This window comes from Micromonospora trifolii, assembly GCF_050516465.1.
GTDB classification, from domain to species: Bacteria; Actinomycetota; Actinomycetes; order Mycobacteriales; family Micromonosporaceae; genus Micromonospora; species Micromonospora trifolii.
Genome location: NZ_CP191526.1, coordinates 4,089,835 through 4,202,767, shown reverse-complemented (window position 1 = coordinate 4,202,767; position 112,933 = coordinate 4,089,835). Strand labels below are relative to the sequence as shown.

General features: G+C 72.8%; 109 protein-coding genes and 1 pseudogene (2 of these 110 running past the window's edge). 77 read left to right on the top strand and 33 right to left on the bottom strand.

All coding sequences use genetic code 11. The features are described from left to right. From ACQRWP_RS19405 to ACQRWP_RS19380, 6 genes are all read left to right on the top strand, one after another. Nucleotides 1–242, top strand: partial view of an SRPBCC family protein gene (locus tag ACQRWP_RS19405; protein WP_210785075.1) — the 3' portion only. It extends 214 nt beyond the left edge of the window; the window shows 242 of its 456 coding nt (coding positions 215–456); its start codon lies off the left edge, out of view; it ends in the stop codon at nt 240–242. 31 nt (nt 243–273) lie between these two features. Beyond that, entirely contained in the window at nt 274–978 is a 705-nt protein-coding gene (locus ACQRWP_RS19400; RefSeq protein ID WP_430496659.1) for a hypothetical protein, read from the top strand. 76 nt (nt 979–1,054) lie between these two features. Next, nucleotides 1,055–2,002, top strand: a complete 948-nt coding sequence (locus tag ACQRWP_RS19395) for an ROK family glucokinase (RefSeq protein WP_091407561.1) — start codon at nt 1,055–1,057, stop codon at nt 2,000–2,002. An 11-nt stretch (nt 2,003–2,013) separates the two neighbouring features. Further along, nucleotides 2,014–2,706: an endonuclease/exonuclease/phosphatase family protein gene (locus tag ACQRWP_RS19390; RefSeq protein WP_430496658.1), complete on the top strand. Its 693-nt coding sequence runs from the start codon at nt 2,014–2,016 to the stop codon at nt 2,704–2,706. A 116-nt stretch (nt 2,707–2,822) separates the two neighbouring features. Continuing rightward, nucleotides 2,823–4,229 carry a flavin-containing monooxygenase gene (locus tag ACQRWP_RS19385; RefSeq protein ID WP_430496656.1) on the top strand — a complete coding sequence of 469 codons (1,407 nt, stop codon included), beginning with the start codon at nt 2,823–2,825 and terminating at the stop codon, nt 4,227–4,229. A 79-nt stretch (nt 4,230–4,308) separates the two neighbouring features. Continuing rightward, nucleotides 4,309–5,103 (top strand): alpha/beta hydrolase, encoded by a 795-nt coding sequence (locus ACQRWP_RS19380; RefSeq protein ID WP_430503227.1) that lies wholly within the window; start codon nt 4,309–4,311, stop codon nt 5,101–5,103. 19 nt (nt 5,104–5,122) lie between these two features. Here ACQRWP_RS19380 and ACQRWP_RS19375 read toward each other — a convergent pair whose 3' ends face one another. Further along, nucleotides 5,123–6,619 (bottom strand): alpha,alpha-trehalose-phosphate synthase (UDP-forming), encoded by a 1,497-nt coding sequence (locus ACQRWP_RS19375; RefSeq protein WP_430496654.1) that lies wholly within the window; start codon nt 6,617–6,619, stop codon nt 5,123–5,125. A 157-nt stretch (nt 6,620–6,776) separates the two neighbouring features. Further along, nucleotides 6,777–7,628 carry a DUF308 domain-containing protein gene (locus ACQRWP_RS19370; protein WP_425698722.1) on the bottom strand — a complete coding sequence of 284 codons (852 nt, stop codon included), beginning with the start codon at nt 7,626–7,628 and terminating at the stop codon, nt 6,777–6,779. A gap of 391 nt (nt 7,629–8,019) precedes the next feature. On the opposite strand from ACQRWP_RS19370, the gene ACQRWP_RS19365 reads away from it, so the two are divergent. After that, a complete protein-coding gene (locus tag ACQRWP_RS19365) occupies nt 8,020–8,712 on the top strand; it encodes a lysophospholipid acyltransferase family protein (protein WP_430496651.1) in 693 nt (230 codons plus the stop codon). A 42-nt stretch (nt 8,713–8,754) separates the two neighbouring features. Here the strand turns inward: ACQRWP_RS19365 and ACQRWP_RS19360 are convergent, their stop codons facing one another. Then, complete coding sequence (locus tag ACQRWP_RS19360; RefSeq protein ID WP_430503226.1) at nt 8,755–12,237, bottom strand: AAA family ATPase; 3,483 nt, start codon at nt 12,235–12,237, stop codon at nt 8,755–8,757. Nucleotides 12,238–12,374: 137 nt separating this feature from the next. On the opposite strand from ACQRWP_RS19360, the gene ACQRWP_RS19355 reads away from it, so the two are divergent. Further along, nucleotides 12,375–12,632: a hypothetical protein gene (locus ACQRWP_RS19355; protein ID WP_196918950.1), complete on the top strand. Its 258-nt coding sequence runs from the start codon at nt 12,375–12,377 to the stop codon at nt 12,630–12,632. Nucleotides 12,633–12,688: 56 nt separating this feature from the next. Here ACQRWP_RS19355 and ACQRWP_RS19350 read toward each other — a convergent pair whose 3' ends face one another. Further along, nucleotides 12,689–13,909 (bottom strand): MFS transporter, encoded by a 1,221-nt coding sequence (locus ACQRWP_RS19350; RefSeq protein WP_430496649.1) that lies wholly within the window; start codon nt 13,907–13,909, stop codon nt 12,689–12,691. A 211-nt stretch (nt 13,910–14,120) separates the two neighbouring features. On the opposite strand from ACQRWP_RS19350, the gene ACQRWP_RS19345 reads away from it, so the two are divergent. Then, nucleotides 14,121–14,288: a hypothetical protein gene (locus ACQRWP_RS19345; protein WP_430496647.1), complete on the top strand. Its 168-nt coding sequence runs from the start codon at nt 14,121–14,123 to the stop codon at nt 14,286–14,288. A 148-nt stretch (nt 14,289–14,436) separates the two neighbouring features. Here ACQRWP_RS19345 and ACQRWP_RS19340 read toward each other — a convergent pair whose 3' ends face one another. Further along, nucleotides 14,437–15,129, bottom strand: coding sequence for a Crp/Fnr family transcriptional regulator (locus tag ACQRWP_RS19340; protein ID WP_091407574.1), 693 nt, complete (start codon nt 15,127–15,129; stop codon nt 14,437–14,439). Between the two features lie 269 nt (nt 15,130–15,398). Here ACQRWP_RS19340 and ACQRWP_RS19335 point away from each other — a divergent pair, with 269 nt between their 5' ends. The 5 genes from ACQRWP_RS19335 (at nt 15,399) to ACQRWP_RS19315 (ending at nt 18,957) form a co-directional block, all read left to right on the top strand. Beyond that, a complete protein-coding gene (locus ACQRWP_RS19335) occupies nt 15,399–15,896 on the top strand; it encodes a polyadenylate-specific 3'-exoribonuclease AS (protein ID WP_430496644.1) in 498 nt (165 codons plus the stop codon). Between the two features lie 78 nt (nt 15,897–15,974). Then, nucleotides 15,975–16,478 carry a pyridoxamine 5'-phosphate oxidase family protein gene (locus ACQRWP_RS19330; RefSeq protein ID WP_430496642.1) on the top strand — a complete coding sequence of 168 codons (504 nt, stop codon included), beginning with the start codon at nt 15,975–15,977 and terminating at the stop codon, nt 16,476–16,478. A gap of 162 nt (nt 16,479–16,640) precedes the next feature. Next, a complete protein-coding gene (locus ACQRWP_RS19325) occupies nt 16,641–17,669 on the top strand; it encodes a 6-phosphofructokinase (protein WP_430503225.1) in 1,029 nt (342 codons plus the stop codon). Nucleotides 17,670–17,741: 72 nt separating this feature from the next. After that, the gene (proC, locus tag ACQRWP_RS19320; protein WP_203121894.1) at nt 17,742–18,560 is read left to right on the top strand and encodes a pyrroline-5-carboxylate reductase; all 819 of its coding nucleotides are present in this window, start codon (nt 17,742–17,744) and stop codon (nt 18,558–18,560) included. Between the two features lie 46 nt (nt 18,561–18,606). Further along, complete coding sequence (locus ACQRWP_RS19315; RefSeq protein WP_036412622.1) at nt 18,607–18,957, top strand: DUF2203 domain-containing protein; 351 nt, start codon at nt 18,607–18,609, stop codon at nt 18,955–18,957. A 1-nt stretch (nt 18,958) separates the two neighbouring features. On the opposite strand, the gene ACQRWP_RS19310 is transcribed toward ACQRWP_RS19315, so the two are convergent. Together ACQRWP_RS19310 and ACQRWP_RS19305 are read right to left on the bottom strand one after the other, a co-directional pair. Then, entirely contained in the window at nt 18,959–19,636 is a 678-nt protein-coding gene (locus ACQRWP_RS19310; protein WP_430496640.1) for a class F sortase, read from the bottom strand. Beyond that, nucleotides 19,633–20,502 (bottom strand): DUF4397 domain-containing protein, encoded by an 870-nt coding sequence (locus tag ACQRWP_RS19305; RefSeq protein WP_430496638.1) that lies wholly within the window; start codon nt 20,500–20,502, stop codon nt 19,633–19,635. Before ACQRWP_RS19305 ends, ACQRWP_RS19310 begins: the two co-directional genes overlap by 4 nt. A 122-nt stretch (nt 20,503–20,624) precedes the next feature. Between ACQRWP_RS19305 and ACQRWP_RS19300 the strand changes: the two genes are divergently transcribed. The 4 genes from ACQRWP_RS19300 (at nt 20,625) to ACQRWP_RS19285 (ending at nt 23,288) form a co-directional block, all read left to right on the top strand. Continuing rightward, the gene (locus ACQRWP_RS19300; RefSeq protein ID WP_430496636.1) at nt 20,625–20,975 is read left to right on the top strand and encodes a hypothetical protein; all 351 of its coding nucleotides are present in this window, start codon (nt 20,625–20,627) and stop codon (nt 20,973–20,975) included. A 69-nt stretch (nt 20,976–21,044) separates the two neighbouring features. Continuing rightward, the gene (locus ACQRWP_RS19295) at nt 21,045–22,646 is read left to right on the top strand and encodes a glycosyltransferase 87 family protein (RefSeq protein WP_430496634.1); all 1,602 of its coding nucleotides are present in this window, start codon (nt 21,045–21,047) and stop codon (nt 22,644–22,646) included. An 8-nt stretch (nt 22,647–22,654) separates the two neighbouring features. Then, nucleotides 22,655–22,870 carry a hypothetical protein gene (locus tag ACQRWP_RS19290; protein WP_430496632.1) on the top strand — a complete coding sequence of 72 codons (216 nt, stop codon included), beginning with the start codon at nt 22,655–22,657 and terminating at the stop codon, nt 22,868–22,870. Nucleotides 22,871–22,883: 13 nt separating this feature from the next. Next, nucleotides 22,884–23,288: an Imm50 family immunity protein gene (locus ACQRWP_RS19285; protein ID WP_430496631.1), complete on the top strand. Its 405-nt coding sequence runs from the start codon at nt 22,884–22,886 to the stop codon at nt 23,286–23,288. Nucleotides 23,289–23,357: 69 nt separating this feature from the next. Here ACQRWP_RS19285 and ACQRWP_RS19280 read toward each other — a convergent pair whose 3' ends face one another. Then, nucleotides 23,358–24,032: an NADPH-dependent F420 reductase gene (locus ACQRWP_RS19280; protein ID WP_430496629.1), complete on the bottom strand. Its 675-nt coding sequence runs from the start codon at nt 24,030–24,032 to the stop codon at nt 23,358–23,360. Nucleotides 24,033–24,156: 124 nt separating this feature from the next. Between ACQRWP_RS19280 and ACQRWP_RS19275 the strand changes: the two genes are divergently transcribed. Continuing rightward, complete coding sequence (locus ACQRWP_RS19275; protein WP_430496627.1) at nt 24,157–24,372, top strand: hypothetical protein; 216 nt, start codon at nt 24,157–24,159, stop codon at nt 24,370–24,372. 32 nt (nt 24,373–24,404) lie between these two features. Here the strand turns inward: ACQRWP_RS19275 and ACQRWP_RS19270 are convergent, their stop codons facing one another. Beyond that, nucleotides 24,405–24,896: a glutathione peroxidase gene (locus ACQRWP_RS19270; protein ID WP_430496625.1), complete on the bottom strand. Its 492-nt coding sequence runs from the start codon at nt 24,894–24,896 to the stop codon at nt 24,405–24,407. A gap of 167 nt (nt 24,897–25,063) precedes the next feature. Here ACQRWP_RS19270 and ACQRWP_RS19265 point away from each other — a divergent pair, with 167 nt between their 5' ends. The 4 genes from ACQRWP_RS19265 to ACQRWP_RS19250 all read left to right on the top strand — a co-directional run bounded on the left by ACQRWP_RS19265 (nt 25,064) and on the right by ACQRWP_RS19250 (nt 29,977). After that, complete coding sequence (locus ACQRWP_RS19265; RefSeq protein WP_430496623.1) at nt 25,064–26,689, top strand: glycosyl hydrolase family 18 protein; 1,626 nt, start codon at nt 25,064–25,066, stop codon at nt 26,687–26,689. A 181-nt stretch (nt 26,690–26,870) separates the two neighbouring features. Further along, nucleotides 26,871–27,407 carry a hypothetical protein gene (locus ACQRWP_RS19260; RefSeq protein ID WP_430496622.1) on the top strand — a complete coding sequence of 179 codons (537 nt, stop codon included), beginning with the start codon at nt 26,871–26,873 and terminating at the stop codon, nt 27,405–27,407. A gap of 68 nt (nt 27,408–27,475) precedes the next feature. Beyond that, nucleotides 27,476–28,882, top strand: coding sequence for a class II 3-deoxy-7-phosphoheptulonate synthase (locus ACQRWP_RS19255; protein ID WP_430496620.1), 1,407 nt, complete (start codon nt 27,476–27,478; stop codon nt 28,880–28,882). Nucleotides 28,883–28,936: 54 nt separating this feature from the next. Then, nucleotides 28,937–29,977 carry a threonine aldolase family protein gene (locus ACQRWP_RS19250; RefSeq protein ID WP_430496618.1) on the top strand — a complete coding sequence of 347 codons (1,041 nt, stop codon included), beginning with the start codon at nt 28,937–28,939 and terminating at the stop codon, nt 29,975–29,977. A 99-nt stretch (nt 29,978–30,076) separates the two neighbouring features. Here the strand turns inward: ACQRWP_RS19250 and ACQRWP_RS19245 are convergent, their stop codons facing one another. Next, entirely contained in the window at nt 30,077–30,946 is an 870-nt protein-coding gene (locus tag ACQRWP_RS19245; RefSeq protein ID WP_430496616.1) for a deoxyribonuclease IV, read from the bottom strand. Further along, complete coding sequence (gene pknB / locus ACQRWP_RS19240; RefSeq protein ID WP_430496614.1) at nt 30,946–32,934, bottom strand: Stk1 family PASTA domain-containing Ser/Thr kinase; 1,989 nt, start codon at nt 32,932–32,934, stop codon at nt 30,946–30,948. Before pknB ends, ACQRWP_RS19245 begins: the two co-directional genes overlap by 1 nt. A gap of 188 nt (nt 32,935–33,122) precedes the next feature. On the opposite strand from pknB, the gene ACQRWP_RS19235 reads away from it, so the two are divergent. Then, the gene (locus ACQRWP_RS19235) at nt 33,123–33,512 is read left to right on the top strand and encodes an Rv2175c family DNA-binding protein (protein ID WP_357278159.1); all 390 of its coding nucleotides are present in this window, start codon (nt 33,123–33,125) and stop codon (nt 33,510–33,512) included. A 135-nt stretch (nt 33,513–33,647) separates the two neighbouring features. On the opposite strand, the gene ACQRWP_RS19230 is transcribed toward ACQRWP_RS19235, so the two are convergent. Beyond that, nucleotides 33,648–34,730, bottom strand: a complete 1,083-nt coding sequence (locus ACQRWP_RS19230) for a polyprenyl synthetase family protein (protein ID WP_430496612.1) — start codon at nt 34,728–34,730, stop codon at nt 33,648–33,650. A gap of 9 nt (nt 34,731–34,739) precedes the next feature. Beyond that, nucleotides 34,740–35,129 carry a helix-turn-helix domain-containing protein gene (locus ACQRWP_RS19225; protein WP_430496610.1) on the bottom strand — a complete coding sequence of 130 codons (390 nt, stop codon included), beginning with the start codon at nt 35,127–35,129 and terminating at the stop codon, nt 34,740–34,742. Nucleotides 35,130–35,547: 418 nt separating this feature from the next. Between ACQRWP_RS19225 and metF the strand changes: the two genes are divergently transcribed. Both metF and ACQRWP_RS19215 read left to right on the top strand, forming a co-directional pair. Then, entirely contained in the window at nt 35,548–36,465 is a 918-nt protein-coding gene (gene metF / locus ACQRWP_RS19220) for a methylenetetrahydrofolate reductase [NAD(P)H] (RefSeq protein ID WP_112623915.1), read from the top strand. Nucleotides 36,466–36,509: 44 nt separating this feature from the next. Then, nucleotides 36,510–37,199 carry a CDP-alcohol phosphatidyltransferase family protein gene (locus tag ACQRWP_RS19215; protein WP_112582773.1) on the top strand — a complete coding sequence of 230 codons (690 nt, stop codon included), beginning with the start codon at nt 36,510–36,512 and terminating at the stop codon, nt 37,197–37,199. A gap of 108 nt (nt 37,200–37,307) precedes the next feature. On the opposite strand, the gene ACQRWP_RS19210 is transcribed toward ACQRWP_RS19215, so the two are convergent. The 6 genes from ACQRWP_RS19210 to ACQRWP_RS19185 are packed head-to-tail and all read right to left on the bottom strand — an operon-like array spanning nt 37,308 to nt 42,619. Next, nucleotides 37,308–38,795, bottom strand: a complete 1,488-nt coding sequence (locus ACQRWP_RS19210; protein ID WP_430496608.1) for a phytoene desaturase family protein — start codon at nt 38,793–38,795, stop codon at nt 37,308–37,310. A 12-nt stretch (nt 38,796–38,807) separates the two neighbouring features. Then, nucleotides 38,808–39,935 carry a glycosyltransferase gene (locus ACQRWP_RS19205; RefSeq protein WP_430496607.1) on the bottom strand — a complete coding sequence of 376 codons (1,128 nt, stop codon included), beginning with the start codon at nt 39,933–39,935 and terminating at the stop codon, nt 38,808–38,810. Further along, the gene (locus ACQRWP_RS19200) at nt 39,932–40,810 is read right to left on the bottom strand and encodes a carotenoid biosynthesis protein (protein ID WP_430496605.1); all 879 of its coding nucleotides are present in this window, start codon (nt 40,808–40,810) and stop codon (nt 39,932–39,934) included. The genes ACQRWP_RS19205 and ACQRWP_RS19200 overlap by 4 nt, the downstream gene beginning before the upstream one ends. Continuing rightward, nucleotides 40,807–41,358, bottom strand: coding sequence for a GNAT family N-acetyltransferase (locus tag ACQRWP_RS19195; protein WP_430496604.1), 552 nt, complete (start codon nt 41,356–41,358; stop codon nt 40,807–40,809). Before ACQRWP_RS19195 ends, ACQRWP_RS19200 begins: the two co-directional genes overlap by 4 nt. Continuing rightward, the gene (locus ACQRWP_RS19190; RefSeq protein WP_430496602.1) at nt 41,355–42,134 is read right to left on the bottom strand and encodes a monooxygenase; all 780 of its coding nucleotides are present in this window, start codon (nt 42,132–42,134) and stop codon (nt 41,355–41,357) included. Before ACQRWP_RS19190 ends, ACQRWP_RS19195 begins: the two co-directional genes overlap by 4 nt. After that, on the bottom strand, nt 42,131–42,619 hold the full coding sequence (locus ACQRWP_RS19185; RefSeq protein ID WP_430496600.1) for a YbaK/EbsC family protein: 489 nt from the start codon (nt 42,617–42,619) through the stop codon (nt 42,131–42,133). The genes ACQRWP_RS19190 and ACQRWP_RS19185 overlap by 4 nt, the downstream gene beginning before the upstream one ends. Before the next feature lie 445 nt (nt 42,620–43,064). Here ACQRWP_RS19185 and ACQRWP_RS19180 point away from each other — a divergent pair, with 445 nt between their 5' ends. The 9 genes from ACQRWP_RS19180 to ACQRWP_RS19140 all read left to right on the top strand — a co-directional run bounded on the left by ACQRWP_RS19180 (nt 43,065) and on the right by ACQRWP_RS19140 (nt 53,479). Continuing rightward, nucleotides 43,065–43,514, top strand: coding sequence for an SAV_6107 family HEPN domain-containing protein (locus ACQRWP_RS19180; protein WP_007463070.1), 450 nt, complete (start codon nt 43,065–43,067; stop codon nt 43,512–43,514). A 101-nt stretch (nt 43,515–43,615) separates the two neighbouring features. Further along, nucleotides 43,616–44,341, top strand: coding sequence for a hypothetical protein (locus ACQRWP_RS19175; RefSeq protein WP_196918923.1), 726 nt, complete (start codon nt 43,616–43,618; stop codon nt 44,339–44,341). After that, complete coding sequence (locus tag ACQRWP_RS19170; protein WP_112605061.1) at nt 44,338–45,951, top strand: DNA polymerase Y family protein; 1,614 nt, start codon at nt 44,338–44,340, stop codon at nt 45,949–45,951. Before ACQRWP_RS19175 ends, ACQRWP_RS19170 begins: the two co-directional genes overlap by 4 nt. Nucleotides 45,952–45,984: 33 nt before the next feature. After that, nucleotides 45,985–49,359, top strand: a complete 3,375-nt coding sequence (locus ACQRWP_RS19165) for an error-prone DNA polymerase (RefSeq protein WP_430496596.1) — start codon at nt 45,985–45,987, stop codon at nt 49,357–49,359. A gap of 93 nt (nt 49,360–49,452) precedes the next feature. Next, a complete protein-coding gene (locus ACQRWP_RS19160; RefSeq protein WP_334499276.1) occupies nt 49,453–49,629 on the top strand; it encodes a hypothetical protein in 177 nt (58 codons plus the stop codon). 22 nt (nt 49,630–49,651) lie between these two features. Further along, nucleotides 49,652–50,473: a methyltransferase domain-containing protein gene (locus ACQRWP_RS19155; RefSeq protein WP_430496594.1), complete on the top strand. Its 822-nt coding sequence runs from the start codon at nt 49,652–49,654 to the stop codon at nt 50,471–50,473. Beyond that, on the top strand, nt 50,470–51,642 hold the full coding sequence (locus ACQRWP_RS19150) for an alkaline phosphatase family protein (protein ID WP_430496592.1): 1,173 nt from the start codon (nt 50,470–50,472) through the stop codon (nt 51,640–51,642). The genes ACQRWP_RS19155 and ACQRWP_RS19150 overlap by 4 nt, the downstream gene beginning before the upstream one ends. Nucleotides 51,643–51,704: 62 nt before the next feature. Next, nucleotides 51,705–52,964: a DNA polymerase IV gene (locus ACQRWP_RS19145; protein ID WP_430496590.1), complete on the top strand. Its 1,260-nt coding sequence runs from the start codon at nt 51,705–51,707 to the stop codon at nt 52,962–52,964. A 116-nt stretch (nt 52,965–53,080) separates the two neighbouring features. Beyond that, nucleotides 53,081–53,479 carry a DUF3040 domain-containing protein gene (locus ACQRWP_RS19140; protein WP_030334542.1) on the top strand — a complete coding sequence of 133 codons (399 nt, stop codon included), beginning with the start codon at nt 53,081–53,083 and terminating at the stop codon, nt 53,477–53,479. Between the two features lie 267 nt (nt 53,480–53,746). Here the strand turns inward: ACQRWP_RS19140 and ACQRWP_RS19135 are convergent, their stop codons facing one another. Genes ACQRWP_RS19135 through ACQRWP_RS19125 form a run of 3 tightly spaced genes read right to left on the bottom strand, consistent with a single transcriptional unit; the run spans nt 53,747 to nt 58,590 of the window. Beyond that, nucleotides 53,747–56,218 carry a transglutaminase TgpA family protein gene (locus ACQRWP_RS19135; protein WP_430496588.1) on the bottom strand — a complete coding sequence of 824 codons (2,472 nt, stop codon included), beginning with the start codon at nt 56,216–56,218 and terminating at the stop codon, nt 53,747–53,749. A 16-nt stretch (nt 56,219–56,234) separates the two neighbouring features. Then, on the bottom strand, nt 56,235–57,533 hold the full coding sequence (locus tag ACQRWP_RS19130; RefSeq protein ID WP_430496586.1) for a DUF58 domain-containing protein: 1,299 nt from the start codon (nt 57,531–57,533) through the stop codon (nt 56,235–56,237). Between the two features lies 1 nt (nt 57,534). Beyond that, complete coding sequence (locus ACQRWP_RS19125) at nt 57,535–58,590, bottom strand: AAA family ATPase (protein WP_355494220.1); 1,056 nt, start codon at nt 58,588–58,590, stop codon at nt 57,535–57,537. Between the two features lie 403 nt (nt 58,591–58,993). Here ACQRWP_RS19125 and leuS point away from each other — a divergent pair, with 403 nt between their 5' ends. After that, the gene (leuS, locus tag ACQRWP_RS19120) at nt 58,994–61,834 is read left to right on the top strand and encodes a leucine--tRNA ligase (RefSeq protein WP_430496583.1); all 2,841 of its coding nucleotides are present in this window, start codon (nt 58,994–58,996) and stop codon (nt 61,832–61,834) included. 108 nt (nt 61,835–61,942) lie between these two features. Here leuS and ACQRWP_RS19115 read toward each other — a convergent pair whose 3' ends face one another. The 4 genes from ACQRWP_RS19115 to ACQRWP_RS19100 are packed head-to-tail and all read right to left on the bottom strand — an operon-like array spanning nt 61,943 to nt 65,352. Continuing rightward, on the bottom strand, nt 61,943–62,719 hold the full coding sequence (locus tag ACQRWP_RS19115; RefSeq protein ID WP_430496582.1) for an aminoglycoside phosphotransferase family protein: 777 nt from the start codon (nt 62,717–62,719) through the stop codon (nt 61,943–61,945). After that, nucleotides 62,716–63,399 (bottom strand): TVP38/TMEM64 family protein, encoded by a 684-nt coding sequence (locus tag ACQRWP_RS19110; protein WP_091407680.1) that lies wholly within the window; start codon nt 63,397–63,399, stop codon nt 62,716–62,718. Before ACQRWP_RS19110 ends, ACQRWP_RS19115 begins: the two co-directional genes overlap by 4 nt. Next, a complete protein-coding gene (locus ACQRWP_RS19105; RefSeq protein ID WP_425698751.1) occupies nt 63,396–64,115 on the bottom strand; it encodes a type 1 glutamine amidotransferase in 720 nt (239 codons plus the stop codon). The genes ACQRWP_RS19110 and ACQRWP_RS19105 overlap by 4 nt, the downstream gene beginning before the upstream one ends. After that, on the bottom strand, nt 64,105–65,352 hold the full coding sequence (locus ACQRWP_RS19100) for a MurT ligase domain-containing protein (RefSeq protein ID WP_196929998.1): 1,248 nt from the start codon (nt 65,350–65,352) through the stop codon (nt 64,105–64,107). The genes ACQRWP_RS19105 and ACQRWP_RS19100 overlap by 11 nt, the downstream gene beginning before the upstream one ends. Nucleotides 65,353–65,707: 355 nt before the next feature. Here ACQRWP_RS19100 and mraZ point away from each other — a divergent pair, with 355 nt between their 5' ends. The 25 genes and pseudogenes from mraZ to ACQRWP_RS18975 all read left to right on the top strand — a co-directional run bounded on the left by mraZ (nt 65,708) and on the right by ACQRWP_RS18975 (nt 92,574). Then, nucleotides 65,708–66,139, top strand: a complete 432-nt coding sequence (mraZ, locus tag ACQRWP_RS19095; RefSeq protein WP_030488958.1) for a division/cell wall cluster transcriptional repressor MraZ — start codon at nt 65,708–65,710, stop codon at nt 66,137–66,139. 206 nt (nt 66,140–66,345) lie between these two features. Next, a pseudogene (gene rsmH / locus ACQRWP_RS19090) lies at nt 66,346–67,456 on the top strand (16S rRNA (cytosine(1402)-N(4))-methyltransferase RsmH). After that, entirely contained in the window at nt 67,446–68,051 is a 606-nt protein-coding gene (locus ACQRWP_RS19085) for a hypothetical protein (RefSeq protein ID WP_238680135.1), read from the top strand. The pseudogene rsmH and the gene ACQRWP_RS19085 overlap by 11 nt, the downstream one beginning before the upstream one ends. 3 nt (nt 68,052–68,054) lie before the next feature. Then, a complete protein-coding gene (locus ACQRWP_RS19080) occupies nt 68,055–70,262 on the top strand; it encodes a penicillin-binding transpeptidase domain-containing protein (RefSeq protein WP_430496579.1) in 2,208 nt (735 codons plus the stop codon). A gap of 52 nt (nt 70,263–70,314) precedes the next feature. Further along, entirely contained in the window at nt 70,315–71,877 is a 1,563-nt protein-coding gene (locus ACQRWP_RS19075; RefSeq protein ID WP_430496577.1) for a UDP-N-acetylmuramoyl-L-alanyl-D-glutamate--2,6-diaminopimelate ligase, read from the top strand. After that, nucleotides 71,874–73,271 carry a UDP-N-acetylmuramoyl-tripeptide--D-alanyl-D-alanine ligase gene (locus ACQRWP_RS19070; RefSeq protein ID WP_430496575.1) on the top strand — a complete coding sequence of 466 codons (1,398 nt, stop codon included), beginning with the start codon at nt 71,874–71,876 and terminating at the stop codon, nt 73,269–73,271. The genes ACQRWP_RS19075 and ACQRWP_RS19070 overlap by 4 nt, the downstream gene beginning before the upstream one ends. Further along, a complete protein-coding gene (gene mraY, locus ACQRWP_RS19065; protein WP_430496573.1) occupies nt 73,268–74,392 on the top strand; it encodes a phospho-N-acetylmuramoyl-pentapeptide-transferase in 1,125 nt (374 codons plus the stop codon). The genes ACQRWP_RS19070 and mraY overlap by 4 nt, the downstream gene beginning before the upstream one ends. Before the next feature lie 370 nt (nt 74,393–74,762). Further along, nucleotides 74,763–76,217, top strand: coding sequence for an FtsW/RodA/SpoVE family cell cycle protein (locus ACQRWP_RS19060; RefSeq protein WP_430503224.1), 1,455 nt, complete (start codon nt 74,763–74,765; stop codon nt 76,215–76,217). Next, a complete protein-coding gene (gene murG / locus ACQRWP_RS19055; RefSeq protein ID WP_355007673.1) occupies nt 76,217–77,323 on the top strand; it encodes an undecaprenyldiphospho-muramoylpentapeptide beta-N-acetylglucosaminyltransferase in 1,107 nt (368 codons plus the stop codon). The genes ACQRWP_RS19060 and murG overlap by 1 nt, the downstream gene beginning before the upstream one ends. Further along, nucleotides 77,320–78,885, top strand: coding sequence for a UDP-N-acetylmuramate--L-alanine ligase (murC, locus tag ACQRWP_RS19050; RefSeq protein ID WP_430496571.1), 1,566 nt, complete (start codon nt 77,320–77,322; stop codon nt 78,883–78,885). The genes murG and murC overlap by 4 nt, the downstream gene beginning before the upstream one ends. Continuing rightward, nucleotides 78,882–79,700, top strand: coding sequence for a cell division protein FtsQ/DivIB (locus ACQRWP_RS19045; protein WP_430496569.1), 819 nt, complete (start codon nt 78,882–78,884; stop codon nt 79,698–79,700). The genes murC and ACQRWP_RS19045 overlap by 4 nt, the downstream gene beginning before the upstream one ends. A 246-nt stretch (nt 79,701–79,946) precedes the next feature. Then, nucleotides 79,947–81,062 carry a cell division protein FtsZ gene (ftsZ, locus tag ACQRWP_RS19040; RefSeq protein ID WP_238680143.1) on the top strand — a complete coding sequence of 372 codons (1,116 nt, stop codon included), beginning with the start codon at nt 79,947–79,949 and terminating at the stop codon, nt 81,060–81,062. Nucleotides 81,063–81,071: 9 nt separating this feature from the next. Next, nucleotides 81,072–81,815 (top strand): YggS family pyridoxal phosphate-dependent enzyme, encoded by a 744-nt coding sequence (locus ACQRWP_RS19035; RefSeq protein WP_430496567.1) that lies wholly within the window; start codon nt 81,072–81,074, stop codon nt 81,813–81,815. A 191-nt stretch (nt 81,816–82,006) separates the two neighbouring features. Beyond that, complete coding sequence (locus tag ACQRWP_RS19030; RefSeq protein ID WP_430496565.1) at nt 82,007–82,699, top strand: cell division protein SepF; 693 nt, start codon at nt 82,007–82,009, stop codon at nt 82,697–82,699. A 30-nt stretch (nt 82,700–82,729) separates the two neighbouring features. Next, nucleotides 82,730–83,035, top strand: coding sequence for a YggT family protein (locus ACQRWP_RS19025; RefSeq protein WP_030334503.1), 306 nt, complete (start codon nt 82,730–82,732; stop codon nt 83,033–83,035). Between the two features lie 44 nt (nt 83,036–83,079). Next, a complete protein-coding gene (locus ACQRWP_RS19020; RefSeq protein ID WP_124820047.1) occupies nt 83,080–83,889 on the top strand; it encodes a DivIVA domain-containing protein in 810 nt (269 codons plus the stop codon). A gap of 80 nt (nt 83,890–83,969) precedes the next feature. Next, complete coding sequence (locus ACQRWP_RS19015; protein WP_430496562.1) at nt 83,970–84,719, top strand: hypothetical protein; 750 nt, start codon at nt 83,970–83,972, stop codon at nt 84,717–84,719. A 10-nt stretch (nt 84,720–84,729) separates the two neighbouring features. Further along, nucleotides 84,730–85,035: a DUF167 domain-containing protein gene (locus tag ACQRWP_RS19010; protein ID WP_430496560.1), complete on the top strand. Its 306-nt coding sequence runs from the start codon at nt 84,730–84,732 to the stop codon at nt 85,033–85,035. 22 nt (nt 85,036–85,057) lie between these two features. Then, complete coding sequence (locus tag ACQRWP_RS19005; protein ID WP_430496558.1) at nt 85,058–86,557, top strand: potassium/proton antiporter; 1,500 nt, start codon at nt 85,058–85,060, stop codon at nt 86,555–86,557. 226 nt (nt 86,558–86,783) lie between these two features. Next, the gene (locus ACQRWP_RS19000; protein WP_124854350.1) at nt 86,784–87,203 is read left to right on the top strand and encodes a TraR/DksA family transcriptional regulator; all 420 of its coding nucleotides are present in this window, start codon (nt 86,784–86,786) and stop codon (nt 87,201–87,203) included. Nucleotides 87,204–87,267: 64 nt separating this feature from the next. Continuing rightward, the gene (gene lspA, locus ACQRWP_RS18995; protein ID WP_430496556.1) at nt 87,268–87,882 is read left to right on the top strand and encodes a signal peptidase II; all 615 of its coding nucleotides are present in this window, start codon (nt 87,268–87,270) and stop codon (nt 87,880–87,882) included. After that, nucleotides 87,879–88,823: an RluA family pseudouridine synthase gene (locus ACQRWP_RS18990; RefSeq protein ID WP_091407730.1), complete on the top strand. Its 945-nt coding sequence runs from the start codon at nt 87,879–87,881 to the stop codon at nt 88,821–88,823. Before lspA ends, ACQRWP_RS18990 begins: the two co-directional genes overlap by 4 nt. A gap of 42 nt (nt 88,824–88,865) precedes the next feature. After that, entirely contained in the window at nt 88,866–89,906 is a 1,041-nt protein-coding gene (locus ACQRWP_RS18985; RefSeq protein WP_430496554.1) for a hypothetical protein, read from the top strand. A 74-nt stretch (nt 89,907–89,980) separates the two neighbouring features. Next, entirely contained in the window at nt 89,981–91,687 is a 1,707-nt protein-coding gene (locus ACQRWP_RS18980) for an AAA family ATPase (RefSeq protein ID WP_430496552.1), read from the top strand. 56 nt (nt 91,688–91,743) lie between these two features. Next, complete coding sequence (locus ACQRWP_RS18975) at nt 91,744–92,574, top strand: DUF2567 domain-containing protein (protein ID WP_430496551.1); 831 nt, start codon at nt 91,744–91,746, stop codon at nt 92,572–92,574. On the opposite strand, the gene ACQRWP_RS18970 is transcribed toward ACQRWP_RS18975, so the two are convergent. Continuing rightward, a complete protein-coding gene (locus ACQRWP_RS18970) occupies nt 92,489–93,187 on the bottom strand; it encodes an LON peptidase substrate-binding domain-containing protein (RefSeq protein ID WP_430496549.1) in 699 nt (232 codons plus the stop codon). The two genes, ACQRWP_RS18975 and ACQRWP_RS18970, sit on opposite strands and share 86 nt — an antisense overlap. 106 nt (nt 93,188–93,293) lie before the next feature. Here ACQRWP_RS18970 and hisD point away from each other — a divergent pair, with 106 nt between their 5' ends. The 12 genes from hisD to hisF all read left to right on the top strand — a co-directional run bounded on the left by hisD (nt 93,294) and on the right by hisF (nt 101,574). Then, nucleotides 93,294–94,616, top strand: coding sequence for a histidinol dehydrogenase (hisD, locus tag ACQRWP_RS18965; protein ID WP_430496547.1), 1,323 nt, complete (start codon nt 93,294–93,296; stop codon nt 94,614–94,616). 67 nt (nt 94,617–94,683) lie between these two features. After that, entirely contained in the window at nt 94,684–95,757 is a 1,074-nt protein-coding gene (locus ACQRWP_RS18960) for a histidinol-phosphate transaminase (protein ID WP_430496545.1), read from the top strand. Further along, complete coding sequence (gene hisB, locus ACQRWP_RS18955) at nt 95,754–96,365, top strand: imidazoleglycerol-phosphate dehydratase HisB (RefSeq protein WP_030334475.1); 612 nt, start codon at nt 95,754–95,756, stop codon at nt 96,363–96,365. The genes ACQRWP_RS18960 and hisB overlap by 4 nt, the downstream gene beginning before the upstream one ends. Nucleotides 96,366–96,423: 58 nt before the next feature. Further along, nucleotides 96,424–96,594 (top strand): hypothetical protein, encoded by a 171-nt coding sequence (locus ACQRWP_RS18950; protein ID WP_357259611.1) that lies wholly within the window; start codon nt 96,424–96,426, stop codon nt 96,592–96,594. 13 nt (nt 96,595–96,607) lie between these two features. Beyond that, nucleotides 96,608–97,240, top strand: a complete 633-nt coding sequence (hisH, locus tag ACQRWP_RS18945) for an imidazole glycerol phosphate synthase subunit HisH (RefSeq protein WP_355580911.1) — start codon at nt 96,608–96,610, stop codon at nt 97,238–97,240. A 36-nt stretch (nt 97,241–97,276) separates the two neighbouring features. Further along, nucleotides 97,277–97,600, top strand: a complete 324-nt coding sequence (locus ACQRWP_RS18940; RefSeq protein WP_430496542.1) for a hypothetical protein — start codon at nt 97,277–97,279, stop codon at nt 97,598–97,600. Between the two features lie 14 nt (nt 97,601–97,614). Next, nucleotides 97,615–98,340 carry a bifunctional 1-(5-phosphoribosyl)-5-((5-phosphoribosylamino)methylideneamino)imidazole-4-carboxamide isomerase/phosphoribosylanthranilate isomerase PriA gene (gene priA / locus ACQRWP_RS18935; protein WP_238680161.1) on the top strand — a complete coding sequence of 242 codons (726 nt, stop codon included), beginning with the start codon at nt 97,615–97,617 and terminating at the stop codon, nt 98,338–98,340. Beyond that, nucleotides 98,337–98,726, top strand: coding sequence for a RidA family protein (locus tag ACQRWP_RS18930; RefSeq protein ID WP_425698771.1), 390 nt, complete (start codon nt 98,337–98,339; stop codon nt 98,724–98,726). Before priA ends, ACQRWP_RS18930 begins: the two co-directional genes overlap by 4 nt. Nucleotides 98,727–98,806: 80 nt before the next feature. Continuing rightward, entirely contained in the window at nt 98,807–99,253 is a 447-nt protein-coding gene (locus tag ACQRWP_RS18925; protein ID WP_430496540.1) for a MarR family winged helix-turn-helix transcriptional regulator, read from the top strand. 5 nt (nt 99,254–99,258) lie between these two features. Then, the gene (locus tag ACQRWP_RS18920; RefSeq protein ID WP_430496538.1) at nt 99,259–99,690 is read left to right on the top strand and encodes an organic hydroperoxide resistance protein; all 432 of its coding nucleotides are present in this window, start codon (nt 99,259–99,261) and stop codon (nt 99,688–99,690) included. A 47-nt stretch (nt 99,691–99,737) separates the two neighbouring features. Then, complete coding sequence (locus tag ACQRWP_RS18915) at nt 99,738–100,733, top strand: NADP-dependent oxidoreductase (RefSeq protein ID WP_430496536.1); 996 nt, start codon at nt 99,738–99,740, stop codon at nt 100,731–100,733. Nucleotides 100,734–100,806: 73 nt separating this feature from the next. After that, the gene (gene hisF / locus ACQRWP_RS18910) at nt 100,807–101,574 is read left to right on the top strand and encodes an imidazole glycerol phosphate synthase subunit HisF (RefSeq protein WP_112582731.1); all 768 of its coding nucleotides are present in this window, start codon (nt 100,807–100,809) and stop codon (nt 101,572–101,574) included. 5 nt (nt 101,575–101,579) lie between these two features. Here hisF and ACQRWP_RS18905 read toward each other — a convergent pair whose 3' ends face one another. After that, complete coding sequence (locus ACQRWP_RS18905) at nt 101,580–102,041, bottom strand: hypothetical protein (RefSeq protein WP_357712758.1); 462 nt, start codon at nt 102,039–102,041, stop codon at nt 101,580–101,582. A gap of 101 nt (nt 102,042–102,142) precedes the next feature. Further along, nucleotides 102,143–102,814 carry a YczE/YyaS/YitT family protein gene (locus ACQRWP_RS18900; RefSeq protein WP_430496533.1) on the bottom strand — a complete coding sequence of 224 codons (672 nt, stop codon included), beginning with the start codon at nt 102,812–102,814 and terminating at the stop codon, nt 102,143–102,145. 59 nt (nt 102,815–102,873) lie between these two features. Here ACQRWP_RS18900 and ACQRWP_RS18895 point away from each other — a divergent pair, with 59 nt between their 5' ends. Continuing rightward, a complete protein-coding gene (locus ACQRWP_RS18895) occupies nt 102,874–104,328 on the top strand; it encodes a PLP-dependent aminotransferase family protein (protein WP_430496531.1) in 1,455 nt (484 codons plus the stop codon). Between the two features lie 66 nt (nt 104,329–104,394). On the opposite strand, the gene ACQRWP_RS18890 is transcribed toward ACQRWP_RS18895, so the two are convergent. The 3 genes from ACQRWP_RS18890 to ACQRWP_RS18880 form a co-directional block, all read right to left on the bottom strand. Then, nucleotides 104,395–106,221 carry an AMP-dependent synthetase/ligase gene (locus ACQRWP_RS18890; protein WP_430496529.1) on the bottom strand — a complete coding sequence of 609 codons (1,827 nt, stop codon included), beginning with the start codon at nt 106,219–106,221 and terminating at the stop codon, nt 104,395–104,397. A gap of 137 nt (nt 106,222–106,358) precedes the next feature. After that, complete coding sequence (locus ACQRWP_RS18885; RefSeq protein ID WP_430496527.1) at nt 106,359–107,234, bottom strand: terpene synthase family protein; 876 nt, start codon at nt 107,232–107,234, stop codon at nt 106,359–106,361. Between the two features lie 199 nt (nt 107,235–107,433). Further along, entirely contained in the window at nt 107,434–108,063 is a 630-nt protein-coding gene (locus tag ACQRWP_RS18880) for a TIGR03085 family metal-binding protein (protein WP_430496525.1), read from the bottom strand. 172 nt (nt 108,064–108,235) lie between these two features. On the opposite strand from ACQRWP_RS18880, the gene ACQRWP_RS18875 reads away from it, so the two are divergent. The 3 genes from ACQRWP_RS18875 (at nt 108,236) to ACQRWP_RS18865 (ending at nt 112,798) form a co-directional block, all read left to right on the top strand. Next, nucleotides 108,236–110,119 carry an ABC transporter ATP-binding protein gene (locus ACQRWP_RS18875; RefSeq protein ID WP_430496523.1) on the top strand — a complete coding sequence of 628 codons (1,884 nt, stop codon included), beginning with the start codon at nt 108,236–108,238 and terminating at the stop codon, nt 110,117–110,119. A gap of 55 nt (nt 110,120–110,174) precedes the next feature. Then, nucleotides 110,175–111,965 carry an ABC transporter ATP-binding protein gene (locus ACQRWP_RS18870; protein ID WP_430496521.1) on the top strand — a complete coding sequence of 597 codons (1,791 nt, stop codon included), beginning with the start codon at nt 110,175–110,177 and terminating at the stop codon, nt 111,963–111,965. Nucleotides 111,966–112,048: 83 nt separating this feature from the next. Next, nucleotides 112,049–112,798: a DUF2470 domain-containing protein gene (locus ACQRWP_RS18865; RefSeq protein WP_430496520.1), complete on the top strand. Its 750-nt coding sequence runs from the start codon at nt 112,049–112,051 to the stop codon at nt 112,796–112,798. A gap of 131 nt (nt 112,799–112,929) precedes the next feature. Here the strand turns inward: ACQRWP_RS18865 and ACQRWP_RS18860 are convergent, their stop codons facing one another. Next, nucleotides 112,930–112,933, bottom strand: partial view of a TetR family transcriptional regulator gene (locus ACQRWP_RS18860; RefSeq protein ID WP_430496519.1) — the end only. It continues 593 nt past the right edge of the window; 4 of the gene's 597 nt are visible here — the last part of the coding sequence; the start codon falls outside the window, past its right edge — the gene reads right to left on this strand; it ends in the stop codon at nt 112,930–112,932.

Genomic DNA, 112,933 nt, shown 5'->3' with positions numbered 1-112,933 from the left:
CCGAGGACCTGTCCCGGATCGAGTGGCACCTGGTCGCCCCCTCGAAGATGCAGAAGGCCCAGCGTGGTTCGTACGACCTGGTGGGTAACCCGGACGGCAGCACCACTGTGACCTACACGCTGGAGGTCGACCTGTCGGTCGGCATGCTCGGGATGTTTCGGCGCAAAGCCGAGAAGATGATCATGGACACCGCGTTGAAGCAGCTCAAGCGCCGGGTAGAAGCAACCGGTGCGGCGCAGTGACGTGTCCGGTGGCACGGTAGAGGAGCCGACGGTGGGCGGAACGGATCCGGGTTCGGCCCGGGAAGAGGCGGAGCGGCTGGTCGCCACCCTGCTGGCGGGGGCGCGACTGGCCTCCGCAGGCTCGGCGGGGGGCGCGCTCGGTTCGTTGGGCGGGATGCTGTCCGGTGTCCTCGGTCACAGCGCGGGCCCGGACGCCCGCTCCGGCACCGGTGGTGCTTTCGCCACCGGTTCGGCCGAATGCTGCGTCTGCCCGGTCTGTCGGGGCATCGCCGCGTTGCGGGACCCGAGTCCGGAATTCGCCGAACGGCTCGCCACCGGCGCCGGTGACCTCGCCGCGGGCGTCGCCAGCCTGCTCCGCGCGTTCTCCCCGGCGGAACCGCCCGCGCCGAGCCCCGCCGAGCCGGCCGCCGAGCCGACCGCCCCGCCCTCGCCGGCACCCACCGCGAGCACCGACGACGTGTTCCCCGAGCCGGCACCGAGCGCCCCGCCCACCGCGACCGTCGACGACCACGTGTGGCGCGATGCCACCCGTACCGGGCATGATTCTCAGCCGGCGCCGGAGCGGGATGTCTGGTCGGTCGCCACCCGGACGGCGGACCCACTCGCCCCGGCCGCCGTACCACCCGTCGACGAGGCCGGGACGGCGACCGTACCGGCACCGACCACCCGCCCCGTGGTGCCCGCCTCGCGGGTGCCCGATGACGCCGACGCGGAAGCATCGGGCGACGGCGCCTGAGCGCGGGACCTTCCGACCCGGACCGGCACTGGGCCGGGACCGGGGCCGGACAGCACAGCAGAGGGGGGCGGTAGCGGTGACGCTGACCATCGGAGTCGACGTCGGTGGCACGAAGGTGGCCGGCGGTGTCGTGGACGACACCGGCACGGTCCTCGTGCAGACCCGACGGGACACTCCCGCCGATGACGTGGCCAAGACCCGCGACGTCATCATCGAGTTGGTCGGCGAGCTGGCTGCCGGGCGGACCATCGAGGCCGTTGGCATCGGCGCGGCCGGTTGGATCGACGCCAGCCGTTCGACGGTGCTCTTCGCTCCCAACCTGGCCTGGCGTGACGAACCGCTGCGCGAGTACGTCAGCGAGGCCGTCGGGCTGCCCGTGATCGTGGAGAACGACGGGAACGTCGCCGCGTGGGCCGAGTTCCGTTACGGCGCGGCCCGCGACGCCGACGACTCGATGATCATGTTCACCATCGGCACCGGTGTGGGTGGTGGCATCGTCCTCGGTGGCGACCTGATGCGCGGCGCGCACGGCATCGCCGCGGAGTTGGGCCACATGCTGGCCGTGCCGGACGGGCACCAGTGCGGCTGCGGCCGGCTGGGCTGCATCGAGCAGTACGCCAGCGGCAGCGCCCTGGTCCGGTTCGCCCGGGCCGGCGCCCGGCAGGAGCCCAACCGGGCCACCGCCCTGCTGAAGCTGGCCGGCGGCGAGGCCGAGGCGATCACCGGCCCGATGGTGACCGCGGCCGCGCAGGGCGGCGACCCGGTCTCCGCCGAGGCGTTCGCCCAGATCGGCCGGTGGCTGGGCACCAGCCTCGCCGACATGGCGCAGATCCTCGACCCGCAGACCCTGGTGGTCGGCGGCGGGGTGATCGACGCCGGTGACCTGCTGCTCGGCCCCACCCGCCGCTCGTACCTCGACGCGCTCGCCCAGCGTGGTCGCCTGCCGGTGGCCGAGGTCCTCCCGGCGGAGCTGGGCAACAGCGCCGGGGTGATCGGCGCCGCTGACCTGGCCCGCCGGATCTGAGGCGGTCCGGAATGGGCGTGCCGCTGCGCGTGGTGTCGTACAACATCCACAGCCAGCGCGACGACACCGCCGCCCTGGCGGCGGTGGTCCGGGCCGCGACGCCGGACGTGGTGATCGTGCAGGAGGGGCCGCGCCGGTTCCGGTGGCGGCAGAAGTCCGCCACGTTGGCCGAGTCGTTCGGTCTGGTGGTGGCCGCCGGTGGGCTGCCCGCCCTGGGCAACCTGCTCCTGACCAGCTTGCGGGTCCAGGTGCTGGGCACCCGCTGCCAGCGCTTTCCGCTGACCCCCGGCCGGCACCTGCGCGGCGCCGCGTACGCCGACTGCCGGGTCGGTGACGCCCGGTTCACCCTCGCCGGCTCGCACCTGTCCACCGACCCGGCCGAGCGGCCCTCCCAGGCCACCGAGTTCAAGCGTGGCCTGGACGCGACGACCAGCCCGGTGCTGGCCGGGGCGGACCTCAACGAGGGCCCGGACGGACCTGCCTGGGCCACGGTGTCGCGCGGGTTGACCGACGCGGCGGTGGCGGCCGACCGGGCCGAGCGGCTCACCTACTCCTGCGCCGACCCGCGCCGGCGCATCGACGCGCTCTTCGTCGACCCGCGGATCACGGTGGTCGACTACGACGTGGTGGACACCCCGCAGACCCGCCGGGCCAGCGACCACTTCCCGGTCCTGGTCGACCTGCTGCTACCCACCACCGGCTGACCCCCGGCCCCGGCTCGACCGTCGGCGGTCCGGCTCAGGACTGGACATCCGGCCCGGTTGTGGAGAGGATTTCGCGGCGACCGGCACGCCTGCCGTACCAAAAGGAGATGTCCCCGGTGTCCACCTCCACCGACCACGGCCGGCCCGACCCGGAGGCGACCTCGCCCGCGCCGAACAGCGACGGCCGCCCGGTCTCCGACCGGGGCGACACGGTCTGCGTCATCGGGGCCGGGGCCAGCGGCCTGACGGCCATCAAGAACCTGCGCGAGCACGGGTTCGGCGTGGACTGCTACGAGCGGGAGACGGGCGTCGGCGGCGCCTGGAACTGGCGGCACGACCGCAGCCCGGTGTACGCCAGCACCCACCTGATCTCGTCGAAGCCGTTCACCCAGTTCCCCGACTTCCCGATGCCGGACTCCTGGCCGGACTACCCGCACCACGGTCAGCTGCTGTCCTACTTCGAGCGGTACGCCGACCACTTCGACCTGCGCTCGCACATCTGGTTCGGCACCGAGGTGATCCGGGTCGAACCCGTCGAGGGCGATCGGTGGGACGTGACCACCCGCTCCACCGGCGGGTACGGCCCCGAGCGCACCGCCCGGTACGCCGCTGTGGTGATCGCCAACGGCCACAACTGGTCGCCGAAGCTGCCCCGCTACGAGGGCCTCGAACAGTTCCGCGGCGAGATCATGCACGCCTCGTCCTACAAGGACCCGGCGCAGCTGCGCGGCAAGCGGGTGCTGGTCGTCGGCGCCGGCAACACCGGGTGCGACATCGCCGTCGAGGCCGCCCAGCAGGCGTCGCGCTGCTGGCACTCCACCCGGCGCGGCTACTGGTACGCGCCGAAGTACGTGCTCGGTCGCCCCGCCGACCAGGTCAACGACAGCCTGTTGGCGCTGCGGGTGCCGCTGCGGGTGCGGCAGTGGCTCTACCACTGGACGCTGCGGCTGACAGTCGGCGACCTGACCCGCTTCGGCCTGCCCAAGCCCGACCACCGGGTGTACGAGACGCACCCGATCGCGAACAGTCAGCTCGTCTACTACGTGGGCCACGGCGGGATCGGCCCGGTGCCGGACGTCGCCCGGTTCCACCCGTACGCCGTGGAGTTGGCCGACGGTCGCGAGATCGACCCCGAGGTGGTCGTCTTCGCCACCGGTTACCTGCCGCGCTTCGAGTTCCTCGACGCGTCGGTGTTCGGGGACAGCGCGGGAGCGGGCCGGCCCACGCTGTGGCTCAACGCGTTCACCCCGGGGCATCCGACGTTGGCCGTCGCCGGCCTGCTGCAACCGGACTCCGGGCTGTTCACCCTGTCGCACTGGCAGACGGTGCTCTTCGCCCGGCTGCTACAGGCCCGCCGGGACCGCCCGGAACGGGCGACGGCGTTCGCGCAGCGGGTGCGGGACCGGGCGGGGGAGCGGTACTCCGGGCCGGTCAAGGACAGCAGCCGGCACTGGTTCGAGGTCGGGCACGCCGACTATCTGCGCGCCATCCAACGCGCCCTGGTCGAGCTGGAGGGCAAGTGAGCGCGAGGAGTGAGCTTGCGAGCCCCGCAGTCGCGAACGAAAGGCTGGCACGGTGAGCGCGAGTAGTGAGCTGCGGATCATGCGGGGTCGGGAGTGGTCCCGGCCGGTCCGGCCGGCCCGGCGGGAGGTGCTCAGCGCGGTCCCCGAGCTGGAGGAGGGGCGTCCGCCGCTGCTCTTCGTACCCGGGTTCGGGCACGGCGCGTGGGCGTTCGCCGAGCACTGGTTGGGTCACGCGGCGTCGCGGGGGTTCCCCGCGTACGCGGTGAGCCTGCGCGGGCACGGTGGCAGCGAGCCGGCGCCGGAGGCGACGCTGCGGGCGTACGCCCACGATGTGGTCCAGGTGGCCGCGAGCCTGCCGCGGCAGGCGGTGCTGGTGGGGCACGGCGCCGGGGCTCTGGTGGTGGCGCACGCGTTGGCCCGCTACCCGGCGCGGGGCGCGGTCCTGGTGGCGCCGGTCTTCGGCGGCTGGGGATTGCTGGGCGCGGCGTTGCGCCGCAACCCGGCAGGCACGTTGCCGGCGGTGTTCGGCGGGCCGTTGCGGCTCAACCGGGGGCAGTTGTTCAGCCGCGAGTTGCCCGACGAGGAGGCCCGGCGGTACGTCGGACGCCTCGGTCGGGCGGGTCGGCGGGCGCAGTGGGCGCTGCTGGGTGAGCCGGAGGCCGAGCCGGCCGTGGGCGCGCCTCCGGTGTTGGTGCTGGGCAGCCCGGACGACCGGGTGGTGCCGGCGTCGACGTTGACCCGGGTGGCCCGCCGGTACGGGTCGGCCCCGCTGCTCTTCCCCGGGATGGGCCACGACCTGATGCTGGACGCGCGGTGGGCGGAGCCGATCGACGCGATCCTGGACTGGCTGGAGAAGGAGCCGGCGGCGCATTGAGCAGCCGGGCCACCGGCGGTCAGCCGCCGGGCTGGTGGACGGCCGGGCTGCCGGTCGGGGTGGCTGGCCGGGGCACCCGAGCGCTGCCGTCGGAGCCGGCGTCGGTGCTGTTCAGGCGACTGACCAGGGCGCCGCCCTCGTCCAGGGCGTGCAGGTAGGAGCGGGCCCAGGCCCGGATGTCGTGCTGGTGCAGGTGGGCGCGCATGGCCCGCATCCGCTGGGTGGTGTCGGCCGGGTCGGCCCGCAGCGCCGCGCGCAGGCCCTGCTTGAGCCCTTCCAGGTCGTGCGGGTTGACCAGGTACGCCTGGGACAGTTCGGCGGCGGTGCCGGCGAACTCGCTGAGCAGCAGTGCGCCCGTGTCGTCGACCCGCGCGGCCACGTACTCCTTGGCGACCAGGTTCATTCCGTCGCGCAACGGGGTCACCGCCATCACGTCGGCGACCCGGTAGAGCGCGGCCAGCTCGGCCCGGTCGAAGGGCTGGGTGAGGTAGTGGATCGCCGGCTCGCCGACCCGGCCGAACTCGCCGTTGATCCGGCCGACCTCGCGCTCGATGCGCTCGCGCAGGATCTGGTACTGGCCGACGCGTTCCCGGCTCGGCATGGCGACCTGCACCAGCACCGTGTCGCGGACCTTGACGTCGCCGCTGGCGAGCAACTCGCTGTACGCCTTGAGGCGCTGCTCGATGCCCTTGGTGTAGTCCATCCGGTCCACGCTGAGGACGACCTGCCGGGGATCGCCGAGGTCCTGGCGGAGCCGGTGGGCCCGGGCGGCCACGTCCGGGCGGTCGGCGAGCGCGGCCATCTCGGCGGTGTCGATGGAGACCGGGAACGCGCCGATGCGGACGACCCGGTCGTCGATGCCGATCCGCCGGTCGGTGGCCGGCAGCTCCAGCACGCGGGTCACCAACTGGGCGAAGTTGTGCGCCGCCTGCACCCGCTGGAAGCCGACCAGGTCGGCGCCGAGCATGCCGCGCAGCAGTTCGGCCCGGCGGGGCAGTTGCATGAAAAGCTCCGGCGGTGGGAACGGCACGTGCAGGAAGAACCCGATGCGCAGGTCCGGCCGGAGCGCGCGCAGCAGACCGGGGACCAGTTGCAGGTGGTAATCCTGCACCCAGACCACCCCGCCCGGCTCGGCCACCTGCGCGGTCGCCTCGGCGAAGCGCTGGTTGACCCGCTGGTACGCCTCCCACCAGCGGCGGTGGTGCTGCGGCTGCTCCACGGAGTCGTGGTAGAGCGGCCAGAGGGTCGCGTTGGCGAACCCCTCGTAGTGATCGCGCAGGTCTTCCGGGCTGAGCGCGACGGTGTGCATCCGTACGCCGTCCACGTCCGGCAGGGCGGGGGCCGACCCGGTGCCACCGGCCCAGCCGACCCAGGTCGCCGGGGTGTGCCGCAGGAGCGGGTGCAGCGCGCTGACCAACCCACCCGGGCTGCGCCGCCACTCGCAGGCACCGTCGGGGGCCTGGTTGTCGTCGATGGGGAGGCGGTTGGCCACCACCACGAGAGAACTCTGTCGCATCTCGGGCATTCCGATCAGCAGAGACTGACCGCCGCGAGCAAGGGAAAACCGGTCAGTCAGCGGGGGAAGTGACGTACAGCGGTATTCCTACTGACAGTAAGTTACACCACTGTTACGCCCCCGGCGGGGCGCTGCCGTCCCGGGATGCGGGCCGACCTCAGACGACGGCGCCGTTGTCCGGGTCGTCCTCGTCCTCGTCGCCGGGGCGTAGCCGCCAGATCAGCGTGACGAAACCGGCCAGGATGCCGGTGAACCCGAACAGTGTGACCGCCGAGCGGTCGATCGGGAGCAGCCACGGGAAGAGGAACAGCACGAACCCGACGACCACCCCGAGCACGCCGATCACCGCGTACTTGCTGACCCGCGGCAGCGGCGGCGGTGGCGGCGGGTGGTAACCCTCGTCGTCCTCGTCGTCGGGCAGGTCGGCGCCGAAGGTGTCCAACCCGTCCAGCAGCGACGGCTCGTCCGGTCGGGTGCCGCGCCCCACGGAGATCCCGGAGATGTCCGTCGCGGACGGTAGCCGGCGAACGTCGGTGGCGGTCGGACCGGGTTCGTCGGTGCCGGAGCGGGTCAGCGGCCCGGAGGTTGGTTCGTCCCGGGTGTCCCGTTCGTCCACGTCCTCCGAGGCCGGCCACGGGTGGTCACCGGGCGTGGAGGTGGTGTGGAAGCCCGCCACGATCCGCGCCCACTCGGCGTCGATGTCCGGTTCGTCGCGCGCCGGCGGCTGCTCCGGAGCGGTCTCGTCGGCGAGCTGGGTCAGGTAGTCCCGTGCGGTGGTCAGGTGCGAGCGGTCGACGTAGAGCCGGTCGACCGGCCGGGCCGGCACTGTGGTGGTGCGGGTGACCGGGTTGAGGTCGGCGGAGGGCTGGAGGTAGGCGGCGATTCCACCGGCGGCCAGCACGTCGAGCAGGTGCTCACCGACGCGCGGATCGACGTCGCCGACGACGGCGTACTCGTTCGCGTCGAGCCCGTTGTCCCGCCGTCCCCGGCGGGCCCCACCCGCTGACACCCGGACATCCCCCTTAACGCGCCTTCCGGCGCGGCCACCGCTGCCCTTCGGCGCCCGTGCGCACGCCGTGCTCTGAATCGTGACACGTCAGGGCATGGTTCCGGGAGTGCGTTGTGTCGCGTCTTCCAAAGTCACGGCTGCTCCCGCAGGTCGCGGTGGGGCTCCTTTGTCCGTTCTTGCGCGACAAGTGCGATCTCGGTGATCGTTGGCGGCGGGGCGCCGCGACCCGCCGCACGCGCCCCACCGACCCGCCGGCGGTCGAACGACGTGGGCAGCGGTGACCGCCGATGAGTGCCCCGGTCTCGTCCGTTGTGGTGAGAGCGCTCGCTTCGTAGGCTCGGCGGCGACGACGGCTGGCGCTGTCGCGGGCACACCACGGGAAAGGACGCCGGTGCTCTACTGGCTGCTGAAGTACGTCATCCTCGGTCCGCTGCTCAAGCTGATCTTCCGCCCGCAGGTGGAGGGCCTGCGCAACGTGCCGGCGACCGGCCCGGTGATCCTGGCGAGCAACCACCTCTCCTTCTCCGACTCGATCTTCACACCGTTGATCACCGCCCGGAAGGTCACCTTCGTCGCCAAGGCCGAGTACTTCACCGGCAAGGGGATCAAGGGCTGGCTGACAAAGATGTTCTTCGTCGGCACCGGCACGATTCCGGTGGACCGTTCCGGCGGCCGGGCCGCGCGCGCCGCCCTGGACACCCAGTTGCAGGTGCTGCGCGCCGGGGGAGTGGCCGGCATCTACCCCGAGGGCACCCGCTCCCCGGACGGGCGGCTCTACCGGGGCAAGACCGGAGTGGCCCGGCTCGCCCTGGAGAGCGGCGCGGTCGTGGTGCCGGTGGCGATGCTCAACGCCGACGAGATCCAACCGCCCGGCAAGCTCATCCCCAAGATCGATCGGGTGAAGATCCGGTTCGGGGCGCCGCTGGACTTCTCCCGCTACGCCGGGATGGCCGGCGACCGGTTCGTCGAGCGCGCGGTCACCGACGAGATCATGTACGAGTTGATGGAACTCTCCGGTCGGGAGTACGTCGACATCTACGCCCAGAAGCTCAAGGAGCCCGTCCCGGCGCCGCTGGCCGCCTGAGCCACCGCCCTGCCGGCCCGCCCTGCCGGGCCCGCTCAGCGGTCAGGGCAGGTGGAGCAGCGCGGGGGCGTGGTGACGGGTGGCGAAGTCGTGCAGGCGGGCGCGGGTCGCCACGGCGGCGGGTGGGTCGGTCTCGGCCAGCGGGCCGATGGCCAGCGCCAGCGTGATGACCTCGTCGGTCACGTCGGTCATCCGGGCGTAGCTCGCCGCCGCCGAGCGCAGCAGGTTCGCCGCGGTCGAGGCGTCCCCGGCGTGCCGGGCCAGCGTGGCGTCGGCGACCTGACCGGCGGCGTCAGCCCACGGCGTCATCCGGGGCGCCCGGTCGAGCAGCTGCCGGACCAACCGTGCCGCGTCCGCGCCGAGCACCCCGGCGACGTGCCCGACGGCCGGTACCCACTCCGCGAACGGAATCATCCGGGTCCGTTGCCAGTCCTCGTCCAGTTCGGTGAGCAACGCCATCGCCTCGTCGCGGCGGCCCTGCACCGCCCGGCAGAGAGCGGCGTGCGCCAGGGTGGAACGCAGCACCCGGTGGAAGCCGCTGCGCCGCGCCGCCACCAGCGCCTGCTCGACCAGATCCCCACCCGGTCCGTCCGGCCCCGCGGTGTCGTCGGGCCCGACCAGCTCGGCTCCGGCCAGCCCGCGCATCCAACCCGAGACCGCCACGATGTGCAGATCCCACTCCGCGGTCGGCCGTCGGGTCGACTCCGCCGCCATCGCCAGCGCCGCCGTCCAGTCACCCGCGTAGTACGACCGCGCCCACTCGTCGGCGAAGCTGGTGGCCAGGCTGTGCTCGCCGCCCAGGTCGAGGGTGAGCTGCTCGTCGACCAACCGGGCCGAGCCGGCCAGGTCGCCCTCCTCCTGCAACGCCCAGGCCAGGTTCTGCACCGCCCGGCGTCGACTGGTCAGCCGCTCCACCCGGCAGTGCTCGGTCACCTCCGCCAGCTCCGGGAACGCCGAGGCGGAGCCGGCCAGGTAGCGCGCCACGGCCAGGGTGATCCGCGCGTTGGCCTGGACCTCGCGCAGCTGGAGCCGCTCGGCGAGGGACGCTGCCGCCCGCGCCGCGGTGCACGCCGGCTCGGTCTCCGCGTTGAGCATGTGCACTCGGGCCAGCTCCAGCAGGGCGCCCGCCTTCTCCTGACTGTCCGGTAGGTCGCCGTAGATGCCGATCGCCTGGTCCAGGCAGTGCAGGGTCGCCGACCGGTCGGCCCGACTCCAGGCGGCGGTGGCGAGCAGCGTCCAGGCGCGCGCCGCCCCCGTCCGGTCGCCGCTCGTGGTGAGCCGCTCGGCCAGCCTAGTGAGGATGTCCGTGCCCCCCGCCACCAGGAAGGCGTCCCCGTCCCGATAGAACGCCAGCTCGGCGTCGAACAGCTCCAGCGCCGGGTCCGGCCCGACGTCCAGGGCCAGCGCCCGGCCGACCAGCGCGGCGGCGGTGTCCAGCGCGTGCAGCTCGTACGCCCGGCGGGCCGCCCGGTGCAGCGCGGCCCGCGCCGACGGGGCGTAGGGGGCGGTGTCCAGCCCGACCGTCCGGGCGATCTCGTGCGCCGCCCAACGATGGTTGGCCAGCACCTCGGCCAGGTCGTACTGCCGGCCGTCGGTGAGCTGCGCCATCCAGTCGGCGGTGCGATGGTGGCGCAGCACCCGCTCGGCCCTGGGCAGCCGCTGGTAGCAGACGTCACGCACCAGGATGTGCCGGAACCGGTACTCGGACTGGCCGGGCATCGTCGACGTGCTCTGCTCGTACACCAGGTCGCGACGTTGCAGGCGGTCCAGCGCGCGCTCGACCCACTCCACCGGCCGTCCCAACGCCATTGCCACCGGCGCGGCCCAGAACACCACGCCGACCACGGCGGCGGCCTGGAGCACCGCCCGGTCGGCCGGGTCCAGCAGGTCGAGCCGGTTGGCGATGACCGCCTGCACGGTGCGGGGCATCTCCGCGCCGCCGTCGAGGTCGAGGCGGGGGGTCGGACCGACCGCGTCGAGCAGGCCGCCGTCCAGCAGCATCCGGGCGTACTCCTGGGCGTAGAGCGGGTTGCCGTCGGCGAACTCGATCAGCGGCGTACGCGAGCTGGAGGGCAGCGTCGCCTGCCCGAGGAGCAGCGAGTAGAGCGTGTCGATGTCGGTGTCGTGCATCGGCGGCACCGAGATGGACATCGCGCCGCTGATCGTGCCGGTCCAGGCCGGGTTCCGTTCCCGCAGCTCCGGCCGGGCGGTCGCGACGACCAGCAGCGGTACGCCGCGCGCGGACGCGCCCAACTGCTCGACGAAGGCGAGCATCGCCTGGTCCGCCCAGTGCATGTCCTCGAAGACCAGCACGGTCGGGCCGGTGGTCGCCAGGGCGATCAGGAACCGCCGCCAGGCGGCCTCGGTCTCACCGGGGGTGAGCCGTTCACCGGGTACGCCGATCAGCGGCCCGAGCGCCTCGGCCAGCCGGGTCGCGTGCGGGTCGGCGAGCTGCCCCAGCCGGGACCGCAGCCGCTCGCGCAGCGCGGCAGGGTCGTCGACCTCCGGCACGCCCACCCAGGTCTTCACGATGTCCGACAGCGCGGCCCAGGTGACGTTCTCGCCGAACGGCGGGCACTGCCCGACGAGCCAGGTGATCGGCGGGCCGGGCATGCTGCCGGCGTGCCGGGCCAGCTCGCGCAGCAGCCGGCTCTTGCCCACACCGGCCGGGCCGAACACCGTCACCAACTGGGAGGTCCGCTCGGTCACCATCCGGTGCAGCGCGTTGACCAGTAGGCCGCGCTCGTGGTCCCGGTCCACCATCGGGGTCAGCTCGGCGCCGCGCGGGTCCCGGTGTGGTCGCACCTGGACGGCCAGCCAGATCCGGCTCACCGCGGACCGCCCGCGCAGGGTGACCGGTGGTTGGTCGGCGTACTCCATCTCGTGTCGGGTGGCCGACCAGGTGCTCTCGTCGACGACGACACCGCCCGGTGGGGCGAACCCCTGCAGGCGGGAGGCCGTGTTGACCACGTCTCCGGTCACGAAGGCCTGCCCACCGTCGCGGGTGGCGGAGAGGTCGACCAGGGCCTCGCCGGTCGCGATGCCGACCCGGAAACCGAGCGGCGGCTGCGGACCGGCGGGCTGGCGGGCCAGGTTCCGTTGCAGCTCCAGGCCGGCGCGGACGCACCGCAACGCGTCGTTGTCGGTGGCCACCGGTGCGCCGAACAGCGCCATCGCCGCGTCGCCGATGTACTTCTCGACCACCCCGCCGTACTGGTGCACGATCCGGCGCACAGTGGCGAAGTAGGTCTGTTGCAGACTGCGGGCCTGCTCCGGGTCGGCCCGCTCCGCGTAGCTGGTGAAGTCCACGATGTCGACGAAGAGCACGCTGACCTGACGCCGGTCCTCCTGCACAGCGACGACGTGGTCCCGCAGCGGTTGACCGCAGCTGGTGCAGAAGTTCACCTCGGTGCTGTTGGCGTGCCCGCAGTGCGCACAGTTGACCCCGAGCGGCTGGCCACACCCGCCGCAGAAGCGGTCGTCCGGCCCGGCCGCGCGTGCGCAGTGTCCACACTTGAGGTCGATGTTCAGCTCCGTGGGCGAAAGAGGTCAGTATCGCGGCCGGTCGGCCCAGTCGGGTACCCGACGTGCGGACGGGCAACGGCGTCGATCGGTCGGGGTTAGTGTTCCGTACCAGGAAGTTTCATGTCAGGGAGAGTGCCGTGCAGGTACGACTGTCCGCCTCGTGGACCGATCCGGGTGGCACGCAGTGGGCGCCGGGCGACACGATCGACGTCGATGCGGTCACTCTCGCCGAACTGGAGGAGCAGGGCATGGTGGAAGAGCCTGAGGGTCAGTCGGGCGGGTCGGGGGAGACCACGACCACCTCGTCGAGCACGTCCACGGCTGGTAAGCCGACCGATCCGAAGAAGATCGGTCCGGGGCCGGGTGCGCCGCCGGCCGACGGCAAGGAGAACTGATCGTCCGGGTGCGGTCGGCGGGCCAACGGTCCGCCGGCCGCACCTGTCGTGCGGCCTCACCCGTTGACCGCCGCGAACCTGCCCGGTGTCGGCAGCCGTAGCCCCAGGGCCCGGGTGAGCAGGGGAGCGATCAGCCCCAGGGTGGCCAGCACACCCAACCCCGAGATGACCAGCACCCATCGTGGCCCGACCACCGCCAACAGCGGTGCGCCGACGGCGTAGGCCAGTGCCTCCGCCGCGTACGGGAACATGTAGACGGTGCCGAACACCACGCCGAGGCGTTCGGCCGGCACGTTCTGCTGGATGAGGGTGTCGGCGGCTACGTTGTGCCAGCCCGCGCCGACACCGGCCACCGCCTGACCGGCTATGGCGAGCGCGATCACCGGGCTGAGACCGGTGACCAGCGTTCCGGCGCCGAGCGCGAGCAGCGCTCCGTAGAGGACCAGGTCCATCCGGATGCGTACGCCGGTTCGCGCCAGGCACATGGGACCGAGCACCATGCCGACGCCGTAGGCGGTGCCCAGCAAACCGATGGTGACCTCGGTGGCGCCCAGTTCGGCGCGTCCGAGGGGGACGATGGCGAGGTTGTCCAGCGCGGCGAACATCACCATCACCAGGAACCCGACCGAGACCGCACGGACGACGCTGTGCCCTCGGACCACCCGCAGCCCTTCGCGCAGCACCGTGTGCAGTGGTTCGGACCGGCGGGTTGCGCCGGTCGTCGAGAGCGTCCGGACCCCGCCGATCAGCAACGCGGAGAGGACGAAGGTCGCCGCGTCCACGAGCAGCGTGGCGGTCAGCCCGAGGGTCGCCAGCAGGAGGCCGCCGACGGCTGGCCCGGCAGCGAGCCCGATGTTGACACCGGTCGCGAGTTGCGCGTTCGCCGCCGGCAGTTGCTCGCGTTCGACCAGGCGGGGGAGGAGGCTGCGTCCGGCGGGAGTGAACGCGGTGGCGGCCGTGGTAGCCGCGGTGATCAGCGCCAGCAGGACGGGCAGGGGCGGCGCGAGCAGCGCGACGGTGAGGTACGTCAACGCCTGGGCGGTGTCGCAACCGATCATCAGCCGGCGCTGGTCGAACCGGTCGGCCAGAGCGCCGAGCAACGGTCCGAGCAGCCGGGGCACCGTCGACGCCAGCAGCAGCAGGGCGACCGCGCCGCCACCGTGCCGGTCGTAGACGGCGATCAGCAGCGCCGTCCGGGCCAGCTGGTCACCGGTGTACGACACCAGGCGCGCCGACCAGTACCGACGAAATGCGACATTGCCGCGGAGTAATGACATGACCGGTGGCTCCTCACTGCTGCGGGTATGTCGGCACGGGCCCTGGAACAGGGGCGGGCGCGGCAACCTTGTCAGCGCGGTGTGGAGGCCAACAACCGCTCTTCAGCCAGTGATTCATGTCGATTTGTCCTATTTTGTCATACCGGTCTACGCCATAGCGTCCTTGGCAAGACAGGCACGACACCCACCACTCATCGACCAGGGGGACGACATGGCGACCACGACGACGACCACCACGACCGCGAGCGGCTGGGCCGGACCGGGCATCTGGGCCGGACCGGGTTTCTGGGCCGGACCGGGCTTCTGGGCGGGCCCCGGCTACCAGTCGGCCGCGGCCCGTTGGCCGGGCGCGACCCGCTGGCTCGGCCCGACCCGCTGAGCCCGACCCGCTGAACCGCGAGAACGGTGACGCCGGCTGCCACTGGCAGCCGGCGCAGCCGTGCGTACGGATGGGGGAGCGGGCGGCGGCGGGTGGCGCGTGTCCAGCTCGGATGCTCGACCGGCGACGAACCGGGCGGGCCGGTCGGTCAGCGGTCGGCCATGCCGGCGCGGCGACGCAGCGCGGCCACGTCGGTCACCACGATCCGGCGGCCCTCGGTACGCAGCCAACCACGGCTGGCGAACGAGCCGATCGCCTGGTTGACGCTCTGCCGGGAACCACCGGCCATCTCGGCCAGTTGGCTCTGGTTGAGCTCGATCGTGATCATCGGTGCCTGGCTCTCGCCGGCCAACCGGACCAGCGTCTTCGCCACCCGACCGGGCAGGTCGAGGAAGACGTGGTCGGCGTTCTGCTCGGTGAGCCGGCGGATCAGCCCGCCCAGTGAGCGCATCACCGCATCCAGGATGCGTGGGTTGGAGTGCACCAACTCCATGAACGCGCCCCGCGAGAGCGCCAGCGCCGCGCAGTCCTCGATGGCCTCGGCCGAGGCGGACCGGGTGGACGCGTCGAGCAGGGAGACCTCACCGAGCACGTCCGGTGGACGGATAACCGACAGCACGGCCCGCTCGCCGGTGGGTGCGGTGCGAAAGACCGCCACCGCGCCGCGGCGCAGCACGATCAGCGACTCGCCGGGGTCGTTCTCCACGAAGAGCAGTTGGCCCTTGCGGTAGGTGCGCGGAACGGCGGCGGCGATGACGCGCTGCCGCACCTCGGGCTCCAGTCCGGCGAACATCTCAACACCCGTGAGCGCGTCACCCGGCTCTGGCAGGCGAACCTCCACGGCCCAACCCCTCCCCCGGTCATGGACCACAACTCGCTCACCGGGCGAACCTGATGGGCCCCGACAAGGTGAACTGACACCGATTCGGCGTCCGGTAGCGGTACACATCAGATCATGACGGTCCGGTCGCTTGCTGTACACCCCTCGAAGCACTTCCGTGACCGTCACGAGCTGCGACGCGCCGTTCACGAGGTGTCGCCGCGGCTCGGTCGACCTCCGGACGGGCCCCGCCGGGCGCGGCCGTGCGGCGGTGGGCGAGGATGCCCGGAATGGTCTACCGCTATTTCTACGACTGCGAGTTCATCGAGGACGGCACGACCGTCGACCTCGTCTCGATCGGTGTCGTCGACGAGTACGGCCGCGAGTTCTACGCGGTCTCCACCGAGTTCGACGACACCCGCGCCGTGCCCTGGGTCCGACGCAACGTGCTGGACAAGCTGCCCTCCCCGGCGGACCGGGCCTGGCGCTCGCGTGAGCGCATCCGCGACGACCTGTACGACTTCCTGGTCGAGCCGATCCGGGATCGGCCGGGGGAGCAACTGGAGCTGTGGGCCTGGTTCGCCGCGTACGACCACGTGGTGCTCGCCCAGCTCTGGGGTGCGATGCCGGCGCTGCCCCGGGAGATTCCCCGCTACACCAAGGAGCTGCGGCAGCTCTGGGACGACCGGGGCCGGCCGCCCCTGCCGGACGCGGACGCGGCCCGGCACGACGCGCTGGTCGATGCCCGACACAATCTGGCCCGCTGGCGGGCGATGACCGCCCGTTGAATGGTGGCCGCGCCGCCGTAGGTTTGACCGGTTCTGTCCCGGGCAACGGTTCGACCAGCCGAGCCGAGGGAGATTGCCATGAGCGACCAGCCGAGCAACGCCGCGGAGGCACGCGCCCGGGTCACCGGCCTGGCCCGGGCCGCGCGGATCTGCATGCTCACCACCACTGCTCTGGACGGGCGGCAGGTGAGTCGACCGATGGGGCTTCAGGAGGCCGAGTTCGACGGCGAGTTGTGGTTCTTCGCCTACGCCGACTCGGCCAAGGTCCGCCAGATCCGGGTGAACCCGGAGGTCAACGTCGCCTTCTCCGACCAGAAGCACAACGCGTGGGTGTCGATCTCCGGCACCGCCACCGAGGGGTTCGACCGGGCCCGGGCCGAGCGGCTGTGGAACCCGCTGCTCAAGGCGTGGTTCCCCGGCGGGCTGGACACCTCCGGTCTCACGCTGATCAAGGTGCACGCCAGCTCCGCCGAGTACTGGGACTCGCCGAACAGCACTGTGGTGAACCTGCTCGGCTACGCGAAGGCCGCGGTCACCGGCCGGCCGCCGAAGGCCGGCGAGAACCACGAGGTGACCTATTGACCGGGGGCTGGTGCCCGGGGCGCGCTGTCGTCGTACTGGCGGGCCGACTACAGTTCGCAGTGACGGCCCGCCCCGGGCCGGCAACGGCGCCGATGGTCTGACCTGACACATATCCTGGGGCATATCGGGCTTTACCTGATGCTCCAGGAGGATGAGCGGATCATGCGTATCGGCGTGCTCACCGGCGGGGGCGACTGCCCCGGTCTCAACGCGGTCATCCGGGCGGTGGTCCGCAAGGGCGTCGCCACTTACGGTCACGAGTTCGTGGGCTTCCGGGACGGCTGGAAGGGCCCGCTGGAGGGTCTGTCCCGCCCCCTGGGTATCGCCGACGTTCGCGGCATCCTGCCCCGCGGCGGCACCATCCTCGGCTCGTCCCGGACCAACCCGTTCAAAATCGAGAACGGCGTCGAGCGGATCAAGGACAACCTCGCCGCCCAGGGCGTGGACGCGCTGATCGCGATCGGCGGCGAGGACACCCTCGGCGTGGCCACCAAGCTCTACGAGCTGGGCGTGCACGTCATCGGCGTGCCGAAGACGATCGACAACGACCTCGGCGCCACCGACTACACCTTCGGCTTCGACACCGCGGTCAACATCGCGATGGAGGCCATCGACCGGCTGCACACCACCGCGGAGAGCCACCACCGCACCCTGGTCGTCGAGGTGATGGGCCGGCACGCCGGCTGGATCGCCCTGCACGCCGGCCTGGCCGGCGGCGCCAACGTGATCCTGCTGCCCGAGCGCCAGTTCGACGTCGACCAGGTGGCCGGCTACGTCGAGAAGCGCTTCCAGCACCAGTACGCCCCGATCGTCGTGGTCGCCGAGGGCGCCCAGCCGCTCGACGGCCAGATGGTCCTCGCCAACCAGGAGCTCGACTCGTTCGGCCACGTCCGCCTCGGCGGCATCGGCCAGTGGCTCGCCGAGCAGCTGGAGGCCAAGACCGGCAAGGAGGCCCGCACCGTGGTGCTGGGCCACATCCAGCGCGGTGGCACCCCGACCGCCTTCGACCGGGTGCTCGCCACCCGCCTCGGCCTGCAGGCCATCGACGCCGTCAACGACGGCGACTGGGGCAAGATGGTCGCGATGCAGAGCACCGACATCGTCCGGGTGCCCCTCGCCGAGGCCACCCGCGAGCTGAAGACCGTGCCGCTGGAGCGGTACGCCGAGGCCGAGGTCTTCTTCGGCAGCTGATCGATCGTCGGCGGCGCGGCGGGCCTGCGGGTCCGCCGCGCCGCGACCCAATGCGAGGGGGTACGGGCCGACATGTCAGCCGGAGTGCACACGGTCGCGGTGATCGGCGCGGGCAAGATCGGTGAGCTGATGCTCTCCGGGCTGCTGCGCTCGGGATGGCCGGTGGACCGGCTGCTGGCCACCGCCCGCCGGCCCGCTCGCGCCGAGGAGCTGACCGCCCGTTACGGCGTACGGGTGGTCGACAACCTGACCGCGGTGGACGAGGCGGCGGTGCTCGCGGTCTCGGTGAAGCCGCAGGACGCCGCCGCGCTCCTCGACGAGATCGGCCCCAAGGTGCCGGCCGACAAGCTCGTCATCTCGCTCTGCGCCGGTCTGCCCACCAGCTTCTTCAGCCGCCGGTTGCCCGACGGCACCCCGGTGGTGCGGGTGATGACCAACACCCCGGCGCTGGTCGACGAGGCGATGACCGCGATCTCCGCCGGCGCGCACGCCACCGGGGCGCACCTGACGTTGGCCGAGGAGATGTTCAAGCCGCTCGGCCAGACGATCCGGGTGCCCGAGTCGCAGCAGGACGCGGTCACCGCGCTCTCCGGCTCCGGCCCGGCCTACTTCTACCTGCTGGTCGAGGCCATGATCGACGCGGGGATCCTGCTCGGGCTGCCCCGCCAGGTGGCGCACGAGCTGATCGTGCAGACCGCGATCGGGTCGGCGGTGATGCTGCGCGACTCCGGCGAGCACCCGGTCAAGCTGCGCGAGGCGGTCACCTCACCGGCCGGCACCACCATCTCCGCGATTCGTGAGCTGGAGAAGCACGGCGTACGCGCTGCGCTGCTCGCCGCGCTGGAGGCCGCCCGGGACCGCGCCCGCGAGCTGGCGGCACAGGCCGACTGAGCGATCGGGTCGCGTCGCGGGGCCGTGCGTGCCGCATACTGGCCCGGTGTTCACACTTGCCCAGGCCCGGCACCTGGTGGCCACCCTGCAACCGCGCGTCGACGAGTTGATCCGGGTCCGGGCCGACCTGGCCGAGTTGCGCGCCGACCTGGCCGACCACGGCGTGAGCGCGCTCGGCGGGCTGGCCGAGGTCAAGGCGCTGGAGGCTCGGCTGCACGCCGTCGTCGACGAGCTGCACCAGCACGACATCCAGGTCAAGGGCATCGCCCCGGTGCTGCTCGACTTCCCCGGCGAGCGGGCCGGCCGTGCCGTGCTGTGGTGCTGGCTGGAGGGCGACTCCGACGTGCGCTGGTACCACCGCGCCGAGTGCGGCTTCGCCGGCCGCCGCCCTCTCTGACTCAGCCCGCCGCGGACGTCGGCAGGACCGGGTCGGTGGCCTCGGTCACCGCGAACACCACCACGTTGTCGACGTAGTGGCCCCGCCGCCGGTCGAAGTCGCCCCCGCAGGTGACCAGGCGCAGCTCCGCCCCGGGTGTCGGGCCGTAGACCACGGCCGTCGGAAACTGGTCCTTGCGGGTACGCAGTGACCCTGTCACCCGGAACGACAACCGCTGCCCGCCGCGCCACACCTGCACGAGGTCGCCGGGCCGTAGCTCGCCGAGCCGGGCGAAGACCGCCGGGCCGCGTCGTGAGTCCAGATGCCCGGCGAGTACGGCCGGGCCGGTGTCGCCCGGGGCCGGGCCGCCGCCATACCAGCCAGCGATGTGGAAGTCGGTCGGCGGAATCAGCGCGCCGGCGCGGTCCAGACCCAGCACGGTGAGCGGTGAGTCGACGTCGATGCGCGGTACGCGTACCCGCGTGGGCGGACCGTGTGGCGTGGGCGCGGCGGCCACCGACGGGCAGTCGCCGCCGCAGCCGGGGTGCCAGCTCGCCACCGGCGGTGGCGGGCCGGTGGTGGCCAGCCCGACCCCGGTGCCAACGGCCAGGCAGACCGCCGCGCTGGCCGCGACCAGCGCGGCCAGCGGTATCCGGCGGTCACGGTGCCGCCGGATCGACGGGTCCGGCCCGGCGCTCACCAGGTGGTGCGCCGCCGCCGACGCCAGAGCAGCAGGGCCACCGCGCCGGCCGCCGCGGCCAGACCACCGGCCACCAGGGGGTACGCGTCGAGCTCGGCCCCGGCGGTGCCACCGGCGCCGGTGTCCACCCCGCCGGCCGGGACGACGGTGCCGCCCTCGGCGTCGCGGCGCAGCTCGGCGGTGAGCCCGCCCTGTTTCGCGTCGAGCACCAGCAGCGAGTAGACCGCGCCGCCGGTGAGCCGCACCTCGGCCTCGGTGCTCGGCCCGCCGGCACCCGTCAACTTCAGCCGCCAACTGCCCGGCTCGACCTGCTGGTATTCGGTCGTGGTGGCGAACTGCACCCCGTCGGCGATCATCGGGCCGTCGGCGGCGGCCACGTCGAGCACCGGGGTCCGCACCGACGCCTGCACGACCCGCACCTTGGCGCGCCCGTCGGTGGGGGCGCTGAGATCGTCGTTGAGCACTCGCAGGCCGAGGTCGGCGTGCCGGCCGACACCGGCCACCGTGAATGCGTCGCCGCTGGTCACCGCGACCTCGGTGGTCAGCACCGGGGGGTCGGTGGCGGGGGCGCCGGCCTCGCGCATGGCCACCGCGTACCGGCCCGGCGCGAGTTCGAGGTAGTCGGAGACCACGCCGTAACCGACCCCGGGAAAGACCTGCGGCTTCGCCGCGCCCGGCGCGGCCAGGTAGACGTCCACCGCCGGGGTGTCCGGGGAGAGGTGCGCGAGCCGGACGTATCCGACGGTGTCGGCGCCGGTCGCGGCGTTGGCCGGAATCGGAATGGCGGCGGTGGCGAGGGCGGTGCCGAGCAGGAGCGCGCCGGAGCCGGCCAGGAGCCGGCGGGGCGCGGTACGGAGCGTGTGCATGTCGCCTCCGGGGGCACGTTCGGTGAGCGGGCGGCAACCCAGAGAACAGGGTCCCGTGAACAGGACTGTGACGCAAGTTGCCACGGCGATGTTTTTGTCGACTGTCGCTACCGATCGAAGGTATGGAGACGAGCGGGCTGCCGCTCCGGTTGACCCGCGACTTCCTCGAACTGACCCTGCCTGGCGGTGGGACGGTTCAGGTGGACTGGCCCGACCTGACCCGAGCCGAGGTGCGGGGCCGGATGAGCCCGACCCTGGTCGTCGACATCGCCGATCGGGATCGGACCCGGCCGGTGCTCAACCGCTGGGAACGGGGCCGGGTGGGCCGGTGGAACGGGGCCCGCGGGCGGAGCCAGCAGGAGATCCACCTGTCGCTGGTCGCCACCACGCCGAACGTCCACCGACTGCGCGCCGAACTGGCGCACCGGGTGGCCCGCGTCGCCGACGAGCCGTTGCCCGATCCCACGACCTGACCCGGCCGATGTCCCGCGTCTGCCGCCACGGGGCCGTCGCGGGCCGCCGTGGTCGCCTATTCTCGGACGATGCGGGATCGCCGGGTGGCGCTGGCGTGGGCGGCCTTCGTCGTCGTCGCGCTGGTGTCCTGTGTGCTCGTTCTGCGCCGTCCAGACCGCCTCTCCGACCTGCACATCTACTACGGCGCGCTGTCCGATCTGCACGCCGGCAAGCCGCTGTACGGATATGTGGCGGAGAACGGCGGGCCATTCACCTATCCGCCGTTCGCCGCTCTCGTGCTGTGGCCGATCACCGCCGTCAGCGAGGGCGTACTCCAGGGGATCTGGCTGGTGGCGACGTGCGCGGCGGTCGTCGCCATCGCTGGGTCGGTCGGTGTCGCGCTGACCACCCGACGTTCCCGGCGCCCGCTCGTCGTGGCGCTGGCGGCCACCGTGCTGATGCTCTCCGCGCCGGTGCAGAGCAATCTACGCTTCGGGCAGGTCAGCATCTTCATCGTGCTGATGGCCCTGCTCGACGGGCTGGGCGTCGTCCCACCCCGACTGCGCGGGACGTTGGTCGGGGTGGCAGCGGCGATCAAGCTCACCCCGCTGCTGTTCGTGGTCTACTTCCTCGCCGTCGGGCGCTACCGCGACGCCGGCCGTTCGGCGGCCACGTTCGTGGCCTGCGCGGGGCTCGCCGCGATCGTGCTTCCCGGGGAGAGCTGGTCCTACTGGACCGAGACCGTGCGACAGACCTCGCGCATCGGCAATCTGGCCTCGTTGGGCAACCAGTCCCTGCACGGAATGTTGCTGCGCGTCGGCGTCGACGAGACGGCGCTGCCCCTGCTCTGGGCCGGCATGGTGGCAGTGGTCTGCGCGGCGGCGCTGCTCCGGGCCCGACAGTTGACGCGGCAGGGCTTCCCCGGGCACGCCGCCGTGCTCGTCGGCTGCGCCACAGTGGCCGCGTCCCCGGTGTCCTGGACCCACCACCAGGTGTGGCCGGTGCTCGCCGCGATGCTCCTGATCGGGGCGTCCGGCCTCACCCAGCGGGCCGCCGGCGCGGCGCTGCTCGCCGCCATGGTCGTCTCGTTGGGCGCGGTGCTCAGCCCGATCTCGACGCGGCCGGGGGTGCAGTTCCTCTTCGAGAACGCCCGCGCCGTCGGGGTGTGCCTCCTGTGCCTCGTCGGCTTCGGCGGTGTCGCTGTCGCCGCCCAGCGCACGAGCAGACGACCGGCCGCCGGCCGTGCCTGGCTGCGGGTGGGCGTCACCGCCACGGTGGCGGTCGCGTTCTTCGCCGTGCAGCCGCTGCCGGCCGGGGCCGATCCCACCTTCAAGGCGTACAGCCTCGACGACGTGGTCAACCCGCGATACTTCTTCGTCTGCCGTGGTCCGGCCGAATGCGCCGCCTTCGCCACCGACGTGCCGGTCACCTTCGGCACCCGCGCGGAGAAGACCAAGGTCCGGGTCAACGGCGTGGTCTCCCCGCAGGTGACCCGCCTGGAGTACTACTCCGCCCCGGGTGGCGCACCCAGGGCCATTCCGCTGCTCGCCGCCTACCCGGGCACGCGTACCTTCTCGTTCCGGTCGGCGACGATGGCGCACGGCCGGCTCGTCGCGTACGCCTCGGACGGGCAGCAGATCGCCAGCTACGACGACGAACTCGCCGCCGCCCTCCGCACGACCACCCGGTAGGAGGTGGGGTGTTGGCCGGGGAGAACGAGGGCTACGTCATCCACGTCCACCGGGACGCCGAGATCACCGGCGGGTACTACGTCTTTCTGGTCGACCAGCTCGAGGATCCGTCAGACGGCGGAGACCACTGGGTGCGGGACCAGGAGGAGTTGGCCACTCTTTTCCGTCTCTCCGAGTGGGCCATCGAATGGAGCGGACGACGTTGTACGGGTTCACGCGCCTAGGTCTCGGGGCGATATGAGCTGGATCGACCTGGTCACGAATCCGAAGGGCCTCCAGGAGATTTTTCCGGAGGGGCCTCCGTCGCTCAGTGGGGTCAGCCTGCACGAGTTGGTCGTCGAGCGCGAGGGACCGACTGTTCGGTTCAGACTGGACCTGCCCGCGTACCCGGCCAACCCGCCAGCCAAATGGCTTCGCGCCGGATTCAACATGGTTCAGGTCGAACTTCTCTTCGGCGGTGTCAGTGAGCTACGACTGGTCGGCATCTCCACCGAAGTGATCGCCGATATGGAGATTCGACCCGCAAACGGGGTGAGCCTCGAGGTTCGCTCCGCGTCGATGGTCGTATCGGCGGTGGCGGCTTCAGTCACGGTGTCCGTGTTGGGGGCGTACCTGGATGGTGGGCGGGAAGCTGACCGTTAGGCGGCTCGCCGCCGCCCTCCGCACGACCACCCGGTGGGCGATCGCGGGCGGGGCGGCGGCGGACCTTGCTCAGCGGGTGGCGGCGGCCAGGGCGGCGCGCAGCTTGGCGGCTTCGCCCGGGGCCGGGTGCTCCCAGTCGGTCGGGCTGGCGGAGTAGATCGTGCCGTACGCCGGGGTGTCCGGCTGGTAGCGCCACCCCTCGGCCAGCGGGCCGACGTCCACCGCGTCGTAGCCGGTCCGGTCCAGGAAGGCGGTCACCTCGGCCTTCGCGGCGGCGTCGTCACCGGCGATCGCGAGGGCGCTGCGGTCGGCGGCGGCGGACGGCCGGGGGAGCGCGGCCAGGCCCTTGAAGTAGATGTTGTTGAAGACCTTGACCACGCGCGAGTCCGGCAGGTGCCGTTGGAGCAGCTCGCTGCTGGTGGTCTCGCCCGAGTCCAGCTCGGGAAAGGTGCCGTCGCGCTGCGGGTAGTAGTTGTTGGTGTCGATGACGACCTTGCCGGCCAGCGGTTCCACGGGCACCGCGCGGTACGCCTTCAGCGGCACACTGACCACCACCAGGTCTCCGACCCGCGCCGCGTCCTGCGTGGTGCCGGCGCTGGCGTGCGCGCCCAGGGTCTCGACCAGGTCGGTGAGGGTCTCCGGGCCCCGCGAGTTGCTCAGCACCACGTCGTAGCCGGCGTCGACGGCCAGCCGGGCCACGGTGCCGCCGATGTTGCCACTGCCGATCAGTCCTACAGTTGTCATGCCCGTTCCCAACCTCGTTCACCCACGACGCATTCCCGACCAGACTGGTGGGTTATTTCGATTGCCCGCTGCCGGGTAGCTGCGCAGGCCGCTCGCGACCCTCGCCGTCGCGGCGGGTGCCTGGTTGCGCCGCGAGCCCGCCCTGCACAACGTACTGCTCACGCTGGTCGCCGACCGGCTCTCCGGGGACGTGCCACTCTCCGGTGACGAGCGATTCGGGCGGGCGGTCGACGGCGGAGCGACTGTCGTCCCGCGGCACCGGCCCGGCAAGATCACGCTCGATCCGGGATGTAGTGGCATCCGAAAGTCGGGAGGCCGCTACATCCATGCTCGAGGGTGATCAAGGCGGTGCCGTGGAGCGCCCCAGGGGCGTCAGGAGGTGGGGAGGGCCTTCTCGACGGCTGCGCGCAGGTCGTCGGAGTCGGGCTCGACCGTGGGGGCGAAGCGGGCGGCGACCGAGCCGTCCGGGGCCACCAGGAACTTCTCGAAGTTCCAGCGCACGTCTCCGGTGTGCCCGTCGGCGTCCGGGGTGCCCACGAGCGCGGCGTAGAGCGGGTGCCGGTCGGGGCCGTTGACGTCGACCTTCTCGGTCAGCGGGAAGGTGACCCCGTAGTTGACCTGGCAGAAGTCGCTGATCTCGGCGGCGCTGCCCGGCTCCTGCCCGGCGAACTGGTTGCACGGCACCCCGAGCACCACCAGGCCCCGGTCGGCGTAGGAGTCGGCGAGCGTCTGGAGGCCGGCGTACTGCGGGGTGAGGCCACAGCGCGAGGCCACGTTGACGACCAGCAACGCCTTGCCGCGGTAGCGGGCCAGGTCGGCGGGGCCGCCGTTGAGGGCGTCGATCGGGATGTCGAAGACGGTCATGGGCCGAGGCTACGCGCCGGCCGGGCGTCCACCCGGGGTGGGCGCAGCGTATGCACTCCGTGCACCAGGAGAAATCGAAACATGCACATCTTGACGAACTGATGACGCCGTGAGTACCGTCTCACCATCTCTTTTGGAAAGTTTCCTAACAGTTCGGGAGACGCCTCATGAAAAGATCGCTCCGCCGGGCCCTCTGGGCCGGTGCCGTGGTCGCCGTGACCGTCGCAGCGGTGCCGGTGACCACCGCGTTCGGCGCCGGCACGGTCACCACCACCTTCACCAAGGCCCAGGACTGGGGGACCGGTCACGAGACGAGGGTGACCGTCACCAACGGTTCCAGCGCCACGGTCACCACCTGGCGCATCGAGTTCGACCTGCCGTCGGGCACCACCATCAGCAGCGCGTGGGACGCCGACGTCACCAGCAGCGGCAACCACTACGTCGCGGTCAAGAAGAGCTGGGCCGGCGGCATCGCCCCCGGCGCCTCGTTCAGCTGGGGCTACAACGGCAGCGGCGCCTACAAGGCGCCGCTGAACTGCACCATCAACGGTGCCGCGTGCGGCGGCGGGACGACCCCGCCGACCACGACTCCGCCGACCACCACCCCACCGACGACGACGCCGCCCACCACCCCTCCGCCCACCACGCCACCGCCGACCACCAACCCGCCGAACCCGGGTGGCAAGAAGATCGTCGGCTACTTCGCCGAGTGGGGCGTCTACGGGCGCAACTACCACGTCAAGAACATCCAGACCAGCGGGTCGGCCGCCAAGCTGACCCACATCCTGTACGCCTTCGGCAACACCACCGGCGGTCGTTGCGCCATCGGTGACAGCTACGCCGACTACGAGAAGGCGTACACCGCGGCGGAGAGCGTGGACGGCGTCGCCGACACGTGGGACCAACCGCTGCGCGGCAGCTTCAACCAGCTGCGCAAGCTCAAGCAGCTGAACCCGCACCTCAAGGTGATCTGGTCGTTCGGTGGCTGGACCTGGTCCGGCGGCTTCACCCAGGCCGCGCAGAACCCGGCCGCGTTCGCCGAGAGCTGCCACAACCTGGTCGAGGACCCGCGCTGGGCGGACGTCTTCGACGGCATCGACGTCGACTGGGAGTACCCCAACGCCTGCGGTCTGAGCTGTGACAGCAGTGGCCCGAACGCGTTCAAGAACGTGATCAGCGCGTTGCGGTCGAAGTTCGGGTCCAGTGCCCTGGTCACCGCCGCCATCACCGCGGACGGCAGCAACGGCGGCAAGATCGACGCCACCGACTACGCCGGTGCCATCGGCAACCTCAACTGGCTGATGCCGATGACCTACGACTACTTCGGCGCCTTCGCCGCCCAGGGTCCGACGGCACCGCACTCACCGCTCACCTCGTACACCGGCATCCCGCAGCAGGGCTTCAACTCCGACGCGGCGATCCAGAAGCTCAAGAGCAAGGGCGTCCCGGCCAACAAGCTGCTACTCGGCATCGGCTTCTACGGTCGGGGCTGGACCGGTGTCACCCAGGCCACTCCGGGTGGCAGCGCCACCGGCGCGGCGCCGGGCACCTACGAGGCCGGCATCGAGGACTACAAGGTCCTCAAGAACACCTGCCCGGCCACCGGCACGATCGCCGGCACCGCGTACGCCAAGTGCGGCAGCAACTGGTGGAGCTACGACACCCCGTCGACCATCAACGGCAAGATGACGTACGCGAACAATCAGGGCCTCGGTGGCGCGTTCTTCTGGGAGCTCTCCGGTGACACGAGCAACGGCGAGCTCATCGGCGCCATCAAGGGCGGTCTCGGCTGAGCCGAGGGCCGACGCACCACCCACACGGCGGGAAGGGGCCCGCACCGTCCCTTCCCGCCCGTGACACAGCGGCCCGGTCGACGCCCAGCGTCGACCGGGCCGCCGCCGTTGGGCTCGGTCAGTTGGATGTGGCAGACTCGCGGCTCGGCACGTCTCGATCTCACCGCCGACGGAGGTGATCATGCGCCCGACCCACCGCAGGCTGGCGGCGACCGCCGCCGGGCTGGTGCTGCTGCCGGTTGCCCTGGTCGGCTGCGGAATCGGCGGCGAGGACGAGGAGAAGTCCGCCACCAAGCCGGCCCGAGCCCCCGCCGAGGAGGCCGCCACCCGCTCCCGTGAGCGCGTGCAGGCGTACCTCGACGCGATGGCCGCCAAGGACGTCGCCGCCGGCCGCAGCCAGCTCTGCGCTCTGCTGCACGACGGCTTCGACCTGGGTGCCACCGGCCCCAACGGTGACTTCGCCGACCACTTCCAGGTGCCGGAGGCGGCCATCACCGACGTCCGGTCCGGTCCGCTCGGGCAGGAGGTCCGCGTCTCGGTCTCGGTCGCTGTCGGCAAGCGCACCGTCATCCGGCCGCTGGTCTTCACCGTCACCCGGGACGGAAGCGACTGGTGCATCGCCGGGGAAGCGCCGGGCAGGTCGGACACTCCGTCGTCGCCCCCGCCGCGTCCTGAGGGGGCGCCCCCACCGATTCCTGGGCCGAGCCCGGGGGTTTGATCTCCCATCTGCCGGAACCGTCCCCCTCGCCGCCCGGCCACCCCGACCGTCGCCGTACGCTTTCTGTCATGCGCCATGAGTGGCATCAGCTGAGCCATCCCGCGGTGGGCAGCCCGGGCCTACAGACCAGCCGACCGACCGTCGACTCCGCCGAGGACGCCGCGCTCGGTCTGGACCGTTGGCGGGAGCTGCCCCGCGAGCAGGTCCCGCCGTGGTCCGACCCGGCGGCAGTGGCAGCGGTCTGCAAGGTCCTCGACACCGTGCCGTCGGTCGTCGCGCCCTATGAGGTGGACCAGCTCCGGCAGAAGCTCGCCCTGGTCTGCGAGGGCAAGGCGTTCCTGTTGCAGGGCGGTGACTGCGCCGAGACGTTCGTGGACAACACCGAGAGTCACCTGCTGGCCAATGCCCGCACCCTGCTCCAGATGGCGATCGTGCTCACCTACGGCGCGTCGCTGCCGGTGGTCAAGGTCGCCCGGGTCGCCGGGCAGTACACGAAGCCCCGCTCGCTGCCGACCGACGCCCGCGGCCTGCCCGCGTACCGCGGCGACATGATCAACTCGCTGGAGACCGACCCGGCCGCCCGGGTCGCCGACCCGCAGCGCATGATCCGCGCGTACGCCAACTCGGCGGCCGCGATGAACATGCTCCGGGCGTACCTCGCCGGCGGGCTCGCCGACCTGCACGCCGTGCACGACTGGAACAAGGGCTTCGTGAAGAACTCCCCGGCGGGAGAGCGTTACGAGGCGATCGCGCGAGAGATCGACCGGGCGCTGGCCTTCATCCGGGCCTGCGGCATGACCGACGACGAGGCGCTGCGCACCGTCACGCTCTACTGCTCCCACGAGGCCCTCGCCCTGGAGTACGACCGGGCGCTCACCCGGGTCTCCGACCGTCGGGCGTACGGGCTCTCCGGGCACTTCCTCTGGATCGGCGAGCGCACCCGGCAGATCAGCGGGGCGCACATCGACTTCATCTCCCGGATCGCCAACCCGATCGGGGTCAAGCTCGGCCCGACCACCTCCCCGGACGAGGCGATCGAGTTGTGCGAGAAGCTCAACCCGGACAACATCCCCGGCCGGCTCACCCTGATCAGCCGGATGGGCAACCACCGGGTACGCGACGCGCTGCCGCCGATCGTCGCCAAGGTCACCGCCGCCGGGGCCAAGGTGGTCTGGCAGTGCGACCCGATGCACGGCAACACGCACGAGTCGTCCAACGGCTACAAGACCCGGCACTTCGACCGCATCGTCGACGAGGTGCTCGGCTACTTCGAGGTGCACCGGGGGCTGGACACCCACCCCGGTGGCCTGCACGTCGAGTTGACCGGCGAGGACGTCACCGAGTGCCTCGGCGGCGCCCAGGGGATCGAGGACCTCGACCTGCCCGACCGGTACGAGACCGCCTGCGACCCGCGACTGAACACCCAGCAGTCGTTGGAGTTGGCGTTCCTCGTAGCGGAGATGCTGCGTGGCTGAGCTTGCGCGCCCCGTGATCGGCGCTCGCGAGCCCCGCAGTCGCCAGCCGAGAGGATGACAGTGCCTGATCTGTTCGTGGACCTGCGGTCCGACACGGTGACCCGCCCCACCGCCGGGATGCGGGAGGCGATGGCCGCCGCCGAGGTCGGTGACGACGTCTACGGCGAGGACCCGAGCGTCAACGCGCTGGAGGCCGAGGTCGCCGCGTTGTTCGGGCACGAGGCGGCGCTGTTCGCCCCGAGTGGGTCGATGGCGAACCAGATCGCCCTGCAACTGCTGGTGTCGCCCGGCGACGAGTTGCTCTGCGACGCCGACGCGCACGTGGTCACGTACGAGATCGGCGCCGCGGCCGCGTACGGCGGAATTTCCTCGCGGACCTGGCCCGCAGTGGGCGCGGACATCGACCCGGAGGTGGTGGCCGGGATGATCCGGCCGGACGGCTACTTCGCCGTCCCCACCCGCGCGATCGCCGTCGAGCAGACCCACAACCGCGGCGGTGGCGGGGTGATTCCGCTGGCGACCCTGCGGGATCTGCGCGGGGTCGCCGACGAGGCGGGTGTCGCGCTGCACTGCGACGGCGCCCGGATCTGGCACGCGCACGTCGCCGACCGGGTGCCGCTGATCGAGTACGGCCGGCTCTTCGACACGCTGTCGGTGTGCCTCTCCAAGGGTCTCGGCGCGCCGGTTGGTTCGCTGGTGGTGGGCAGCGCGGAGAAGATCGGACGTGCCCGGCTGATCCGCAAGCGGATGGGCGGTGGCATGCGCCAGGCCGGCATTCTCGCCGCCGCCGGTCGGTACGCGCTCGCGCAGCACATCGACCGGCTGGCCGACGACCACGCGAAGGCGGCCCGGCTCGCCGAGGCGGTCGCGCCGTTCGGTGTGCTGGCCACCACGGTCCGTACGAATCTGGTCGCGCTGGATCTCACCAAGCACACCCTGGACGCCCGGGCCCTGGCCGCCGCGGCGCGGGCCGAGGGCGTACTGATCTCGGTGCTCGGCCCCCGTACCGCCCGCCTGGTCACCCACCTGGGCGTCAGCGACGCGGACATCGACCGCGCCCTGGCAGCCCTACCCCGAATCCTCGCCGCATCCTAAAACCCCACCTCCCACCCCCGGTTCACCCCGATGATCAAGAGGTTCGCGTCAGATTCCGGTCGCCGGGTGACGCAAACCTCCTGATCAACAAGGTTGGGGTCAGGGGTGGGACAGGCGGGTGAGGGTGGTGATGTCGGCGGCGTGGCCCACGTGCTTCTCGCTGGGGGTTTCCACGACGATCGGGACGCCGGCGGTCGCCGGGTGGGCCATCAGCTCGGCGAAGGCGGGCTCGCCGATGCTGCCCTTGCCGATGTTCTCGTGCCGATCCCGGGTGGAGCCGCACAGATCCTTCGAGTCGTTGGCGTGAACCAGCCGCAGCCGGTCCGCACCGACGGTGGCCACCAGGGTGTCCAGGGTCGCCGTCATGCCGCCCTCGGCCGCCAGGTCGTGGCCGGCCGCCCAGGCGTGGCAGGTGTCGAAGCAGACCCCGAGCATGGGGTGCCCGTCCACCGCGTCCAGGTAGGGCCCGAGCTGCTCCACCCGGGAGGCCAGTGACCGGCCACCGCCGGCGCTCGGCTCGACCAGCAACATCGGCCCGCCGGCGTCGGCAGCCCAGTCGAGCAGCGGCAGCAACACCTCGCGGACCTGTCGCATCGCCGCTTCGGCGTGCCCCTCGTCCACCGAACTGCCCGCGTGGAACACCACCCCGCGCGCGCCGATCGCCACGCCCCGGCGCAGCGCGTGCGCCAGCGTCTCGGCCGATTTCTCGACAGTGGCCGGGGTGGGTGAGCCCAGGTTGACCAGCAGCGCGGCGTGGATGAACGCGGGAATGCCCCGCTCGGCGCAACCGTCGCGGAACAGCGCGTCCTGCACCGGGTCGCCGGTGGGCAGTGCCCAGCCTCGAGAGTTGGAGACGTAGACCTGCACCACCTGCGCACCGGTCGCGTCGGCGTACGGCAGGGCAGCCTTCGCCAGCCCACCCGAGGTCGGAGTGTGCGTGCCCACCGGCCGCGCGGAGATCGTCGGCATCAGAAGCACGTCAGGGTGACCGGGGTGCCGGGCGCCACCTGCGAATTCTCGCCCGGGATCTGGATCCGGACCACGGCGTTCGGGTTGATCGCCATCGTCACCGGGAAGCCCTGGCCCTCCAACGCCTGCTTGGCCTGCTGGCAGGGCAGGTCGATCACCCGCGGCATGGCGACCAGCGGTGGCCCCTTGCTGACGTCCAGCTTGACCTCGGTGCCCTTCTCCACGCCGGCGCCATCGGCCGGGCTCTGGCCGAGGATCTCGTCCCTCGGCTTGTCGGAGTCCTTGTAGGTCTCCTTCAGCACCAGGTTGAGCTGGGCCAGGGCAGTCCGGGCGTCGGTCAGGCTCTTGCCGACCAGGTTCGGCACCGTCACCGGCGCCCGGCCCCGGCTCAGGATGAGGGTGACCTTCGCACCGGGTTTGACCTCGGTGCCCACCTTGGGGGAGCTGTCCACCACGACCCCGGCCGGCAGGCTGTCGTCGTAACGGGCGGTGCCCTTGGCCACCACCAGCTTCACGTTTGTCAGGTCCGCCTCGGCGAGCTCGAACTCCTTGCCGATCACATCCGGTACGGGGAAACGCTCCGGGCCGAGGGAGAGGGTCAGGGTGACCGTGCCACCCTTGACGATCTTGGCAGCGGACGCCGGGCTCTGCTCCAGCACGCTGTCCTTCGGGGCCTTCTCGTCGAAGCGCGGCTCAGCGTACTTGAGGAGAAGCCCGGAGCGGTCGGCCCGCGCCTGCGCCTCGGCCTTGCTCAGGCTCACCAGCTGCGGAGCGTCCGTGTAGCGACCGACGCCGAACCACCAACCCCCGATGGCGGCCACCAGGCCCAGCGTCACCACCACGGCCGCGACGGCCAGCCGGCCACGGGGGTTGCTCAGCGCCGTGCTGCGCAGCGCGGCGAGCCGGGCGCCCAGGCCCTCCGCCGGCTCCGGGGCGGCCCGACGTCGCCCCGGACCCTGGCTGCTGGCCCCCTCGGGCAGTCGTGCCCACGACGGGCGGTTCGGCGGCTGGACCGTCGCGACCATCATGGTCGGCTGGGAGAGCGACGGTTCGTCGCTGACCGGGCGGAGTACGGCGGTGTGGCTGTTGGCGTCGCCCAGACGATCCCGGGCCACCTGCACCTCGGCCAACAACGCGCCGGCGTCCGCCGGCCGCGCGCCCGGATCACGCCGGGTGGCCCGCTGCACCAGGTCGTCGAGGACCGACGGCAGGCCCGGCACCAGCGTCGAGGGCGCCGGCACGTCCCGGTCGACGTGCTGCCAGGCGACGTCCACCGGGCGGTCCCCGTCGTACGGCACCCGGCCGGTGAGCATCTCGAACAGCACGATGCCGGCCGAGTAGACGTCGGTGCGCGGATCGGCGCGGCCCTCGGTGACCAGCTCCGGGGCGACGTACGCCACGGTGGCCATCAGCTGGTTGCCCTGCTCCTCGTCGGCGCTCGCCTCGACCGCCCGGGCCAGCCCGAAGTCGGCCACCTTCACGACGCTGTCGACCAGGTTGGCGACGCCACCGGTAGGCGCCTCCGCGACCAGCACGTTCTCCGGTTTGACGTCGCGGTGCACGAGACCGGCCCGGTGCGCGGCGGCGATCGCGGCGAGCATCTGCTCGGCGATGGCCAGCGTCTCGTCCGGGTTGAGCCGGCGTCGCTCGGCCAGCACGTCACGCAGTGTGCGGCCCCGGACGTACTCCATCACCAGGTACGGCAGGCCGGCGTGTGTGCCCTGGTCGTAGACCGCCACCACGTTCGGGTGGGTCAGCCGGGCGATGGTCTTCGCCTCGTCGGTGAACCGGGCCACGAAGTTGGCGATCCGGGCCCGTGCCTCGCTCGCCTGGGTCGGGTGAATGATCTTGACAGCGACGGTGCGCTCGAGGCGTTCGTCGGTGGCGGTGTACACGGTCGCCATGCCACCACGGGCCACGCGACCGCGAATGCGGTAGCGCCCGTCGATCAGCGAGCCCAGCAACGTGTCGGCGACCTGAGTGTCCATCGGCAGGCAGTCTATGTGTCCAGGGGGTGAAGGATGAACAGGATGCTACAGCCGTCCGCCGAACCGGTCCGTCCCGCCGCGCTCTCCGCCCCTTATTCGCTGGTCAGCGGCGATCAACAGAGTGGGCGCCGATGGGTCGCCCGGGGTGCCGCTGGCTCGTCGCGGCGGCGGCGTGGCAGGGTGGTCGGGTGACCGAACCCGTACCCGACCAGGCCGCGCCCGGCCTGGAGCTCGCCGGCCCCACCGACCCGGCCGGCTGGTTGACCCTGCCCGACGTCGCCGAACGCCTCGACGTGTCGATCAGCAAGGTGCACCAGATGATCCGTGACCGGGAGCTGTTGGCGGTCCGCCGCGACGGCGTCCGCCGGATCCCAGCGGATCTGGTTGCCAACCAGACCGTGCTCAAGCACCTACCCGGCGTGCTCAATCTGCTCGCCGACAACGGCTACGACGACGAGGCGGTCCTGCGCTGGCTCTACGAGCCGGACGACACCCTGCCCGGCGCCACCCCAGCCGCCGCCCTCTCCGGCGACCAGGCCCGCGAGGTAAAACGCCGGGCCCAAGCCCAAGGCTTCTAACTAACCCCTGTCCCGCCCCCGGACCCCCGCTTCCCCGCGTTGATCATGAGGTTAGCGGCGCGACACGCCGAGGCGAAGGTCGCTAACCTCATGATCAACCCTGGCGGTGAGGGAGGCCTGGGGGTGGGGTGGGGGTTAGTCGGATCGGCGGGTTGCGGCTATGGCCAGGTCGACCAGGGCCTGGCGGGCCTCGGTGTCGAGGTCGACGGCGGTCAGGGCGGCCAGGGCGGCGTCGGTGAGTGTGACGATCCGCTGTTCGGTACGGGCCAGCGCCCCGCTCCCCGAGATCACCTCGCGGAGCCGGGCCACCCCCTGCTCGTCCAACTCCGGGTCGCCGAGCCGGCCGAGCAGCAGCTCGCGGCCCGCGTCGTCGGTGGCCTCCACGGCCGCCGCCACCAGATAGGTGCGCTTGCCCTCGCGCAGGTCGTCCCCGGCCGGTTTGCCGGTCAGCGCCGGGTCGCCGAAGACCCCCAGCACGTCGTCGCGGAGCTGGAACGCCTCGCCCAGCGGCAGCCCGTACGCGGAGTAGGCCGTTCGTACCTCCTCCGGCGCGTCGGCCAGCGCGGCGCCGAGCAGCATCGGACGCTCGACGGTGTACTTCGCGGACTTGTACCGGGCGACCTTGCTGGCCCGTTCCACCGAGGTGTCCCCGGTGGCCTGCGTCAGCACGTCGAGGTACTGCCCGACGGTGACCTCGGTGCGCATCTCGTCGAAGACCGGCCGGGCCCGGGCCAACGACCACAGGTCCAGGCCGGCGGAGTGCAGCAGTTCGTCGGACCAGACCAGGCACAGGTCACCGAGCAGGATGGCCGCGGCGTCGCCGAAACCGTCCGGGTCGCCGCCCCAGCCGGCCTCCCGGTGCCGGGTGGCGAACCGTCGGTGTACGGCGGGCTCGCCGCGACGGGTGTCGGAACGGTCCATCAGGTCGTCGTGGATCAGGGCGCTGGCCTGGACGAACTCCAGCGCGGCCAGGGCGGTCACCACCTGGTCGGCGTCCAGCCCGCCGGCCCCCCGGAACCCCCAGTACGCGAATGCGGGACGCAGCCGCTTGCCGCCGCCGAGCACGAACGCCTCGATCGCCTCGGCCACCGGACCCAGCGCGTCGTCCACGGCGGCGAGCCGGACCCGTTGGCCGGCCAGGAACTCGGTGAGAGCCTTGTCGACCCGCTGCCGCAGGCCAGCGCGGTCGACGGGGGACACGGGAGCAGCGTGGGTCACGCACCGACGCTAGCCGGTCGTCCGTGCTCGTGCTCCACCGCCACGCGTTGTCCCGGCGGTGCGGCCGGGGCCCGTCCGCCCGGCCGGTCGTGCCCCGGCCGCCGCGGCGCGGCCCGGCCCGGTGGCCCGCGTCGAGCCGGCCCGACGGGTGGCCGCGGCGGCCTCGGCGAGCACCACCAGCGGCACGTCCAGGACGACGGCGAGCCAGCCGAGCCAGAACCCGCCCGGCACGCGACGCTGTCGTTCCCACCGGGAAACCTCGTGCCGACTCAGCGTCGGCACCCCGGCGGCGGCACACAACTCGGCGGCGGCTCGCTGCTGGCTCCAGCCACGGGCCAGTCGGCACCGGGCCAGCAGCGGCCCGAGCTGCCCGGGGCGCGGCGATGCGGGCGGGATCATGGGTCCTCCTGCGGGCGTCGGTGCGGTGACGACCCGCCCGCCCGACCGGACGGGACCGGCGTCACCGCTCGGTTGCTGACCCCCGCGCGGGACCCGGGCCACCCCCGCCGCCCCTCCCGCACCGTCCCTTCCTACCTCGGAGGTACGACGCCTTTCCGCCCGTCGGGTCCGTGCACGCGGTGCGACACCGCCCACCGGCTCACGGCGCTACACCGCCCACCGGCTCACGGCGCGACGCGGCGCTACACCGCCCACCGGCTGACGGTGCGACACCGCCCACCGGCTCACGGCGGGCGCGGTGCGACACCGCCCACCGGCTCGCGGTAGACCGGCCGGTGCCGCCCACCGGAGCGGGCGGCACCGGCCGCTGGGTGGGAAGGGCCTGGGTCCTGGTGCCATCGACCGCTAGAGTCGGGTCGTGGCGCTCGGTCTTCCCTCGACACTCCCCAATCCGCAGCCGGCGATCGGGGAGCTCATCCGTGAGCACCAGCCGACCTTCTCGTTCGAGTTCTTCCCGCCCAAGACCGAGGCGGGGGAGCAGCTCCTCTGGCAGGCCATCCGCGAGTTGGAGTCGCTGCGCCCGTCGTTCGTGTCGATCACGTACGGCGCCGGCGGCTCGACCCGGGACACCACAGTGGCGGTGACCGAGCGGATCGCCACCGAGACCACCCTGCTGCCGATGGCCCACCTCACCGCGGTCAACCACTCCGTCGCCGAGCTGCGGCACGTGGTCGGTCGGCTCGCCGGGGTGGGGGTGCGCAACGTGCTGGCCGTTCGCGGCGACCCCCCGGGCAACCCGGGCGGTGAGTGGATCCGCCACCCCGAGGGCGTGGACTACGCCGAGGACCTGGTCCGGCTGGTGCGCGACGCCGGCGACTTCAGCGTCGGCGTGGCCGCCTTCCCGTACAAGCACCCCCGCTCGCCCGACGTGGCCAGCGACACCGCCCAGTTCGTCCGCAAGTGTCGGGCCGGCGCGGAGTTCGCGGTCACCCAGATGTTCTTCGACGCCGACGACTACCTGCGGCTACGTGACCGGGTGGCCGCTGCCGGCTGTGACACCCCGATCCTGGCCGGCGTGATGCCGGTGACCCAGTTCAGCACCATCGAGCGGTCCGTGCAGCTGTCCGGTGCGCCGTTCCCACCGGCGTTGGCGGCCCGCTTCGAACGCGTCGCCGACGACCCGGACGCCGTCCGCCGGCTCGGCATCGAGCAGGCCAGCGAGATGTGCCGCCGGCTGCTGGACGAGGGCGTGCCCGGAATCCACTTCATCACCCTCAACCGGTCCACCGCGACCCGCGAGGTCTGGCAGAACCTGAAGGCCGGCGCCCGCGTGTGAACGCTGCGCCTGCGACACCTGTTGCCCGGCACGACGGTTGATCCGTGGTGGGCACACAGCTGAACTGGGATCAGTACGCCACGGCGTGGGCGCGGCTGCACGGCGGTTTCGACCCTCGGGTCGCGGCGCCGGTGGTGCGCGCCTGGCTGCGATTCGCGTACCACGTCGGATATGTGCTGGGTCGGCTGCGGGTCAGCCCCACCGCGGTCACAGTGGCCGGGGTGCTGCTCTGCTTCTGCGTACCGTTGCTGGTGGGCCGGCCGGGGGACGGGCCGTTCCTCGGCGCGCTGTTCGTGCTGCTCGCCGCCGTGGCGGACAGCGTGGACGGTGCGGTGGCGGTCGCCACTGGCCGCACCACACGGCTCGGCTACGTCTACGACTCGGTCGCCGACCGGCTCGGTGAGGTGGCGTGGCTGCTGGCGTTCTGGCTGGTGGGCGCGCCGGGCGGGCTGGTCGTCGCGGGTGGCGCGCTGTCCTGGTTGCACGAGTACGTCCGGGCGCGGGCGGTCGCCGCCGGCATGCGGGAGATCGGCGCGGTGACCGTGGGCGAACGCCCCACCCGGGTCTCGGTGGCGCTGGCCGGCTTGCTGGTCGCCGGGCTGGCCGGGCTGATCGAGCCGGACCTGGCCGCCGGCACCATCACCATGGCGACCGCGGTCTGGGTGCTGCTGGCCGGTTTCGGCCTGGGGCAACTGCTCTCCAGCATCCGCCGCGCACTGCTCGACGCCGACTGAGCGGGCCAACCCGACGCCGACCGAACAGGCGCCGCTGAATGGCGCCGGCCGAACAGGCGCCGCTGAAAGGCGCCGGCCGAGACAGACACCGGCTGGAGCAGGCCGGGTCTACCAGGCGGGACCGATCTCGTCGGCGACGATCTGCGCGGACAGGGTCACCATCGGCAACCCGCCGCCCGGGTGGGTGGAGCCGCCCACCAGCCACAGCCCGTTCGCCGGGCCCCGGTTCGCGGGGCGGAGCAGCCCACCGGCGGTGCCGTAGATCGAGCCGCCTGGCGCGCCGGTCGCCACGTCCAGGTCGGCGGGGGTGCGGATCTCGCGGAACAGCAGCCGGTCGCGCACGTCCACCCCGCGCTGCGCCAGCACGTCCAGGATCCGGTCGGCGTACGCGTCGGCCAGCCCCGGGCGTCGCCAGTCGACCGCGCCCGCCGCGGTGCCCTGCCGAGCGGCGTTGACCAGCACGAACCACGCCTCGTGTCCGGCTGGGCGGGCCATCGGGTCGTCGGCCACGGTGACGAACACCGCCGGGTCGGCCGCCGGCCGGGCCCGTACGCCGCGCCCGGGGTCACCGAAGACCGCGTCGAACTCGGCGTCGTAGTCGTCCGGGAAGAAGACGTTGTGGTGGGCCAGCCCGGTGCTGCCGGAGACGCCGAGCAGTAGCACGAAGCCGGCGAGGCTGCGGTCGGTCAGCCCGGCCAGCCGACGCGGGTGCGGCAGCAGGTCACGGTAGACGGTGAGCGCGTCCACGTTGGCCACCACCACGTCGGCGGGCACCGGGGCGGTGACGCCGGCGAGGCGTACCCCGTGCACCCGGCCGCCGGTGGCGTCGATCCGGGTGACAGTGGCGTCGGTCTGCACGACCACGCCGAGGTCCAGGCAGCGGGTCAGCAGCGCGTCGGCGAGCGTGCCCAGCCCGCCGCGCAGGTACCAGCCGCCGAAGGCCAGCTCGGCGTAGGGGACCGCGACCAGCGCCGCAGGTGCCCGACGTGGGTCGGCGCCGGTGTAGGTGGCGTACCGGTCCAGCATCATCCGCAGCCGTGGGTCGGACAGGTGCCGGCGGCCCAGGCCACGCAGACTGCGGCCCGGGGCGATGGCGGCCAGGTCACCGACGCGCCAGGCCAGCGACGCGAGGTCGCGGGGAGAGTCGACGGTACGGCGCAGGATGTCCCGCGAGGAGGCCTGCCACACCCGCGCCGCCCGGCGCCACAGCCGCTGCCAGTCGGCTGCCGCCCGGTCACCGAACGCGGCCCCGATCCGGGCCGTGAACTCCACCGGGTCGGCGCACGAGTCCAGGGCCGGGCCACCGTCGGCGAAGACGTGCCGGACGATCGGGTCCAGCGGGACCAGGTCCAGATATTCGTCGAGCTTCGCCCCGGTCGCCTCGAACAGGTCGTGGAAGACCTCGGGCAGGGTGAGCAGGCTCGGCCCGGTGTCGAAGTGGAACGACCCGGCCGGGGTTTCGTGCGCGTACCGGCCGAGCTTGCCGCCGACCGTGTCGGCCCGCTCGAAGACGGTCACCTGGTGCCCGGTAGCGGCCAGCCGGGCGGCGGTGGCGAGGCCACCCACCCCGGCGCCGACGACCACGATCCGCGCCATGCCGCGTCCTCCCTAGCTGACCGGGCGGCCCCGCCAGGTCAGGCGGCGTCGCTTTCGCAGATGGTACGACCGCAGAGTCAGCCAACCGAGGACCACGACCGACACGGGGTGTGCGAGCGCGTCGGGCCACCACCGGCCACCGGTCGCGCGGGCGGTGAGCACCCGTCCGGCCACCCCGAGCAGGTAGCCGGCCAGGCCCACGGCGGCCACCCCCGGTGCGCCGACCGCCGCACCCGTCAGCGCGATCAGCGGTGGGGCGGTGTAGAGCAGCAGTAGCGCCGCCACCACGGCTGCCGCCGCGCCCGGGTGCCCGAACGACGCCCAGAGCGACTTCGAGTACCCGTCGCGCAGTTGCGGCCAGTCGTCGTACATCCGGCAGGTGGCCAGTCGGGAGCCGTCGGCCAGGGCGATCCGCCCACCGGCCCGCTTGACCGCCCGGGCCAGTTCGACGTCCTCCAGGATCTTGTCGGCGACCGCGGCGTGCCCGCCGGCGGCGGTGTAGCCGGCCCGGTCCACCACCAGGAACTGCCCGCCCGCCGCCGCCAGCGACGGCCGCTGCGAGCGTTCCATCGCGCGCAGCGGCAGGAAGGTAAGCCAGAGCCACTGCAACAACGGCTGCACCAACCGGTCGCCGGCCGTCGCCACCACGATCCGGGGGTACGGCGACAGCAGCGTCACCCGGGCGGCGCGCAACTCGGTGACGGCAGCGGCCACGGCGTGCGGGGCGAGCACCACGTCGGCGTCGACGAAGACCAGCGCGGTGGCGTCCGGGTCGGCCCGGGTGGCCAGCTGCCAGCAGGCGTGCGGCTTGCCCAGCCAGCCCGGCGGCGGGGCGACCCCGGTGAGCAGCGTGACCCTGGGGTCGTCGCCGGCCACCGCGCGGACCACGTCGGCGGTGCCGTCGGTGGAGCCGTCGTCGAGGACCACGACGCGCAGCCCGGGTACGCCGCGCTGGGTCAGCAGGGCGCGCAGGCAGGGCGTGACCCGGGTGGCCTCGTCGCGCAGCGGCAGCAGCACGGTGACCGGCTCGTCGACGTCGTCGGGCCGGTCGGTGGGTCGGCGCAGCCACCGGGTGGCGTTGAGCCAGGTGTGCCCGGTCAACGCGGCGACGGCGATCAGCAGGACGAGCAGGACGGTCATCGGGTCGCGTCGACGCCGGGGCGGTGTGGCTGGTGGGCCTCCCGACCGGGGTCACCGCCCCGGCGGGCACGCAGGAGGGTCACCGCCAGGGGTACGGCGGTCACCGACATGCCGGCGGCGCCCCAGAGCGCCGAGGCGGGCAGGTCGAGGAAGACGGCGTGGGCCAGGATGCTGGAGAAGTACGTCCACAGGTAGAGCGCGACCATCGGGTGGTCCCGCCGATCGGTGTGCTCGGCGGCCGGCCCGGCCAGCGGGCGCAGCGCGCTCATCATCAGCACCGCGAAGAGCAGCCAGCCCAGGTAGTTGCTGACCGGGATGCCGGCCAGGCCGGGCAGGGCCGGGGTGGCGTCGCGCCAGACCCAGTAGCCCTCGGCCACCATCTGCGGGTCGAGGAAGAGGTCCCAGGCGGCCAGCCCCACCGTGGCCAGCGCGATCCGCCCCACCCATCGACCCACCGCCGACCCGCTGCCGCCGGCTGTCGGCCCGCTGCCGTTGGCCGTGGCGGCGTTGCCGCCGGTCAGTCGGACCGCTGCCAGCCAGGCCGGCCAGGCCATCCAGGTCCAGGCCAGCGGAATGATCAATGGCACGCCGGCCAGCTTGGGGCCCAGCTCTCCGGAGTAGTCGTAGCTGCCGAACGGCACGCCGGTGGCCACCCCGATCGCCTCGATCGCGAACCCGCCGCCGGTGGCCACCGCGACCAGCGCCGCCGCCACCCGTGGACCCCGGCTGAGCAGCGCATGACCGACCGAGAGCAGCCAACCGAGGACGACGGTGGCCACGGTGAGCCCGGCCCGGGTGGCGCCGGTGGTCAGCGGGTAGCAGATCTGGGCGAGCACCAGGACGGCCAGCAGCGTCCAGGAGATCCGCCGGGTCATGACGCCGGTGGCTCGAGCGGCAGATCCCGACCGAGTACGCCGAACGGTCGCTCGTCGCCGGGGAAGTGGAAGTCGCGCAGCACGTCGACGAAGCCGAACCGTCGGTACAGCCGCCAGGCCCGCGAGGTCTGCTCGTCGGCCTCCGGGGTGGACAGCAGCGTGGTGTCGCCCTCCGCCATGCCGAGCAGCGCGCGCAGCTGACCGGTGCCCAGGCCGTGCCCCTGTGCCGGTGGCCGGACGTGCAGTTCGACCACCTCGAAGCAGTGGGTGAGCCAGCGCGTGCGAGTCGGGGTGTCCAGCGCGCGGTGCACCTGGTCGTGCCACCACTGACCGGAGGCGCCCAGGTAGCCGTAGCCGAAGCCGGCGAGGTGACCCTCACTGGTCAGGCTGGCGACCGCCCGGAAACCCGGCCGGCGGACGTGGGTGGCGATGTAACCGCGCCGGGCCTCCAGCAGGTCGGTGCGGTATCCCATCGCCTCGCCGTAGACGGCCACCACGTCGTCCAGCCGCCGGACGAGATCGTCCGGCGTCCAGCGCACCAACCTCATGCCCGTCCACCCTTCACCGTTTCCGGACCGCCGTCGGCGACCCACCCCAGCACCGACCGGTCGCCGACCACGTCGCGTACCTCGAACCGGGCGAACAGCTCCTCGGCGTACCAGCCCGCGGTGGGGGTTCGCATGATCGCCGCCCGATGCTCCGGGTGACGGTACGCGAACGCCACCAGGTCCGTCGGGTCGCGCCACACGCTCACCGTGCCCTGCCAACCCAACGGGGCCTCTCCGACCCCGAACCGTGCCAGCAGCCCGGGCGCGTCGCGCAGGGCGGCGGCCACCGGCGGGATCGCCCGCCAGAAGGTGGCCGCCCGGCGGGCCCGCAACCGGGCCCGGGTCAGCGCCAGCACCGGGCCGGTGACCCGACCGCCCGACGGGTCGCCGAACGGCCGCTGGCCGGACCACTCGCCCCGGCTGGTCAGCGGGCGTAGGTCGATCCGCGCCTGGGCGTGGGCGATGCGCGCCCAGGCCCGCCCGACCGACGAGTCATCGAAGCCGGCCGCCGCGGCGGGAGAGTCCCAGACGGTCAGCGCCGCCCACCGGGTCAGGTCGGCGTCCCGTGGCCCGAAGTCGGTGCCGGTCCCAGTGCCCAGCAGCTTGCCGAACCGAACGCCGGGGAGGGCCCGCAACCGGCGGGGGTCCACCGCCATCCGGGTCAGCGCCCGGGGCAGCGCGCCGTGGGAGGTCCGCCACACGTGCAGCGTGACCAACTCCGGAGCCGCGCTCGCGTCGCTGCTGTGCCTGCTGGTGCGCTCGCTTCGCTCGCTCACGCCACCTCGGCCGGGGTGCCGGCGGTGACCCGCAGCAGCTCGGGGTAGGTGGTCGGGAAGACCGCCTGGGGTACGCCACCCGCGGCCCAGATCTCCGGGTACGCCGCCAGCGCCGTGTCCACCAGGGTGCGCAGTGGGTGCGGGTGCCCGAGTGGGGCGACCCCGCCGATCGGCTGCCCGGTGTGGGCCCGGACGAACTCCGGGGTGGCCCGACGCAGTCGGGTGATGCCGATCGATGCCGCCAGGCCGGCGGTGTCGACCCGGTGTGCGCCGGAGGTGAGGACGAGCAGCGGTGTGTCGTCCGCGTCGAAGATCAGTGAGTTGGCGATCTGGCCGACCTCGACGTCGAGCGCCTCGGCGGCCGCCGCGGCGGTGTGCACCGCGTCGGGCAGCAGACGGACCATGCTGGGCTCACCGGCGCCGTCGAGCGTGCCGGCGGCGGTGAGCGCGTCCTGCACCGCCCGTACGTTCGGGTGTGGCTGCATTCCGCCATTCTTCCCGGTCCGTCGGTGGCCGGTTCAGTCGGCCGGCACGCTCGGCGCGTCACACGTTGCATTTTCGTCGGAGGGGAGGTGTACTGTCAGCAGCAGTTAGAACGAGTGTTCGATTGCCTCGAACGCCCGTTCCAACCAGCCGGAGCGCGGCGTTTCGCGGCGCCACCTCCGGGCGGTGCGGCTCCGCGGGCCGCACCTGGGTTTCCGGGCAGTCGCGAGCCTGGTCCCAACAGGCAGGAGCGTCGCCCGCCGCCCACGACCCCCGGGCGGCGGGCGACGCACCCGCCGGTCCGCCGGCCGGGTGTGGTGTGGGGAAGCATCCACACCCGGCCGGCCACACCCGGTGCGTCTTCCTCCGCACCACCCCGACCTCGGCGTCTCGTCGGTGGCATCAGCCGCCGGAGTGACGTCTCGGCCACGTGGAGGAGAGACATCCATGCCGACCAACCCGGCTCAGGCACCGACGGTGCCGGCACACGTGCTGCCGCACCGCACCCCCGCCCAGCTCCTCACGTTGGCCCGCCGTGGGCTGGTCGAGGCCGGCCAGACCCGACCTGACGGCCTGCGCTACGCGGCTGCCCACCTGGCCGCCCTGCGCGCGGCGGCGGCCCTGCTCGCCGCCCGGGCCCGACCCGCGCCGAGTCGACGCAACCGGATCACCAGCGTCTGGGTCCTCCTCTGCGCCGTCGCTCCGGAGCTCGACGAGTGGTCCCGGTTCTTCGCCGCAGGGGCCAGCAAGCGCGCCGCCGCCGAGGCCGGCATCCCCCGGGTGGTCAGCGCCCGGGAGGCCGACGACCTGCTCCGCGCTGCCGAACAGTTCGTCACGGTGGTGGAAACCGCGCTCGGCGTGGCCCACCAACCGGCCCTGGACGGCCTCGCCGCCTGATCCCGCCGTGCCACCGGCTGCCCCGCGGGGGAGCCGGGCGGCCGGTGGCACGGCGTGCCGGTCCTGATCTGATCCACAGCAACGACGGGGGAGTTGGTCCAATGGCGGGCCGCATGGTGGTCGGTTCCGCCGCGCTGGCCGATCTGGTGCGCCCGGCGAGCGCACCCGACCCGGTCGGTGGGCACCGGGTGCTGCCGGTGGTGCCCGAGCTGACCGGTCTGCTGCCCAACCGGGGCCTGCGCCGGGGCAGCACCATCGCTGTCGCCGCCGGCCAGCCCCGCCGCAGTGGTGGCACCTCGCTGATGCTGGCCCTGCTCGCCGAGGCGTCCCGGGCCGGCTCGTGGTGCGCCGTGGTCGGGGTGCCGACGTTCGGGGCGGGCGCGGCCGCTGAGCTGGGCATCGCCCTGGACCGGCTGGCCCTGGTGCCGAACCCCGGCCCCGAGTGGGCCACAGTGGTCGCCGCGCTGATCGACGGGGTGGACGTCGTGGTCACCACAGTGCCGGCCTCGGTCTCCGCCTCGGTCGCCACCCGGTTGGCCGCCCGGGCCCGGCAGCGCGGCAGCGTGCTCGTCCCGTACGGCCGGTGGGACGGCGCGGATGTGACGTTGCAGGTGGTCCGGGGAGTCTGGGAGGGGCTCGGGCTGGGCCGGGGGCGGTTGCGCCGCCGGGAGATCACCGTCTCGGCGCGCGGGCGCGGGGCGGCCGCCCGGCCCAAGGAGATCAAGGTCTGGCTCCCGGGTGACGAGCTGACCCGGGTGATCCCTCGTACGCTGCCGTCGCCCGTGGGTCGATCGGCCGCGCCACTCGCCCTGGTCGGTCGGGGGTGACCGGCGCGCCGGCACGCACGCTGCTGCTGTGGTGCCCGGACTGGCCGGTGCTCGCCGCCGAGATCGTCGACGGGGTGCCGGCGACCGGCCCGGTCGCCGTGCTGCACGCCAACCGGGTGGTCGCCTGCTCCGAGCGGGCCCGCGCCGAGGGGGTGCGTCGAGGGCTGCGCAAGCGGGAGGCGCAGGGGCGCTGCCCGCAGCTCACCGTCGTGGAGTACGACCCCGGCCGGGACGCCCGGGCGTTCGAGCCGGTGGTCGCCGCGGTGGAGGAGTTGGTCGCCGGCGTCGAGGTGGTCCGTCCGGGTGCCTGCGCGGTGGCCGCCCGGGGGCCGGGCCGTTACCTCGGCGGCGAGGAGGCGGCCGCCGAGCGGATCATCGAGCACGTGGCCCAGTCGTGCCTGGTGGAGAGCCAGGTCGGCATCGCCGACGGGGTGTTCGCGGCCGGGTTGGCCGCTCGCGCTGGCCGGGTGGTGGCACCGGGCGGGACACCGGAGTTCCTGGCCGGGTTGCCGGTCGAGGCGCTCGGCCGGTCGGCGCTGGCCGACCTGCTGCGCCGGCTGGGGGTGCGCACCCTCGGTGACTTCGCCGCTCTGCCGGCCGGTGACGTGCTGGCCCGGTTCGGGTTCGACGGTGCGCTGGCCCACCGGCTGGCCGCCGGGCGGGACCATCGCCCACTCGCCGTCCGGCAGCCGCCGGCCGACCTGACGGTGACCGCTGAGCACGACGAGCCGATCGACCGGGTCGACGCGGCGGCGTTCGTGGCCCGGGCGCTGGCCGAGCGGCTGCACGAACGGCTGGCCGGGCACGGGCTGGCCTGCACCCGGCTCGGCATCGAGGCGGTCACCGAGCACGGGCAGGAGCTGCACCGGGTGTGGCGGCACGATGGCCTGCTCACCGCCGCGGCCATCGCCGACCGGGTGCGCTGGCAGCTCGACGGGTGGCTCTCCGGCAGCAACGGCCGCGCCGGTGCCCGACCGGCCCGACCGACGGCCGGCATCATCCGGCTGCGACTGATCCCGGACGGGGTGATCGCCCAGGCCGGTCTCCAGGCCGGCCTCTGGGGGGAGACCGGCGAGGAGCGGGAACGCGCGCACCGGGCGTTGAGCCGGGTGCAGGGCATCCTCGGCCCGGAAGCGGTGGTCACCGCGGTGCTCGGTGGAGGGCGCTCCCCGGCCGACCAGGTGCGACTGGTGCCGTGGGGCGACGAACGCGTCCCCGCCCGCCCTGGCCCGCCGGCCGATGCCGGCGCCGACCCGGCCACCGGCCGGGGTGGGGGCGGGGCTCCGCCGTGGCCGGGCCGGCTGCCGGCGCCCGCGCCGGCGGTGGTGCTGCCCAGCCCGCTCGCGGCGACGGTGCACGACGCCGCCGGCGAGCCGGTGGTGATCAGCGCGCGGTTGGCGGTGAGCGCCCCACCGGCTCGGCTGGTGGTCGGCACCGGCCAGCCGGCGGAGATCGTGGGCTGGGCCGGCCCGTGGCCGGTGGACGAACGGTGGTGGGCGCCGGTCGAGGCCCGCCGCCGGGCCCGGTTCCAGGTCAGCCTGGCCGACGGTGCCGCCCTGCTGCTGGCCGTCGAGGCCGGGCAGTGGCTGGTGGAGGCGATCTATGACTGAGCCGGTGCTCCCCAGGTCGGAGGCGGATGCTCGATGAGCTTCCACAACCCGAAGATGCCCTGGTCGGAGCTGGAGCGGGTGCTCTCCGGGCGGGCCAGCGGAGGCTCCGGCCGGCGGTCGCGCGAGGAGCGGCACCTGCACGTGGTGGACCCGCTCGCCGTGGACGCCGATGGCGGCGACTCCCCGGCCTGGAGTCGCCGCCGCGAGCAGTACCAGCCACCGGAGCTGACCCGTCCCGACGGCGTGGTGCCCTACGCGGAGCTGCACGCGCACACCAACTTCAGCTTCCTCGACGGCGCCAGCCACCCGGAGGAACTGGCCGAGGAGGCGGCCCGGCTGGGGCTCACCGCACTCGCCGTCACCGACCACGACGGCTTCTACGGGGTGGTCCGCTTCGCCGAGGCGGCTCGTACGCTGGGCCTGCCGACCATCTTCGGCGCGGAGCTGTCCCTCGGCCTGCCCGGTCCACAGAACGGCGAGCCCGACCCGCACGGCGCGCACCTGCTGGTGCTCGCACACGGCCACGAGGGGTACGCCCGGCTGGCCACCACCATCGCCCGCGCCCAGCTACGCGGCGGGGAGAAGGGCCGCCCGGATTACGGGGACCTGGAGGAGGTCGCCGCCGAGCTGCGTGACCATGTGCTGGTGCTGACCGGCTGCCGCAAGGGGCACGTGCCGGGGGCGCTGCTCACCGAGGGGGTGGACGCGGCGGCCCGCGAGCTGGACCGGCTGACCGCGATCTTCGGCGCGGAGACGGTGGCCGTGGAGCTGACCGACCACGGTCATCCCATCGACGCCGACCGTAACGACGCGCTCGCCGAGCTGGCCGCCACGGCCGGGTTGCCGACGGTGGCCAGCAACAACGTGCACTACGCCAGCCCCGGTCGGCGTCGACTGGCCACCACCGTCGCCGCGGTCCGGGCCCGACGCAGCCTGGACGAGATCGACGGCTGGTTGCCCGCGGCGGCCACCGCCCACCTGCGCAGCGGCGCGGAGATGGCGGCCCGGTTCGCCGCGTACCCGGGTGCGGTGGCGCGGGCCGCCGAGTTCGGCGCCGAGTTGGCCTTCGACCTCCAGCTCGTCGCGCCGCAGCTACCGGCGTACCCGGTGCCGCCGGGGCACACCGAGATGAGCTGGCTGCGGAAGCTGACAGCTGACGGGGCGCACGAGCGCTACGGGCCGCCGCAGGCGCACCCGACGGCGTACGCGCAGCTCGACCACGAACTGAACATGATCGAGGAGCTGGGTTTCCCCGGCTACTTCCTGGTGGTCTACGACATCGTCACGTTCTGCCGTGACCAGGACATCTACTGCCAGGGTCGGGGTTCGGCTGCCAACTCGGCGGTCTGCTACGCGTTGCGGATCACCAATGTGGACGCGGTCCGGCACCAACTGCTCTTCGAGCGGTTCCTCGCCCCGGAACGGGACGGCCCACCCGACATCGACGTGGACATCGAGTCCGACCGCCGGGAGGAGGTGATCCAGCACGTCTACACCCGCTACGGCCGGGAGCACGCCGCCCAGGTCGCCAACGTCATCTCCTATCGGCCCCGGTCGGCCGTGCGGGACGTGGCCAAGGCGTTCGGCTACTCGCCGGGGCAGCAGGACGCCTGGAGCAAGCAGATCGACCGGTGGGGCTCGGTCGCCACGGTCGATGTCGAGAACATCCCCGAGCAGGTGGTGGAGTACGCCAACGAGCTGCAGACGTTCCCGCGGCACCTGGGTATCCACTCCGGCGGCATGGTGATCTGCGACCGGCCGGTGATCGAGGTCTGCCCGGTGGAGTGGGGGCGGATGCCCGGGCGCAGCGTCCTGCAATGGGACAAGGACGACTGCGCCGCGGTGGGCCTGGTCAAGTTCGACCTGCTCGGCCTGGGCATGCTCTCCGCCCTGCACTACGGCTACGACATGATCGGGTCCCGGCTCGACCTGGGCGACATGACCCTGGACGACCCGGAGGTCTACGACATGCTCTGCCGGGCCGACTCGGTCGGGGTGTTCCAGGTGGAGAGCCGGGCCCAGATGGCCACCCTGCCCCGGCTCAAGCCCCGCGAGTTCTACGACCTGGTGGTCGAGGTGGCGCTGATCCGCCCCGGCCCGATCCAGGGCGGTTCGGTGCACCCGTTCATCCGGCGCAAGAACGGCCAGGAGCCGGTGACCTTCGCGCACCCGCTGATGCGCAACGCCCTGGAGAAGACCCTGGGTGTGCCGTTGTTCCAGGAGCAGCTGATGCAGCTCGCCATCGACCTGGCCGGCTTCGACGCGGCCGAGGCCGACCAGTTGCGCCGGGCGATGGGCGCGAAACGGTCGGTCGAGCGGATGACCCGGATCGCCGACCGGCTCTACGCCGGGATGGCCGAGCGGGGCATCACCGGTGAGCTGGCCGACGACGTCTACCGCAAGCTCACCGCGTTCGCCAGCTACGGCTTCCCGGAGAGCCACGCGATGAGCTTCGCCTACCTGGTCTACGCCAGCTCCTGGCTCAAGCGTTACCACCCGGCGCCGTTCCTGGCCGCGCTGCTCAACGCCCAGCCGATGGGTTTCTACTCGCCGCAGACCCTGGTCGACGACGCCCGCCGGCACGGGGTGGAGGTCCGTCGTCCGGACATCAACGCCAGCGGGGCTCTGGCGGTGCTGGAGTCCACCCCGGAGACCCGGTGGGGCAGCGGGCCGGGGGAGCCGCCGCACGCCTGGGGGCTGGGCGGCCCCGCCGTGCGGCTCGGCCTGTCCAGTGTGCGGACCCTCGGCGCCGACGTGGCCGAACGGATCGAGGCCGAACGGGTCGCCGGTGGGCCGTACCGGGACATGCCGGATGTGGCCCGGCGGCTCGGTCTCACCGCCGCGCAGCTGGAGGCGTTGGCCACCGCGGACGCCTTCGCCTGTTTCGGGCTGAGCCGGCGGCAGGCGCTGTGGGCCGCCGGTGCGGCGGCCCAGGACCGGCCGGGTCGGCTGCCCGGCACGGTGACCGGCGCGGCGGCGCCCACGCTGCCCGGGATGGAGGCGGTGGACCGGCTGGTCGCCGACGTGTGGGCCACCGGGTTGTCGCCGGAGAGTCATCCCGCCCGGTTCATCCGGGGTCAGCTCGACGTGCTCGGCGCGGTGCCGATCGCCCGGCTCGGCCGGGTGGAGCCGGGGCAACGGATCCGGGTCGGTGGCATCGTCACCCACCGGCAACGCCCGGCGACCGCGGGTGGGGTCACCTTCCTCAACCTGGAGGACGAGACGGGGATGCTCAACGTCACCTGTTCGCCGGGGCTGTGGCAGCGCTACCGGCGGGTGGCGCGGACCAGCGCCGCGCTGGTGGTCCGGGGGCGGTTGCAGCGACACGAGGGGGTGACCAACCTGGTCGCCGACCGGCTGGACGCCATCGAGCCACCGGTGAGTCCAGCCTCCCGTGACTTCCGCTGATTCAGTGATCCACATTACGGTTTCCCGAGCCGTCGAGCGGGAGACTCGTCCCGAGCGGGCAGAGCGGCCCGTGATCCGTGAGGGGGAACAACAGTGACGGGAAATCACGCGTACACCGGTGGAATCGCCAACGCCCGGCGGACCCGACTGGGCACCGGCTGGGTGCCGTCGCACCTCGCCGACCCCCGCGAGTACGAGGTGACCAACGGTCCGGTGGCCAACGAGCGCCGGTCCCGGGCGGAGGACGAGGCCGAGGGCGCCGAGGCCTGACCGACCGCCGCCCCACGCACCGATGCGGGCGTGTGGTGGGCGCGCCCGCCACACGCCCGCACCACCAACCGGCCGGGTGACTAGGCTCGGCCGGGTGGAGCAGACCCGAGGCCGGTTCGCCGAGCCGCCGCTGACACCCCGCACCGCCGTGATCTGGTCGGTGCTCCGCGCCGAGCTGGACCGGCGCGGCGACGCCGAGCTCACCGTGCTGGACGTGGGCGGCGGCACCGGCGGTTTCGCCGTTCCGCTGGCCCGTGCCGGGCATCGGGTCACCGTCGTCGACGCCAGCCCCGACGCGCTCGCCGCGCTCACCCGCCGTGCCGCCGAGGCCGGGGTGGCCGACCGGATCGCCGCCGTGCAGGGCGACGGTGACGCCCTCGCCGGGCTGGTCGAGCCGGCCGGCGTCGACCTGGTGCTCTGCCACGCCGTCCTGGAGGTGGTGGACGACCCGACGCCGGTGGTGGCCGCGCTGGCCACCGCGCTGCGCCCGGGTGGCGCGGCCAGTGTGCTGGTGGCCGGCCGGGCCGCCGCCGTGCTGGGCCGCGCGATGAACGGGCACCTGGACGTCGCGACCACCCTGGCCGCCGATCCGGCCGGCACCGCGGGCCCGCGCGACACGCTGCGCCGACGCTACGACGCCCCGGGCGCCGCCGCGCTGCTCGGCGCGGCCGGGCTGGTGGTCGAGGAGATCCACGGGGTACGCGTGCTGGCCGACCTGCTGCCGGCCGCGGTCGCCGATGGGCAGTCCGCCGCCGTGGTCGAGCTGGAACGTGCGCTGGCCGCCCAACCGCCGTACCGGGACCTGGCCGCCCAACTGCACCTGTTCGCCCGCCGGCCGGCATGATCGCCGAGGCCGGTGGTCGGCCGGCGCCGCTGGAGATCCTCGGGCCGGACCACGGCGGTGGCCGTCTCGCCGACGTGCTGCCCAGCGCGCTGGCCGTGCTGGGGGTGCCCGGCTCGACCGATCCGCTCGGGCTCCGGCCCGAGCTGGCCGGGGTACGCCGGATCGCCGTGCTGCTCGTCGACGGGCTCGGCTGGTACCAGCTGCCGACCGCGGCGCCGTACGCGCCGACTATCGCCGGGCTCGCCGCGACGGTGGCCCGGCCGCTCATCGCCGGTTTCCCGTCCACCACGCCGACCAGCCTGGTGTCGCTGGGCACCGGTGTCGCGCCGGGCGCGCACGGGGTGCTCGGCTTCACCGTGCGGGTGCCCGGCACCGATCGGGTGCTCACCCACACCGACTGGGCCGCCGATCCGTCGCCGCTGCGCTGGCAGCCGGTGCCCACCCAGTTGGAGCGGGCCCGCGCCGCCGGGGTGACGACGAGCGTGGTGAGCCGGCCGGAGTTCGGCGGCAGTGGGTTGACCCTGGCCGCCAACCGGGGTGGCGACTTCCGGGGCGCCGCCGGCGGGGACGCGGTGGCCACCGCCATGCTGGCCGCGCTGGCCGCCGGGGCCGGGCCCACCCTGGTCTCCGGCTACCACGCCGACCTGGACCGGCACGGCCACGTCAGCGGCGTCGACTCGGCGCCCTGGCGGGTCGCCGCCACCGAGGTGGACGCCCTGGTCGCCCGGCTGGTCGACGGGCTGCCGCCGGACGCGGCGCTGCTGGTGACCGCCGACCACGGGCAGCTCGACATCCCTGCCGCGCACCGCTTCGACCTGGACACCGATCCGCGACTGCGGGCCGGCGTGCGGCTGGTGGCCGGCGAGGCCCGGGTGCGCTACCTGCACGTCGAGCCGGGCGCGGTCGACGACGTGCGGGCCGCCTGGTCGGAGGTGCTGGGCGCCACGGCCCGGGTACGCACCCGCGACGAGGTGGTGGCCTCCGGCTGGTTCGGGCCGGTGCCCGAGGAGCACCTGGGCCGGATCGGCGACGTGGTGGTGACCTGCAACGACACGTACGCGGTCATGGCCAGTCGTACCGAGCGGCCGATGGCGTCGAAGTTGGTGGCCTACCACGGGTCGGACACCGCCGCAGAGCTGACCGTGCCGCTGCTGGTCGTGCGGGGCTGACCCGGGGAGGGTTCGGCCCGCTGGCCGATGGTGGTGTCGTACCCCCGGGATAACCTGCCGGGATGGGCCGCAGCCAGTCGTTGCCCCGGGGCGACGATCCGCGCTTCGGGCCGGACGCCGACGACTCCGCCAGCCCGATCCTGCACGTCGACATGGACGCCTTCTTCGCCGCCGTCGAGGTGCGCCGCCGCCCCGAGCTGCGCGGCCGGCCGGTGGTCGTCGGTGGCGTCGGCCCGCGCGGGGTGGTCAGCTCGGCCAGCTACGAGGCCCGCCGGTACGGCGTCCGCAGCGCGATGCCGACCAGTCAGGCCCGGGCCCGCTGCCCGCACGCGGTCTACCTGCCACCGGATTTTTCCGCCTACACGGCCGCCTCCCGGGCCGTCATGCAGATCTTCCGGGACGTGACGCCGCTGGTCGAGCCGCTCTCCCTCGACGAGGCGTTCCTCGACGTGACCGGCGCCCGTCGGCTCTTCGGCTCCCCGGCCACCATCGCCCGGCTGATCCGCCGCCGGGTCGCCGACGAGCAGGCGCTGACCTGCTCGGTCGGGGTGGCGTCGACCAAGTTCGTGGCCAAGCTGGGTTCCACCCGGGCCAAGCCGGACGGCCTGCTGGTCGTCCCCCCGGGGCAGGTGCTCGACTTCCTGCACCCGCTGCCGGTGGACGCCCTGTGGGGGGTGGGGGAGCGCGCCGCCGAGGCGCTACGCCGGCTCGGCCTGAACACCGTCGGCGACCTCGCGGAGGCTCCGGTGGGCATGCTCCGCCGGGCCGTCGGTGCCGCCTCGGCCTCGCACCTGCACGAGTTGGCCTGGGGGCGCGACCCGCGCGGGGTCAGCCCCGAGCACGTCGACAAATCGATCGGCGCCGAGGTGACCTTCGACGTCGACGTGGCCGACCCGTTGGAGATCCGCCGTGCGTTGCTCGCGCTCAGCGCGAAGGTCGGTGTCCGGTTGCGCGGCTCCGACCAGGTCGGGCGCACCGTCTCACTCAAGGTCCGGCTGGCCGACTTCCGCACCGTCAGCCGATCTCGCACCCTCGACGTTCCCACCGACACCGCCCGCGAGATGTTCGACACGGTCTGGGCGCTCTACACCGCGTTGGACCCGGGCGAGCGGATCCGACTCGTCGGTGTCCGGGTGGAAGGGCTTGCCCCGGCGCAGGGCGCTCCCCGGCAACTCACCCTCGGCGCGCCCGAGCGTGGCTGGCGCGAAGCGGAAGCTGCTGCGGACGCCGCCGCTGCCCGTTTCGGGCGGTCCGTCATAGGTCCGGCCAGTCTGATGGGCAACCGTGATCCCCGTCGAAACGAAAATCCACCCCGCCCATAGGTCGTCCCGCTTTCCGACGCGCGACCCCCCTCGTAGACTTGCGGGTAAGCAGCCGGTTGGCTGCCACGGTCTGTCGGCCCGAGTGGGCCCGACCAACGTGACCGGGGAGGAGTGCCGTGCCGCTCTCGGAGCACGAGCAGCGGCTGTTCGAGCAGATCGAGCGGTCGCTTGCCGAGGACCCCAAATTCGCCTCGGCCGTGCGCGCCAGCGATCCGCGCTTCCATGCGCGGCGTCGCCTGCTCGTCGCCGCCGGCGTCATCATCGCTGGCTTGGCTCTACTGGTCTATGGCGCGGTGATCAAGACTCCACCACTGGCGGTGGCGGGCTTCGTCGTCATGCTGGCGTCGGCCGCGTTCGCGGTGCAGTCGCACCGGCGGGCGCAGTCACCCGACCTGCACGTGGTGGGCGGCACGACGAGTCGTCGTCGTCCCCGCGGTGGCCGATCCGGTCGCCGGTCGTCAATCCTGGACCGCATGGAGGACAGGTGGCGGCAGCGCCCGGAGGGGCACCGCTGAGCCGGTCCCGCCGCTGAGGCGGGCCATACGCCGCGACGAGCGGTCGCCGGGCACAGGCCCCCGGCGACCTCCGTCGTATCCGCGCGCCCTATGCGATGCGCGCCTTCTCTGCTGCGCCCTCTCCCGCATGATCGTGCTCGATCCTGCAAGTAGTGGCATCGTGCGCGAGGGGAGCGGCCTCTTTCCTGGATCGAGCACGACCTTGGAAGGCAGCAGCTGAGGCGGGTGGGGCGGCGGTGGTGGCCGCCGCCCCGGACCTGGAACTGATCAGCGAGCGGCCCGGTCGGCCAGCAGCCGTCGAGGGTTCCACCGCAGCAGTCGGTACCGGGCCTGCCCGGTGAGCGCCACCATTCGGCCGGACCTGTCGGCCATGGCGGTGCGCCAACGCAGCAGCACCGACGGCGGCAGCACGGCGGCGAGCAGGCGGGTCCGTCGGTCCGCCCGCGCGGCGAGCGCCCCACGGACCGCGCGTAGCGCCGGCAACAACCGCTCACCGGTCAGCGGATCCCGCGCGTAGCGGGCCCGCTCCTCCGCCCGGCCGAGCAGCCGCGCCGACCCGATCGCGTCGGCATCGTCGAGGGCGTCCCGGACGAGGCGGTCCGCGGTCGCCCTGGGCGTCTCGGTCGGATCGACCGGGACCCGGAAGTCCACCAGCGTGTCGAGCAGCTCCGCCCAGGCGGCGTGCGCATCCGCGCGGGCCCGGTTGGCGTCCGCGCTGACCACCACCGGACGTGCCCCTGGCTCGCTGTCGCCGTCGACCCTGGCGGAGGCCATCGCCCCGCTCACCGCGCGGCCACTGCGTCGGCGGCGCAGGGCCATCCGGCGCAGCGCGGGCACCGCGAGCAGCAGCAGCAGGGCAACCAGGCCCGCTGCCCACCAGGGCCAGACCGGTGGTTGCTCGTTCGGCGTCGTCCCGCCGAGAGCGAGCCCGTCGTCGGTGTCCCGGTCGGCGTTGTCCACGTCGGACGGCCCGGCCGAGGCTCCCGGCTCCGTCGGGGCGCCCGTGGCCTCGCTGCTCGGGCTGGTCGCCTCCGGCGCGTCAGTGTCCGGTGCCCAGGCCGACCGCGTGGAGCCGGGCACCCCGTACGCCGGGGTGGCGTCGAACGGCACCCAACCGGCCCCGTCGAAGAAGACCTCGGTCCAGGCGTGCAGGTTGAGGTTGGTCAGCGTCAAGGTGTCACCGTCGCGCTTGCTGCCGTTGGTGAATCCGAACGCCACCCGGGCCGGGATGCCGGCCGCGCGGACCAGCCAGGCCATCGCCGCTGCGTACTGCTGGCAGTAGCCGACCTTGTTGGTCAGAAAGTTGACGATGTCCTGACCGCTGCTGCCGCTCTCGGTGCTCAGCTGGTACTTGAATCCGTTGTCCGCCGAGAAGTGCCGGTAGATCGACAGCACCCGGTCGTACTCCGTGCGCTTGCCCTGAATCAACCCCTTGACCAGCTCCTCCACCTCGGGCACCGGCCCGGGGGTGGCGGTCATCTGTCGGCGCACGGGGTGTTCGGTCGGCAGTGACTTCGCAGCCCGCAACGCGTCGGGCGTGAAGGTCGAGCGGACGTAGTCGAAGGAGTACTTCCGACCGCGGGAGTTCTCCCGGTTGGAGAAGACGACCTGCTGGCTGGCGTCATAGAGCCAGTTGTCGCTGAGGTCGTCGGCGCGGGTCGGCTCGGCGTACACCGGCATCAGCGACATGCTCAGGCTCTTGGTGACCTCGACGGTCGCCTGGTAGGTGGTCTGCTGCACGCCTGGACCGGCACGGTCGGCCGGGTTCGGCAGGTCCCCGTTCACGGACCGACCGCTGGGGTTGCGCGCCTGGAAACCAGCGGGGCGCAGCTCGTCGGCGACCGCGTAGCGCAGGTAGAACGGACTCTGCTCGGACGTCTTCACCTTGACCAGGTCGGCCACCTGGGACTGGTTGAGCTGACCGGCGAGCGAGGCGAACAGGTCGATCCGACCCGACGTGCCGCCCGAGCCGGACCCGTTGCCGGATCCGTTGCCCGGCCCCCGGCTGAGCGAGTCGAGCAGCCCGCCGGTCATGCCGGGCACCGCCAGCGGCAGCACCACCGCCAGGGCCACCCCGACCGCCGCGAGTCGGCGGCCGGCGGACGCCAGCGGAGAGGCCTCCCACACGTCGACGTCGCGGCCATCACCGGTGAACCGGCGCCCGAAGCGGCGCACCCGGTCGACGTTGTCGGTGACCAGCAGCCAGAGGTAACCGGCGGCGCCCACCACGAACGGCACCGCGGGAACGCTGTCCACGTAGACGGCGACCGGCACCGAGTAGATGGCGAGCATCGGCAGCCCCGCCAGTGCGGGCCGGCGCAGCCCGACGGCCAGTACGTCGACCAGCACGGCGACCGCACCGACGCCGAGCACGGCGATGAACAGCAGCGGGTCCGTGTCCGGGACCTCGACCCCGTACGAGCGCATGTCCTGCACGGAGCCGGCGAGCAGGTCGCCGAAGTACGCGAACGTGCCCGGGGTGGGCAGGATCGCGAGCAGCTCCTGGCCGCTGGGGAACAACCAGGTCAGGGCGAGCATCAGGCCGGCCAGCATGCCCAGCACCTGACCCCACAGTGGTGCCCGGGCGAGGCGGGTCAGCGCGGCCACCCCGGCCACCACGGCGACCGCGATGATGGACTCGATCAACCACGTCCAGCCCTGGAAGATGGCCGACAGCGGCGCGGCGGCCAGCAGCGTGGCAGCGGCCGCCACCATGCCGATGTTCCGACTGCTGATCATGAGGGAAGCCTTCCGTTCATCGCACACCGCCGGCGACCGTCTCGGCCAGCGCGGCCCGCAGGGCGAACCCCTGGGCGCCCCGACCGACCTGCGGCCACAGCGCCGGCAGCCGGCCGCCGTGGTCGACGCCGACCACCCGCCAGCCACTCTGCAACATGGCGAGGACGGCGGCGGCGTGGGCGTGCTCCGCCTCGGACCGCGCCTTCTCCGGCAGGCTGAGCCAGGTGGAGCTGTTCAGCAGGAAGCCGACACAGGTGGCGCCGTTGCCCCGCAGCCCGGCCAGCAGCTCCGCCTCGGCGACGCTCACCGTGCCGAACAGGCCGATGATCAGACCGCCGTCGGCGCGCTGGCGGACCCGCTGCACGAGGCCGGTGACCTCGGCGCGCTGATCCAGTCGGACCTCCGCGAGGTGGTCGAGCAGCGCGCCGTCCCCGCCGGCCTCCGAGGCGTCCACATCTGCCCCCGAGCCGGTGACCAGGCGCAACTTGTAACCGGCCTGCCGCAGGTGGACGGCGATGCTCGCGGCGGCCGAGACCGACCACTCGAAACTGGCCGTCGGCCCCTCGCCGCGGTGGCCGTATGCCCGGGTGTCCAGGACGACGGTGGCCCGGCTCTCCCACGGTTGCTCCTCGCGGCGCACCATCAGCTCACCGGTGCGGGCGGTGGACTTCCAGTGCACCCGGCGCAGGTCGTCGCCGCGCCGGTACTCCCGGGTCGCCGCGTCGTCCTCGCCGTGCACCGCCACCGAGCGGGCCCGGCTGTCGCCGCTGCCCGCGTACTCCCCGGGGAGCCGGACTGACGGCAGCGGGGTGACCTGCGGGATGACCGTCAGGTGGTCGGTGCTGGGGAAGGAGCGGGTGAGCTCGCAGAGGCCGAACGGGTCGGTCATCCGGACGACCAGCGGGCCCACGTCGTAGCGACCCCGCACGTCGGCCCGCACCGTGTACGCCACGGAGCTGGCCTGGTGCGCGCCGAGCCGCTCCAACACCACCCGGGGCCGGCTGCCCAGCGCGTAGGGCAGCCGGTCCTCCAGGAGCAGGGTGCCGGTCGGCAGCCGGGAGAGGTTCTGTAGGCGCAGCACCACCCGGGAGTTGGCGCCGACCGGAACCCGGTGCGGGTCCAGCGAACGGTTGCAGGCCAGCTTGTAGCGGCTCCGCCCTACGTAGGCGGCGGCCAGCAACGGCAGGATGGCCAACAGCACAGCCACCCGGAGCAGGTCCTTCTCGCCGAGGATGCCGGCCGAGATCGCCGCCGCGACCGCAGCGGCGAGGAAGGACCGCCCGCGGGTGGTCAGCCCGCGTAGCCCGGCACGCACGTCATGGCCTCCGCGGCTCGTAGGGTGCGCGACCGTTGCCGGTGGCGGGGGGCCGGGTGTCGTACGGGTTGCGCTGCCGGTCGTGTGGCAGCGGCAGGCGGTGCACCAGCTCGGAGACGATCGCGTCGGTGGTGCGCCGGGCGAGCTGCGCGTCGGCGGTCGGGATGATCCGGTGGGCGAGCACCGGCACCGCCAGGGCCTGGAGATCGTCGGGAAGGACGTAGTCGCGGCCCTCCAGGGCGGCGACCGCCCGGGCGGTGCGCAACAGTTGCAGGGTCGCCCGGGGGGACGCGCCGAGCCGCAGGTCGGGGGCCTCGCGGGTGGCGGTGACCAGGTCGATCGCGTACTGCTTGACCGCGTCCGCGACGTGCACCTGCCGGACGGTGGCGATCAGCTGCCGGACGATGGCCGCGTCGGAGACCGCGCGCAGCTCGTTCAGCGGATCGGTGGCGCCGTGCCCGTCGAGCATGGCCAGCTCGGCGTTGGAGTCCGGGTAACCCATCGCGATGCGGGCGGTGAACCGGTCGCGCTGCGCCTCCGGCAGCGGATAGGTCCCCTCCATCTCGATCGGGTTCTGGGTGGCGATCACCATGAACGGCGTCTGGAGCTGGTACGTCACCCCGTCGACGGTGACCTGCCGCTCCTCCATGCACTCCAGCAACGCCGACTGGGTCTTCGGCGAGGCCCGGTTGATCTCGTCGCCGACCACCAGGTTGGCGAACACGGCACCGGGACGGAACTCGAAGTCGTGCGTCTCCTGGTTGTAGACGCTGACCCCGGTGACGTCGCTGGGCAGCAGGTCGGGGGTGAACTGGATCCGCCGCACGGTGCAGTCGATGGACCGCGCGAGGGCCTTGGCAAGCTTGGTCTTGCCGACGCCCGGGACGTCTTCGATCAGGAGGTGACCCTCGGCGAGCAGGACGGCCAGGGCGAGCCGCACGGTGGCGGTCTTACCCTCGATGACCTGCTCGATGTTGGCCACGATGGCCTCGCTGGCGGCGCGGAACTCGTCGTGCGGCAACAAGCCGCCCACCTCGTCCCAGGTCTGTTGTGTCACGGGCCTCCTCCTCGTCGCCGTCACGGCAGCTCTCTAGAGAGCACCTGGACCCGCCGTTGGGTTCGCGACGTCGAGCCTCGTTTGCCGCAGGAATCTCACTAGTCTCTCAGGCTAACCATGTTTGTCGTTATCGCCGACCCCCGCAGGTAGTCCGTCGGTTACGCACCGATATTCGCCAGCTCGGGGGAACGGGCTTCGACCCGCCCGGGGGCCGGCAGGGCGAACCGTGGAAGAGGTACACTGCGGGGCATGGCCGGAGTCTTCCTGCTTCTTACCGGGCCGTGCTGATGCGCTGAACGCAGCGACAGCACGGCGGCCCCTCCTGCGCGAGGGGCTTTTTTGTGCCCGCCGCCGGCCCGGCCCGGTGGTGCCGAGACGAAGCGAAGCGAAGCGAGGAGAGACGATGAGTGAGGCAGCCGCACCGGCGGGCGACATTCCCCCGTTCCGGTACACCGCGGCCCTGGCCGACGAGATCGAGATTCGTTGGCAGGACATCTGGGCGCGCGAGGGCACCTTCCACGCACCGAACCCGACCGGCCCCCTGGCCGACCCGACCCACCCGCGCGCGGGCGCGGAGAAGCTGTACGTGCTGGACATGTTCCCGTACCCCTCCGGAGCGGGCCTGCACGTCGGCCACCCGCTGGGCTACATCGGCACCGACTGCTACGCCCGCTACCAGCGGATGGCCGGCCGCAACGTGCTGCACGCGATGGGCTTCGACGCGTTCGGCCTGCCCGCCGAGCAGTACGCGGTGCAGACCGGCACCCACCCCCGGACCACCACTGTCGCGAACATCGAGCGGTACAAGGCGCAGCTGCGCCGGCTGGGGCTGGCGCACGACGAGCGCCGCTCGGTGGCCACCATCGACACCGACTTCTACCGCTGGACCCAGTGGATCTTCCTGCAGATCTTCAATTCCTGGTACGACCGCGACGCCGGCCGGGCCCGTCCGATCGCCGAGCTGATCGCCGAGTTCGAGGGCGGTAACCGGCCCACCCCGGACGGCCGCGCCTGGGCCGAGCTGAGCGTCGCCGAGCGCCGCCAGGTCGTCGACGACCACCGCCTGGCGTACGTCTCGCAGGCGCCGGTGAACTGGTGCCCGGGGCTGGGCACCGTGCTGGCCAACGAGGAGGTCACCGCCGACGGCCGTTCCGAGCGGGGCAACTTCCCGGTCTTCAAGCGCAACCTGAAGCAGTGGATGATGCGGATCACCGCGTACGGTGACCGGCTGATCGACGACCTGGACACACTGGACTGGCCCGAGCCGATCAAGCTGATGCAGCGCAACTGGATCGGCCGCTCCACCGGCGCCCACATCGACTTCCCGACCAGCGCGTCGCCGGTGCGGGTGTTCACGACCCGCCCGGACACCGTCTTCGGCGCCACCTACATGGTGCTGGCGCCCGAGCACGAGCTGGTCGACACGCTGGCGCCGGCCAACTGGCCGGACGGCACGAGGGACGCCTGGACCGGCGGGCACGCCAGCCCCCGGGAGGCCGTCGAGGCGTACCGCAAGGCGGCAGCCGCCAAGACCGACGTCGAACGGCAGTCCGACACCAAGGAGAAGACCGGCGTCTTCATCGGCGCGTACGCCACCAACCCGGTCACCGGTGGGCAGATCCCGATCTTCATCGCCGACTACGTGCTGGCCGGCTACGGCACCGGCGCGATCATGGCGGTGCCGGCACAGGACGAGCGGGACTGGGCGTTCGCCGAGGTCTTCGAGCTGCCCATCGTCCGTACCGTGCAGCCGGCGGAGGGCTTCGACGGCAAGGCGTACACCGGGGACGGCCCGGCGATCAACAGCGCCGCGCCCGAGCGCGGCCTGGACCTGAACGGCCTGGGGGTCGCCGACGCCAAGGCGGCGATCATCGCCTGGCTGGAGGCGAACGGGCACGGCAGCGGCGCGGTGACCTACCGGCTGCGCGACTGGCTGTTCTCCCGGCAGCGTTACTGGGGCGAACCGTTCCCGATCGTCTACGACGAGACCGGCGCGGCGATCGCCCTGCCGGAGGAGATGCTGCCCGTCGAGCTGCCGGAGGTCGACGACTTCTCCCCGAAGACGTTCGACGCCGACGACGCCAACAGCAACCCGGAGACCCCGCTGTCGCGGCGGCGCGACTGGGTCGAGGTCGAACTGGACCTGGGTGACGGGCCGAAGCGCTACACCCGGGAAACCAACGTGATGCCGCAGTGGGCCGGCTCCTGCTGGTACGAGCTGCGCTACCTGGACCCGACCAACAGCGAGCGGTTCGTCGACGCGGAGAACGAGCAGTACTGGATGGGCCCGCGCGCCGACGGTGACTGCGGGGGCACCGACCTGTACGTCGGTGGCGCCGAGCACGCCGTGCTGCACCTGCTGTACGCGCGGTTCTGGCACAAGGTGCTGTTCGACCTGGGGCACGTGTCGTCGTTCGAGCCGTTCCGCAAGCTGTTCAACCAGGGCATGATCCAGGCGTACGCGTACACCGACTCGCGCGGCAGCTACGTGCAGGCCGAGGAGGTCTTCGAGCGCGACGGCGCCTACTACCTGGGTGACCTGGCGGTCAACCGCGAGTACGGCAAGATGGGCAAGTCGCTGAAGAACGTGGTGACCCCCGACGACATGTGCGCCGCCTACGGCGCGGACACCTTCCGGGTGTACGAGATGTCGATGGGCCCGCTGGAGGTCTCCCGCCCCTGGGAGACCCGGGCGGTGGTCGGCTCGTACCGGTTCCTGCAGCGGGTGTGGCGGGCCGTCGTCGACGAGCAGACCGGCGCCCTGCGGATCACCGAGGACCCGGCCGACGAGGCGACCCGCCGGCTGCTGCACAAGGTGGTCGACGGGGTCCGTGGCGACATGGACGGGATCCGGTTCAACACCGCGATCGCCAAGCTGATCGAGCTGACCAACGGGCTGACCCGACTGTCGGCCACGCCCCGCGAGGTGGCCGAGCCGCTGGTGCTGATGGTGGCGCCGTTCGCCCCGCACGTGGCCGAGGAGCTGTGGCGCAAGCTGGGCCACGACACCTCGCTGACGTACGCGGACTTCCCGACCGCGGACCCGGCGCTGCTGGTGGCCGACACGGTGACCTACCCGGTGCAGGTCAACGGCAAGGTCCGTGGCCGCATCGAGGTCCCCGCCGACGCCGCAGAGGAGACGGTCCGCGCGGCGGCCCTGGACGCTGTGGCGGCGGCCCTGGCCGGCAAGGAACCCCGCAAGGTCATCGTGGTCAAGGGCCGAATGGTCTCCGTGGTCGCCTGACGCTGCCCGCCCTCACCGGCGTCGATCATGGAGTTGTGGTGCCTGGTTCGCCCCTTGGCAGGGGTTTGATCCCCCACCACAACTCCATGATCGACCACGCGTGGCCGGTCAGGCCTCCAGCGCGGCCGCCACGGCTTCGCGGTGGGTTTGCAGCCAGTCCTGCCAGCGGCGTATCCCGTCGACCACGCCTGCGGCGCGCAGCCGGAGCATGGCCGGCTCGCCCCGCTCGGCGCCGGCGTCGATGCCCCGCCAGGTGCTCCCGATCTGATCGAGCATCACGTCCACCAGCTCACCCCGGTCCAGTGCCGGCGACGCCGCCTCGTAGGCGTCGCAGAGAACGCGACACCGTCGGCCCAGTTCGGCGGGATCGGCATCCTCACCCAACGCCGCCCAGTGCCAGCCGGCGAACGCCACGTCCTCGATCCGCCGGCCCGGCGCGGCCAGGTCCCAGTCGAGGAAGGCAACCGGGAGCGGCCCGGCGGGGAAGTCCCGGTACACAGTGTTCTTCGGGGACAGGTCGCGGTGGCACACGGTCTCGGCGTCGCCGGACAGGTCGGCGTCCGCGCACGCGTCGTGCAGCCGCCGGATCAGCTGGCCCAGCCGCACCAGCGCCGGGTCGGCGAAGAATTCGGGGTCCTCCCGGTCCCGCCACGGCACCCGCCCCGCGACGTAGGTGAGCATCTGCCGACCGTGGGCGTCGACGCCCAGGTGGCGGGGCGCGAGGTCCGCGCCCATCCCGGCCAGGTGGCGCAGCAGCGCGCCGACGAAGTCCAGGTTGGCGGGCGGGGTACGTCGTACCGTGTCGCCGACCCGGACCACGGCGGCGATGAATCCGCCGGTGAGTGGCTCCTCGGCAGAGCTGTCGGTCGGCTCGGACACTGTCATACCGGCATGCGACGGCGCTGGCGCTCGGCGCGCCACCACTGGTGGATGAGGACCAGGCTGGCGATCAGGCCGAGGCTGGCCGGGGCGGCGGCGTACCAGTTGACGTGGCCGGGGGAGCTGACCGCCGCGCCGATCGCCGCGTAGCCGAAGGCGGTCGGCGCGGACGCGATCACGCTGCCGGCCAGGAACGGCAGCACTCGGGCGCCAGTCGTGCCGTAGCCGTAGCTGACCAGGCCGAAGCCGGCGATCGGCAGCAGCCGGACGGTGACCACACCGAGCACGCTCTGCCGGGCGAACCAGCCGTCGAGGCGGGCCAGGCGACCGCGGACCCGTTCGGCTACGAACTCTCGACCGAGCAACCGGCCGACCGTGAACCCGATCGCCGCGGCCACCAGAGCGGCGCCCAGGGCGTACGCGGCGCCCTCCAGCGGGCCGAAGATCGCGCCCGCGGCGAGCGTGATGAAGGTCCGGGGCACCAGCGCTACCAGCAGCAGCGCACCCCCGAGGATCGCCGCCACCGGGGCGAGGTCACCCAGCCGGTCGGCGACCAGCGGCAGCTGCGCCGGATCCGGCCGAGGCACCAGCAGCAGCAGTAACCCGCACCCACCGATCAGCAGCACGAGCAGGGCGAACCGGGCGGCCGACGGCTGCCGGAGCAGCCGCCGGACGGCACGGATCATGCCCGGGCGGCGGCCACCGCGGAGCGGCGCTCGTTGCGGAGCCGGTCCGACCAGGTGTCGTCCAACGGCGGGAGCTGGTGTGCCCCGGTGGCCCAGCGCAGCAGCAGGTCAGCCAGGGCCGGGTTGCGCGCCAGCGCCGGCCCGTGCGAGTAGGTGCCCAGCAGCTTGCCGCGCCACGCGCCCTCGGTGGCGCCGTCGTTGCCCACCCCGGCGGTGACCCGGGCCAGCGGGGAGACCTCCGGACCGAGGTGGGTGCGGCCGCCGTGGTTCTCGAAACCGGTCAGCGGGGGCAGGCCCAGCCGGGGGTCGATCTCACCGGCCAGCTCGCCCACGGCCCGGCTCTCGCCCCGGTCGGACTGCAGGTCGAGCAGCTCCAGCCCGCGGCACTGCACACCCTTGGCGAAGAACGAGGTGCCGAGCAGTTGGTAGCCGGCGCAGACGCCGAACACGACCGAGCCCTGCGCGACGGCGCGGTGCAGACCGCCGTCGGCGAGCAGCCGCTGGGCGCCGAGCGCCTGCGGGCCGTCCTCGCCGCCACCGACCAGGTAGATGTCGGCGGTCGCGGGCAGCCGCTCGTCGGAGCGGACCTCCAGCACCTCGACCGGCATCCCGCGCTGACGGGCCCGCCGGGCGAGGATCAGGGCGTTGCCCCGGTCTCCGTAGGTGGAGAGCAGGTCGGGGTAGATCCAGACGATGCGCAGACTCTCAGATGACACGGTCCAACTCCGCTCGGATGTCCTGGAACGCGGTGTAGTTCGCGATGACCTCCAGCCGCCCGGGCGGGACCGACCGGAGTGCGTCGTCGAACGTGCGGACGTGCTGGAACGGCACGTCGTTGACGTCGAGTCGAACCGCCAGGTCGTATGCCCGGTCGCCAGTGATCAACACCTGCCGGCCGCGGAGCGGGGCGAAGTCGACGTCGTAGAGCCAGGAGGTGTCCAGACCGTCGGGGTCGCGCGCGTTGATGGAGAGCAGGGTCGGTGCGTCGTCGGCCATGTCGAACGCCTCCAGCCAACTGGCCGGGTTCTTGGCCAGCAGCAGCCGGATGTTGCGCCCGTCCTTGTCGACCTGCGCGTAGCGGCCGGCCACCGAGGTGACGATGCCGAGGCGGGACACCGCGTCGACCGGGCGGACGCCGAACTCGGCGGCCACCGCCAGCGCGGTCGCCGCGTTGCCGAGGTTGACCTTGCCGGGTAGTTGGAGGGAGACCTTGTGCCAGGCTCCGGTGGGGTCGAGCACGCCCTCGTCCTCGACGACCCAGTGCGGCTCCGGTCGGCGCAGCGGGCAGCCGGTGCACCACCACTGCTCGCCGGAGCGCTGGATGGTGGAGCCGCACTCCGGGCAGACCCAGGAGTCGTCGTGCCAGCGTTGGCCGGCACTGAACCACGTCACGTGCGGCGGCTTGATGCCCCGGGCGGGGTCGCCCGGTGGGGTGGCGGCCCACACCACCAGTGGGTCGTCGGCGTTGGCCACCACCCGTACGTCGGTGTGCCGGACCAGCGCCGCGCGCCAGAGCTGCGCCATCATGGCGACCTCCTTGGCGCGGTCGAGCTGGTCGCGGGAGAGGTTGAGCAGCGCGACCACGTGCGGCTCGGTCGCCTCCAGCACCTGCGCCAGGTAGTGCTCGTCGACCTCCAGCACCGCGTACGGGGTGCTGCCGGCCTTGGCCAGCGCCGAGGTGTGCCCGCTGGGCATGTTGGCGCCGAACGAGTTGGTGGCGACCCGGCCGAGCACGCCGACCGCGGCGGAGGTCAACCGGGTGGTGGTGGTCTTGCCGTTGGTGCCGGAGACGAGCGCGATGGCGCGCCCGGCCGACAGGTGGGCCAGCAGGTCCGGGTCGATCTTCAGGCCGATCCACCCGCCGATCACTGAACCGTCGCCTCGGCCGGCCGCCCGGGAGAGCGCCGCGGCGGTCCGTGACACGGAGCTGGCCACCTTGGCCCGTAGGGGCATTTTCGCGTCGGTCACGCGAGCGAGGTTACCGGACCGCTCGCCCCACCAGATCGCCGCCGACTGTGAACCGTTCGGCCGTGGTGGCTGCGCGGGCGGCCGGGTCAGCGTCCCCCGGACGGAGTCGATCAATGTCGGAAAGCGGACCACGCCGAGGGGCGGCCGGAGCCCTCCACTCCGCTCCACCCCTTGTGACGTGCGGTTTTGCCTCCGGGCCAGGCGCGCCACGCGGGCGAATTTGGTTGCGGGTGGAGGGAAGTGGAGTAGAGTGGGGACCAATGGTGAGGCCGGGAGGGCTCACCGGCCCGGGGGGTCAGCGGCGCCGCGAACGCCGCTCAAGGGCGAGGGGGTTGGGCCGATGTTTCTCGGCACCCACACTCCGCGCCTGGACGAAAAGGGCCGGTTGATCCTTCCGGCCAAGTTCCGGGATGAGCTGGCGGGGGGTGTCGTGGTCACTAAAGGGCAGGAGCGCTGCCTCTACGTCTTCCCGACCCCTGAGTTCCAGCGGATCGCGGAGCAGTTGCGCGCACAGCCGATGACCCACAAGGCGGCCCGGGCCTACAGCCGGGTCTTCTTCGCCAGCGCGCACGACGAGGTTCCGGACAAGCAGGGTCGGGTGACCATCCCGGCTCACCTGCGGGCCTATGCCGCGCTGGACCGCGAGTTGGTGGTCATCGGCGCGAGCACGCGGGTGGAGATCTGGGACAAGGTCGCCTGGGAGACCTACCTCGCCGAGAGCGAAGACGACTTCGCCGACATCGAGGAGGGGGTGCTGCCCGGCGGTCTGTAGGGCGGTAACGGCGCCCGACGTACTGCGAGATCTCCAGCCGCTTTCGAGTTCCTGGCATCACTTCCCCGGTGCCAGGCGCACGATCCAGTCATCGGGCGACGGCCTGGTGTCAGGCGGGAGCGGATGGGGATCTGGCGGTACGACGGCAGCGCCGTCCGACGACAGGCGCACGAGAAGAACGGACGTTTCAACCAGTGGGGGTCATCATGGGGGAGTTGCGCGGCACGCACGTGCCGGTGCTGCTCGAGCGGTGTCTCGAGCTGCTGGCCCCCGCGCTGGGTCGAGGCGGCCGGACGGTCTACGTCGACGCGACGCTCGGTCTGGCCGGGCATGCGGAGGCAGTGCTCGAGGCGCATCCGGAGACGGTCCTGATCGGGCTCGACCGGGACACCGAGGCGCTCGCACACGCGCGGGTCCGGCTGGCCCGGTTCGCCGATCGGGTGCACCTGGAGCACGCCGTCTACGACGAGTTGCCGGACGTACTGGACCGGCTGGGCTATCCGGCCATCGACGGCATCCTGTTCGACCTGGGTGTCTCGTCGTTGCAGCTGGACGCGCCCGACCGCGGGTTCGCGTACGCCCAGGACGCGCCGTTGGACATGCGGATGGACCAGACCCGGGGGGTGACCGCCGAAGAGGTGGTCAACACGTACGCGCATCCGGACCTGGCCCGGGTGCTGCGGGTCTACGGCGAGGAGAAGTTCGCCGGTCGGATCGCCTCGGCGATCATCCGGCAGCGGGAGCGGGCCCGGATCACCTCGTCCGCGCTCCTGGCGGAGTTGGTTCGGGACTCCATTCCGGCGCCAGCCCGACGAACGGGTGGGCACCCGGCAAAGAGAACGTTTCAGGCTTTACGGATCGAGGTAAACAGAGAGCTGGCAGCGCTGGAGACAGCGTTGCCATCCGCACTCGACGCACTGACCGTGGGCGGTCGCATGGTGGTCCTGTCCTACCACTCGCTGGAGGACAGGCTCACCAAGGCGGCCCTCACGGACCGGGTCCGCAGTAAGGGCCCGATTGACCTCCCGGTCGAGCTTCCCGGGTCCGGTCCGACGTTCCGGCTGCTCAGCCGGGGCGCCGAACTGCCTGGGGAGGCGGAGGTCGCCGCGAACCCGCGGGCCGCCTCGGTGCGGCTGCGGGCCGCGGAGCGACTCGATCCGAACGCGACAGAGCAAGGGCGGACCGACCGCGAACGGTCTCGCCGACGGGTGAAGGGAATGCACCAACCGGGCACGGGGTCCGCCTGATCCGTGGGGGGTCAGGGGCACCGGGACGGCTAGAGGGACGAGGGTTGAGGGGGAGGGACATGAGCATTGACAAGCGCGACCGCCGGGACGTCACCGGCGGCGGGCAGCGCGCACCGCGGTCGGGGGGCCGGATCGCGGCGGAGCGGGCTCCGCGCCTCGGAAACGGTACGCCACGCATCGATCGAACGAATCGGCAGGGGGACACTCGCGCCCGGGGGGCGCGCGAGTTCCCGACTCAGGGCACCGCCGCCCTGCGACCGGTCGAGAAGGCCGCCAGCGCCACCAGCGCCCGGCCGCCGCGGCTGCGGGTGGCGCCGCCGCCGCCGATCTCGGTGCCGCGTGCGCCGTTCGCGGCGCTGATCGTGGTGCTGGTGGTCGGCGGGGTGCTGGGCATCCTGGCGGTCAACACCAAGATCAATGAGAACGCGTTCCGGCTGGAGCGGTTGCAGCAGCAGCAGGCTCGACTGGACCTGGAGAAGCAGCAACTGGACAAGCAGATCGCCGACGCCGAGGCGCCGGGCAACCTGACCGCCGAGGCGCGGCGGCTGGGCCTGGTCGACGCCGGCGAGCCGGGCTACATCCGGCTGCCGGACGGCAAGACCATCGGTGTGCCGCAGCCGGCGAACGGCCAGCCGTCGGTGACCAGCCAGGGTGCGGGAGGCTGACCGGTGCCACCAAGGTCGGACGAGCCGCGCCGGGACCCTACGGGGTCCCGGCGCGGTTCTGCACGTGATGCCGGGCCCGCCGACGGCGAGCCGCGCACCGGCGAGCCGGGTATCGGGGGCATCTCCGGCGCCCGGGCGTACACCCCGAGGGGTCGGACCGTGCGTGAGGAGCGCGGCACGCCGGCGCGCGGTCAGGGCGCCGAGCAGAGGCGTACGCCGCGCAGCACCCGCTCCGGTGACCCGTTCCGGCCGGCGTTGCAGGTGCTCGACGGCGGCCGGGCCGCCGCCCGGGCCGGCCGCCGCGACGCTCCGGCGGCCGGACGCGGTGGGGTGGTGCGCACCGTCGCGCCGCGTACCCCCCGTGGCCCGGGTGGGGACGAGCCGCCGCCGCGTCGCCGGACCACGCCGCGCGCGCCGCGGCGCACCGACCGACCGGCGGCCCGGCGGCCGTCCCGCAAGCCACGACGCCCGCCGAAGCTGGCCGACTCGCGGCTGCGGCTGCGGCTGGGCACCGTGCTCGCCCTGACGCTCTTCGCCACCATCGGGATCCGGCTGATCTTCCTCCAGACGGTGGACGCTCCGGCGTACGCCGGGGGTGGCATCAGCGACCGCCTCCGCACGGTCGAGCTGCCGGCGCCGCGGGGCGCGATCTACGACAGCACCGGCGCGCCGCTGGCCCGCAGTGTCGAGGCGCGGTACGTGTACGCCGACCCGACCGAGGTGAAGGACTCGGCCGCCGTCGCCAAGGCGCTCTCCCCGCTGCTCGGCATCCCGGTGTCGAAGCTCGTCGAGCTGATGAAGCCCCGCAAGCTGGAGGACGGCAAGGCGTCCCGATTCGTGTACCTGGCGCGAGGGGTGGAGATCTCCACCGCCAAGCGGGTGCAGGCGCTGGAGCTCCTCGGCATCGGGGTGCACCGCGACGAGCGCCGCGAGGTGCCCGGCGGTGACCTGGCGGCCAACCTGATCGGCTTCACCAGCCAGGACATGGTCGGGTTGGAGGGGCTGGAGGCCCGCTACGACGAGGTGCTCGCCGGTCAGGACGGCAAACGGGTGTACGAGGCCGGTCTCGGCGACCTCGCCGCGCCCATTCCGGGTGGCTACAGCCGGACCACGCTCGCCAAGCCGGGCAGCTCGCTCGCCCTCACCATCAACCGCGACCTCCAGTTCCGGACGCAGCAGATCCTCAGCGCGGGCATGGCCCAGGCGCCGGGCGGCACCGGTGCCGCCGTGGTCATCGAGATTCCCTCCGGCGCGGTGCTGGCCCAGGCCAGCAACCCCACCTACGACGCGGCGAAGCCGGTGCCCAGTGACCCGGTCGCCCGCGAGGACGCCGCGACCAGCTTCGTGGTCGACCCCGGCTCGGTGCACAAGGCGATCACCTACGGCGCGGCGTTGCAGGAGGGGGTGATCGCGCCGGACACCACGTTGCCCATCGCCAACAGCATCAAGAAGGGCGACACCTGGTTCTCCGACACGCACCCCGCCAACGGCAAGCGGATGAGCGTGCCGGGGATGCTCGCCTTCTCGTCGAACGTCGGCACGATCACGATCGCCGACCAGCTCGGTCCGGACCGGCTGATCGACTACCAGAAGCGGTTCGGGCTGGGTAAGCCCACCGGCGAGGGGATGCCCGGGGAGGCCAGCGGGCGACTGCTGCCGGCCGACGAGTGGAGCGAATCGTCGCAGGGGTCGGTGCCGATCGGGCACAGCGTCGACGCCACCCCACTTCAGATGGCCGCCGCGTACGCCGCCATCGCCAACAACGGCACGTACGTGCAGCCGCACCTGGTCAAGGAGGTGATCGGCCCGGACGGCAAGCGCACCCCCGCGCCGGCCCCGGCGACCCGGTCGGTGCTCAGTCCGCAGAACGCGGCGGCACTGCGCACCATGCTGGAGGCGGTCACCACCGTCGACGGCGCCACCGGCGTGACCGCCGCGGTTCCCGGTTACCGGGTCGCCGGCAAGACCGGCACCGGGTGGCGGCTGGTGAACGGCAAGAAGCAGCCCGGCGAGGTGTCCTCGTTCATCGGGATGGCTCCCGCCGAGAACCCCCGGTACGTGATCGCGGTCTTCGTGTACGCGCCCAACGGCGGGGGCGCGGCGATCGCCGGGCCGGCGTTCCGGGACATGATGCAGTTCACTCTGCGTCACTACCGGGTGCCGCCCTCCACCGGCGGATCCGCGCCCAAGTTCGTGGTCTATCCGCGCTGAGCAGCAACGGCGGGACATCATCGGTGAGTGCCGACGAACCACCGGGGCGGCTGTGCGGCCGGAACCGGACGACCGGGTAGGGTCTGACGCCGTGCCCGGCAATCCACGTCCACGTACCGTGACCGGAGTCCGGCTTGGTGATCTCGCCGTCCGGCTCGCCGTCGACCTTCCGGCGGACACCGCCGCGGTGGTCGTCTCCGGGGTCACCCACGCCAGCCAGGAGGTTCGCCCCGGCGACCTGTACGCGGCGCTGCCCGGTGCCCGTCGGCACGGCGCGGAGTTCGCCGCCGGCGCCGCCGAGGCGGGTGCCGTGGCGCTGCTGACCGACCCGGCCGGTGCGAAGTTGGCGGCGGGAACCGGTCTGCCCGCCCTGGTGGTGCCCGACCCGCGCGCCGTGCTCGGCGAGCTGGCCTCGGCCGTCTACGGCGACCCGACCGCCGACCTCACCGTGATCGGGGTGACCGGCACCGCGGGCAAGACGTCCACCGCGTACCTGATCGAGTCGGGGCTGCGGGCCGCAGGGCACACCACCGGGCTGGTCGGGACGGTGGAGACCCGGCTCGGTGATCTGGTGATCGACAGTGTCCGCACCACCCCTGAAGCGACCGACCTGCACGCCATGTTGGCCACCGCCCGCGAGCGGGGGGTCACCGCCGTGGTCATGGAGGTCTCCAGCCACGCGCTGGCCATGGGCCGGGTGGGCGGTGTGCGGTTCGCCGTCGGCGGTTACACCAACTTCGGCTCCGACCACCTGGACTTCCACGCCGACAGCGACGACTACTTCGCCGCGAAGGCCCAGCTGTTCGACGGGCGCTGCGCGGTCGAGGTGCTCAACCACGACGACCCGGCGTTGAAGCCGCTGCTGAAGCCGACCACTGTCACCTACTCGGCGGCCGGCGAGCAGGGCGCGACGTGGTGGGCCGACGGTGTGGGCGGTGAGGGGTACGCGCAGCGCTTCACCGCGCACGGCCCGAACGGCGTGGCCCTGTCCGCCGGTGTCGCGCTGCCCGGCCGACACAACGTGGCCAACGCGCTGCTGGCCATCGCCGCACTGGTCGGCGCCGGGGTGGACCCGGTGACCGCGGCGACCGGTGTGGCTGCCTGCGGGGGCGTCCCGGGTCGGCTGGAGCTGGTCGACGTCGCCGCGCCGGTGCGCGGGGTGGTCGACTACGCCCACAAGTCGGACGCGATCGTGGCCGCGCTGGCCGCGCTGCGTGAGTTGAGCGCCGGCCGACTGATCTGTGTGATCGGCGCCGGTGGGGACCGGGACCGGGGCAAGCGGCCGGTGATGGGCGCCGCCGCGGCGGAGGGAGCCGACGTGGTGCTGGTGACCGACGACAACCCGCGCACCGAGGATCCGGGGGAGATTCGCGCCGAGGTGCTCGCCGGGGCGTACCGGGCCGCCACGGCCGCTCGGATCATCGAGGTGGCGGGCCGCCGCGCCGCGATCGACGAGGCGGTGCGGCTGGCCGAGCCGGGCGACGTGATCGCGCTGCTCGGCAAGGGCCACGAGCGTGGCCAGGAGGTGGCGGGCCAGGTGCTTCCGTTCGACGACAGCATCGAGTTGGCCGAGGCGCTGCGGGCCCGCTTCGGGGACCTGGCGGGCCAGCGGTGATCACGCTGAGTCTGGCCGAGGTGGCCGCGGCGGTCGACGGACGGCTGGTGGCCGCCGACCCGGCCGCCACCGTCAGCGGGTCGGTGGAGTTCGACTCGCGCAAGGTGGGGCCCGGTTCGCTCTTCGTGGCCTTCCCGGGGGAGAAGGTCGACGGGCACGACTACGCGGCGACGGCGATCCAGGCCGGCGCGGTGGCGGTGCTCGGCAGCCGTGAGGTGCCCGGGGTGCCGATGGTGCTGGTCGACGACGCCCTGACCGCGTTGGGCCGACTGGCCCGCGCGGCGGTGGACCGGCTGCCCGGGTTGACCGTGATCGGCGTGACCGGCTCGTCCGGCAAGACCACCACGAAGGACCTGATCGGTCAGCTCACCGCCCGACTCGGGGCCACGGTGGCGCCACCCGGCTCGTTCAACAACGAGCTGGGGCACCCGTACACCGCCCTCCAGGCCGACCCGGGCACCCGCTACCTGGTGATGGAGAAGGGCGCGCGCGGGGTCGGGCACGTGCGGTACCTGTGCGAGCTGGTGCCGCCCCGGATCTCCGTGGTGCTCAACGTCGGCACCTCGCACATCGGCGAGTTCGGCTCGCAGGACGCCATCGCCCTGGCCAAGGGCGAGCTGGTGGAGGCGCTGCCGCCGGACGGGCTGGCCGTGCTGAACGCCGACGACCCCCGGGTGGACGCGATGGCGAGCCGCACGCAGGCCCGGGTGGTCCGCTACGGCGAGGCGCCCGATTCCGACGTGCGCGCCGAGGACGTGACGCTCGACGAGCGGGGGCACCCGTCGTACACCCTGGTCACCCCTGAGGGAAGCGCGCCGGTGCGGCTCCGGCTGGCCGGCCGCCACCAGGTCGGGAACACGCTCGCGGCGGCGGCGGTCGCCCGGGAGCTGGGCATGCCGCTGGCCGAGCTGGCCACGGCCCTCGGCGAACTGGGGCTGGTCTCGACCCGACGGATGGACGTCTTCGACCGCCCCGACGGGGTGACCGTGATCGACGACTCGTACAACGCCAATCCGGCCTCGATGGCGGTCGCGGTGCGGGCGCTCGCCAGCATGGGCCAGGGGCGGCGTACCGTCGCGGTGCTTGGTTACATGGCCGAGCTGGGCCCGTTCGAGTACGACGGCCACGCCGAGGTCGGCCAACTCGCGGCCGAGCTGGGTGTCGACCGGCTGCTCGTGGTGGGTGAGCCGGCTGCGCCGATCCACGAAGGCGCGACAGCTGTAGCAAACTGGGGAGGAGAGTCGGTGCTGCTCACCGATCAGGCGGCGGCCGTCGAGGTGCTGCGGAGCGAGCTACGACCGGGTGACGTCGTCCTGGTCAAGGGCTCCCGGTACCGGACCTGGGAGGTGGCCGACGCCCTGCGCGCCGACGCCGGTGGGGAGTCGACCCGATGAGGGCGGTCATCGTCGCCATCGGGGTGGCCTTCCTCGTCTCGCTCTTCGGCACCCCGATCGCGATCAAGGTGTTCACCCGGCTCAAGGCCGGCCAGCCGATCCGGTCCGACGGCCCCGCCATGCACCAGGGCAAGAAGGGCACGCCCACGATGGGTGGCGTGGTCTTCATCCTGGCCACGGTGATCGCGTACGTGGCCGGGCACCTCGCCCTGACCACCCTGCCGGACCAGCAGATCGCCCAGGTGGAGCCGACCATCACCGCGCTGGTGCTGCTGGGGCTGATGGTCTTCTCCGGCGCTGTGGGTTTCCTCGACGACTTCCTCAAGGTGCGCAAGCGCAACAGCGCCGGGCTGAACAAGCGCGGCAAGTTGCTCGGCCAGATCCTGGTCGGTGCGGTCTTCGGGGTGATCGCGCTGTGGTTCCCGAGCACGATGACCAACGGTTCGGGCCTGGCGACCAACACCGAGACGGTGGGCAGCACCACGCTGAGCTTCATCCGGGACATCGACTTCCTGGAGGTCAGCAAGGTCGGCGCGGTGATCATCTTCATCTTCGTGGTGATGGCCGCGACGAACGGCGTCAACCTCACCGACGGCCTGGACGGTCTGGCCACCGGCGCGTCGGTGATGGTGCTCGCCGCGTACGCGCTCATCGCGTTCTGGCAGTACCGGCACTGGTGCGCCGACCCGAACTACACCCAGCCGTACTGCTACGAGGTCCGCGACCCGTTGGAGATCGCGCTGATCGCCGGGGCGGCGGCCGGGGCCTGTGTGGGCTTCCTCTGGTGGAACACCTCCCCGGCGCGGATCTTCATGGGCGACACCGGGGCACTGGGGCTGGGCGGTCTGATCGCCGGCATGGCGATGTCCACCCGCACCATCCTGCTGCTGCCGATCATCGGTGGGCTCTTCGTGATCATCACGATGTCAGTGGTGATCCAGATCATCTCCTTCAAGACCACCGGTAAACGCGTGTTCCGAATGTCTCCGCTCCAGCACCACTTCGAACTGGCCGGCTGGAGCGAGGTCAACATCGTGGTGCGCTTCTGGATCATCGCCGGCATCGGCGTGGCCATCGCCCTGGGCCTGTTCTACAGCGAGTTCCTCGCCAACATGACCTGATCCGCGGGGCCCGCGCCCCGCTCCCACTCCCTCATCCGTCGATCTTGCACTTCGGATGGCGGAACGTCCTTTTGTGGGTGTTTCGCCGGCACGGAAAGTGCAAGATCGATGCGGGAGGGCGGCGTGGGGGCGGGTTCGACACGCCCGGTGGGGCGTTGTGGGGCGGTGGGGCGTGTTCAGCGGTGATGATGTCGGGGTGGGGGAGGAAATCGGCACCGAGGATGGGACTGTCGGACGGCCGCGACGGTCGCCGAGCGCGGCGCGTACACCGTCGGCCGCCGGGGCGCGCGGCCCGGAGCCCGGCGCGGCGGCCCGCGAATCCGGGCCAGGGGCGCGGGAGCCCGGGCCGGCGGGACGCGAGCCGGAGGCCGTGGCGGCGACCCCGCTGCGCGGTATCGACGCGGCCGGCGGGCTCGCCGCGCTGCGCGGCCTGCTGGACCGGCCGCTGACCTCCTACTACCTGCTGCTGTCCTGCGCCGGCCTGCTGCTGCTGATCGGGCTGACCATGGTCTTCTCGGCGACCAGCGTGAAGGACTACGCCGAGGACGGCAACGCCTCGGCCTCGGTGACCAAGCAGGCGATCTTCGCGGTGATCGGCATCGGCGCGTTCTGGGTCTGCCAGCGCCTGCCCGCCAGCACCTACCGGTCGCTGGGCCGGCCGCTGCTGTTCACCTCGATCGCCCTACTGGTGGTGCTCAACCTGCTGGTCGCCTACGCCCGGCTGACCAACCAGCGGTCGGCCGCGTTCGGGCCGGTCGAGGCGCGACTGAACTGGCTGTTCGTCGGCGGGATCCAGCTACAACCGTCCGAGCTGGCCAAGTTCGCGATGGTGCTCTGGGGTGCGCACCTGGTCGCCCGAAAGGGCGCCGCGCTGGGTTGGTGGCGCGAGCTGGCCACCCCGCTCTTTCCGGTGATCGGCCTGCTCTTCGTCCTGGTCGGTTACAACGACACCGGCACCATGCTCTGTCTGCTGGCCCTGGTCGTGGGCCTGCTCTGGGCCGCCGGGGTGCGGATGCGGGTCTTCGGCGCCCTGGCCACGGCCGGGCTGATCGGGATCGGCCTGCTCGTGGCGGTGGCCTCGCTGGGCGCCGGCTCCGGCGAGCGCGGCGCGGACAACTACCGCCTCGCCCGGCTGGACATGTTCTTCAATCCACCGGACCCGGAGACCTGCAAACTCAACGACTGCCTCCAGTTCTACCAGGGGCGGCTGGCCATCGAGCACGGTGGCTGGTTCGGTGTCGGGCTGGGCAAGGGCAGCCTGAAGTGGGACTGGCTACCCGAGGCGCACAACGACTTCATCTTCGCGATCATCGCCGAGGAGTTGGGCGTGATCGGGTGCGTCGTGGTGCTCAGCCTGTTCGCGGTCCTCGCGTACACCGGTTTCCGGATCGCCCGGCGGGTCGACGACCCGTTCCGGCGGCTCGCCGCCACCGCCGTGACCACCTGGCTGGTCAGCCAGGCCGTGATCAACATCGGTGGTGTGGTGGGGCTGCTGCCGATCACCGGTCTGCCGCTGCCGTTCATCTCCGACGGCGGAAGTGCCCTGGTGGTGACGTTGGCCGGTATCGGCATGCTGGCGTCCTTCGCCCGCGCCGAACCCGATGCGGCCAGAGCACTGCATGCCCGTCCGCCGGCCCGGTGGGTCCGACTACTCTGGGCCCCGTTGCCGCCGCTTCCCGGCCGGCGCCGCCGACCGGCGACGCCGCCCGCTGGCCGAGGGTCCGTGCCCCGGTCCCGCGAGCGGCGCCATGACGATCAGGCCGCGCCGCGCGGGGTCCGACAGGACCGCAGCCGCCGGGGTACGGCGAGCGAGAGGAGACGCTGATGGGTCCGCTGCGTTCGGTGGTGCTCGCGGGAGGTGGCACCGGGGGGCACGTCTACCCGCTGCTCGCCTTCGCCGACTGCCTGCGCCGACACGACCCGGGCGTCCGGATCACCTGCCTCGGCACACCCCGGGGCATGGAGAACGACCTGATCCCGCCGCAGGGCTACGACCTGCGGCAGATCCCGGCGTACCAGCTACCCCGGTCGGTCAACATGAACCTGGTCCGCACGCCGGGCCGGATGTGGACCGCGGCGCGCGCCGCGGGCAAGGTGATCGACGAGGTGCGCGCCGACGTGGTCGTCGGCTTCGGCGGGTACGTCTCGGTGCCGGCCTACCTGGCGGCGTGGCGCCGCGAGCTGCCCATGGTGATCCACGAGGTGAACGTGCCACCGGGCGTGGCCAACAAGCTGGGCATGAAGTTCACCAAGAACGTGGCCGTCGGCTTTCCGAACCAGCCGAGCCAGGCCGAGTCGCTGCGGGACGCCACAGTCGTCGGAGTGCCGCTGCGCCGCGCCATCGCCGGTCTGGACCGGTACGCGCTGCGCAACGCCGCCCGCGCCCACTTCGGGCTCCGCCCGGACCTGCCGGTGCTCTTCGTGTCCGGCGGCTCGTCCGGCGCCCGCTCGATCAACCTGGCGGTCTCCGGGGCGGCCAAGGAGCTGGCCCGCAACGGCGTGCAGGTGCTGCACGTGATGGGCGCCCGCAACGAGCCGGTGCCGATCCCCACCGACCTGCCGGTGCCGTACGTGACGCTGCCGTACCTGTCCGAGATGGAGCTGGGCTACGCCGCCGCCGACCTGATGCTGGCCCGGGGCGGGGCGATGACCGTCGCCGAGGTGGCCGCGATCGGGCTGCCCACGATCTACGTGCCGTACCCGCACAGCAACCAGGAGCAGCGGCGCAACGCCCTGCCCGTGGTGGAGGCCGGCGGTGGGCTGCTGGTCGACGACGCGGAGCTCACCCCGGACTGGCTGGAGCGCACCGTCATTCCCCTCATCCGGGACCCACAGCGGCTCTACAACATGGGTGCAGCCGCCGGGTCGTACGGCCGGCGCGACGGCGACGAGGCGCTGCGTTCCTTCGTGCTGGCGGCGGTGGCCCGGTGACCGCGCAGTTCACCCCGGCCGGCACGCTCACCGCCGAGGACCTGGGCGCCGTCCACCTGATCGGAGTGGGTGGGGTGGGCATGCTCGGCGTGGCCCGGCTGCTGCTCACCCGCGGCATCCGGGTCTCCGGCAGCGACCTGCGGGAGTGGCCCTCGCTGGCCGGCCTGCGGGCGCTCGGCGGCACCATCCACCTCAGCCACGAGGTGACCAACCTCGACGGCGTGGACACGGTCGTCTACTCCTCGGCCATTCCCCAGGACCACCTGGAGCTGGTCGAGGCGCGCCGGCGCGGCCTGCGGGTGCTGCACCGCTCGGAGGCACTCGCCGCGGCGATGACCGGCCGCCGGGCGGTGGCCGTCGCCGGCACGCACGGCAAGACCACCACCACCTCGATGGTGACGATGGTGCTCCAGCAGGCCGGAGTGGACCCGTCCTTCGTGATCGGTGGGGAGATCTCCGAGGTCGGTTCGGGCGCCCACCACGGCACCGGCGAGCACTTCGTGGTCGAGGCGGACGAGAGCGACCGCTCGTTCCTCATCTACCGCCCGTACGTCTCGATCATCACGAACGTCGAGGCGGACCACCTGAACACCTACGGCGACTACGCGACGCTGGAGGCGGCGTTCGTGGAGTTCGCCCGCCTCACCGACCCGGACGGGTTCATCATCACCTGCGCCGACGATCCGGGCGGTCGGCGGTTGGCCGAGAGCCTGCGGTCCGAGGGACGGCGGGTGTTCACCTACGGCGAGGCCGCCGACGCCGACCTGCGGTTGACCGACATGGTCTCCTCCGCACGGGGGGTGCGCTACCTGGCCGCGATCGACGGCCGGTCGCTGGGCGAGTTCCGGCTGCCGGTGCCGGGGCGGCACATGGGGCTGAACAGCGCCGCCGCGGTGCTGGCCGCGTACCTGCTGGAACTGCCGCTGGAGTCGGCGGAGGCCGCGCTGGCGGTCTTCCCCGGGGTGCGACGGCGCTTCGAGCGCAAGGGTGTCGCGGACGGCGTGCTGGTCTACGACGAGTACGCGTACCACCCGACCTCGATGACGTTGGCGATGCAGACGCTGCGCGAGGTCGCCGGGGACGGCCGGCTGATCGTGGTCTTCCAGCCGTACCGGCTGTACCGCACCCGCGACAACCAGGCGGAGATCGCCGAGGCGCTGGCCATCGCCGACGAGGTGGTGCTGTTGGAGGTCTTCGGGCCGGGTGAGTTGCGTCAGCCCGGCGAGGGCTCGGCGGCGCTGATCGCCGCGGTGGATCTGCCCGCCGACCGCAAGGTCTTCGTGGAGTCGTGGGAGCAGGCCCCGGTCGAGGTGGCCCGTCGCGCCCGCTCGGGGGACGTGGTGGTCACCATGGGCGCTCCGCCGATCTCGCTGATGGGCGACGAGTTGCTGGCCGCCCTGGGTGAGCGCACGGCCGGCTCGGCACCGAGCGCGACCGTCGACCCGGTGGCCGCCACCCCGGCGATCGGTGACCCGGTGCCGGGTGGGGCCACCTCTGGTGGCGACGGCGCGGCTCTCGGTGGCACCGCCGTGCCCGGCGGCTCGGCGCCCACGGCCGGATGAGTCCCGGCCCGGCCCGAGGGCGGACCAGCGCCGCCGACGGTGGCGCCCCGCGCCGCGGTCCGGCCCGGCGGTGGCAGCTGGTCCGGGCGGGCCGCGACGCGGTACCGCCCTCTACCCGCCGCTTCATGGCCCGTGCCCGGCAGCGTCGCATGCGTGCGGCGCTGCCGTGGGCGGTGGCCGCCGGGGTGCTCGCCCTGGCCGGGCTGGTCGCCTGGACGGTGCTCGGCACCGGGCTGTTCGGTGTGCGCGAGGTACGCGTGGAGGGTGCCGACCTGGTCACTCCGGTGCAGGTGCACGACGCGGTCGGGGTGCCGGACGGGGTGCCGCTGGCCCGGGTGGACCTGGCCGCCGCCGGCCGTCGGGTCGGCGCGCTGCCGGCGGTGGAGCGGGCCACGGTCTCCCGGGACTGGCCCGGCGCGCTGGTGGTGCGGGTGACCGAGCGGACCGCTGTGGCGGTGGTGCCGCAGGGCGAGGCGTTCGCCTTGATCGACAAGAGCGGGGTGGCGTTCCGGACGGTGGAGCGACGCCCCGCCGACCTGCCACAGGTGACGGTGGCCCGGCCGGCCGCCGACGACCCGGGCACCCGGGCCGCGCTGGAGGTGCTCGTCGCGCTGACGCCGCAGCTGCGCGCGGAGCTGGTGGACGTGAACGTGGCGGGGCTGGCCCGGATCAGCCTGCGGCTGCGCGGGGACCGGACGGTGGTGTGGGGCGACGCGACCCGGGGTACGGACAAGGCTCGGGTGGCCACCGCGCTGCTCGACGAGGACACTGACCGGATCGACGTGAGCGCACCGGATGTGGTGACCTTTCGTTGACCAGTGAGCGTGCGCGGACGTGACCCGTGGCGCTCCGCGCGGCGACACGCCGCCCGGGTCCTTGGCTCATCGCGCGGTGGCGCTTACGTTGCCCCGAAGAGCTTCAGTGGTTGACATAACTGTAAGCCTCTAGTAGAGGGTTAGGGTTCACCCCCTGATCCTCGTTGGTGACAGCTGTCGTCGGCCGCTGGTCTGGCCACGCCGTAACCGGTCGGCCGAAGCCAATCTCGAAGGAAAGGACCGGAGATGACACCTCCGCACAACTACCTGGCGGTCATCAAGGTCGTCGGCATCGGGGGTGGCGGCGTCAACGCCGTCAACCGGATGATCGAGGTTGGGCTCAAGGGCGTCGAGTTCATCGCGATCAACACCGATGCGCAGGCGCTGCTGATGAGCGACGCCGACGTCAAGCTCGACGTCGGCCGGGAGCTGACCCGTGGCCTGGGGGCCGGGGCCAACCCGGACGTCGGGAAGAACGCCGCCGAGGACCACCGCGACGAGATCGAGGAGGTGCTCAAGGGCGCCGACATGGTCTTCGTGACCTGCGGCGAGGGCGGCGGCACCGGCACCGGCGGCGCGCCCGTGGTGGCCAACATCGCCCGCAAGCTCGGCGCGCTGACCATCGGCGTGGTGACCCGGCCGTTCTCCTTCGAGGGCAAGCGCCGCCAGGTGCAGGCCGAGACGGGGATAGACGAGCTTCGCAACCAGTGCGACACGCTGATCGTCATCCCGAACGACCGGCTGCTGGCCCTGGGCGATCGCAACATCAGCATGATGGACGCGTTCCGCACGGCCGACCAGGTGCTGCTCTCGGGTGTGCAGGGCATCACCGACCTGATCACCACCCCGGGTCTGATCAACCTGGACTTCGCCGACGTCAAGAGCGTGATGAGCGGCGCCGGCAGCGCGTTGATGGGCATCGGCAGCGCCCGCGGCGAGAACCGCGCGGTCGAGGCGGCCGAGGCGGCCATCTCCAGCCCGCTGCTGGAGCAGAGCATGGACGGCGCGCGGGGCGTGCTGCTCTCCATCGCGGGCGGCTCCGACCTGGGCCTGTTCGAGATCAATGATGCCGCCCAGCTGGTCACCGACGCGGCCCACCCGGACGCCAACATCATCTTCGGCGCGGTCATCGACGACGCGCTCGGTGACGAGGTGCGGGTGACGGTCATCGCGGCGGGCTTCGACGGCGGCACGCCCGCGTACAAGGCGGCCGAGCCGACCCGCAAGACCAACACCAACCAGCCGGCACCGCAGAGCACTCCGACGCCGGCGCCGGCCACCAACCCGGCTCCGGCCCAGTCGCCGCGTCGCGTGCTCTTCGACGACGTGGACGTTCCCGACTTCCTCAAGAACGGGTCCTGAGCACCGCCGATGACCGACAGCTCAGCCACGGTACGACCAGATCGGCACGCCGAACTCGCGGCCGGTCTGGCCCAGGTGCGGTCCAGGGTCGATGACGCCTGCGCGCAGGCCGGCCGGGACCGCGCCGAGGTCACGATGATCGCGGTGACGAAGACCTACCCGGCCAGCGACGTGTTGGCGCTGGCCGGGCTCGGGGTGACCGACATGGGGGAGAACCGCGACCAGGAGGCGGCCGGCAAGGCCGCCGAGGTGGCAGCCGCCGGGGTGAGTCCCCGCTGGCACTTCATCGGCCAGTTGCAGCGCAACAAGGCCCGTTCGGTGGTCCGCTACGCCGACGTGGTGCATTCCGTCGACAGTGTCCGGCTGGCCCGGGCGTTGGCCACCGCGACCGCCGACCGGCAGGAGCCGCTCGACGCTCTGGTCCAGGTGAGCATCGACGGCGACGCGGCCCGGGGCGGAGCCCTGCCCGGCTCGGCGGATCCGGGCGCCGGTCTGGAGCCGGTGGCCGAGGCGGTGGCCGACGCGCCGGGGTTGCGTCTGGTCGGTCTCATGGCGGTTGCTCCGCTGGGGTGGGAGCCGGAGCGGGCCTTCGTCCGGCTCGCGGAGGTTGCCGGCGCGTTTCGGGCTGTCCATCCGGGAGCCACCGCGTTGTCCGCCGGTATGAGCGGGGATTTCGAAATCGCGATCCGTTACGGCGCGACACATGTCCGCGTCGGTAGCGCGTTGCTCGGAATGCGTCCCACGCTGCGGTAGCCTGACCGCGAGACAAGCAAATTACATCAGTGTTGTTTCAGGGGCGGGCGTCTCCTAGTCGGGGGTCGTGGCGCGCGACGCGAATCGCGCGCTGGGGGATTGCCGTTCCGGTCCGATGGGCATGGTTGTCCACTCGCGACGGGCGACATGGCACGGGGGCGCGTGCCGCACGGCGGACGGAAGGGCGCGGGATGGGTGCACTGCGCAAGGCGGGGGTCTGGCTCGGTCTGGTCGAAGAAGACGACGAGCGGGCCTACGACGACGGTGGCTACGACAAGGGTGGCTACCGCGACTCGCGTTACCGGCAGAGCCGGTACGCCGAGGAGTTCGCCGACGACGACGAGGACGACGCCGAGGAGCCGCCGGCTCCCCGGTCGCGCGACAGCGGGCGGGGTCGACTCTCCGAGCGGTCGAGCGGGCGGTTGAGCGAGTCCGAGCGCGGTGACGGTGAGCGGCCGGAGCGGATCGAGCGGTCCAGCGTCCGGTCGATCACCCGGTCGTCGGCGGGCGAGACCTCCGGTGCGTTGACCTACCACACTCGGGACAACCTGGCCCTCGCGCCGCAGGTCACGTCGCGTGAGCGGGCCCTGCCCGAGGAGGAGCAGCGTTACCAGATCACCACGCTGCACCCCACCACCTACCGGGAGGCGCGCACCATCGGCGAGCACTTCCGCGACGGCGTCCCGGTGATCATCAATCTCACCGAGATGGATGAGGCCGATGCCCGCCGTCTGGTGGACTTCGCCGCCGGACTGGCGTTCGGCCTGCGCGGTACGATCGAGCGCGTGACCAATCGGGTGTTCCTGCTCTCACCGGCTAACGTCCAGGTCACCGCAGAGGACAAAGCCAAGATCGCTGAGGGCGGCTTTTTCAGTCTGAGTTGACCCCGCCCGACCCGAGGGACGTCGCTGACCGTGTTGTCGATCTTACTGCAAGTGCTGTACCTGATCCTTTATGTCTTCCTGCTCCTTCTTCTGTCCCGGTTCGTGTTGAGCGCCGTCCTTCAGTACGGCCGTCGCTGGCAACCGGGGCGTGGAGCATCGGCAGGATTGGAATCCGTGTGGAGCGTCACTGATCCCCCTCTCAACGCGTTGAGGCGTGTGATCCCTCCGCTGCGAATTGGTACCGTGAGCATCGACCTGGCCTCCCTTGTGCTCCTGGTTATCCTGTTCGTGCTGATGGAGTTCGTGTTAGGGCCGTCGATCAGGGCATCTGCCTGATGACCGACGCGCTTTCGCGGCCGCAACTGACCCGAGGAGTTTCGATGCCGCTGACCCCGGCCGACGTCCACAACGTCGCCTTCAAAAAGCCGCCGATCGGCAAACGGGGGTATGACGAGGAGGAGGTCGACGCCTTCCTTGACGAGGTCGAGCGCGAGCTCGCCCGTCTCATCGAGGAGAACAACGAGCTGCGCGCCCAGGTGGAGCGCGGCGGCCGTGGCGGTGCCCCCGCCGGCCCCGGCGGCGACGCCCGACTGGCGGCGGAGCTCAACGATGTCAAGGCCCAACTGGACCGGGTGCAGCGCGACAAGTCGGCGGCCGAGCAGGCTGCCCGCGCGATGCAGGCCGAGCTGGAGCAGGTCCGCGCGACCGGCGGCCCGGCCGGCGGCGTCACCGGTGACGGTGAGCAGCAGGCCCTGCGCGTGCTGATGATGGCCCAGCGCACCGCCGACGACCACGTGTCCGACGCTCGCCGCGAGGCCGACCAGCTGCTGTCCGAGGCTCGCGGCAAGGCCGAGGAGGTGACCCGGGAGGCGCGCGCGAAGGCTGACGCCCTTGAGCGGGACGCCCGCCAGCGGCACCAGGAGGCCATGGGCGGCCTGGACGCCAAGCGCACGGCGCTGCAGAAGCACATCGAGGAGCTCAAGCAGTTCGAGCGCGAGTACCGCACCCGGCTCAAGGCGTACCTGGAGAGCCAGCTGCGTGACCTCGACGGTCGTGGCCAGGGCCTCGAGGCCGAGATGACCCGTTCCGAAGCCGGCCGTGTCGCTGGCGGCAACGGGCTGGCCGCAGCGGGTCTCGCTGGTTCGTACGGCGGCGGCGGGCGCTCCGGCGCCCTCGAAGCCGGACGCTGAGCACCGGCCGGCGATCGCTGTCCGCCAATGGTGACGGTCGCCGGCCCGGCCTGGACGGTTCGACGCGGCGGGGGTGAGCCGTGATAGTCGCGAGTCTTCTGCTCATCCTCGTCGCGGTGGTGCTACTGGTGCTCGGCCTGGCCGGTGGCTCCAGCTTCTTGTTGGTCATCTCCATCGCGGCCAGTCTGCTGGCCGCCGTGGCGTTGGTGGTGGGCGCCCGCCAGGCAGCCGCCAACCGCGCCATGGCGGATCCCGGCCGGACCGACCGGCGGCACCCCGACGCGCCCCGCACGGCCAGCCAGGCCACACCGGGTGTCGCGTACGGGCCACCGCTGGTCGAGCCGGAAGTGCCGGTCCAGCACGTGCCCACGACGTTTGGTACCGGCGGCACCGGGTGGCGGCAACCACCCGCGCCGCCGGTCGACCACGCTTCGCCGATCGATGAGGCGTCGCCGGTCGCCCCGCCGCACGTCGATGACGCGTCGCCGTTCGTGAGTACGGCGGACGAGGTGCCCTCGCGGGCCCGGCCGGTCAGCCCGGCGTCGCCGATCGCGGCGTCGAGCGACGATGTGTTCGACCCCGCGGTCGCGGCGGTCGACGAGCCGGCCGCCCAGCAGATCACGGCCGCCGAGGCGGCCCGGGTGGCCCGTCTGCTCGACGCCGTCGAGGTCGTCGACGGCCGCCCCCGTTACCACCTCGACGGCTGCCCCCACCTGATCGGCTGGCAGCCCGAGACGTTGCCGGTGGCCGAGGCCGTGGAACTCGGCTTCACTCCGTGCGCGCACTGCGCGCCGGCGACCGCTCTCCTCGCCGACGCCCGGCCGATCTGAAGCGGCGCCGGTGCCCGCGCAGGACACGCTCACCGTGGCGGTACGGGTGAAGCCCGGTGCCTCCCGGGACCGGGTGGGTGGCCGCTTCGACGGCCCGCACGGGCCCGCCCTCGTGATCGCGGTCCACGACCCTGCCGTCGACGGTCGGGCCACCGAGGCCGCCCGCCGGGCGTTGGCCGGCGCGTTGGGCGTCCGACCGTCCGACGTGTCACTGCGTGCCGGCGCGGCCAGCCGGGACAAGCTCTTCCTCGTCGATCGGCCCGGCCCGGGGTTGCCCGAGGTGCTGAGCCGCCTGCGCGACGGATCCGCCGAGTGAGGACAGCCCAGGCAAGGCAGCCGTGACGCCCGGGTTGGATATCGCGCTGCTGCTCGGTGCGGCGGTGCTGCTGGTCGCTGTCGGCGCGGTCCGACTCTCCACCCGGCTCGGCGTGCCCAGCCTCCTGGTCTACCTGGCTCTGGGCGTGGCGATCGGCGAGAGCGGGTTGGGCATCCGTTTCGACGACGTCGAGCTGACCCGGACCCTCGGCTTCTGCGCGCTGATCGTGATCATCGCAGAGGGCGGCCTCACCGCCCGGTGGACGACGCTGCGCCCGGTGCTCGGGCTGGCCTCCGCGCTCTCCACGGTCGGCGTGATCGTGAGCATCGTGGTGGTCGGCGTGGCCGTGCACCTGCTGCTGGGGCTGGACTGGCGGTTGGCGCTGCTCTATGGCGCGGTGCTCTCGTCCACCGACGCGGCGGCCGTCTTCGCCACCCTGCGCCGACTGCGGTTGCCGCCCCGGCTGGTGGCGACACTGGAGGCCGAGTCGGGGATGAACGACGCCCCGGTGGTGCTGCTGGTGGTGCTGCTGTCCCACCGGGGCTTTGCGCACCCGTGGTGGTACGAGGTCGCGCTGGTCTTGTACGAGCTGGGCGTCGGTGTGGCGGTCGGCGTGGCCGCGGGTGTCGCCGGCACCTGGGCGCTGCGCCGGGCGGCGCTGCCCTCGGCCGGGCTCTACCCGATCGCCGCGGTGGGCATCACCGTGCTGGCGTACGCCGCGGGGGCGGTTCTGCACGCCTCGGGCTTCCTCGCCGTCTATGTGGCAGGGGTGTTGCTGGGCAATGCCCGCCTGTCGCACCGGCAGGCGATCCTCGGTTTCGCGGACGGGCTGGCCTGGCTCGCCCAGATCGGCTTGTTCGTGCTGCTCGGGTTGCTGGCCTCGCCGGGCCGGCTGGACGCGGCGGTGCTGCCCGCGGTGGTCGCCGGGCTGGCTCTGGTGCTGTTGGCTCGGCCGCTGTCGGTGGCCGTGTCGGCGTTGCCGTTCCGGGTCGGCCTTCGAGAACAGGCGTTCCTGTCCTGGGCCGGGCTGCGGGGGGCGGTGCCGATCGTGCTGGCCACCATCCCGCTCTCCGAGCGGGTGCCCGGCGCGGAGAGGCTCTTCGACGTGGTCTTCGTGCTGGTGGTGATCTTCACGCTGGTGCAGACCGGGACGCTGGGGCCGTTCGCCCGCCGGTTGCGGGTGACCGCGCCGGCCGAGGCCGCCGAGATCCACGTGGAGACCGCGCCGCTGGAGCGGATGCGGGCGGATCTGCTCCAGGTGGAGGTGCCACCGGGCTCGCGCCTGGCCGGCGTGCACGTCGACGAGCTGCGTCTTCCGCTGGGCGCGGCGGTGACCCTGGTGCTGCGCGACGGCGTGGGCTTCGTGCCCGCACCGGACACCCGGTTGAAGACCGGCGACAGTCTGCTGATCGTGGCGACCGCAGGGGTGCGGGACGCGGCGGAACGGCGGTTGCGGGCGGTCAGTCGGCGGGGTCGTCTGGCCCGATGGTTTGGTGAGTACGGGGATGAGGTGCCCAGTTGATCTGCTAGCGTTCCCTTTGCCCCAGTTAGGCAGGGCTAGGGGCTGTTAGACGGTGCGACGGTGCGGCACGTTGTCGGACGCCTGTACGTTCCGTATTCTTGCCAACCTCCGGAGTGCGCGGCCATCGTCGCCGTGCGCCCCTTTTCGTACATAGGGGACGCCCTGGTCGGCGCCCCCTGACCAGGCGCCGCGGACCGCGCGGTTCCCCCGGCCGAGGGAGCGACCCATGGCGAAGCCATCCGACACCAGGACCGCCGGGCGCAAGCCGGCGGCGAAGGCCACCCGCAGCACCGCGGAGACCGAGAAGATCCGGGCGGCGCTGGCGGCGCGACGGGACGAGCTTCGTGCCGAGTACGATCAGACGCTGAGTGAGATCACCGAGCTGCAGCGCGATCGGCTGACCGACTCGGCCGGGGACGACCAGGCCGACACGGGCACCAAGACGCTCGAGCGGGAGCAGGAGATCTCTCTCGCCAACAGCATTCTGGAACGGATCACGCAGGTGGAGCGCGCTCTGGAGCGCCTCGACGAGGGTGGTTACGGCTGGTGCGAGCGGTGCGGCAACCCGATCCCGGTCGAGCGCCTCGCCGCCTTCCCGTCGGCCACCCTGTGTGTGACGTGCAAGCAGCTGGAGGAGCGGCGCTGAGGTCCGTTCCCCGGCGGCGATGAGACGGTGAGCGATCACCGCCAAGACTGTCGATGGGGAGCGCATGACCGCAGTACCGTCCGCCGAACCCGGCCGCACCGACCCGGGCGGCGGCACCCGCCGGCCCCGGACCGTCGCGATTCTCGCCGGAGTCGCCCTGGTGGCCCTGCTGGCCGACCTGGTCACCAAGCACCTGGCGCTGGCCGCGCTGACCGACCGGGAGCCGGTCCGGCTGCTCGGCGGGTTCGTCTACCTGAGCCTGACCCGCAACAGCGGCGCGGCCTGGAGCATCGGCGCGGACCACACCTGGATCTTCCCGCTGATCACCATCGGCGTGGTCGGCTGGATCGTCTGGATGGCGTTGCGGCTGCGCTCGCTGCCCTGGGCGATCTCGCTCGGCCTGGTGCTCGGTGGCGCGTTGGGCAACCTCGTCGACCGGATCTTCCGGGCGCCGTCCCCGTTCCACGGGCACGTGGTCGACATGATCAGCCTCTTCGACCCGTACGGTCAGGTATGGCCGGTGTTCAACCTGGCCGACAGCTCGTTGGTCTGCGGCGTGCTGCTGGCCGTCCTGCTGGAGTTGACCGGCCGCCAGCGTGACGGCCGGCGGGCGGGGCGCGACGGCGACCCGGCCACGACGGACGCCGCGTCGGGCGCCGAGCAGCGGGAGCGGGCATGACCTCCGCATTCGCCGCTGGCGGCGACCACCGTTCCCTTCCGGTTCCGGACGGCCTCGACGGCATGCGCCTGGACCAGGCCGTGTCCCGCCTGTTCGGGCTCTCCCGCACCGCCGCCGCGGCTCTGGTCGACGCCGGAGACGCACTGGTCGACGGCTCCGCCCGGCCCAACTCGCACAAGGTCAAGGCCGGCTCCTGGCTGGACGTCACGCTGCCCGCCCCGGTCGCGCCGCCGACCGTGGTGCCGCAGGCGGTGCCGGGCCTGCGGGTCGTCTACGCCGACGACGACATCGTCGTGGTCGACAAGCCGGTCGGGGTGGCCGCGCACCCGAGCCCCGGGTGGACCGGGCCGACGGTGATCGGCGCGCTCGCCGCGATCGGGCACCGCATCTCCACCAGCGGCGCCGCCGAGCGCCAAGGCGTGGTGCACCGGCTCGACGTGGGAACCACCGGGATCATGGTGGTGGCCAAGAGCGAGCAGGCGTACACGGCGTTGAAGCGGGCCTTCAAGTACCGCGAGGTCGACAAGGGCTACCACGCGGTGGTGCAGGGTCACCTCGACCCGCTGCGGGGCACCGTCGACGCGCCGATCGACCGGCACCCCACCCACGACTACCGGTGGGCGGTGGTCTCCGGCGGCAAGCCGAGCATCACCCACTACGACACCCTGGAGGCGTTCCCGGCGGCGAGTCTGGTCGACGTCCGGCTGGAGACCGGCCGGACCCACCAGATCCGGGTGCACTTCTCCACCCTGCGGCACCCCTGTGTGGGTGACCTCACCTACGGCGCCGATCCCACCCTCTCGGCCCGTCTCGGCCTGGCCCGGCAGTGGCTGCACGCCCGCGAACTGAGCTTTTTGCACCCCCGAACGGGGGACGAGGTCCGGTTCGTCAGCGACTACCCTGACGACCTGGACCGTGCGCTTCAGATCCTGCGTGACTGAGCGGCGACCGCCCGACACCGTTCCACAGAGGGGATCCCGCCCGTGCGCGCCGGCAACCTGCTGCGGCAGCTGGACCAGCGGTTGCTGCCGCCGCTGACCCGGGCCGTGGCCCGGCTGGGCGACCGGTCGTCGCGATCCGGTGTGCTCAGTTGGGCCGCCGTGCTCTCTGCGGCGGCGGTGCTGGGCACCGCCGTCTGGGCCGTCGACGACACTCCGGTCGGCGACCGGACGGTGGGCGAGGTGACCCGGGTCGGCGTTGCCGACGGCGACTCCGTCCCCGGCTACCTACGGTCCGCCGCGGCCGACCTGGCCGCGCTGCCCGCGACCGCCGAGGCCGCCGAGGCCGCCGAGGGTGGGACGTACGCGCTGGTCACGCTCGAGGCGTACCTGCCTCCGCAGCGGCTGGCGACGGTGCTCGGCGACGTCGGGGTCTCGACCGTCTTCGGGCGGGTTCCGCTGCCCGGCCGGCAGACCGAGATCGTCAAGATCCCCGCGCTGCGGGTGCCCGACGACGTGGTCGCCGGGATGGAGCAGGTGGCGGCCCGCAAGGAGACCGAGGCCGCCGACTACCGGGCCAGGGCCGCCGCTGTCGACGGCGACGGGGTGGGCGAGCGGGAGTTGCGGGAGCAGTACGCCAGCGGCGCCGAGGTGGCCGCCGCCGAGGCGGCCGCGTACCGCACCGGCTGCGCCTGCGTCTACGCGGCGGTGGTTCGCGCGACGCCGGTGGCGCTGCGCGGTGTGGCGGCCCGGCCGGATGTACGGGCGGTCGACCCCGCCCCCGAGGTGTACCGGCTGGACCGGACGGTCTTCACGCCGCCCCTGCCCGAGCAGCGCGACGTGGTGCGCCCGCCGGCCGACACCGGGCCGAGTCCCGCACCGACCCAGTCCGAGCGGCCAGCGCCGGTGATCACCGCACCTTCGCCCTCGGCCCCCGTGGGCGAATCGTCGGAACCCGCACCAGTCGTGACGATTCCGTCACCCGAACCGTCGAAGCCGGAGCCCACCGAGTCGGCGCCGCCGAGCTTCACCACCTCGCCGGACGCCACCGTCGCCGAGCCGTCGTCGTCGTCGCCGTCGTCGTGATCTGCGCCGGCTGGTGTGCGCTCTGAGGTGTGGTCCGAATAGGGTTGGGTTCGTAGCCTGTCAGACAGAGATCGATGGCGCTGGGAGGGCGGGCCGTGGAGGGCAGTGAGACCGGCTGGGGCCGGCCGGCCGAACCAGCGCCGCGGTGGCGCGCGTTGTTGGACCGTGCCCGGCTCAGCGGTCGCGGCGCGGAGCAGACCGAGCCGGAGCGGCGCGGCGAGGAGCCGCCACCGGACCCGCTGCCACGGCGTGCGGCCCCCAACGGCTACGCCGGGCGGGCACCCGCCATCGGGCATCCGGGCGACCTGTCGTACGGCGCGGAGCCTGGTTACCGGGCCGAGGCGACCTACCGGGTCGACCCCGCCTACCGTGCCGAGCCCGCGTACCGGGCCGAGCCGGACTACCGGGCTGAGCCGGCGTACCGGACCGAGCCTGGTTATCGGGCCGAGCCGGACTATCGAGCGGAGCCGGCGTACCGGACCGAGCAGCCGGACTACCGCGCCGAGCCCGGCTACCGGGCCGAGCCGGGCTACCGCGCTGAGCCGGACTACCGCGCCACGCCCGGCTACCGGGCCGAGCCGGATTACCGGGCCGAGCCCGATTACCGGACCGAGCCGGACTATCGGGCGGAGCCGGATTACCGGGCCGAGCCGACGTACCGGGCCGAGCCGGAGCCACCGGCACGCGGCCCCGATCCGGTCCCGTCGCGCTACGCGTTGCTGGACAACGGCTACCGACCGGGCGACCCGCCGGTGGAGTCGCGCTACGCCCTGCTGGAGACCGGCTACCAGCCGGAGACCGGCTACCCGGCCGTCGCGCCACCGCCCCCGCCGGTCGCCCCGCCGCCCGCGCCGCCGGTCGCCGTGCCAGTCCCGCCGCCAGTCCCGCCGCCGCCCGCCCCGGCGGTCGGCTCGGCGGTCGCCGAACGTGCCTACCCGCCCCGGATCGAATGGCGCCCACCGGCCGTCGACCAGGAGCAGGAGCGCGCCAACGGGGTGCTCCAGCGGGACCTGGGCACGCCCCGGGTGTTCGCCTTCGCCAACCCCAAGGGCGGGGTGCACAAGACGACCGCCACAGTGCTTGCCGCGGCGACGGTCGGCAGCGTCCGCGGCAAGGGCGTGCTGGCCTGGGACGACAACGAGCTGCGCGGCACCCTCGGCCTGCGCGCCGGCAGCGCCCGGCACGCCCGGACGATCCGGCACCTGATCAGCGACCTGGCCCAGATCGAGATCCTGGAGGACGCGACCCTGCTGGACCGGCTGGACGACTACCTGCGGCACGCCTCCGACGGCTCGTACGACGTGCTGGCCGGCGAGGAGAGCCCGCGCTTCGCCCAGCGACTGGACCAGTTCACCGTCCGGCGGGTGCTGGAGCTGCTGCGGCGTACCCACGACGTGGTCTGCGTGGACACCGGCAACAACGTGGAGAGTCCCAACTGGCGCACCGTGATGCAGGCCGCCGACCAGCTGGTGGTGACCACTGTGCCCCGGGAGGACGCGGCGTTCAGCGCGGACTGGATGCTCGACCTGCTGCACGAGGAGGGCATGGGCGAGTTGGCGGACAACGCGATCACCCTCATCTCCTGCCCGACGCCGGGTCGCTCGACGCTCCAGGACGACCTGGAGCGGCACTTCGCCACCCGTACCCGGGGCGTGGCCGTCGTGCCGTACGACCCGGCTCTGGAGACCGGGTCGTCGATCGAGTACCACCAGCTCCAGCCGGAGACCCGTCAGGCGTGGCTGCGGGCCGCGGCGATGATGGTGGAGCCGTTCGCCCGGTGAGCTGGTCTGCCGCCACCGGAGCCCCGGCCGCGTACCGGGCCTGAGAGGATCATCGGGTGAGCCCGGACAACCCCGACCGCGAGCGGCCCGTCGACGAGCCCGGCCAACCCGCGCCACCCCGTACGCCGGACGCGAGACCGCCGGAGGCCGACCCGTCGACCGGGACAGCGCCGGGCGAGTTCGGCCCGGGCCACCTGCCGGCCTCAGCGGCGTACCAGAGCTCGCTGGAGCTTCGGTTCGACGAGCCGCGTCGTCCGCTGCGTGCCCTGGCGACGGTGCTGGGCGCCGTGCTCGCGCTGGCCGCGCTGGGTGTTCCGCTCGGGCTGCTCTGGGCCGCGCTCGCCCCGGACACCCCGGTGCTCAAGACCGCCGAGGGGGCGATCTACGCCGAGCCGCAACCGGAGCAGCCGATCGCCGCCGACGGCTGGTTCAGCCTGCTCGGGCTCGCCTTCGGGCTGCTCGTGGCGCTCGCCCTGTGGTTCGTGCTGCGTCGGCGGCGCGGCCCGGTCGGGTTGCTCGCCGCGGTGCTCGGCGCGTTGGTCGCCGCGCCGGTGGCCTGGCAGGTGGGACGGCGGATCGGCCTGGCCACCTTCGACCGTTTGCTGGCGACCGCCCCGGCCGGGCAGGCCTTCAGCAAACCCGCCGACCTGCGGGCCGGTGGGGTGGACTGGTTGCTCGGCGTGCTGCCGGTGCCGCACGGCAACCTGCTGCTGCCGGCGTTCGGGGCCGCGGTCATGTACACCCTGCTGGCCGGCTGGTCGCGGTGGCCGGGGTTACGCCCGGAGCCCGAGCCGGGGGAGTTCAGTTGGGTGTCGGCGGGGACGCCAGCTCCGCCAGCGGCACCGGAACCGCCCGCACCTGACGCAGCAGAGCCGCCTCGCGGTTGAGCAACCGCAGCTCGGCGCGCAGCCGGGAGGCGGTGTCGTCGATCGCCAGCAGCCGTTGCCGGTCGTCGACGGTGAGCGCCGCGGTCGCCGCCACCAGGTGCGAGAGCACCGTCGGGTCCTCCGGCAACTGCTCGGAGATCTCCTCCGGGTCGGAGCGGATCAGGCCGAGGTACTGCCGGAAGACCGCGATCACCCGGGCGGCCAGCAGATCAGCCACCTCGTCCGGGCCGCCCGGGTCGGGCAGCCACTCGACGTCGGCGGTCAGGTAGGGCTCGGCGCTGTCGTCGACCTCGGCGATCCGGAACCGGCGGCGGCCGACCGTGACGATGTCGAAGCCACCGTCGGCCAGCTCGGTCACCTGGCGCAGCTCGGCGGTGCAACCCACCTCGTGCAGCGTCACCTCGCCCACGCTCGACGTGGCCGGGGCGCCGGCGGGCGCGACCTCCCAGCCGGCTTGGATGGCCACCACGCCGAACTCGCGCGGGGCACCCTCGGGCAGGTCGACCAGGTGTCGGACCAGCGCCCGGTAGCGCTCCTCGAAGATGTGCAGCGGCAGCACCAACCCGGGAAAGAGCACCGTTGCGAGCGGGAAAACCGGCAGCCGTGCGGTCACATGGTCGAGCCTAACCAATCTCGCCCCCGGGGGCGTGGCCCGGCTCACCGTCCCGGCGGACGGGCGGCTCGGGTGGACGTCGGGCCGGCCGCCTAGACTCGCAAGGGTGCTGAATCGGATCGACCTGCGCGACGGTCTCGGTGACCCGCGCCGCCTGCTGCCCCGTGCCCAGCTCGACGTGTCCGTCGCCGTCGAGCGCATCCGGCCCTTGGTGGAGGCGGTCCGTGAGCATGGGTACCCAGCGATCCGGGAGGCCAGCGTTCGGTTCGACGGCATCTCCCCGGAGGTGCTGCGGGTGCCGGTCGAGGCGATCACCGAGGCGGAGGGCGTGCTCGACCCGGCGGTGCGTGCCGCGCTGCTGGAGTCCATCGCCCGGGCCCGTCGGGTGCACGCCGACCAGCGGCGCACCGACCACACCACGAAGGTGGTGCCCGGCGGCACGGTCACCGAGCGGTGGCTCCCGGTCGACCGGGTCGGCCTCTACGTGCCCGGCGGCCTGGCGATGTACCCGTCGACGGTGGTGATGAACGTGGTGCCCGCCCAGGCGGCCGGGGTGCGCTCGCTGGTGGTGGTCAGCCCGCCGCAGAAGGACAACGGCGGCCTGCCCGACCCTCGGGTGCTCGCCGCGTGCGCGCTGCTCGGCGTCGACGAGGTGTACGCCGTGGGCGGGGCCCACGCGGTGGCGATGCTGGCGTACGGCGCGGCGGTGGACCCGGCTGGTGAGCTGCGGTGCGACCCCGTCGACCTGATCACCGGCCCCGGCAACATCTGGGTGACCGCCGCCAAGCGGCTGCTGCGCGGCGTGGTCGGCATCGACGCCGAGGCCGGGCCGACCGAGATCGCCATCCTGGCCGACGACACGGCCGACCCGGCGCACGTGGCCGCCGACCTGATCAGTCAGGCCGAGCACGACCCGCTGGCCGCGAGCGTGCTGGTCACCCCGTCGGTGGCGTTGGTCGAGGCGGTCGAGGCGGAGTTGGCCCGGCAGGTGCCGGCGACCAAGCACACCGAGCGGGTCACCACGGCGCTGACCGGTGAGCAGAGCGGCGTGGTCCTGGTCGACGACCTCGAGGCGGGGCTGCGGGTGGTCGACGCGTACGCGGCCGAGCACCTGGAGATCCAGACGGTCGACGCCCGGGAGTGGGCGCTGCGGGTCCGCAACGCCGGGGCGATCTTCGTGGGCGCCTGGTCGCCGGTGTCGCTCGGTGACTACTGCGCCGGCTCCAACCACGTGCTGCCCACCGGCGGTTGCGCCCGGCACTCCTCCGGCCTGTCCGTGCAGTCCTTCCTGCGCGGCGTGCACCTGATCGAATACACCGAGGCCGCGCTGCGCGAGGTGGCCCCGCACGTGGTCACCCTGGCCAACGTGGAGGACCTGCCCGCGCACGGCCAGGCGGTCCAGGCCCGTTTCCCGGGAGGGTCGGCGTGAGCGAGCGCACCAGCCGGCTTGGTCGACCGATGCGTCACGCCGCCTCGTCGCGAAGCGGGGAGGCGGCGTGACCAGCCTGGACGATCTGCCGATCCGGGCCGACCTGCGGGGGTTGTCGCCGTACGGGGCGCCGCAACTGGACGTGCCGGTGCGGCTCAACACCAACGAGAACTCCCACCCGGTGCCGGAGCCGGTGGTCGAGGCGATCGGCAAGGCGCTCGCTGCCGAGCTGCGTGAGCTGAACCGCTACCCGGACCGGGACGCGGTGGCGCTCCGCGCCGACCTGGCCGAATACCTCGGGCACGGGCTCACCGTCGAGCACGTGTGGGCGGCCAACGGCTCCAACGAGATCCAGCAGCAGCTGCTCCAGGCGTTCGGCGGGCCGGGGCGCACCGCGCTCGGCTTCGTTCCGGCGTACTCGATGCACCCGCTGCTGGCCCTCGGCACCAGCACCCGCTGGGTGCCCGCCGCGCGCGGCGTCGACTTCGGGCTGACCGCCGAGGAGGCGGTCGCCCAGGTCCGCGAGCACCGCCCGGACGTGGTGTTCCTCTGCTCGCCGAACAACCCCACCGGCACGGCACTGGACCCGGCGGTGATCGCCGCGGTGCTGGACGTCGCGCCCGGCATGGTGGTCGTCGACGAGGCGTACGCCGAGTTCGCCCGGCCCGGGACGGTCAGCGCCCTCGCGGTGCTGCCCGGCCACCCGCGGCTGGTGGTCACCCGGACGATGAGCAAGGCGTTCGGCTTCGCCGGCGGCCGGCTGGGTTACCTGGCCGCCGACCCGGCGGTGGTGCGGGCGGTGCAGCTCGTCCGTTTGCCGTACCATCTCTCCGCGCTCACCCAGGCCGCCGCACGCGCGGCGGTGGCCCACCGCGATGCCCTTCTCGGTACGGTGAGCGCGATCATGGCGCAGCGGGACCGGATCGTGGCGACGCTGCGCGAGCGGGGTTTGCGGGTCGCCGACAGCGACGCCAACTTCGTGCTCTTCGAGGTGGGCGGCGACCAGACCATCGTCTGGAACGCCCTGCTGGCGCAGGGGGTGCTGGTCCGTGACGTCGGCCTGCCCGGCTGGCTGCGGGTGACCGCCGGCACCGCCGCCGAGACCGACGCCTTTCTTTCTGCAATGGAGACTTCGCAATGAGTCGGACCGCCCGGGTGGAACGGATCACCAAGGAGACCAAGGTCCTCGTCGAGATCGATCTCGACGGCACCGGCGCCGCCGAGATCAGCACCGGCGTCGGCTTCTACGACCACATGCTGCACCAGATCGCCCGGCACGGCGGCTTCGACCTGACCGTGCGCACCGTGGGTGACCTGGAGATCGACGCGCACCACACGATCGAGGACACCGCGCTCGCCCTGGGTGCGGCGTTCGACCAGGCGCTGGGCGACAAGGCCGGCATCCGGCGGTACGGCTCGGCGACCGTGCCGATGGACGAGGTGCTGGTCCGGGCCGCGGTGGACCTCTCCGGTCGGCCGTACGTGGTGCACGACGAGCCGGTGCTCGCCCCCTACATCGGGCCGGTCTACGCGACCAGCATGACCCGGCACATCTGGGAGTCCTTCGGCCAGGCGGCCCGGGTAACGCTGCACGTCGACGTGCTGCGGGCGGCCCGGCCGGGTGGTCACCCGGACGCGCACCACGTGGTGGAGGCGCAGTTCAAGGCGGTCTCCCGCGCGTTGCGCGAGGCCACCTCGATCGACCCGCGTTCGGCCGGGGCGATCCCGAGCACGAAGGGCGCGCTCTGATGAGCGCGAGGAGTGCAGCGCAGCGGAGCCCCGCAGTCGCGAATGGAAGGCTGCTCTGATGGGTGCCGCGTTGCCGACGTTGCTGCTGATCCTGGCCGGGGTGCTGGTGGGTGGCACCTGGTCGCTCTACCGGCAGGGCGCGCCGAAGGCCGCCGTGCTGATCACCGCGGTGCTCGCGGTGCTCGCCACTGTCGCCGGGGTGCTGCGGCTGCTGCCGGAGAACGGGTGATCGGGGTGACGACATGAGTGACGTGGTGGTGCTCGACTACGGCTCGGGCAACCTGCGCTCGGCGGAGCGGGCGCTGGCCGCCGCCGGAGCGGACGTCCGGGTGACCGACGACCTGGCCGCGGCGGCTGCCGCCGACGGTCTGGTGGTGCCGGGTGTGGGCGCGTACGCGGCGTGCATGGCGGGGATCGAGGCTCTGGGCGCCGGCCCGGTGATCGCCGAACGGGTGGCTGCTGGCCGGCCGGTGCTCGGCATCTGCGTGGGCATGCAGGTGCTGTTCGAGCACGGCGACGAGCACGGCGTGGTGACCAAGGGGCTGGGGCTGCTGCCCGGCGGGGTGACCCGGCTGGCCGCCACCCGGTTGCCGCACATGGGCTGGAACACGGTCCGGGCACCCCGGGAGTCGGTGCTGTTCGCCGGGTTGACGGAGCAGAGCCGCTTCTACTTCGTCCACTCGTACGCGATGGGCGACCCGGCGGCGCTGGCCGCCGCCGGTGCCACGGTGACCACCGCCCACCACGACACGGATTTCGTCGCGGCGGTGGAGCGTGGCTCGTTGTCGGCGGCCCAGTTCCACCCGGAGAAGTCCGCCGACACCGGTGCCGCGCTGCTGCGCAACTGGCTCGCCACGTTGCCCAGCGGTGACTGAGCGCCGTCGCGCGGTGCCCGAGCGGCGGGCGTCGCGGTGAGCCGGGAACGCGCTCGCCGGCGTGCGGAGCGGGAGGCGGAGCAGGCTCGGGAGCGGGCGGTACGGCAGCGCCAGGTCGCCCGCCGGCAGCGCCGTCGCGCGGTGGTCCGCGGCTTGACGCCGCGGCTGCGGCGGGGTCGCTCCGGGCGGCTGGCCCGGCACACTCGGGGTGAGCGGGCCGCGATCGTGCTGCTCACCGGCGCGGCGTTGCTCCTGATCTGGACGTTCGTCGACAACCTGGCGTTGCGTATCGCGCTGATCGTGCTCTTGCTGCTCGTACTGCCGGCGATCGTCGTGATCGCCCTGGACCGTCGTACCTGATCGAGGAGAAGACCTTGAGCCTCACCCTGTTACCCGCCGTGGATGTCGCTGACGGCCGGGCCGTCCGGCTCGTGCAGGGCGCCGTCGGAAGCGAGAGCATCTACGGCGACCCGTTGGACGCGGCGCTGGCCTGGCAGCAGGACGGCGCGGAGTGGATCCACCTGGTCGACCTGGACGCGGCGTTCGGTCGGGGCACGAACGCGCACCTGCTCGCGGAGGTGGTGCGGCAGTTGGACGTGAAGGTGGAGCTCTCCGGGGGCATCCGTGATGACGAGTCGCTGCGCGCGGCGTTGGGCACCGGTGCGGCCCGGGTGAACATCGGGACCGCCGCCCTGGAGGACCCGGTCTGGTGTGACCGGGTGGTCGCGGAGTACGGCGACCGGGTGGCCATCGGGCTGGACGTGCGGGGTCACACCCTGTCGGCGCGGGGTTGGACCCGCGACGGCGGTGACCTGTACGAGGTGTTGGAGCGGCTGGACAAGGCGGGCGCGAGTCGGTACGTGGTCACCGACATCACCAAGGACGGCACGATGCGCGGGCCGAACCTGGATCTGCTGGGCGAGGTGTGTGCCCGTACGGACCGGCCGGTGATCGCCTCGGGTGGGGTGTCCACCCTGGACGACCTGCGGGCGTTGGCGACTCTGGAGTCGGCCGGGGTGGAGGGCGTGATCGCCGGCAAGGCGCTCTACGCGGGTGCCTTCACGGTGGCCGAGGCGCTGCGGACGCTGGCCGAGGCGTGACGACGACCCGGCTGGGGTCGGGTGGCCCGTGGGAGCAGCGTTACGGGTACTCCCGGGTGGTCCGGGCCGGTGAGCGGGCCTGGACGGCCGGTTGCACGGCGACGGTGGACGGCCGGGTGGTGCACGTCGGTGACGCGGCCGCACAGACCGCGCAGGCGCTGCATATCGGGCTGGCCGCGCTCGCCGAGGTGGGTGCGGAGCCGGGTGATGTCGTCAGGACCAGGATGTACGTGACGGACCGGCTGCACGCCGACGAGGTAGGTCGGGCGCACAACGCGGTCTTCGGCGCGGTCCGGCCGGCGGCCACCCTGGTGGTGGTGGCCGGTCTGCTGGACCCGGAGCACCTGGTCGAGGTGGAGTTGGAGGCGTACCTCGGCGATCGCTGAGGTACGCGCCCGAGCGGCCTGCTGGTCGTCCTGCGGCCCGATAAGTTGTGCACAACTTAATTGTGGGCTACGGTTCAGCGGTGACCGATGACCTGGTGCTGCGCCGGCAGGTGTGCTTCGCGCTCTACGCCGCGTCGCGCGCACTGACCGACGTCTACCGGCCGATCCTCGAAGAGGTCGGGCTGACCTACCCGCAGTACCTGGTGCTGCTGGTGCTCTGGGAGCGTCCCGACGACGCCCCCACGGTGTCCGAGTTGGGCACCGAGCTGCGACTGGACTCCGGCACGCTCTCCCCGCTGCTCAAGCGGCTGGAGGGGGCGGGCCTGGTGGTGCGGCGGCGGTCGGCCCGCGACGAGCGGCGGGTCGAGGTGGGCCTCACCGAGCAGGGCCGGGCGCTGCGCGAGCGGGTCTGCGACGTCCCGCTGCGGATCGCGCAGGCCACCGGGCTGGGCTTCGACGAGCTCGTCGCGCTGCGCGACACCCTCACCCGGGTCACCGACACCATCCATCGACAGAAGGAGCAGTGACGATCATGCAGGTTATCTACACCGCGTCCGCTACCGCTTCCGGCGACGGCCGGGACGGCCACGTCGAGACCTCCGACGGCACGTTCGCGCTCGACCTGGCCGTGCCGAAGGAGATGGGCGGCGCCGGTGGGGCGGCCAACCCCGAGCAGCTCTTCGCCGCCGGTTACGCGGCCTGCTTCCACAGCGCGCTGCGGCTGGTGGCCCGCCGGGCCAAGGCCGACGTGACCGGTTCCGTGGTCGGCGCCGAGGTGGGCATCGGCCCGAACGGCAGCGGCGGCTTCGGGCTCACCGTGCAGCTCGTCGTCGACCTGCCCGCCGCGCCCCGCGAGGTCGCCGAGCAGCTGGTCGAACAGGCCCACCAGGTCTGCCCGTACTCCAACGCCACCCGTGGCAACGTCGACGTCACGCTGACCGTCCGCGAGACCCTGTCCGCGTGACCTCGCGGCCCCAGGCCCCCATCCGCGGACGAGAGGACGACCACCCCGTGACCAGCAACCGCGAGATCCACCTGGCCAGCCGCCCCCAGGGCTGGCCCACCGAAGACACCTTCCGGCTCGTCGAGACCGAGGTCCCGACGCCCGGACCGGGCCAGATCGTGGTCCGCAACCAGTACATGTCCGTCGACCCGTACATGCGCGGACGGATGAACGACGTCAAGTCGTACGTGCCGCCGTTCGCGCTCGACGCGCCGCTCGACGGCGCCGCGATCGGTGAGGTGGTGGCCAGCGAGGCGGCGGACATCGCCGTCGGGACCACCGCCCTGCACGGGCTGGGCTGGCGGGAGTACGCGCTGCTCGACGCCGCCGCGGCCCGCCCGGTCGACCCGAGCATCGCCTCGGTCAGCGCGTACCTGAGCGTGCTCGGCATGACCGGTTTGACCGCGTACGCCGGGCTGCTGGAGGTGGCCGCGATGAAGCCCGGCGAGACGGTCTTCGTCTCCGCCGCGGCCGGCGCGGTGGGCAGCCTGGTCGGCCAGATCGCCAAGCTCAAGGGCGCCGGCCGGGTGATCGGCAGCGCCGGCTCGCCGGCCAAGGTCGAGCGGCTGCGGGCGCTGGGCTTCGACGCCGCCTTCGACTACCACGACGGGGTCCGCGAGTCGCTGCGGGCGGCCGCCCCGGACGGCATCGACGTCTACTTCGACAACGTCGGCGGTGACCACCTGGAGGCCGCGATCTCGGCCATGAACCTGCACGGCCGGGCCGCCATCTGCGGCATGATCGCGCAGTACAACGCCACCGAGCCGCCGGCCGCACCGCGCAACCTGGCACTGGTCATCGGCAAGCGGCTCACCCTGCGCGGCTTCCTGGTCAACGACCACAACGACGTGCGGGCGGCGTTCGTGCGCGACGTCGCGGGCTGGCTGCGCGACGGCACGCTGTCCTACGACGAGACGATCGTGGACGGCATCGAGAACGCCCCGGCCGCGTTCCTCGGCCTGCTGCGCGGCGACAACCTCGGCAAGATGCTCGTCCGCGTGTGACGCAGACCTCTCTCACGGCGGTCGACCCGATCGGGTCGACCGCCGTGCCGTGTGCGGAGGATAGGCTCGCGGCATGACGGTGGCGGTACGGGTGATCCCCTGTCTGGACGTGGACGCCGGGCGGGTGGTCAAGGGGGTCAACTTCCTCGACCTGCGTGACGCCGGCGACCCGGTGGAGCTGGCCGCCGCGTACGACCGGGCCGGCGCGGACGAGTTGACCTTCCTCGACGTCACCGCGTCCTCCAGCGACCGGGGCACCATGCTCGACGTGGTGCGCCGCACCGCCGAGTCGGTGTTCATCCCGCTGACCGTCGGCGGTGGGGTCCGGCAGGTCGCCGACGTGGACACACTGCTGCGCGCCGGGGCGGACAAGGTCGGCGTGAACACCGCCGCCATCGCCCGTCCGGAGCTGATCGCGGAGATCGCCGACCGGTTCGGCCGGCAGGTGCTCGTGCTCTCCCTCGACGTGCGACGGTCGCCGAACGGCGGCACGCCCAGCGGCTTCGAGGTCACCACGCACGGCGGCCGGCGCGGCACCGGCATCGACGCCGTGTGGTGGGCGCACCGGGGCGCCGAGTTGGGCGCGGGCGAGATCCTGCTCAACTCGATGGACGCCGACGGCACCAAGGCCGGCTTCGACCTGGAGCTGATCGCCGCGGTACGCGCGGTGGTGGACGTGCCGGTGGTGGCCAGTGGGGGCGCCGGCGAGGTGGCCCACTTCCCGCCCGCGATCGGCGCCGGCGCGGACGCGGTGCTCGCCGCCAGCGTCTTCCACTTCGGCGAGCTGACCGTCGCCGAGGTCAAGGACGCGCTGCGCCTCGGCGGCCATCCGGTGCGCTGAGCCGCTCAGCGCTCGCCGGAGTGCCCCTCCGGTGACCGACGCGGGGTGGGGATCGAACGGACCGCGTACTCCTGGACGGCAGCCGCGTGGTCTGCCTCGTCCAGGATCCAGTCCGCGCTGCCGGGCGCGTGCCGACGGGTCAACACACCCTGCACGGTGTCCACCATGGTCGCCACACCCGCGCGGGGGCGGGTACGCCACAGCTGCTCACCCTCGGCGGTGATCCGGAACCAGCCGTCGGCGACGCTGACCAGCCCGGCGCCGACCAGCCGCTGGACCGCGGCCTCCACCTCGTGTCGCTGCGGAATCGCGTGGTTGAGGTGGTCGGCGGTGGAGAGCACGTCGGTCAGGCGGACACCCTCCGGCCGCCGGCTTGTCGCCGACCGACGGTGCCGTCCGGCCCCGCTCGCGATGACGAGCGACACGAAGATCCAGGCGTCCGTCCAGCGCCAACCGTTCTCCCCCATGCAGAGATGATGACGGCGCGCGTCGCGGAAGGGAACACCCACCCTCCAACCGGTACCTGGCACCACCGCCACGTACCGGTTCGCGGACGGTCGGTGAGGGTTCAGCCGGCGGGGGTGGCCGGTGCGGCGCTACCCGGCGGGGGTGCGGCGCTGTCCTGCGCGGTGCCCTCCGGCACGGCGAACAGCGGGATGAAGAACTGGGCCAACGGACCGATGGCCAGCGCGTACGCGACAGTGCCCACGCCGACCGTGCCGCCGAGCAGCCAGCCCAGGGCCAGCACGGTGACCTCGATGACGGTGCGCACCAGCCGGACCGACCGGCCGGGCCGGCGGGCCACGTACCCGGTCATCAGACCGTCGCGGGGGCCTGGCCCCAACCGGGCGCCGAGGTAGAGAGCGGTGGCGGCGCCGTTGGCGACGATCCCGGTGACCAGCATCGCGATCCGGACGCTGAGCGGGCCACCCGCGGGCAGCAGGGCCAGTGTGGCGTCCACGACCAGGCCGATCACCACGACATTGCTGACCGTGCCGAGGCCGGGCCGCTGCCGCAGCGGGATCCAGAGCAGCAGGACCAGCGCGCCGACGCCGATGGTGACCGTGCCGAAGGAGAGCCCGGTCAGCTCGGAGAGCCCCTGGTGGAACACGTCCCACGGGTCGAGGCCCAGGTGGGCGCGGATCATCAGGGCCATGCTGACGCCGTAGACCGTGAGCCCGAGGTAGAGCTGGACCAACCGTCGAACCGGCCGGTGCCGCAGATTGCCAAGCAGTGCCATGCATGCCACCCTAGGTGCCAATCCTCGTCGAGGAAGAAGCCAATATCCGAGGAGTGGCTATGACCGGGCAGGTGCGAGGCGTCCAATTGGCCCGTCTGCTCGGGCAGTGGCATGCCCTGCCGGGCCGCCGCCGCAGCCCCGACTACGCCGCGCTGGCCGGCTCGGTGCGCGGGCTGCTCGCCGACGGCCGGCTGCCGCTGGGCGTCCGCCTCCCGGCGGAACGGGACCTGGCCGAGGCGCTCCGGATCAGCCGGACCACTGTCACCGCCGCCTACCGGCAGCTGCGCGAGACCGGGCACCTGGCCAGCCGGCGGGGCGCCGGCAGCTGGACGATGCTGCCCGGCAACCACCGGGTGGCCAGCACCGGCCTGTGGACCCCGCTGGACGACCGGGAAATGCTCGACCTCGGCGTCGCGGCGCTGGCCGCCCCGCCGCAACTGCTGTCGGCAGCGCGGGCCGCCACCGAGGACCTGCCCCGCTACCTGAGCGGGGCCGGTTACCACCCGACCGGCATCATCGAGCTGCGCGAGGCGGTGGCCGACGCCTACACCGCCCGGGGTCTGCCCACCACAGCCGACCAGATCATGGTCACCAGTGGCACCCAGCACGCACTGGATCTGGTGCTGCGGCTCGCCCTGGCCCCGGGCGGCACCGTGCTGGTCGAGTCCCCGACCTACCCCAACGCCCTCGCCGCGCTGGCCGGCCGGCGGGCCCGGATCACCACCCACGGTCTGGCCGCCGACGGCGGCTGGGAGCCCGACCTCCTGCTGGGCAGTCTCCGACAGACCCGGCCCAAGCTGGCCTACCTGATTCCGGAGTTCCAGAACCCGACGGGGCACCTGATGCCCGCCTCGCTGCGCGAGCGGGTGGTGGCCGCCGCGCACGCGGTCGGCACCGACCTGATCATCGACGAGTCCTTCGTGGACCTGTCGATGGACGGCACCGAGGTGCCACCCCCGGTCGCCACCTACGACCGGCACAGCCGGGTGGTCAGCATCGGCGGGATGAGCAAGCCCTACTGGGGTGGCCTGCGGATCGGCTGGGTACGCGCGTCCGCGCCGCAGGTGCAGCGGCTGGCCGCCGTGCGGGTCGGGGTCGACATGGCCAGCCCGGTGCTGGACCAACTGGTCGCGGTGCACCTGCTCGCCGACGCCGAGGCCATCGTCGCCGACCGCCGCGTCCAGTTGGCCGTCCAGCGGGACGCCCTGCTCGGCGCGCTGGCGCACCAACTGCCGGAGTGGCGGGTCACCGTGCCACGGGGTGGCGTGACGCTCTGGGCCGAGTTGGACGGCCCGGTCTCGAGCGCGCTGGCCCGGGCCGCGGAGGAGGTCGGCATACGGCTGGCCCCCGGCCCCCGGTTCGGTCTGGACGGCACCCTGGAGCGCTTCCTGCGGCTGCCCTTCACCCTGCCCGCGGCGGACCTCGTGGAGGCCGTCGGACGGATCGCGGCGATCCGCTACGACCTGGACCGCGCCGGCCGCCAGCGGTGGCGCGAACCGGCTGTCATCGCCTGAGCGCCCCCGCTGCCACGAACGCCGGTGGCCCCGCACCCGGGCGGGTGCGGGGCCACCGGCGACGCGTCAGAGTTCGGCGAGGGTGCCCGCGTACATCTTGTCGATCTCGGCGGCGAAGTTGCTCTCCACACCACGCCGCTTGATCTTCAACGACGGGGTGATCTCGCCGTCCTCGATCGTCAGGTCGCGCGGCAGGATGGCCACCTTCTTGATCGTCTCCCAGCGGTTGAGCTTGGCGTTGAGCTGGGCGACGTACTCCTCGACCATCGTCTGGGCCTCAGCCGACGCGACGATCTCGGTGTAGCTGCGCCCTTCGAGGGGGCCGCCGGCGACCCAGCCCCGGATCGCGTCCGGGTCGAGGGTGACCAGCATCGTGCAGAAGTTGCGGGCCTGACCGACGACGACCGCCTGCGAGGTGTACGGGCAGATGGCCTTGAACATGCCCTCGATGTGCGACGGCGCGATGTACTTGCCGCCCGAGGTCTTGACCAGGTCCTTCTTGCGGTCGGTGATGCGGAGGTAGCCCTGCTCGTCGAGGGTGCCGATGTCACCGGTACGGAAGAAGCCGTCCTCGGTGAACGAGGCGGCGGTCTCCTCCGGCAGGTTGTGGTAGCCGCGCATCACCGGCCGACCCCGCACCAGGATCTCCCCGTCGGTGTCGATCTTGCACTCCAGGTCGCCCATCGCCCGGCCCACGGTGCCGATCCGCAGCCCGGCCGGGGGGTTGACGAAGTTGCCGGCGCTGGTCTCGGTCAGGCCGTAGCCCTCGGAGATCGGCAGGTTCGCGGCGGCGAAGAAGGTGGCGATCTCCGGACTGAGCGGCGCGGCGCCGGACACCAGCACCCGCATCCGGCCGCCCAGGCGGGCCTGGAGCTTGCTGAACACCAGCTTCTCGGCCAGCCCGTAGCGCAGCTTCAGCCCGGCCGGCACCGGCTTGCCGGCCTGCTCCAGGGTGACCTTCTCCTTGCCGACGCCGACGGCCCAGCCGAAGATCTTCGCCTTCGCGCCGCCAGCGCCCTGCGCGGTGGTCACGGCCTTGTTGTAGACCTTCTCGAACACCCGGGGAGCGCCGCACATCAGCGTTGGACGGATGACCGAGAGGAGGTCGACCAGTTTGTCCACCCGCCCGTCGACGTAGGTGGGCAGGCCGACGTGGATGGCGCCGCAGAGCAGGGTCTTGCCGAACGAGTGGGCCAGCGGCAGCCACAGGTACTGAAGGTCGTCGTCGCGCAGCAGCCCGACCTCCGCCTGCGCCACGGCCTCCCAGCACCAGCCGCCGTGCAGCAACTCGACGCCCTTGGGTTGGCCGGTGGTGCCGGAGGTGTAGATCAGAGTGGCCAGGTGGTCCGGGCCGATGCCGGCCACCAGCATGTCGATCAGCTCCGGCTCGGCGGCCAGCGCCTGGGTGCCGCGCTCCTCCAGGTCGGCGAGCGTCAACTGCGCGATCGGGGCGTTCGGATCGACGGCGCCGTCGAGGAGCACCACGTGGGTGAGCGCGGGCAGGGTCGCCCCGGCGATCTTCGCCGCCTGGGCCGGGTTCTCCGCGAACAGCACCTTCGACCCGGAGTCGGCGATGATGTACGTCGCGTCGGCCGGCTCGGTGGTCGGGTAGACGGTGGTGGTCGCGCCGCCGGCGCACATGATGCCGAGGTCGGCGATCACCCATTCCAGCCGGGTGTTGGCGAGGATCGCGACCGGGTCCTCCTGGCCAACGCCCAGGCCGTGCAGGCCGGCGGCGACCGCCTTGGCGCGCTGACCGACCCGCGCCCAGGTCAACCAGACGGGCCCCGAGTCGTCGGGGTTCGGGGACGCGAACGCGTTCCGGTCGGGGGTGGCCGCCACGCGCTTGAGGAACATGTCCGGGATGGAGCGGTACGGTACATCGAGAGCCATCGCTGTAGCCGCCTTCGGGGGTGGTGGCGTGACGGTCGTCACGTCATGATGGTTACCGAAGAGTATTGCCTGTCGCCGTGCATCGGCTAGCCCTGGTGATCGTCCGGCCGGCCCATCCCACCAACCGGTACGGCCGATCAGGCGTACCGGGCAGCCACCACTGACCAGTCGTAGGTGGCCCGGACCCAGTTGCGCCGGGCGGTCAGGGCGTCGCGGATTCCGTCGTCGCCGGCGGCGCGCAGCGCCTCCTCCGCGTCCAGATACGTCGCCAACCCCTGGTTGAACCGGTGTGCCGCACTCCGGAGCGCGGTCACCTCGTCCTCGTCGCTGTCCTGGGCGATCACCGTGACCAGGTTGTGCGCGTCCGGGTCGACCTGGCTCTCCTTGCCGTAGGAGAAGAGGTCGTTGCACCAGCAGACCAGGTCCACCGCCAGCAGGTCCAGGGCGACCAGCCCCGGGTGGGCGCGCTGGGCTGGCCCGGAGGGCCGGGTCGACGCCAGGTCGGTCAGTGTCAGGCAGGGGTGCACGCCGCCGATGTGCCGGCGCAGCTGCACGTACTCCGCCACCTCGGGTACGCGCCGACGTTCCCGGTTGCCCGCCTCCCACAGCAGCGCCAACAGGTACTCGCGCATCTGGCTGACGAACCGCAGCAGCAGTCCGGCGTGATCGTGCAGTCGGGTCCGGCGGCACAGGTCGTGCAGCGCGTCACCCAGTGGCCCGACGGCGGGCGGTACGACGTCCGGGTCACCACACCGGTCCAGCACGTCGAGCAGGGTGCTGATCGCCGGGCCCAGTCGGGCCGGGTCGGCGCCGAGGCCGTCCTCGTCGCAGGCGTCGTCCATCACGAAAAGCCAGCTGATCAGGTCTGTGAGCAGCCGCAGGCCCTCCACGGAGCCGTCCGGGCAGGCGCGGCCGGCCAGTCCGGCGGCGTCGGCCCGTTCCAGGCGGTGCACACGTTGGCTGGAATCGACCAGCCCGAACGCACGCGCCCACTCGATGCTCTCACCCGCCACCTGGTCCGTGGCTCCGTGGCGTCCCGTGGGAAACGGGGGTTCCCGCAGCGCCGAAATCGCGAAGTCCCGCACAATGCGCCCCCACTCCGTGCCGCCCGGCGCGGAGCGGCGCGGTGAAGCGTACGGGAGGGGGTATCAGCGTGTTTCGCTGGGTGTGGGAAATTCCACAGTCGTTTGGTGACCGTTTACGCACACATAGTCACATGCCCAGGTTGGCGGCCCGTAGCCGCCGAGCCGCCTCCGTCGAGCCGTTCAGTTGGACCCGGGCCACCCGTTGCCGGCCGGAGAGGAACAGCACCAGCTCGGCCGGGGCGCCGACCAGGCGCAGTGGCTCACCACCGCGACCGAGGGAGATCTCACCGTGGCCGGGTGCCTGCACGTAGAGGTCCGCTGGAAAACGCCGCAGTGCCAGCCGAGCCATCGGGGCCGCGCGTTTCCAGAGCGCGCTCTGCAGGCCGGTGGACAGATCGCGCGGCTGCCACCCGGAGCCGGCTCGCCGGACGTCCTCGTGGTGGATGAAGAACTCCATCGTGTTGGCCAACTCGTCGGTCAGCGGGTTGCTGACCGGGCTCCACAGCGGCGGCCGGCGCACCTGTGCCACCAGTTCGGGGTAGGGCCGTGCGGCGAGTCGCCGACGGACCCGCTCGGCGTAGCCGCGCAGCGGCGGCAGCACGATCCCACCCGCCGCGTCCGGACGGCGCTCCCGCAGCACCAGATGCGCCGCGAGGTCACGGGTCGCCCAGCCCTCGTTGATGGTCGGGGCGTCCGGCCCGAGGGCCAGTAGAAGATCGGCCAGCGCCTCGCGCTCGGCTCGGGCGTACCGCGGCATGGCCCGATCGTAGGCCCGGCGGCCCGTCGGCGCGCGACAGCGGACGCGGGTCGGCGCCTGCGGCAAGCCGCCGTCCGGTACGTGATGGTCGACATATCCAGTCAGGGTCGGCGGCACTGGCCCCGACCGGTAAGGATGAGGGAGATAATTGCGGCTTACGGCGGGGGAGAGCGTGGCGAGCAAGACAAGTCGGGACGTTCTCAGTCGAGGGCTGGGGGTCCTGCGGCAGGCGATCCGTGAGCAGCCGAGGATCTTCTCGGTGGCGGTCGTCGGCAGCGTGCTCTTCGGCGGGATGATCATTGTCAGCGCACGGGTGGTCGGCTCGGTCATCGGAGAGGTGGCGCTCCCGGCCATCGAACGCGGCGAGGTGGGCGCCGGCACACTGGCGCTGGCCGCGGCCGCGTTGTTCGGGATCAGCGTGCTGCGGGTGGCGGGCATCTTCGGCCGCCGGCTCGGCGCCGGCTACATGCAGTACCGCCTCCAGGCCTCGTACCGCCGCAGGGTGACCCGTCGGTACCTGGAGCTGCCGCTGTCCTGGCACCACCGCAACTCCACCGGCACCCTGCTGTCCAACGCCAACTCCGACGTGGAGGCGGCCTGGTACCCGATCGCGCCGCTGCCGTTCGCCGTCGGCACGTTGGTGATGCTGGTCGGCGCGATCGTGTCGCTCTTCGCCACCGACTGGGCGCTCGCCCTGGTCGGGCTCGCGGTCTTCCCCGCGCTGTTCGCGCTCAACGTCGTCTACTCCCGCCGGATGGCCCCCCGGCAGGCCCGGGCGCAGCGTCTGCGCGCCGAGGTCAGCGGGATCGCCCACGAGAGCTTCGACGGCGCCCTGGTGGTCAAGACGATGGGCCGCGAGGCCCAGGAGACCGCCCGGTTCGCGGGCCGCGCCGGTGAGCTGCGCGACTCGCTGATCGCGGTCGGCCGGCTGCGTGGCATCTTCGACCCGCTGCTGGAGACGCTGCCCAGCCTCGGCACCCTCGCGGTACTGGTGGTCGGGGCGTTCCGGCTGCGCCAGGGCGCGATCAGCGTGACCGAGCTGGTCAGCGTGGCCTTCCTCTTCACCGTGCTGGCGTTCCCGGTGCGGGCCATCGGTTGGGTGCTGGCCGAGCTGCCGCGCAGCGTCGCCGGCTGGGACCGGGTGCGCCGGGTGCTCGACGCCACCGGCGAGATGCCGTACGGGCAGCGGGTGCTCGACCGGGCCGGCGCCGGCCCGGCCACCCTCACCTTCGACGATGTGCACTACTCCTACCCGCCGGCCGAAGCGCACCCGCCCGGCGCGCAGGTCCTCGGCGAGGTCGGCTTCACGGTGCCGTCCGGTCGGACGGTGGCCCTGGTGGGGCCGACCGGCGCCGGCAAGTCCACCATCGCCTCGCTGGCGGCGCGCCTCGTCGACCCGGACTCCGGCACGGTGAGCCTGGACGGCGTGGACGTGCGCGAGCTGACCTCGGCGTCGCTGGCCGGCACGGTGGCCCTGGTCGCCCAGGTGCCCTTCATCTTCGACGACACGGTCCGCGCCAACATCGCCCTCGACCGGTCCGGTGTCGACGACGAGGTGGTCTGGGCGGCGTTGCGGCTGGCCGAGGCGGACGGTTTCGTCGCCGCGCTGCCCGACGGCCTGGACACCATGGTCGGCGAGCGGGGCACCTCGCTCTCCGGCGGTCAGCGGCAGCGGCTCACCCTGGCCCGCGCGCTGGCCGGTCGACCGCGCCTGCTGGTGCTCGACGACGCGACCAGCGCTGTCGATCCTCGAGTGGAGGCGGCCATCCTGGCGGGGCTGCGGTCGTCGACCACGGAGGCGGGGGCCCCGGCCGCGTCGATCCTGGTGGTTGCGTACCGCCGGGCCACCATCGCGCTCGCCGACGAGGTCATCTACGTGGAGCAGGGACGGGTGGTCGCCCGGGGCACCCACAGCGAGTTGTTGGCCACCGTGCCCGGCTACGTCGACCTGGTCACCGCCTACGAGCAGGCCGAGGTGGAGCGGGCGCAGGAAAGTTCGTACGGCGACGACGTGGCGCCGCTGCCGTCGGGCCTGGAAATCGAGGTGGACCGGTGAGCGCGAGGAGTGCAGCGCGGCGGAGCCCCGCAGTCGCGAACGAAAGGTGGGCCCGGTGAGCGCGACTACGGAAACGATTGACGAGCAGGAGGCCCGGCAGGAGACGACCTGGCAGACCCTGCGTCGGGGCCTGGCGCTCTCGCCGGAGCTACGGATCGGTCTGGCCGGCACGTTGGCCTTGGCGTTGGTCTACATGGTCGGTCGGGTCGCCGTGCCGGTCGCCGTGCAGCAGGGCATCGACCGGGGCCTCGTCGGTGGTCTGAATCTGAACGTGGTCTGGACGGTGGTGGCGATCACCGCGGCGATCCTGACGGTCACCACGATCTGCGGCTACCTGATGATGCGCCGGCTGTTCACGGTCAGCGAGACGGCGCTGGCCAACGTCCGGACGCGCGCGTTCCGACACGTGCACGACCTGTCGATGTTGCACCAGCAGTCGGAGCGGCGGGGTTCGCTGGTCTCGCGGGTCACCAGCGACGTCGACCAGATCACGCAGTTCCTCCAGTGGGGCGGGGTGATCCTGCTGGTCAACCTCGGTCAGCTGGTGGTCACCACCGCCGTCATGCTGGCGTACTCCTGGCAGTTGACCCTGGTGGTGTTGGCCGCGTTCCTGCCGGCGGTGTTCGTCATCCGGCAGCTGCAGAGCCGCCTCGGCACGGCCTACGCGACGGTGCGCCAACGCACCGGGACGTTGCTCGGCGCGATCGGCGAGAGCGTGGTGGGCGCGCCGGTGATCCGGGCGTACGGGATCGCCGGGCGTACCGAGCGGCGGCTGGACGAGGCGATCGACCGGCAGCGGCTGGCGCAGCAGCGGGCGATCCGGATCAGCATCGTGGGCAGCTCCGTCGGGGAGTTGGCGGCGGGGCTGGCGCTGGCCGGCGTGGTGGTGCTCGGCGTGCTGTTGGGGGTGGACGGCACGCTGTCGATCGGCCAGCTGACCGCGTTCCTCTTCCTGGTGACGCTCTTCATCCAGCCGGTGCAGATCGCCACCGAGGTGCTCAACGAGGCGCAGAACGCGATCGCCGGCTGGCGTCGGGTGCTGGACGTGCTGGACGTCGCCCCGGACGTGGCCGACCCGGGGGAGCAGGGGCGGGAGCTGCCGGGCGGGCCGCTGGACATCCGGTTCGCAGGTGTGCGGTTCGCCTATCCGGGTGGTCCGCCCGTGCTGCACGACATCGACCTGGAGATTCCGGCGAAGAGCCGGGTGGCGGTGGTCGGTGAGACCGGCAGCGGCAAGACCACGTTCGCCAAGTTGCTGACCCGACTGATGGACCCGTCGGCCGGGGCGGTGCTGCTGTCCGGGGTGCCGCTGACCGACGTCCGGTTCGACTCGCTGCGCTCCCGCGTGGTGATGGTGCCGCAGGACGGGTTCCTCTTCGACGCGACGGTGGGGGACAACGTCCGGTTCGCCCGGCCGGAGCTGACCGACGAGCAGTTGACCGCCGCCTTCACCGAGCTGGGCCTGTCGGACTGGCTGGAGGGCCTGCCGGCGGGCCTGGACACCCCGGTCGGGGAGCGCGGCGAGGCGCTCAGCGTCGGGGAGCGCCAACTTGTCGCGTTGGCCCGCGCGTACGTGGCCGACCCGGACCTGCTGGTGCTCGACGAGGCGACCAGCGCGGTGGACCCGGCGACGGAGGTGCGGCTGCAACGCACGCTGGACGCGGTCACCCGGGGTCGGACCACCCTCGCCATCGCGCACCGGCTCTCCACGGCGCAGGCCGCCGACGAGGTGATCGTGGTGGACCGGGGTCGGGTGGTGCAGCGCGGCCCGCACGACGAGCTGGTCCGCGACGCCGACTCGGTGTACGCCCTGCTCTACGCCTCCTGGTTGGAACAGACCCGGTGAGGTGCGCGGTGTGGTGGACGCCGACGGGCGGGTGCTCTAGGCTCCGGGTTAGGTAAGCCTAACCTCTGAAGGAGGTCGCGCCCATGCGGCCCAACTCCGCCGAGATCGTCCGTACCCTCGTCGCCGGCCGCCTGCCCGGCCTCGTGCACCTGGCCCACCGGCCGGGCCCGCACCACGCCCGGCATGTCACCGACTCGGACGGGCGGGTGCTGCTGCTGGTGCCGGTGGCCAGCCACCTGGCCGCCGCCCTGCAACCGGCTGCCGGGGGCAGCGACGTGGCGGTGGTGCTCGACGTGCTCGACCTGCCGCCCGCCGCCGGCGCGCCCGGCCTGGGTCGCGCCTGGGTGTCCGGCTGGGCGGCCGAGCTGCGCGGCGACGAGGCCCGCCACGCGGCAGTTGAGTTCGCCGCTGTGGAGCCGACCGGCGACCTGCTCGACCTGGGCACCCGGTTCCGGCTGTTCCGCTTCGAGGTGGTCGAGGTCCGCTGGGAGCGGGCCGGCGCCGTGCAGCGGATCGACCCGGTGGAGTACGCCGAGGCCGAGCCGGACCCGGTGCACCCGGTCGAGGCCCGCCTGCTCGCCGACCTCGCCGAGTGCCACGGCGCCCAGGTGACGGAGTACCTGCGCCGGCAGCTCGGGTTGACCGAGCAGACCCCGGACGGGCCACCCCGGGTGGTGCGCATCGACCGCTACGGGCTGGTGGTGGCCCTCGGCCAACCCGGTGCCCGGCGTCGGGTCCGGCTGGCCTTCCCGGGCCCGGTCGCCGACCCGGCCGAGCTGCCGCAACTGCTGCGGCCGCTGCGACTCAAAGTCGACGCCCGCCCGCCCCGCTGACCGCCCCCGCGCCGCGCCCCGCCCCTCGCCGCCGATCTTGCACTTTCGGTCGTCGATACGCGTGGTGTGTCCCTCTGGTCGGGGCAGAAAGTGCAAGATCGCGAGGGGTGTACGGGATCGGCGCTGTCGCGTCAG

Bases quoted from the DNA above. Each gene is read 5' to 3' on its own strand.
- ACQRWP_RS19390 (WP_430496658.1), top strand. From the start codon at position 2,014: ATGGGCGTGCCGCTGCGCGTGGTGTCGTACAACATCCACAGCCAGCGC.
- ACQRWP_RS19380 (WP_430503227.1), top strand. From the start codon at position 4,309: ATGCGGGGTCGGGAGTGGTCCCGGCCGGTCCGGCCGGCCCGGCGGGAG.
- ACQRWP_RS19375 (WP_430496654.1), bottom strand. From the start codon at position 6,619: ATGCGACAGAGTTCTCTCGTGGTGGTGGCCAACCGCCTCCCCATCGAC.
- ACQRWP_RS19350 (WP_430496649.1), bottom strand. From the start codon at position 13,909: ATGTCATTACTCCGCGGCAATGTCGCATTTCGTCGGTACTGGTCGGCG.
- ACQRWP_RS19345 (WP_430496647.1), top strand. From the start codon at position 14,121: ATGGCGACCACGACGACGACCACCACGACCGCGAGCGGCTGGGCCGGA.
- ACQRWP_RS19335 (WP_430496644.1), top strand. From the start codon at position 15,399: ATGGTCTACCGCTATTTCTACGACTGCGAGTTCATCGAGGACGGCACG.
- ACQRWP_RS19330 (WP_430496642.1), top strand. From the start codon at position 15,975: ATGAGCGACCAGCCGAGCAACGCCGCGGAGGCACGCGCCCGGGTCACC.
- ACQRWP_RS19325 (WP_430503225.1), top strand. From the start codon at position 16,641: ATGCGTATCGGCGTGCTCACCGGCGGGGGCGACTGCCCCGGTCTCAAC.
- proC (WP_203121894.1), top strand. From the start codon at position 17,742: ATGTCAGCCGGAGTGCACACGGTCGCGGTGATCGGCGCGGGCAAGATC.
- ACQRWP_RS19305 (WP_430496638.1), bottom strand. From the start codon at position 20,502: ATGCACACGCTCCGTACCGCGCCCCGCCGGCTCCTGGCCGGCTCCGGC.
- ACQRWP_RS19300 (WP_430496636.1), top strand. From the start codon at position 20,625: ATGGAGACGAGCGGGCTGCCGCTCCGGTTGACCCGCGACTTCCTCGAA.
- ACQRWP_RS19295 (WP_430496634.1), top strand. From the start codon at position 21,045: ATGCGGGATCGCCGGGTGGCGCTGGCGTGGGCGGCCTTCGTCGTCGTC.
- ACQRWP_RS19285 (WP_430496631.1), top strand. From the start codon at position 22,884: ATGAGCTGGATCGACCTGGTCACGAATCCGAAGGGCCTCCAGGAGATT.
- ACQRWP_RS19280 (WP_430496629.1), bottom strand. From the start codon at position 24,032: ATGACAACTGTAGGACTGATCGGCAGTGGCAACATCGGCGGCACCGTG.
- ACQRWP_RS19270 (WP_430496625.1), bottom strand. From the start codon at position 24,896: ATGACCGTCTTCGACATCCCGATCGACGCCCTCAACGGCGGCCCCGCC.
- ACQRWP_RS19265 (WP_430496623.1), top strand. From the start codon at position 25,064: ATGAAAAGATCGCTCCGCCGGGCCCTCTGGGCCGGTGCCGTGGTCGCC.
- ACQRWP_RS19260 (WP_430496622.1), top strand. From the start codon at position 26,871: ATGCGCCCGACCCACCGCAGGCTGGCGGCGACCGCCGCCGGGCTGGTG.
- ACQRWP_RS19255 (WP_430496620.1), top strand. From the start codon at position 27,476: ATGCGCCATGAGTGGCATCAGCTGAGCCATCCCGCGGTGGGCAGCCCG.
- ACQRWP_RS19250 (WP_430496618.1), top strand. From the start codon at position 28,937: ATGACAGTGCCTGATCTGTTCGTGGACCTGCGGTCCGACACGGTGACC.
- ACQRWP_RS19245 (WP_430496616.1), bottom strand. From the start codon at position 30,946: ATGCCGACGATCTCCGCGCGGCCGGTGGGCACGCACACTCCGACCTCG.
- pknB (WP_430496614.1), bottom strand. From the start codon at position 32,934: ATGGACACTCAGGTCGCCGACACGTTGCTGGGCTCGCTGATCGACGGG.
- ACQRWP_RS19225 (WP_430496610.1), bottom strand. From the start codon at position 35,129: ATGATCCCGCCCGCATCGCCGCGCCCCGGGCAGCTCGGGCCGCTGCTG.
- ACQRWP_RS19210 (WP_430496608.1), bottom strand. From the start codon at position 38,795: ATGGCGCGGATCGTGGTCGTCGGCGCCGGGGTGGGTGGCCTCGCCACC.
- ACQRWP_RS19205 (WP_430496607.1), bottom strand. From the start codon at position 39,935: ATGACCGTCCTGCTCGTCCTGCTGATCGCCGTCGCCGCGTTGACCGGG.
- ACQRWP_RS19200 (WP_430496605.1), bottom strand. From the start codon at position 40,810: ATGACCCGGCGGATCTCCTGGACGCTGCTGGCCGTCCTGGTGCTCGCC.
- ACQRWP_RS19195 (WP_430496604.1), bottom strand. From the start codon at position 41,358: ATGAGGTTGGTGCGCTGGACGCCGGACGATCTCGTCCGGCGGCTGGAC.
- ACQRWP_RS19185 (WP_430496600.1), bottom strand. From the start codon at position 42,619: ATGCAGCCACACCCGAACGTACGGGCGGTGCAGGACGCGCTCACCGCC.
- ACQRWP_RS19180 (WP_007463070.1), top strand. From the start codon at position 43,065: ATGCCGACCAACCCGGCTCAGGCACCGACGGTGCCGGCACACGTGCTG.
- ACQRWP_RS19175 (WP_196918923.1), top strand. From the start codon at position 43,616: ATGGCGGGCCGCATGGTGGTCGGTTCCGCCGCGCTGGCCGATCTGGTG.
- ACQRWP_RS19165 (WP_430496596.1), top strand. From the start codon at position 45,985: ATGAGCTTCCACAACCCGAAGATGCCCTGGTCGGAGCTGGAGCGGGTG.
- ACQRWP_RS19155 (WP_430496594.1), top strand. From the start codon at position 49,652: ATGCGGGCGTGTGGTGGGCGCGCCCGCCACACGCCCGCACCACCAACC.
- ACQRWP_RS19150 (WP_430496592.1), top strand. From the start codon at position 50,470: ATGATCGCCGAGGCCGGTGGTCGGCCGGCGCCGCTGGAGATCCTCGGG.
- ACQRWP_RS19145 (WP_430496590.1), top strand. From the start codon at position 51,705: ATGGGCCGCAGCCAGTCGTTGCCCCGGGGCGACGATCCGCGCTTCGGG.
- ACQRWP_RS19135 (WP_430496588.1), bottom strand. From the start codon at position 56,218: ATGATCAGCAGTCGGAACATCGGCATGGTGGCGGCCGCTGCCACGCTG.
- leuS (WP_430496583.1), top strand. From the start codon at position 58,994: ATGAGTGAGGCAGCCGCACCGGCGGGCGACATTCCCCCGTTCCGGTAC.
- ACQRWP_RS19115 (WP_430496582.1), bottom strand. From the start codon at position 62,719: ATGACAGTGTCCGAGCCGACCGACAGCTCTGCCGAGGAGCCACTCACC.
- ACQRWP_RS19110 (WP_091407680.1), bottom strand. From the start codon at position 63,399: ATGATCCGTGCCGTCCGGCGGCTGCTCCGGCAGCCGTCGGCCGCCCGG.
- ACQRWP_RS19100 (WP_196929998.1), bottom strand. From the start codon at position 65,352: ATGCCCCTACGGGCCAAGGTGGCCAGCTCCGTGTCACGGACCGCCGCG.
- mraZ (WP_030488958.1), top strand. From the start codon at position 65,708: ATGTTTCTCGGCACCCACACTCCGCGCCTGGACGAAAAGGGCCGGTTG.
- ACQRWP_RS19085 (WP_238680135.1), top strand. From the start codon at position 67,446: ATGAGCATTGACAAGCGCGACCGCCGGGACGTCACCGGCGGCGGGCAG.
- mraY (WP_430496573.1), top strand. From the start codon at position 73,268: ATGAGGGCGGTCATCGTCGCCATCGGGGTGGCCTTCCTCGTCTCGCTC.
- murG (WP_355007673.1), top strand. From the start codon at position 76,217: ATGGGTCCGCTGCGTTCGGTGGTGCTCGCGGGAGGTGGCACCGGGGGG.
- ACQRWP_RS19045 (WP_430496569.1), top strand. From the start codon at position 78,882: ATGAGTCCCGGCCCGGCCCGAGGGCGGACCAGCGCCGCCGACGGTGGC.
- ftsZ (WP_238680143.1), top strand. From the start codon at position 79,947: ATGACACCTCCGCACAACTACCTGGCGGTCATCAAGGTCGTCGGCATC.
- ACQRWP_RS19035 (WP_430496567.1), top strand. From the start codon at position 81,072: ATGACCGACAGCTCAGCCACGGTACGACCAGATCGGCACGCCGAACTC.
- ACQRWP_RS19030 (WP_430496565.1), top strand. From the start codon at position 82,007: ATGGGTGCACTGCGCAAGGCGGGGGTCTGGCTCGGTCTGGTCGAAGAA.
- ACQRWP_RS19020 (WP_124820047.1), top strand. From the start codon at position 83,080: ATGCCGCTGACCCCGGCCGACGTCCACAACGTCGCCTTCAAAAAGCCG.
- ACQRWP_RS19000 (WP_124854350.1), top strand. From the start codon at position 86,784: ATGGCGAAGCCATCCGACACCAGGACCGCCGGGCGCAAGCCGGCGGCG.
- lspA (WP_430496556.1), top strand. From the start codon at position 87,268: ATGACCGCAGTACCGTCCGCCGAACCCGGCCGCACCGACCCGGGCGGC.
- ACQRWP_RS18990 (WP_091407730.1), top strand. From the start codon at position 87,879: ATGACCTCCGCATTCGCCGCTGGCGGCGACCACCGTTCCCTTCCGGTT.
- ACQRWP_RS18980 (WP_430496552.1), top strand. From the start codon at position 89,981: ATGGCGCTGGGAGGGCGGGCCGTGGAGGGCAGTGAGACCGGCTGGGGC.
- hisB (WP_030334475.1), top strand. From the start codon at position 95,754: ATGAGTCGGACCGCCCGGGTGGAACGGATCACCAAGGAGACCAAGGTC.
- ACQRWP_RS18950 (WP_357259611.1), top strand. From the start codon at position 96,424: ATGGGTGCCGCGTTGCCGACGTTGCTGCTGATCCTGGCCGGGGTGCTG.
- hisH (WP_355580911.1), top strand. From the start codon at position 96,608: ATGAGTGACGTGGTGGTGCTCGACTACGGCTCGGGCAACCTGCGCTCG.
- ACQRWP_RS18920 (WP_430496538.1), top strand. From the start codon at position 99,259: ATGCAGGTTATCTACACCGCGTCCGCTACCGCTTCCGGCGACGGCCGG.
- hisF (WP_112582731.1), top strand. From the start codon at position 100,807: ATGACGGTGGCGGTACGGGTGATCCCCTGTCTGGACGTGGACGCCGGG.
- ACQRWP_RS18905 (WP_357712758.1), bottom strand. From the start codon at position 102,041: ATGGGGGAGAACGGTTGGCGCTGGACGGACGCCTGGATCTTCGTGTCG.
- ACQRWP_RS18900 (WP_430496533.1), bottom strand. From the start codon at position 102,814: ATGGCACTGCTTGGCAATCTGCGGCACCGGCCGGTTCGACGGTTGGTC.
- ACQRWP_RS18895 (WP_430496531.1), top strand. From the start codon at position 102,874: ATGACCGGGCAGGTGCGAGGCGTCCAATTGGCCCGTCTGCTCGGGCAG.
- ACQRWP_RS18890 (WP_430496529.1), bottom strand. From the start codon at position 106,221: ATGGCTCTCGATGTACCGTACCGCTCCATCCCGGACATGTTCCTCAAG.
- ACQRWP_RS18880 (WP_430496525.1), bottom strand. From the start codon at position 108,063: ATGCCGCGGTACGCCCGAGCCGAGCGCGAGGCGCTGGCCGATCTTCTA.
- ACQRWP_RS18865 (WP_430496520.1), top strand. From the start codon at position 112,049: ATGCGGCCCAACTCCGCCGAGATCGTCCGTACCCTCGTCGCCGGCCGC.